This window comes from Bacillus sp. SA1-12, from assembly GCF_000981385.1.
GTDB lineage: Bacteria > Bacillota > Bacilli > Bacillales > Bacillaceae > Metabacillus.
Window position 1 is genome coordinate 1 of record NZ_LATZ01000005.1, and the last position, 115,343, is coordinate 115,343.

Annotated in this window: 102 protein-coding genes and 1 riboswitch (1 of these 103 running past the window's edge); of the genes, 33 read left to right on the forward strand and 69 right to left on the reverse strand. The window is 39.8% G+C overall.

The genetic code is table 11. The annotated features are described in order from the left end of the window. Nucleotides 1–283, forward strand: a 283-nt coding sequence (locus WQ54_RS32410) for a transposase (RefSeq protein WP_197089541.1), incomplete at its 5' end; no start/stop codon positions are given. Nucleotides 284–372: 89 nt separating this feature from the next. Here WQ54_RS32410 and WQ54_RS04590 read toward each other — a convergent pair. Together WQ54_RS04590 and WQ54_RS04595 are read right to left on the reverse strand one after the other, a co-directional pair. Then, on the reverse strand, nucleotides 373–1,050 hold the full coding sequence (locus WQ54_RS04590) for a reverse transcriptase domain-containing protein (RefSeq protein WP_046512795.1): 678 nt from the start codon (nucleotides 1,048–1,050) through the stop codon (nucleotides 373–375). 1,438 nt (nucleotides 1,051–2,488) lie between these two features. Further along, nucleotides 2,489–3,514 carry an aminoglycoside phosphotransferase family protein gene (locus WQ54_RS04595; RefSeq protein WP_046512798.1) on the reverse strand — a complete coding sequence of 342 codons (1,026 nt, stop codon included), beginning with the start codon at nucleotides 3,512–3,514 and terminating at the stop codon, nucleotides 2,489–2,491. 205 nt (nucleotides 3,515–3,719) lie between these two features. Between WQ54_RS04595 and WQ54_RS04600 the strand changes: the two genes are divergently transcribed. Continuing rightward, nucleotides 3,720–3,983 carry a hypothetical protein gene (locus WQ54_RS04600; RefSeq protein ID WP_046512801.1) on the forward strand — a complete coding sequence of 88 codons (264 nt, stop codon included), beginning with the start codon at nucleotides 3,720–3,722 and terminating at the stop codon, nucleotides 3,981–3,983. A gap of 480 nt (nucleotides 3,984–4,463) precedes the next feature. Here WQ54_RS04600 and WQ54_RS04605 read toward each other — a convergent pair whose 3' ends face one another. The 4 genes from WQ54_RS04605 to WQ54_RS04620 form a co-directional block, all read right to left on the reverse strand. Then, a complete protein-coding gene (locus WQ54_RS04605) occupies nucleotides 4,464–5,030 on the reverse strand; it encodes an MOSC domain-containing protein (RefSeq protein WP_046512803.1) in 567 nt (188 codons plus the stop codon). A gap of 645 nt (nucleotides 5,031–5,675) precedes the next feature. Continuing rightward, the gene (locus WQ54_RS04610) at nucleotides 5,676–6,308 is read right to left on the reverse strand and encodes an SdpI family protein (RefSeq protein WP_046512806.1); all 633 of its coding nucleotides are present in this window, start codon (nucleotides 6,306–6,308) and stop codon (nucleotides 5,676–5,678) included. Beyond that, complete coding sequence (locus tag WQ54_RS04615; protein ID WP_046512809.1) at nucleotides 6,308–6,580, reverse strand: autorepressor SdpR family transcription factor; 273 nt, start codon at nucleotides 6,578–6,580, stop codon at nucleotides 6,308–6,310. Before WQ54_RS04615 ends, WQ54_RS04610 begins: the two co-directional genes overlap by 1 nt. A 286-nt stretch (nucleotides 6,581–6,866) precedes the next feature. Continuing rightward, nucleotides 6,867–7,550 carry a TerC family protein gene (locus WQ54_RS04620; protein WP_084821825.1) on the reverse strand — a complete coding sequence of 228 codons (684 nt, stop codon included), beginning with the start codon at nucleotides 7,548–7,550 and terminating at the stop codon, nucleotides 6,867–6,869. Nucleotides 7,551–7,854: 304 nt separating this feature from the next. On the opposite strand from WQ54_RS04620, the gene WQ54_RS04625 reads away from it, so the two are divergent. Genes WQ54_RS04625 through WQ54_RS04635 form a run of 3 tightly spaced genes read left to right on the forward strand, consistent with a single transcriptional unit; the run spans nucleotide 7,855 to nucleotide 10,993 of the window. Continuing rightward, the gene (locus WQ54_RS04625) at nucleotides 7,855–9,135 is read left to right on the forward strand and encodes an extracellular solute-binding protein (protein WP_046512814.1); all 1,281 of its coding nucleotides are present in this window, start codon (nucleotides 7,855–7,857) and stop codon (nucleotides 9,133–9,135) included. A 47-nt stretch (nucleotides 9,136–9,182) separates the two neighbouring features. Beyond that, on the forward strand, nucleotides 9,183–10,136 hold the full coding sequence (locus WQ54_RS04630) for a carbohydrate ABC transporter permease (RefSeq protein ID WP_084821826.1): 954 nt from the start codon (nucleotides 9,183–9,185) through the stop codon (nucleotides 10,134–10,136). Nucleotides 10,137–10,150: 14 nt separating this feature from the next. Beyond that, the gene (locus WQ54_RS04635; protein WP_046512817.1) at nucleotides 10,151–10,993 is read left to right on the forward strand and encodes a carbohydrate ABC transporter permease; all 843 of its coding nucleotides are present in this window, start codon (nucleotides 10,151–10,153) and stop codon (nucleotides 10,991–10,993) included. A gap of 287 nt (nucleotides 10,994–11,280) precedes the next feature. Here the strand turns inward: WQ54_RS04635 and WQ54_RS32415 are convergent, their stop codons facing one another. The 5 genes from WQ54_RS32415 to WQ54_RS04655 all read right to left on the reverse strand — a co-directional run bounded on the left by WQ54_RS32415 (nucleotide 11,281) and on the right by WQ54_RS04655 (nucleotide 16,312). Next, a complete protein-coding gene (locus WQ54_RS32415) occupies nucleotides 11,281–12,219 on the reverse strand; it encodes a cell wall hydrolase (protein WP_046512820.1) in 939 nt (312 codons plus the stop codon). A gap of 566 nt (nucleotides 12,220–12,785) precedes the next feature. Further along, nucleotides 12,786–13,505: a nuclease-related domain-containing protein gene (locus WQ54_RS31760; RefSeq protein WP_084821827.1), complete on the reverse strand. Its 720-nt coding sequence runs from the start codon at nucleotides 13,503–13,505 to the stop codon at nucleotides 12,786–12,788. A 94-nt stretch (nucleotides 13,506–13,599) separates the two neighbouring features. Beyond that, a complete protein-coding gene (locus WQ54_RS31765; RefSeq protein ID WP_052737658.1) occupies nucleotides 13,600–13,929 on the reverse strand; it encodes a hypothetical protein in 330 nt (109 codons plus the stop codon). A gap of 3 nt (nucleotides 13,930–13,932) precedes the next feature. Continuing rightward, nucleotides 13,933–14,796: an ATP-grasp fold amidoligase family protein gene (locus WQ54_RS04650; protein WP_231597455.1), complete on the reverse strand. Its 864-nt coding sequence runs from the start codon at nucleotides 14,794–14,796 to the stop codon at nucleotides 13,933–13,935. Between the two features lie 184 nt (nucleotides 14,797–14,980). Continuing rightward, a complete protein-coding gene (locus WQ54_RS04655; RefSeq protein WP_046512823.1) occupies nucleotides 14,981–16,312 on the reverse strand; it encodes a 5'-deoxyadenosine deaminase in 1,332 nt (443 codons plus the stop codon). A gap of 249 nt (nucleotides 16,313–16,561) precedes the next feature. Beyond that, a riboswitch (purine riboswitch) is annotated at nucleotides 16,562–16,659 on the reverse strand. 177 nt (nucleotides 16,660–16,836) lie between these two features. Between WQ54_RS04655 and WQ54_RS33395 the strand changes: the two genes are divergently transcribed. Next, nucleotides 16,837–17,013, forward strand: a complete 177-nt coding sequence (locus WQ54_RS33395; protein WP_156177708.1) for a hypothetical protein — start codon at nucleotides 16,837–16,839, stop codon at nucleotides 17,011–17,013. Nucleotides 17,014–17,175: 162 nt separating this feature from the next. Here the strand turns inward: WQ54_RS33395 and WQ54_RS04660 are convergent, their stop codons facing one another. The 3 genes from WQ54_RS04660 to pbp4b form a co-directional block, all read right to left on the reverse strand. After that, nucleotides 17,176–18,414: an exo-beta-N-acetylmuramidase NamZ domain-containing protein gene (locus WQ54_RS04660; protein ID WP_046512826.1), complete on the reverse strand. Its 1,239-nt coding sequence runs from the start codon at nucleotides 18,412–18,414 to the stop codon at nucleotides 17,176–17,178. Nucleotides 18,415–18,428: 14 nt separating this feature from the next. Next, nucleotides 18,429–20,321: a glycoside hydrolase family 3 protein gene (locus WQ54_RS04665; protein ID WP_046513193.1), complete on the reverse strand. Its 1,893-nt coding sequence runs from the start codon at nucleotides 20,319–20,321 to the stop codon at nucleotides 18,429–18,431. 75 nt (nucleotides 20,322–20,396) lie between these two features. Further along, nucleotides 20,397–21,764 (reverse strand): penicillin binding protein PBP4B, encoded by a 1,368-nt coding sequence (pbp4b, locus tag WQ54_RS04670; RefSeq protein WP_046512829.1) that lies wholly within the window; start codon nucleotides 21,762–21,764, stop codon nucleotides 20,397–20,399. Nucleotides 21,765–22,104: 340 nt separating this feature from the next. On the opposite strand from pbp4b, the gene WQ54_RS04675 reads away from it, so the two are divergent. Beyond that, nucleotides 22,105–23,340, forward strand: a complete 1,236-nt coding sequence (locus WQ54_RS04675) for a cytochrome P450 (protein ID WP_046512831.1) — start codon at nucleotides 22,105–22,107, stop codon at nucleotides 23,338–23,340. Between the two features lie 520 nt (nucleotides 23,341–23,860). Here WQ54_RS04675 and WQ54_RS04680 read toward each other — a convergent pair. The 11 genes from WQ54_RS04680 to WQ54_RS04735 form a co-directional block, all read right to left on the reverse strand. Beyond that, nucleotides 23,861–24,781 carry an AraC family transcriptional regulator gene (locus tag WQ54_RS04680; RefSeq protein WP_052737661.1) on the reverse strand — a complete coding sequence of 307 codons (921 nt, stop codon included), beginning with the start codon at nucleotides 24,779–24,781 and terminating at the stop codon, nucleotides 23,861–23,863. 31 nt (nucleotides 24,782–24,812) lie between these two features. Further along, the gene (locus WQ54_RS04685) at nucleotides 24,813–25,649 is read right to left on the reverse strand and encodes a carbohydrate ABC transporter permease (RefSeq protein ID WP_046512837.1); all 837 of its coding nucleotides are present in this window, start codon (nucleotides 25,647–25,649) and stop codon (nucleotides 24,813–24,815) included. Nucleotides 25,650–25,651: 2 nt separating this feature from the next. Then, nucleotides 25,652–26,617 carry a carbohydrate ABC transporter permease gene (locus tag WQ54_RS04690; protein ID WP_231597449.1) on the reverse strand — a complete coding sequence of 322 codons (966 nt, stop codon included), beginning with the start codon at nucleotides 26,615–26,617 and terminating at the stop codon, nucleotides 25,652–25,654. A 31-nt stretch (nucleotides 26,618–26,648) separates the two neighbouring features. Next, nucleotides 26,649–27,962 carry an ABC transporter substrate-binding protein gene (locus WQ54_RS04695; RefSeq protein WP_052737662.1) on the reverse strand — a complete coding sequence of 438 codons (1,314 nt, stop codon included), beginning with the start codon at nucleotides 27,960–27,962 and terminating at the stop codon, nucleotides 26,649–26,651. A gap of 665 nt (nucleotides 27,963–28,627) precedes the next feature. After that, entirely contained in the window at nucleotides 28,628–29,452 is an 825-nt protein-coding gene (locus WQ54_RS04700; protein WP_046512839.1) for a carbohydrate ABC transporter permease, read from the reverse strand. A 12-nt stretch (nucleotides 29,453–29,464) separates the two neighbouring features. Beyond that, nucleotides 29,465–30,307 carry a carbohydrate ABC transporter permease gene (locus WQ54_RS04705; RefSeq protein WP_046513201.1) on the reverse strand — a complete coding sequence of 281 codons (843 nt, stop codon included), beginning with the start codon at nucleotides 30,305–30,307 and terminating at the stop codon, nucleotides 29,465–29,467. 146 nt (nucleotides 30,308–30,453) lie between these two features. Beyond that, on the reverse strand, nucleotides 30,454–31,692 hold the full coding sequence (locus WQ54_RS04710) for an ABC transporter substrate-binding protein (protein ID WP_046512843.1): 1,239 nt from the start codon (nucleotides 31,690–31,692) through the stop codon (nucleotides 30,454–30,456). A gap of 19 nt (nucleotides 31,693–31,711) precedes the next feature. After that, the gene (locus WQ54_RS04715; RefSeq protein WP_046512846.1) at nucleotides 31,712–33,808 is read right to left on the reverse strand and encodes an amylo-alpha-1,6-glucosidase; all 2,097 of its coding nucleotides are present in this window, start codon (nucleotides 33,806–33,808) and stop codon (nucleotides 31,712–31,714) included. A 114-nt stretch (nucleotides 33,809–33,922) separates the two neighbouring features. Further along, entirely contained in the window at nucleotides 33,923–34,939 is a 1,017-nt protein-coding gene (locus WQ54_RS04720; RefSeq protein WP_046512848.1) for a LacI family DNA-binding transcriptional regulator, read from the reverse strand. 421 nt (nucleotides 34,940–35,360) lie between these two features. After that, on the reverse strand, nucleotides 35,361–37,730 hold the full coding sequence (locus WQ54_RS04730) for an immune inhibitor A domain-containing protein (protein ID WP_046512854.1): 2,370 nt from the start codon (nucleotides 37,728–37,730) through the stop codon (nucleotides 35,361–35,363). 403 nt (nucleotides 37,731–38,133) lie between these two features. After that, entirely contained in the window at nucleotides 38,134–38,502 is a 369-nt protein-coding gene (locus WQ54_RS04735) for a GtrA family protein (protein WP_046512856.1), read from the reverse strand. A 273-nt stretch (nucleotides 38,503–38,775) separates the two neighbouring features. On the opposite strand from WQ54_RS04735, the gene WQ54_RS04740 reads away from it, so the two are divergent. Together WQ54_RS04740 and WQ54_RS04745 are read left to right on the forward strand one after the other, a co-directional pair. Continuing rightward, nucleotides 38,776–39,702 (forward strand): hypothetical protein, encoded by a 927-nt coding sequence (locus WQ54_RS04740; protein WP_046512859.1) that lies wholly within the window; start codon nucleotides 38,776–38,778, stop codon nucleotides 39,700–39,702. Nucleotides 39,703–39,707: 5 nt separating this feature from the next. Then, on the forward strand, nucleotides 39,708–40,481 hold the full coding sequence (locus tag WQ54_RS04745) for an SH3 domain-containing protein (protein WP_046512862.1): 774 nt from the start codon (nucleotides 39,708–39,710) through the stop codon (nucleotides 40,479–40,481). 839 nt (nucleotides 40,482–41,320) lie between these two features. Here WQ54_RS04745 and WQ54_RS04750 read toward each other — a convergent pair. Then, nucleotides 41,321–41,824 (reverse strand): ferritin, encoded by a 504-nt coding sequence (locus tag WQ54_RS04750; RefSeq protein WP_046512865.1) that lies wholly within the window; start codon nucleotides 41,822–41,824, stop codon nucleotides 41,321–41,323. A 233-nt stretch (nucleotides 41,825–42,057) separates the two neighbouring features. Between WQ54_RS04750 and WQ54_RS04755 the strand changes: the two genes are divergently transcribed. Then, nucleotides 42,058–42,732: a hypothetical protein gene (locus WQ54_RS04755; RefSeq protein WP_046512868.1), complete on the forward strand. Its 675-nt coding sequence runs from the start codon at nucleotides 42,058–42,060 to the stop codon at nucleotides 42,730–42,732. Then, the gene (locus WQ54_RS04760) at nucleotides 42,732–44,015 is read left to right on the forward strand and encodes a hypothetical protein (RefSeq protein WP_046512871.1); all 1,284 of its coding nucleotides are present in this window, start codon (nucleotides 42,732–42,734) and stop codon (nucleotides 44,013–44,015) included. Before WQ54_RS04755 ends, WQ54_RS04760 begins: the two co-directional genes overlap by 1 nt. Nucleotides 44,016–44,067: 52 nt before the next feature. Here WQ54_RS04760 and WQ54_RS35585 read toward each other — a convergent pair whose 3' ends face one another. Continuing rightward, entirely contained in the window at nucleotides 44,068–44,292 is a 225-nt protein-coding gene (locus WQ54_RS35585; RefSeq protein ID WP_084821830.1) for an aminoglycoside adenylyltransferase domain-containing protein, read from the reverse strand. A gap of 682 nt (nucleotides 44,293–44,974) precedes the next feature. Between WQ54_RS35585 and WQ54_RS04770 the strand changes: the two genes are divergently transcribed. Beyond that, nucleotides 44,975–45,532, forward strand: a complete 558-nt coding sequence (locus WQ54_RS04770) for a hypothetical protein (protein ID WP_052737664.1) — start codon at nucleotides 44,975–44,977, stop codon at nucleotides 45,530–45,532. Nucleotides 45,533–45,697: 165 nt separating this feature from the next. Here the strand turns inward: WQ54_RS04770 and WQ54_RS04775 are convergent, their stop codons facing one another. The 3 genes from WQ54_RS04775 to WQ54_RS34570 all read right to left on the reverse strand — a co-directional run bounded on the left by WQ54_RS04775 (nucleotide 45,698) and on the right by WQ54_RS34570 (nucleotide 47,964). After that, nucleotides 45,698–46,696, reverse strand: coding sequence for a hypothetical protein (locus WQ54_RS04775; protein WP_046512873.1), 999 nt, complete (start codon nucleotides 46,694–46,696; stop codon nucleotides 45,698–45,700). Then, nucleotides 46,683–47,030, reverse strand: coding sequence for a PadR family transcriptional regulator (locus tag WQ54_RS04780; RefSeq protein ID WP_046512874.1), 348 nt, complete (start codon nucleotides 47,028–47,030; stop codon nucleotides 46,683–46,685). The genes WQ54_RS04775 and WQ54_RS04780 overlap by 14 nt, the downstream gene beginning before the upstream one ends. Nucleotides 47,031–47,646: 616 nt before the next feature. After that, nucleotides 47,647–47,964 carry an RDD family protein gene (locus WQ54_RS34570; protein ID WP_231597450.1) on the reverse strand — a complete coding sequence of 106 codons (318 nt, stop codon included), beginning with the start codon at nucleotides 47,962–47,964 and terminating at the stop codon, nucleotides 47,647–47,649. Nucleotides 47,965–48,167: 203 nt separating this feature from the next. Here WQ54_RS34570 and WQ54_RS04790 point away from each other — a divergent pair, with 203 nt between their 5' ends. Both WQ54_RS04790 and WQ54_RS04795 read left to right on the forward strand, forming a co-directional pair. Beyond that, complete coding sequence (locus WQ54_RS04790; RefSeq protein WP_046512878.1) at nucleotides 48,168–48,371, forward strand: helix-turn-helix transcriptional regulator; 204 nt, start codon at nucleotides 48,168–48,170, stop codon at nucleotides 48,369–48,371. Beyond that, nucleotides 48,371–49,051 carry a DUF3169 family protein gene (locus tag WQ54_RS04795; RefSeq protein WP_046512880.1) on the forward strand — a complete coding sequence of 227 codons (681 nt, stop codon included), beginning with the start codon at nucleotides 48,371–48,373 and terminating at the stop codon, nucleotides 49,049–49,051. The genes WQ54_RS04790 and WQ54_RS04795 overlap by 1 nt, the downstream gene beginning before the upstream one ends. Before the next feature lie 46 nt (nucleotides 49,052–49,097). On the opposite strand, the gene WQ54_RS04800 is transcribed toward WQ54_RS04795, so the two are convergent. Continuing rightward, nucleotides 49,098–49,850 carry a MerR family transcriptional regulator gene (locus WQ54_RS04800; RefSeq protein WP_046512881.1) on the reverse strand — a complete coding sequence of 251 codons (753 nt, stop codon included), beginning with the start codon at nucleotides 49,848–49,850 and terminating at the stop codon, nucleotides 49,098–49,100. Between the two features lie 146 nt (nucleotides 49,851–49,996). Between WQ54_RS04800 and uvrA the strand changes: the two genes are divergently transcribed. Further along, a complete protein-coding gene (gene uvrA / locus WQ54_RS04805) occupies nucleotides 49,997–52,462 on the forward strand; it encodes an excinuclease ABC subunit UvrA (RefSeq protein ID WP_046512884.1) in 2,466 nt (821 codons plus the stop codon). A gap of 75 nt (nucleotides 52,463–52,537) precedes the next feature. Beyond that, the gene (locus WQ54_RS04810; RefSeq protein WP_046512886.1) at nucleotides 52,538–54,274 is read left to right on the forward strand and encodes an ABC transporter ATP-binding protein; all 1,737 of its coding nucleotides are present in this window, start codon (nucleotides 52,538–52,540) and stop codon (nucleotides 54,272–54,274) included. A 202-nt stretch (nucleotides 54,275–54,476) separates the two neighbouring features. Here the strand turns inward: WQ54_RS04810 and WQ54_RS04815 are convergent, their stop codons facing one another. The 4 genes from WQ54_RS04815 to WQ54_RS04830 form a co-directional block, all read right to left on the reverse strand. Further along, nucleotides 54,477–54,668: a hypothetical protein gene (locus WQ54_RS04815; RefSeq protein WP_156177714.1), complete on the reverse strand. Its 192-nt coding sequence runs from the start codon at nucleotides 54,666–54,668 to the stop codon at nucleotides 54,477–54,479. An 84-nt stretch (nucleotides 54,669–54,752) separates the two neighbouring features. After that, entirely contained in the window at nucleotides 54,753–55,253 is a 501-nt protein-coding gene (locus tag WQ54_RS04820) for a DinB family protein (RefSeq protein ID WP_046512891.1), read from the reverse strand. Between the two features lie 193 nt (nucleotides 55,254–55,446). Beyond that, nucleotides 55,447–56,343 (reverse strand): RCC1 repeat protein, encoded by an 897-nt coding sequence (locus tag WQ54_RS04825; protein ID WP_046512894.1) that lies wholly within the window; start codon nucleotides 56,341–56,343, stop codon nucleotides 55,447–55,449. A 152-nt stretch (nucleotides 56,344–56,495) separates the two neighbouring features. Further along, a complete protein-coding gene (locus tag WQ54_RS04830; RefSeq protein ID WP_231597451.1) occupies nucleotides 56,496–57,008 on the reverse strand; it encodes a CBO0543 family protein in 513 nt (170 codons plus the stop codon). 149 nt (nucleotides 57,009–57,157) lie between these two features. Here WQ54_RS04830 and WQ54_RS04835 point away from each other — a divergent pair, with 149 nt between their 5' ends. Both WQ54_RS04835 and WQ54_RS34215 read left to right on the forward strand, forming a co-directional pair. Next, a complete protein-coding gene (locus WQ54_RS04835; RefSeq protein ID WP_046512898.1) occupies nucleotides 57,158–57,781 on the forward strand; it encodes a cupin domain-containing protein in 624 nt (207 codons plus the stop codon). Between the two features lie 253 nt (nucleotides 57,782–58,034). Further along, nucleotides 58,035–58,181 carry a hypothetical protein gene (locus WQ54_RS34215; RefSeq protein WP_197089543.1) on the forward strand — a complete coding sequence of 49 codons (147 nt, stop codon included), beginning with the start codon at nucleotides 58,035–58,037 and terminating at the stop codon, nucleotides 58,179–58,181. Nucleotides 58,182–58,261: 80 nt separating this feature from the next. Here the strand turns inward: WQ54_RS34215 and WQ54_RS33400 are convergent, their stop codons facing one another. Next, nucleotides 58,262–58,405, reverse strand: a complete 144-nt coding sequence (locus WQ54_RS33400; RefSeq protein WP_156177716.1) for a hypothetical protein — start codon at nucleotides 58,403–58,405, stop codon at nucleotides 58,262–58,264. A 460-nt stretch (nucleotides 58,406–58,865) separates the two neighbouring features. Here WQ54_RS33400 and WQ54_RS04840 point away from each other — a divergent pair, with 460 nt between their 5' ends. Next, the gene (locus WQ54_RS04840; RefSeq protein WP_046512901.1) at nucleotides 58,866–59,081 is read left to right on the forward strand and encodes a hypothetical protein; all 216 of its coding nucleotides are present in this window, start codon (nucleotides 58,866–58,868) and stop codon (nucleotides 59,079–59,081) included. Nucleotides 59,082–59,194: 113 nt separating this feature from the next. Here WQ54_RS04840 and WQ54_RS04845 read toward each other — a convergent pair whose 3' ends face one another. From WQ54_RS04845 to nikA, 5 genes are read right to left on the reverse strand one after another with little or no spacing between them, the layout of a single operon-like run. Further along, nucleotides 59,195–59,956: an ABC transporter ATP-binding protein gene (locus WQ54_RS04845; RefSeq protein ID WP_046512903.1), complete on the reverse strand. Its 762-nt coding sequence runs from the start codon at nucleotides 59,954–59,956 to the stop codon at nucleotides 59,195–59,197. Then, nucleotides 59,953–60,753, reverse strand: coding sequence for an ABC transporter ATP-binding protein (locus WQ54_RS04850; protein WP_046512905.1), 801 nt, complete (start codon nucleotides 60,751–60,753; stop codon nucleotides 59,953–59,955). The genes WQ54_RS04845 and WQ54_RS04850 overlap by 4 nt, the downstream gene beginning before the upstream one ends. Then, the gene (gene nikC, locus WQ54_RS04855; protein WP_046512908.1) at nucleotides 60,750–61,598 is read right to left on the reverse strand and encodes a nickel transporter permease; all 849 of its coding nucleotides are present in this window, start codon (nucleotides 61,596–61,598) and stop codon (nucleotides 60,750–60,752) included. Before nikC ends, WQ54_RS04850 begins: the two co-directional genes overlap by 4 nt. Beyond that, complete coding sequence (gene nikB, locus WQ54_RS04860) at nucleotides 61,595–62,542, reverse strand: nickel ABC transporter permease (protein ID WP_046512910.1); 948 nt, start codon at nucleotides 62,540–62,542, stop codon at nucleotides 61,595–61,597. Before nikB ends, nikC begins: the two co-directional genes overlap by 4 nt. Next, nucleotides 62,543–64,090, reverse strand: a complete 1,548-nt coding sequence (gene nikA / locus WQ54_RS04865) for a nickel ABC transporter substrate-binding protein (protein WP_046513206.1) — start codon at nucleotides 64,088–64,090, stop codon at nucleotides 62,543–62,545. It abuts the gene before it with no gap. A 237-nt stretch (nucleotides 64,091–64,327) separates the two neighbouring features. Here nikA and WQ54_RS04870 point away from each other — a divergent pair, with 237 nt between their 5' ends. Beyond that, nucleotides 64,328–64,717, forward strand: coding sequence for a hypothetical protein (locus tag WQ54_RS04870; protein ID WP_046512913.1), 390 nt, complete (start codon nucleotides 64,328–64,330; stop codon nucleotides 64,715–64,717). Between the two features lie 85 nt (nucleotides 64,718–64,802). Here the strand turns inward: WQ54_RS04870 and tatC are convergent, their stop codons facing one another. The 4 genes from tatC to WQ54_RS04890 all read right to left on the reverse strand — a co-directional run bounded on the left by tatC (nucleotide 64,803) and on the right by WQ54_RS04890 (nucleotide 68,245). Then, nucleotides 64,803–65,546, reverse strand: coding sequence for a twin-arginine translocase subunit TatC (gene tatC / locus WQ54_RS04875; protein ID WP_046512916.1), 744 nt, complete (start codon nucleotides 65,544–65,546; stop codon nucleotides 64,803–64,805). A 227-nt stretch (nucleotides 65,547–65,773) separates the two neighbouring features. Next, nucleotides 65,774–66,007: a twin-arginine translocase TatA/TatE family subunit gene (locus WQ54_RS04880; RefSeq protein WP_046512919.1), complete on the reverse strand. Its 234-nt coding sequence runs from the start codon at nucleotides 66,005–66,007 to the stop codon at nucleotides 65,774–65,776. Between the two features lie 26 nt (nucleotides 66,008–66,033). After that, nucleotides 66,034–66,573 (reverse strand): RidA family protein, encoded by a 540-nt coding sequence (locus WQ54_RS04885; RefSeq protein WP_052737665.1) that lies wholly within the window; start codon nucleotides 66,571–66,573, stop codon nucleotides 66,034–66,036. Nucleotides 66,574–66,619: 46 nt separating this feature from the next. After that, a complete protein-coding gene (locus WQ54_RS04890; RefSeq protein WP_197089544.1) occupies nucleotides 66,620–68,245 on the reverse strand; it encodes a flavin monoamine oxidase family protein in 1,626 nt (541 codons plus the stop codon). A 626-nt stretch (nucleotides 68,246–68,871) separates the two neighbouring features. On the opposite strand from WQ54_RS04890, the gene WQ54_RS04895 reads away from it, so the two are divergent. The 5 genes from WQ54_RS04895 to WQ54_RS04915 all read left to right on the forward strand — a co-directional run bounded on the left by WQ54_RS04895 (nucleotide 68,872) and on the right by WQ54_RS04915 (nucleotide 72,876). Next, a complete protein-coding gene (locus WQ54_RS04895; RefSeq protein WP_046512921.1) occupies nucleotides 68,872–69,381 on the forward strand; it encodes a DUF4178 domain-containing protein in 510 nt (169 codons plus the stop codon). Nucleotides 69,382–69,392: 11 nt separating this feature from the next. Beyond that, complete coding sequence (locus WQ54_RS04900; RefSeq protein ID WP_046512923.1) at nucleotides 69,393–70,061, forward strand: PspA/IM30 family protein; 669 nt, start codon at nucleotides 69,393–69,395, stop codon at nucleotides 70,059–70,061. A gap of 221 nt (nucleotides 70,062–70,282) precedes the next feature. Then, on the forward strand, nucleotides 70,283–70,891 hold the full coding sequence (locus WQ54_RS04905) for a DUF4247 domain-containing protein (protein ID WP_046512926.1): 609 nt from the start codon (nucleotides 70,283–70,285) through the stop codon (nucleotides 70,889–70,891). A gap of 19 nt (nucleotides 70,892–70,910) precedes the next feature. Beyond that, nucleotides 70,911–71,306 carry a DUF350 domain-containing protein gene (locus WQ54_RS04910; protein ID WP_046512929.1) on the forward strand — a complete coding sequence of 132 codons (396 nt, stop codon included), beginning with the start codon at nucleotides 70,911–70,913 and terminating at the stop codon, nucleotides 71,304–71,306. Nucleotides 71,307–71,340: 34 nt separating this feature from the next. Continuing rightward, nucleotides 71,341–72,876: a polyamine aminopropyltransferase gene (locus tag WQ54_RS04915; protein WP_046513214.1), complete on the forward strand. Its 1,536-nt coding sequence runs from the start codon at nucleotides 71,341–71,343 to the stop codon at nucleotides 72,874–72,876. Nucleotides 72,877–73,618: 742 nt separating this feature from the next. On the opposite strand, the gene WQ54_RS04920 is transcribed toward WQ54_RS04915, so the two are convergent. From WQ54_RS04920 to WQ54_RS04935, 5 genes are all read right to left on the reverse strand, one after another. Next, nucleotides 73,619–74,203 carry a histidine phosphatase family protein gene (locus tag WQ54_RS04920; RefSeq protein ID WP_046512932.1) on the reverse strand — a complete coding sequence of 195 codons (585 nt, stop codon included), beginning with the start codon at nucleotides 74,201–74,203 and terminating at the stop codon, nucleotides 73,619–73,621. Nucleotides 74,204–74,267: 64 nt separating this feature from the next. Next, nucleotides 74,268–75,698 carry a PAS domain-containing sensor histidine kinase gene (locus WQ54_RS04925; RefSeq protein ID WP_046512934.1) on the reverse strand — a complete coding sequence of 477 codons (1,431 nt, stop codon included), beginning with the start codon at nucleotides 75,696–75,698 and terminating at the stop codon, nucleotides 74,268–74,270. 4 nt (nucleotides 75,699–75,702) lie between these two features. Next, on the reverse strand, nucleotides 75,703–76,911 hold the full coding sequence (locus tag WQ54_RS04930; RefSeq protein WP_046512937.1) for a beta-ketoacyl synthase N-terminal-like domain-containing protein: 1,209 nt from the start codon (nucleotides 76,909–76,911) through the stop codon (nucleotides 75,703–75,705). 134 nt (nucleotides 76,912–77,045) lie between these two features. Beyond that, nucleotides 77,046–77,216 (reverse strand): aspartyl-phosphate phosphatase Spo0E family protein, encoded by a 171-nt coding sequence (locus WQ54_RS32425; RefSeq protein ID WP_084821832.1) that lies wholly within the window; start codon nucleotides 77,214–77,216, stop codon nucleotides 77,046–77,048. Between the two features lie 170 nt (nucleotides 77,217–77,386). Further along, nucleotides 77,387–77,755: a CotD family spore coat protein gene (locus tag WQ54_RS04935; protein WP_052737666.1), complete on the reverse strand. Its 369-nt coding sequence runs from the start codon at nucleotides 77,753–77,755 to the stop codon at nucleotides 77,387–77,389. A gap of 236 nt (nucleotides 77,756–77,991) precedes the next feature. Here WQ54_RS04935 and WQ54_RS04940 point away from each other — a divergent pair, with 236 nt between their 5' ends. Next, nucleotides 77,992–78,792, forward strand: a complete 801-nt coding sequence (locus tag WQ54_RS04940) for a DUF2935 domain-containing protein (RefSeq protein ID WP_084821834.1) — start codon at nucleotides 77,992–77,994, stop codon at nucleotides 78,790–78,792. A gap of 65 nt (nucleotides 78,793–78,857) precedes the next feature. Here WQ54_RS04940 and WQ54_RS04945 read toward each other — a convergent pair whose 3' ends face one another. After that, a complete protein-coding gene (locus tag WQ54_RS04945; RefSeq protein WP_046512942.1) occupies nucleotides 78,858–79,730 on the reverse strand; it encodes an SDR family oxidoreductase in 873 nt (290 codons plus the stop codon). A gap of 196 nt (nucleotides 79,731–79,926) precedes the next feature. On the opposite strand from WQ54_RS04945, the gene WQ54_RS04950 reads away from it, so the two are divergent. After that, nucleotides 79,927–80,364: an Rrf2 family transcriptional regulator gene (locus tag WQ54_RS04950; protein ID WP_046512945.1), complete on the forward strand. Its 438-nt coding sequence runs from the start codon at nucleotides 79,927–79,929 to the stop codon at nucleotides 80,362–80,364. A 167-nt stretch (nucleotides 80,365–80,531) separates the two neighbouring features. Here the strand turns inward: WQ54_RS04950 and WQ54_RS04955 are convergent, their stop codons facing one another. After that, nucleotides 80,532–81,308 carry a TerC family protein gene (locus WQ54_RS04955; RefSeq protein WP_046512948.1) on the reverse strand — a complete coding sequence of 259 codons (777 nt, stop codon included), beginning with the start codon at nucleotides 81,306–81,308 and terminating at the stop codon, nucleotides 80,532–80,534. 603 nt (nucleotides 81,309–81,911) lie between these two features. Between WQ54_RS04955 and WQ54_RS04960 the strand changes: the two genes are divergently transcribed. Further along, entirely contained in the window at nucleotides 81,912–82,106 is a 195-nt protein-coding gene (locus WQ54_RS04960; RefSeq protein ID WP_046512950.1) for an IDEAL domain-containing protein, read from the forward strand. Nucleotides 82,107–82,447: 341 nt separating this feature from the next. On the opposite strand, the gene WQ54_RS04965 is transcribed toward WQ54_RS04960, so the two are convergent. The 9 genes from WQ54_RS04965 to WQ54_RS05010 form a co-directional block, all read right to left on the reverse strand. Next, on the reverse strand, nucleotides 82,448–85,450 hold the full coding sequence (locus WQ54_RS04965; protein WP_046512953.1) for a glycoside hydrolase family 2 TIM barrel-domain containing protein: 3,003 nt from the start codon (nucleotides 85,448–85,450) through the stop codon (nucleotides 82,448–82,450). A 110-nt stretch (nucleotides 85,451–85,560) separates the two neighbouring features. Next, entirely contained in the window at nucleotides 85,561–86,385 is an 825-nt protein-coding gene (locus WQ54_RS04970; RefSeq protein WP_046512956.1) for a carbohydrate ABC transporter permease, read from the reverse strand. Further along, complete coding sequence (locus WQ54_RS04975; protein WP_046512958.1) at nucleotides 86,378–87,253, reverse strand: carbohydrate ABC transporter permease; 876 nt, start codon at nucleotides 87,251–87,253, stop codon at nucleotides 86,378–86,380. Before WQ54_RS04975 ends, WQ54_RS04970 begins: the two co-directional genes overlap by 8 nt. 77 nt (nucleotides 87,254–87,330) lie before the next feature. Next, on the reverse strand, nucleotides 87,331–88,620 hold the full coding sequence (locus tag WQ54_RS04980; protein WP_046512961.1) for an ABC transporter substrate-binding protein: 1,290 nt from the start codon (nucleotides 88,618–88,620) through the stop codon (nucleotides 87,331–87,333). A gap of 147 nt (nucleotides 88,621–88,767) precedes the next feature. Beyond that, entirely contained in the window at nucleotides 88,768–90,552 is a 1,785-nt protein-coding gene (locus WQ54_RS04985; protein WP_046512964.1) for a sensor histidine kinase, read from the reverse strand. A gap of 14 nt (nucleotides 90,553–90,566) precedes the next feature. Further along, nucleotides 90,567–92,093 carry a response regulator transcription factor gene (locus WQ54_RS04990; RefSeq protein ID WP_046512968.1) on the reverse strand — a complete coding sequence of 509 codons (1,527 nt, stop codon included), beginning with the start codon at nucleotides 92,091–92,093 and terminating at the stop codon, nucleotides 90,567–90,569. Nucleotides 92,094–92,563: 470 nt separating this feature from the next. Then, a complete protein-coding gene (locus WQ54_RS04995) occupies nucleotides 92,564–92,956 on the reverse strand; it encodes a hypothetical protein (protein ID WP_046512969.1) in 393 nt (130 codons plus the stop codon). 113 nt (nucleotides 92,957–93,069) lie between these two features. After that, nucleotides 93,070–95,184 (reverse strand): rhamnogalacturonan lyase, encoded by a 2,115-nt coding sequence (locus WQ54_RS05000; protein WP_331435071.1) that lies wholly within the window; start codon nucleotides 95,182–95,184, stop codon nucleotides 93,070–93,072. A gap of 1,050 nt (nucleotides 95,185–96,234) precedes the next feature. Next, complete coding sequence (locus WQ54_RS05010) at nucleotides 96,235–96,690, reverse strand: helix-turn-helix domain-containing protein (protein WP_052737667.1); 456 nt, start codon at nucleotides 96,688–96,690, stop codon at nucleotides 96,235–96,237. A gap of 231 nt (nucleotides 96,691–96,921) precedes the next feature. On the opposite strand from WQ54_RS05010, the gene WQ54_RS05015 reads away from it, so the two are divergent. From WQ54_RS05015 to WQ54_RS05025, 3 genes are all read left to right on the forward strand, one after another. Continuing rightward, nucleotides 96,922–99,987, forward strand: a complete 3,066-nt coding sequence (locus WQ54_RS05015; protein ID WP_052737668.1) for a cell wall-binding repeat-containing protein — start codon at nucleotides 96,922–96,924, stop codon at nucleotides 99,985–99,987. 137 nt (nucleotides 99,988–100,124) lie between these two features. After that, the gene (locus WQ54_RS05020; protein ID WP_046512973.1) at nucleotides 100,125–100,343 is read left to right on the forward strand and encodes a DUF1659 domain-containing protein; all 219 of its coding nucleotides are present in this window, start codon (nucleotides 100,125–100,127) and stop codon (nucleotides 100,341–100,343) included. 37 nt (nucleotides 100,344–100,380) lie between these two features. Then, nucleotides 100,381–100,599 carry a DUF2922 domain-containing protein gene (locus WQ54_RS05025; protein WP_046512976.1) on the forward strand — a complete coding sequence of 73 codons (219 nt, stop codon included), beginning with the start codon at nucleotides 100,381–100,383 and terminating at the stop codon, nucleotides 100,597–100,599. Between the two features lie 142 nt (nucleotides 100,600–100,741). On the opposite strand, the gene WQ54_RS05030 is transcribed toward WQ54_RS05025, so the two are convergent. From WQ54_RS05030 to WQ54_RS05060, 7 genes are all read right to left on the reverse strand, one after another. Further along, a complete protein-coding gene (locus WQ54_RS05030) occupies nucleotides 100,742–101,272 on the reverse strand; it encodes an AAA family ATPase (RefSeq protein WP_231597452.1) in 531 nt (176 codons plus the stop codon). Nucleotides 101,273–101,405: 133 nt separating this feature from the next. Continuing rightward, entirely contained in the window at nucleotides 101,406–102,464 is a 1,059-nt protein-coding gene (locus WQ54_RS05035) for a glycoside hydrolase family 130 protein (protein WP_046512980.1), read from the reverse strand. Nucleotides 102,465–102,474: 10 nt separating this feature from the next. Then, complete coding sequence (locus WQ54_RS05040) at nucleotides 102,475–103,419, reverse strand: DUF1861 family protein (protein WP_046512983.1); 945 nt, start codon at nucleotides 103,417–103,419, stop codon at nucleotides 102,475–102,477. After that, complete coding sequence (locus WQ54_RS05045) at nucleotides 103,416–105,032, reverse strand: alpha-glucosidase (protein ID WP_052737669.1); 1,617 nt, start codon at nucleotides 105,030–105,032, stop codon at nucleotides 103,416–103,418. The genes WQ54_RS05040 and WQ54_RS05045 overlap by 4 nt, the downstream gene beginning before the upstream one ends. An 18-nt stretch (nucleotides 105,033–105,050) precedes the next feature. Further along, on the reverse strand, nucleotides 105,051–105,881 hold the full coding sequence (locus tag WQ54_RS05050; protein ID WP_046512985.1) for a carbohydrate ABC transporter permease: 831 nt from the start codon (nucleotides 105,879–105,881) through the stop codon (nucleotides 105,051–105,053). Further along, complete coding sequence (locus WQ54_RS05055) at nucleotides 105,868–106,749, reverse strand: carbohydrate ABC transporter permease (RefSeq protein ID WP_046512987.1); 882 nt, start codon at nucleotides 106,747–106,749, stop codon at nucleotides 105,868–105,870. The genes WQ54_RS05050 and WQ54_RS05055 overlap by 14 nt, the downstream gene beginning before the upstream one ends. After that, nucleotides 106,749–108,062: an ABC transporter substrate-binding protein gene (locus WQ54_RS05060; protein WP_046513231.1), complete on the reverse strand. Its 1,314-nt coding sequence runs from the start codon at nucleotides 108,060–108,062 to the stop codon at nucleotides 106,749–106,751. Before WQ54_RS05060 ends, WQ54_RS05055 begins: the two co-directional genes overlap by 1 nt. 403 nt (nucleotides 108,063–108,465) lie before the next feature. Here WQ54_RS05060 and WQ54_RS05065 point away from each other — a divergent pair, with 403 nt between their 5' ends. Together WQ54_RS05065 and WQ54_RS05070 are read left to right on the forward strand one after the other, a co-directional pair. Further along, the gene (locus WQ54_RS05065; RefSeq protein WP_046512989.1) at nucleotides 108,466–109,485 is read left to right on the forward strand and encodes a LacI family DNA-binding transcriptional regulator; all 1,020 of its coding nucleotides are present in this window, start codon (nucleotides 108,466–108,468) and stop codon (nucleotides 109,483–109,485) included. A 479-nt stretch (nucleotides 109,486–109,964) separates the two neighbouring features. After that, the gene (locus tag WQ54_RS05070; protein WP_046512992.1) at nucleotides 109,965–113,348 is read left to right on the forward strand and encodes a phosphodiester glycosidase family protein; all 3,384 of its coding nucleotides are present in this window, start codon (nucleotides 109,965–109,967) and stop codon (nucleotides 113,346–113,348) included. Nucleotides 113,349–113,651: 303 nt separating this feature from the next. On the opposite strand, the gene WQ54_RS05075 is transcribed toward WQ54_RS05070, so the two are convergent. Continuing rightward, nucleotides 113,652–115,343 carry the 3' end of a phosphodiester glycosidase family protein gene (locus WQ54_RS05075; RefSeq protein ID WP_052737670.1) on the reverse strand. 1,725 nt of this gene lie beyond the right edge of the window, so the window shows 1,692 of its 3,417 coding nt (coding positions 1,726–3,417); the start codon falls outside the window, past its right edge; it ends in the stop codon at nucleotides 113,652–113,654.

Here is a 115,343-nt window from a genome sequence, read left to right on the forward strand (position 1 = left end):
AAGACACGTGTATATTAGTAACTATTACTTTGATTTAGCACGAGGACGTGAGCACTATCAAACAAATGATTATAAAAAGGCGAGTAAAAATAGATGGTTAATTGAGCGTCGACATGCAGATAAAGTAAGAAATCATAGTTTACGTCGCAGCCGTTACAGAGGGTTAGAAAGAACATCCATTCACTCTCTTCTATCAACAATAGCTTGTAATGTAAAACGTATGAGTAAATTAATTACTCAAAAACGACAACGGGAGAAGTCTGCCCTTTTACAAGAATCATAGGAATAAAAAGGAGAAAACCCTCATTTATCTCTTGAATTTACCCCTTTTAACATAGAATATCCCTTATAAACACCCGGAAAATGTAAAAATCACCTAAAGAACACATTTAAACGTGCCTTTTTCGGAGGTCTCCCTTGCGGTGTGCCGTTGTCTGTTTTGTATTTCTTACCTTTCTCCATATATCCACCTTTAAGAAACCTACCAATTATTCTTAGTAGGTTAGGGTCAGAGATTCGTAGTTTTAAGAACTCCATCATCCATGTGTGGTCAACGTTGTCGAAGAATCCTTTGATATCTACATCTACTATATAATTTACTGACTTCTTTTCAATGTAATAATTCAGTATTTTCAAAGCATCGTGGCAATTACGATTTGGACGGAATCCAAAGGAGCAATCAAGAAAGTCATTTTCATAGATGGTATTTAGTATCTTTGTAATGCCTTTTTGAACAATTTTATCTTCATGTTCCGGTATCCCCAAAGGTCTTTTCTTGTTTGAATTGAGTTTTGGGATATACATTCTTCTTACTGGAACAGGTCGATAACTTTTGCTTTTAAGCCTACTTACTAAATCCTTTATGTTTTCTTCCATGTTTTCGCTGTATTGTTCTTTAGTCGTTCCATTAACACCAGTCGCCTTTTTATTAGGTAGTTCATGATGACACTGTGTTAGCGTTTGCTCATTTAATAAGTGTGCAAGTGATGTGAATTTCAATTTAGTATCAGATTTTGCTAATTCTGCTATCCTTAGTAGTTTTGTTTCCATTTATTATCCCTACCTCTGTGTGTAGTAAATGTGTCCCTAGTAAGGGTGATAACTGGTAGCTAGCCTTTCCTCCATCGGCATTACCCAACTTCATTGGTACTACGCTGCTATCCGACTCCCTACATCGGCATTTGGTTTCCTTGCTTATTATCGCTTGTAGACCATACTCTTCTATAAAGTAGAAAAGACCGGTAGGGTCTCCCGAGTTGCCGTATCATATCAATGTGTAACGTCCCAAGGTCTCTGACTCCAGAGAGGTTTCATCCTTCTAGCCTTTGACGAAGGATAAAATGTTGCTTTCTGCACGCAGGTAAGGCATCAGCCCTCTCGGTTTACTAACGTTTATGGAGCTCAATCCCTTCAGCCATTTGGCTTTCGGCCCGCCGTCGGGTAGAAAACAGGCGCGCGCATATGATAAAATCACGTTTCCTGTAGCCCCCCTACGATCCCGGACGGTCGGATTTCCCGAGTCCGGTTCTGACCTTGGTTAATCACCTACAGGTCTTCCCATACAACCGCAGGATTAAATGTCGGTACACATATTCCCCCATCATTTGTAAGTTTACTTGTAAGCTAGTTTAAACATACTTAATAGCTCAGAGTCTATTATGCTTAAACATTCCAAGTGCCCAGAGGTCCTTCGCTCCATCATAGGTGTTACCTTAATAGAAGTGTAATTTCCTTACACTTAAGAAGGCATTACCCTTCTCTCGTTGCTACTACGACCTCATGCGCCAGTCCTAAATCTTCCTACCAATTTCTATTAGCCTCTTATATGATAGGTCTTTATTGGTTTGTACCATTCAAATTTGAAGTAGGACCTTCCCGTCGTTATCTCTGAGAATCTTTCCCTAGATGCTAGAACCCGTGCCCCGGCTGCCCTTACGGTGCTTTTGACCGTTTCTTCCCGTAAGGAATCGGTCTTCCCCCGTTAGATAAAGGTCGACGCTAAGCAAATCATCCCTCGAAACAGTTTCTTGGAGGGGCGTAGATTTCGGGACTGCAGTATTCGTTAATTCCTTCTGGCCTCTAGGTTTGCTCGCCACACAGACTGTTCCGACCTTATTCTCTCAGTGTAGAATAGGCCGCCGTGACTTTTACTTCCAAGCAGAACGTAGTTTGTTACCTCCCCACGCATTGGATATGCTAGTCATCCGAATTCGGCCAATTGATGACAGGAGACTTTCACTCCATGAGATTCTCAGCCTTGACGGCTGCTCCACCTAACTGTCTACGCTTAAAGACTAGAGTTACCTATAGTCCTCCAAGACTCGCTACGAGCGAATGGCTAGTTCTTACTCGACGGGAATCCCACCCGCTATATGACACGACCTATGCTCGGCCGCACACCTGCAACGTTACTAAAATAAGAAAAAGCGATCCTTCCTTATTGAAGCATCGCACCTGTTAGTTGAACAAACATATCCTATCTTGCCTATTAATTAAAAACTTTTTGAATTTCCGACCGAAACTTCTCAGTTCTTGTACAGGCATCAAGGGTCAACTTTAGAAGCTCGAGTGTTACTTCTTCTGATTTTACAAGACCTTCAAAACGTAAGTCCTTAATCCACTCCCAGATATCTTCAAGTTTTCTCTTTAAGAAATAAAATTCAAAGGCATCAAAATCAGGAGTCTCATAATTCATAAATTTCCTATATTCATATAAGAATTGTCCGGCATATGGCTCTGTTATGATAAGGATTAGGTCTTGTTCTTGCGGAGCAAGTTTTACACATTCCCAATCAATAAGCATAAGGTTTTGCCCCTGCATAAGATTCCAATTATGAGCATCGGCGTGAGACAAAACAAACTGTTGAGATTTGCTTTTCAAAGTATTTGATAAATACCTCATCCTCTTAATCTTTTCTAATAAAGTGCCAGTATAAGGCTTTACAATGTCTAAAACGATATCGTTTGTTTTAGACAAATCGTTATGAATAAAAGAAGATAGGTATTCGCAGAAATCAATATCAAAACTTTCCTTTACTTGTTGCTTTTTTAATTCATTAGGGATATTTGAAGTGCTTTTATGAAGTATTCCCAGAATCTTAGCCAGTTCATTTACCTGATTTGAACTTAGCTGCTTCTCACCAATTGTAGTTCCTTCTAAATGCTCTGAAAGCAAATACACGTACTGTTCGTCTTCACATTTACTACTTTGTGAACTCGTATAGATTGTATTGACGAGATGCTTTTGTAAATCAGTATGGTTATGCAACCATTTTACTAAAGGGGTATATCTGTCGATTGCATTAATCCACGGAGAGATGGAAGGCTTTTTTTTGTTATACACTTTTAAAAAATACTTTCCCCTTATATCTTCTACGAAAAAAGCTAAAGCCGACCATCCCCCTGGACGCTGTTCTATTGAAGTTGCTTCAATTCCATAGTTATTTTTTAAAATAGCAGAAATACGATTATTCATCTCCATAAGATCTTCTTTCCTTATTAAATTTTTTATCATCAGGATGTATTCTCTTAATAATGTATAATTCCTTCTTTAACTAATCTTCTTCGTTCGTTCAATAATCCGCCCCAGTGAAGGTGTACCATTATGATTTGAATGATTAATAGTAGAATTTAGTTAATGTTGATAAGGATCAGTAAAAGAGGATAAATTCCCTACATTGTCGAATTAAGCATATGTAGATGAAAGCGGGGGGATTATTGTGGAAACAGTGAAACATGAATTAGCTACTAGTTGGACTCTTATTGCACATCCATCTTATAAGCTTTATTCAAATAAAAAGAGTTATGTAGTAGTTGACCCAGATAACTCGATCATTCTAAATTTTACTATCGATAACACTGAAGTGGATTTCAAACATGCGACTTGGGAAGCAGCCTTCAAAGTAAGAATTGATACAAGAACTATTACAATTACTTCTGAACCTGAGACATTTGACGATGATGAAGAAGAGGACGAAGATTAATTATTTTTTATGCACCCTTATTGGGTGCTTATTCTTATGGTTCAACAATAGGCAAAAATAAAGGTAAACCGAACCTGTTAGTCAAAATTAGTCAAACATAAAACTTACAAAACCTATACCCCCTCACCGCCATTGACATGACCGTATTTTTTCGAAGCACATAAAAAAAGAACCTTCTCATCAGGGGAATGATAAGAAGGTTCAGTAGAAAAATATAGAACATCAACCAAACATTTGTTCGCTTAATGTTATTTTAATTTATTTATTTCGATAAGTCAAGTATTCCTTACTGTACAAAATCATTTAAGCTTTCTTCTACTTTTCACTATCAAATCTTGCCTGTCTAGTCTAACTGTGATTATTCTCATAACTGTAATCCAAAAGTGATAACTCCTTTTTTTACAATCGCAAGTATAGTTTCAATATATTTTTTCACAAACAAGATTATTATAACTAAGGTACAAATATGCACAGGCTAGTTCAAACGCGTTCAAGCTTTTTAAATGGTTTGGGAGGCAATTCAACACGGATGGTATCACCTGGTTTCACTTCTCCACTCTGTAATATGACTCCCATTATTCCTGCTTTTCTTATTAGATTTCCGTCTGAATCCCTATCCAAAACGGCCTTTAATAGACCAGGTTTAAAATGATCAATTTGAGCACAAGGATTACGTAAGCCTGTTACCTTAATAATTGCAGACACACCTATACATAAGATCGTGTCAGTAGGTAATTCAAGAAGATTTATCCCGACAGTTGTAATATTTTCCCCCAATTGTCCAGGTTTAATGTTAAAACGGTCTGCTAACTCTTCGAATAACTCATTTTGAATTAAATGCACTTGCCTTAGGTTCGGTTGATTTGGATTTTGTGCCACTCTCGAGCGATGTTTAACCGTTGAACCAAAATGTGCATCACCTTCAACCCCTAAACCCTTCACTAACTTTATATTCTCTTGATTCTCTTTACTAAACGTATGCACCTGACTTAAACTAACCGCTATGACTGTACCTAAAATTGAACTTTCTTTTTTTTCATCAAACATTCAATCCTCACAGCCTTCCTTCTTTTAAACTCGATGTTTGTTCACATTCAATAAAGGTTTGATTATTCCTTTTTTCATTAACCTTGACCGTTCAATCAACAAGTACCCAAAAATTGAATGGATACTTTACAATATTCGTTTACATACTGCCAACTATCAAAAGTACACCAAAGAGCCAAACCCGGTAATACTAAGGGTTTGGCTTTTGTCCATTTCTTATCGTTGATTGATTGCGGTATTTCATCTTATTATGTTTTTTAGTAGACGCGTTCCTAAAGAAACGCGTCTTAAAGTTTAAGATGATTCTTGTTATTCTTTTTTCTAACAATAAGACCAGCAAATAAAAAACATCCTAATCCTATCATTTTCATTATGATATGTCCTATATTTCCCAAATCATCAATGGTTAAGGAAAATAAAAAAGCCCCAATTAAAATAAAGAGAATTGCAAAGAACCATCTCAAATGATTAGATCCTCCCTCTACATAGAAAGAATACAGGCTGTTTTAATAATCGAACATTGTTTCCTTGTTTAACATCTATTAGATAGTTTCGATTATTTGTATGCTCAATACTCCATTTAAAGGACACCTAAAAGGCGTCCTCATTCATACTTTTGTTCCTCAGTTCGGCAATATTTTCGGACTATTTATACCTATTGTAAAAAATATAAGATGAGATCGTTAAAATTAAGAGCGAAGTGACAAGTATAACCATTAAACTAATAAATTTATAAAGTCCGGGTAAAAATGAAATGAATATCATACATATTCCACCAAGGACAAACACCTTTCCACCTAATTGATGTGTTTTTGTCCATGTTTTTTCATTTGCCAATGTCCATGGTGTACGAATCCCTGCAAAATAATTATGTTTAATACGAGGCATGTAATTCCCCAGAATGATATAGAGAAACCCGATTGCTATGAGGATCGCGAATGAAATATCAATGGCCAAACCTAAGTTATAGCCTATCGTTACGAGATGAATGACAAAAAAGAATACGATGAACAAATTCACAAAAATATTGTAGGTACCTGAAAATTTTTTATAGTTCTCTTTTTTAGGATCAATCTTCGGCATTAAGGTAAGCAAAGCAAACAGAACAATCATTAAAAGCGGACCAAAGAAGACTGCGTATGATTTGTTCCAAAACTGATCGGCCTCCCCGTTAATATTCCAATGCATAGCCACTTGATCTGGCAAATAAGGGAGGGCAATTACACCTATTACAAAACTTACGGCAATAAGAAGAAAACTGAGTAAATACCTTTTCATTATTTCTCCTCCTTATCAATAAAATTGAAATACCAGCTCATTAATTCATGAAAAACCGTTGTATTTAATGAATAATAAATATGCTGTCCCCTTCTTTCATCCTCAATTAATGAAGCATGCTTTAATATTTTCAGATGATGGGAAACACTTGGCTTTTGCATACTAAAATGAGAGGCTATTTCTCCAGCGGTTAGTTCGTCTTCCTTCAACAATGTTAAGATTTGTCTTCGAGTTGGATCGGATAATGCTTTGAAAGCTTCATTAAGAGACATTTTGTCACCTCTAATCATGATTCTTATGTGAGGATTAAGTTAGATATTTAGATAAATGTCTAAATATCTAATTCCATTTTATGTAGATTTTTATAAAAAGTCAATGTTTTGCAGCGGAAATAGTAAGAAAAGTTCAGCAACAGAAATATTATGTTGATTATAGAGTGCTCATTATTAAAGTCAGTACAAAGAACCCAAAATGAAAAGTTAAAAAACAAAAAAAGGAGGCTAAGTAACCTTTTCGATTTCTCAGCCTCCAAAAATAGCTTTCATTTCATTTTGCATCTTATCGCGCGCCGACAGTCCCCTTGGCTTTTGCTAAATGTTCGCTAAATTTACCAATTAGAATAACTAAAATAGCTAGGATAATCGGGATCGCAAGGTGAAGGCTGTGATTGATTCCCTCCAGGACATGTCCGACAGCCTTATCTTTTAATATCATTTCACCAGCAGTATAACCTAATAATCCGGCTCCAATTATAATAATAATAGGGAATTTCTCCATAATTGCCATTAAGAGCTGGCTTCCCCAAATAATTAATGGAATGCTGATAACTAAACCAAGTATAATCAACAAAATGTTTCCGTTCGCTGCACCTGCTACAGCAACAACGTTATCCAAACTCATGACCAAATCCGCAATAATAATCGTTTTAATAGCTCCCATAAGATTTGAGTTCGCTGTTATGTCTCCCTCTTCTTCACCTTTTAATAGCTTTACTGCAATCCACAGCAGCAATAATCCGCCTATAAAATTTAAGTATGGAATCATCAATAAATAGACAGCCGCAAATGTTAAAACTACCCTTAACGCAATAGCTCCAAAAGTACCGAAAAACACTGCTTTCTTTTTATATTGTTCCGGTAAATTACGACAAGCTAACGCAATGACAACTGCGTTATCTCCACTTAAAACAATATTGATGAGAAGGATTTCTAAAAGATTAAGTATAAATGCACTGCCGTCCACTTGAAAACCACCTTTATTCTTTTCAATTTTCTCCATTTATCTACTTGCTATTTCTGATGTAGAAATGGAAGTATACTTTAATTGTATAATAATTCAGTAGGTTAATAAAGTATCTGAGAGTAATCGTATACGTGTCTTTTATATATGGTAGAATTCGCCCATCTGGATGCTGCTTACAATTTCCTATTTTTTGATAAACATCCATGAAAACCCTTACAAAACATTTGACAAACGCTTACATTCTGAATAGAATGAAAATTGACTTAGTTTGTTGAGTATACTTACTATCTAAGGGGGTAAATCAATGGGCAGAAAAGTGGTTTGGCCAAAGTTTTTCCTGGTCATCGTTTGTTTTACCGTAATAGTCTGGTCTTCTGGTTGTTCTCAAAGTTCGAGCGGGGAATCATCAGACAATAAACTGACTATTTGGTTATGGCCTGGAATGGGAATTGAAGATCAAATTCAGCAATATGCAAAAGAAAATGGGATTGAAATAGAGATTCAACTTGCTGAATTTAATGACGTGCACAATAATTTAACAACTGCATTGGCTGCAGGAAGCGGAGCACCGGATGTCGCGGCAATTGAAGTAAAAGGGATTGCGAAGTATTTGGATTATCCGGAACATTTTTATAACTTACTAGATTTTAAGGCCGATGAAGTAAGCGGCGATTATTTCGATTGGAAATGGAAGCAAGCAATGACGCCGGACGGTGAAGCAGTGATCGGCCTGCCGACAGACATTGGGCCGCAAGCGATGGCTTATCGAACGGATGTGTTTGAGGAAGCAGGATTGCCTACTGATAGAGAAGAGGTAGCGCAGCTGATTCAAACGTGGGATGACTACCTTGAGATAGGTGAACAAATTAAAGAAAAGACAGGCAAATCAATGATTGATAATGCAAGTGCGTTGTATTCTGTCATTGAAGGCCAGGGCAAAGAAAAGTATTACAATGAAAATGGACAAGTCATTGTCAGCAAAAATCCCCAACTTAAAAAAGCGTATGACTACACTATGCAACTCATTGAAAGGGATCTTTCAGCAAGTTTCGATGGCGGGTCTACGGAATGGGGCACAGGTTTGACGAACGGCGACTTTGCAACAGTCATGATGCCTGCATGGCAGATGGTGTCTGTGAAAGCAAATGCACCAGATGCTGAGGGGAAATGGGATCTAACCCAAATACCAGAAGGTTCAGGAAATCAAGGAGGATCATTTCTCACGATCCCCAAACAATCCGATAATCCTGAAGAAGCGTATAAGTTAATTAAGTGGTTGCTCTCACCGGAGCAGCAGCAGGTCACGTTTGAAGAAAAAGGAAACTTTCCTTCTACCCCTGAAACCTATGAATCTGAAGCTCTTCAAAATTTCACTGATGATTACTTTAACGGCGCTCCTGTAGGTAAAATCTATGCTGAAGCTGCCGAAAGAGTAAAACCGGTTATCGAGGGCAAAAATTCAATTAATATTGAGAAAATCATGACAGATGCCGTTGTAAGGGTTGAAGATGGGCTTCAGCATCCTGAAGAAAGCTGGGAACGAGCGATGGATAAGCTGAAGAGGTATGAAGAGCTCGACAATTAATTCTATTATTCACAGAATTTTTCATTGAAGAAAGGGTGGAGGATAGTATGAGTGTCAACATTGATTTGGACAAGAATCGAAAACAAATCGCTCACCAGAAAAAGAGCAGAGGGCAATTATCCCAGCGAACAAAGGATCATATATCCGGTTATCTTTATATTTCCCCGTTTTTTATTCTATTTGGAGTTTTTGGGGTTTTCCCTCTCATATATACTGCCTTTATTTCATTTCATGATTGGAATATCCTTGGCGGTAAAGAGTTTATCGGAATCGATAACTATGCTGTTTTATTTTCCGATCCGGTTTTTTGGATTTCCATTCGAAATACGTTTAGTATTTGGATCCTTTCGACATTGCCTCAATTATTTTTAGCGTTAGTGCTGGCGTTTATTTTAAACCAAGCATTTTTAAAAGGAAAAGAATTTTTCCGGCTTTCCATCTTTTTGCCTAACATTACTTCCATTGTTGCGGTAGCCATTATCTTTTCTTCGATTTTTGGTGAGCAATATGGCATTCTCAACTACTTGCTCTCCTTAATAGGAATAGAACCGATCAATTGGAAAGGATCAACACTTGCTACTCATCTTGCGATTGCTTCAATGGTAATGTGGAGATGGACAGGCTATAATGCCATCATCTATTTGGCGGCTCTGCAAAGTATCTCAAAGGATTTATATGAAGCAGCAACGATTGACGGAGCAAGCAAAACACAGCAATTCTTTCATATAACGATCCCAATGATCCGGCCAATGATCATCTTTACCGTTATCTTATCAACCATTGGCGGTTTGCAAATTTTTGCAGAACCACTAATGTTTTCTGGATTGGGCGGCGGTGCTATGGAGCAAGGGCTGACGATTACTCTTTACCTTTATGAAGAGGCCTTTGTCAGGGATTCATTTGGGTATGCATCATCGATCGCATGGGTGTTGTTCTTAATTATCGTCCTGTTCTCTTTATTTAATTTATTCTTAACAAACAGAATAAAATCTGCAGACTAGGAGGAAAAGAAGCTATGAAAGAGGTTGGTGTATCAAAATTTTCGATTGGCAGACAAATAACCTATGGTTTCTTAATCATCATTACCGCTTTATCTATATTTCCGTTTTATTGGATGTTTGTTATAGGCTCAAACCAAACTTCTGCAGTTAATAGCTTTCCGCCAAAGATGATCCCTGGTGCTGATTTTTTTGAAAATGCAGCAAAAGTCTTTAATAATATTGACTTCTTAGCTGCCATATTCAATTCAGTTATTACTTCAACTGCGATTACGGTTTCGGTGCTATTCTTTTGCTCGCTTGCAGGATTCGCTTTTGCGAAATTGCATTTTAAGGGTCGAAACTACCTGTTTATCTTTGTTATAGCGACAATGATGGTCCCTACTCAATTAGGGCTTATTCCATCCTATATGATTGTCAGTAAATTAGGCTGGATTAACTCCTTAAACGCCGTTATCGTTCCGGGGATGGTTAATGCATTCGGTGTTTTCTGGATGAGGCAATACATATCATCGACGATTCCTGATGAATTGCTTGATGCAGGAAGAATCGACGGATGCTCGAATTTCCGTTTATTCTGGAATATAACGGTTCCCGCTATACGCCCTGCAATTGCAACATTAGGGTTAATCACCTTTATGAATGTTTGGAATGACTTCCTGTGGCCATTGGTTGTATTAAAAGACCGGAGCGTTCATACGATCCAAATCGCGCTCAGAACACTGAACAGCGCTTACTTTCAAGATTTTTCGATGATCTTAGCCGGCACATTCATGGCCACGATCCCAATATTAATCGTATTTTTGCTTTTCAGTAAGCATTTTATAGCGGGTCTTACTGAAGGATCTGTGAAGCATTAGGGAGAAATTTATTGTGCATCCACCAAGTTGATAAAACCACGCTAAGATAACTTTTGAATGAGAAAAGCCGATTTTTCCTATGTTAAGGAATCATCGGCTTTTCTAATGTTGGGTACCTCAAAGATACGCTTAAATAGGACATAGGCTGGAATTTCTCAGACTGCATGATTTTAATTCGGGTAAATGATTATGGAAGATGAGTTATAATCTTTATTGGAGTTGCTCCAACAAAACGCGAATATAAATACAAAAACCCCACCAGTAAAGTTTCAACGGCTATTTATTCATTATTTTGCGAATACATGATGACCAATTGTCTTTACTATGTCACGAGTGCGAATCCAATTATCAGTTGCAATGTCTGGGTTATAAAAATAAATAGAATTATTTAAATGATCTTTGCTCGTTAGTGCATCATCTACTGCCCGTCTTGACTCAGCAGATGCTGGCTTACTAATCTCTCCATTCTGAACAGGAGAAAAGGCATAGGTACCCCCTACTACTTGATTAATAACTTCTGTAACTGTATTTGGGAAGTTAGGAGATTCAACTCGATTCAATACAACAATCGCAACTGCTACTTTCCCCTCATATGATTCACCTTTTGCTTCAGCTTCCACTAAGCGGGCAAATAAGTCTTTCTCTTCATTTGAAAGGGTAACTGCTGGTTGCTTTTGTTCTGGTTCTTTCTTTTCATTTTCAGATTTTGATGTTTGTTTTGCTATTACTTCTATTTTATCTTGCACTTCCATTACAGGGTTTGATGGTTGCGCTGTTAATACTTCCGTTTTATCTTGCACTTCCATTACAGGGTTTGATGGTTGCGCTGCTAATACTTCCGTTTCATCTTGCACTTCCATTACAGGGTTTGATGGTTGCGCTGCTAATACTTCCATTTTATCTGGCATTTTCACTCCAGTTTTTGATGATTGTGCTGTTAATACTTCCATTTCATCTGGCATTTCTATTACAGGGTTTGATGTTTGCGCTGCTAATACTTCCGTTTCATCTGGCATTTCCATCATTTTTTTTATATTAATCCAATAGTTATGAAGATTATTTACATGGTTTAAGTCATCAGTAGATAAACTATATTGTTGTTCAATTATCCAAGGACTATCTTCTCTGATTTGGTTAAAAGCCTCGGCCTTACTATCTTTTAAAACGATAAATAAAAATGTAACTACACAAACTACAACTAATGTTTTCATATATGTAATATTCATAGGTGTTACCTCCGTATGATATTACTCTAGCATAGGCAATGACTTGTTTTACCGAACGATTCAGTTACATTTCTATTAGTTTGATGAATAATATTACAGATTAGGTACAATTATGACATTATTCCTATTTCAATGACATTTTTAGCCCGATATTTATCCATAAGAGGTATATTTTAGCATGTCTCGAGATTCATTATTTTTTAATAATTTTAGTTGTTTTTGTTTACCTTTACCTTACATGTTGAGGAGTAAATCTAAAAAACAGATGTAAAAAAGGAACACCTTAACAAAAAGGTAGTTCCTTTAGCAATGTAACTATATTTGGTTTATTATCAGCACAACCAGTAGTTAATAACTTAATATTCAAGCTCTTCTTGAGAAAGAAGGCTCAAAAATTACACACTTAGTAAAAGTTTTTAATATCGATTCTTCTATTTATAAATTTTCTTTAATTATATGGCCCTTAGGATTAACACGAATAGAATTTTAAAGAAAATGAATACAGGATATTGATTAAACTTTTATAAATGATAGTTGTTTTAAATCTACATCATGCCCTTTCCTGGTTATTTCCATAGATTTTTCTCAAACGATAAATAATAGATTTTATCCTTAGTCACACCAATTGATTTCAAGTTCATGGAATGAAGCAATCTTGAAGCTAAATAAGGGGAAGAAATTTGTAAAAAATCTCTTGCCATTTTGTTCGTTATTTCAGAGCCGAAAAGATAATAGTAGTCTCTCAATGCATCAAGATGAAAATTCTTTCCTTGATGGCTGCAATGTTTACAATGCCATTTTCCGTATTCTCTCACCATTGGACAGTGTTCACAAGAAGGACAAAAGATCCCTTTCTGTAATTCATCATAGTGAATCTCATATTGCTCGAGAACTGGCTGATCAAGAGGAGTATCTTGATCTCTTATACATTTAATCATCATTTTAATGTCTTTTTTCGTTAAACGCTCTTCTGGATATTGTTTTTCAAATTGAAGGAATTTTGTCGGAAGTAAATGACGGTGGATGATTTTCTGACCTAGATCTTGGTCTTCAGGAGATGTGCGAAGAAGGGCCTTTGGATGGCTAAAAACGACGAGGGATAGAATTGGTACGTTCGGAAACCGATTATTTCTTAGCCATTTTTCAAGCTGCATCTCTTGGCGGCTAATCTGAATCATTGGATTTTCCAGAACGGTCTCATTTCCATCAAGTGTTCGAATGAGCTGATGAAAGACCTGATCAAAACATATCGCACCTGCGATATGTTTCACCTCTAATATGAGAATATATTTTTGATCAGTGAATCAAGCTGAAAATAATTTGCGGAATCCTTAAGACGAAGATCATGGAGAATGTACGTATCTTTTTCAGAAAGAAAGCTTAATGGATAGTCAAGATAAGTTTCTCCTTTATAGCCTGCGAGCCTTTTGATAGATTTTCTTTCATAATATGATATTTTGAATGATTTGGAGGTGTGCGGCGAAGCAATGCTTTCAATTTTTGGACCGAAAGAGGGATTTCGCGTTTCTTAATGATCATCTCATCCCTCCAATCTGGATTTCCTACCTTCATTCGTTGTTTTCTTCTTAAAATCCTGCATAGATTAAAAGAAAATATAGTCCCGCTCACTAGGTATTTTGCAACTTTGGAGCGGAATTTTGCAACTTCCATTACTAATTTTGCAACTTTTTCATTTTTTCTAGTATTCACCGATCAATACCTGGATAGATCCAATTGCCCTCCATAGTAAAAATCATATTCCTTTGGATCGTAAGCGATAAATCCGCTTCCTGGTGTAAAGGTCAGTTCTCCAAAGTAGATTCGGTTAGAGGTTTGGTATAAATCCACCCGTACTAGCGGAAAATCTTTTGAGAGCGTTTTAGCAATAGCCGTCATCTCATTTAGCAGCAAAGGCTTCTCAAGTGGTTCCTCTGATGGTGGATAGAGCATTTGAACGGCTAATGGTTCCCAATCGGTTGTAAACAGATCCCTTTTATGCCCTCCAAACCTCTCGCTATCCACCTGGATAAATAATGGCTCACCATGAAAGCAAAAAAACTTGTAATCTTTTAAGTCTCGGCCTTCTTCACCAATATAGGTTTCGATGATGATTCTCCCTTTAAGCGGACGATAATTCGGCTCACCGCTTACGTCGTAGAAATTTGTCGTAAGCCAATTGTCGCATTTTTGCTGCAATGCCGCTAAATCGAGCTCCCGTTTATTTAAAACAACCTCGTTCCACCCTGAACCATGTGTGGCCTTCAACACAAATTTCTCTGGCAGGCTGTCAAAGTTAATTCCCCCAAAGCCGGAATAAAGGCCCAAGAGAGGGATGACATGTTCGCTTCCAACTGAATGTTTGATGAATTCTCTTACCTCAAACTTGTCAACATAACGGGCAAATCGTTCTAACTTCCCATGAAGCTTCAGCCATTGAATTTTCTCTGATAATGTCTGAGGATTGTCAAAGGAACATGGATATCCATGATAGTGCTGAAAATAGAATTCAATAAATCGTGTCAAGCCATATTTTTTTAAATAGTCCTTTTTGGCGTCTAAGCTTCTAACATTGATCACTTTTTCCAAGACCCGCACCCCTTGGTTTATAAAATAAGGACACACATTCACTCGGCTGCCAAGCATAAGTCCAGGCAGCCAAAAGTTAGCATTGCTTTTTTCCTAGTTCGTTACTAGATATATACTCCCCTTATATGGGATATTCCTTTATGAAATATTCAACAAAATTTTTTCACTTGATCATCTATTTCAGTTTTGCTCTCTGTAACAATCTCTTGATACTATGATTTGCCTCATGTAACACCATTCTCTTATTAATCGTCTTTAAGTGACCGTTTTCCATCACAATTTCACCATTAATAATCGTTGTTTCCACATCGGCACGAGTTGCAGAGTAGACAATTCTTGAAATTGGATTTACGCCGTACGAGGGATATGTATGAAATTGATTCAAATTTAATATCGCTAAGTCAGCCTTTTTTCCAATCTCAATGCTGCCAATTTCCTTTTCCATGCCGACAGCTTTTGCCCCGCCGATCGTTGCCATTTTAAAAACTGTATGTGCATCCATTGCAGTCGGTCCGTGGACCGGTTTTTGTATAAGTGCTGCTAACCTCATTTCATTAAACATGTCTAGGTTGTTATTACATGGTGCTCCGTCAGCACCCAGGCTCAATGAAACTTGTTCCGTTAACATATATGGAGTTTCTGCTATACCAGATGCTAACTTCAAGTTGGAGCCGGGACAATGACTAACATGAACACCTCTTTCACGAATGATTTTCTTTTCTTCGTCATCTAACCATATACAATGAGCAAGAATAAGTTGGGGATTCGCCAGTCCTAAATGATCTAAATACACAATATTCCTCATTCCGGTTTCCTTTTGAACAATGTCAATCTCCCCAAGGTTTTCTGAAGCATGTGTATGAACCATTACATGATAATATTCTGATAGAGACCGGACTTCTTTAAGCAGCTTTTCCGTACAAGACACGACAAATCTAGGGGAAAACGCATATTTAATTCGGCCATTATCATAGTTGTGCCATTTTTCCAAGAGGTCGACACTTTCTTTAATAGAGATTTCCGTTTTTTCCTGTAATGGAAGAGGCACTTCATCACCCTTATCCATCATTACTTTCCCAGATAAGGCTCTAATTCCGCTTTCTGCAATTGCTTTAAAAGCATATTCCGTATGATGAACGGTCTCCATATCAACAATCGTTGTCGTTCCGCTTTGGATAAGCTCCCCAATCCCCAGCATAGCGGAATAATAGATCGACTCCTCATCATGTGCAGCCTCTAACGGCCAAATTCTCTTTTTTAGCCAGTCCATTAATTCCAGGTCATCACCTTGTCCGCGGAAGACCGTTTGGCATAGATGGATATGAGTTTGGACAAAGCCAGGGATAACTGTCTTTCCTTTTGCATCGATGATTTTATCTGGTTGCAGAACCTCTAGGTTAGGACCAATGTTCATAATGATATCGTCAACGATGTGAAGATCGCCTATCATGATTTCTTCATCTTTATTCATCGTCACAATTTCTGCATTTTTAATAAGTAGATTCATAACGTATCCCCCTATCACGCAATAACCTTGCCGCCAAAATAGACATGGGCATCTCCTTGCTCATTGAAAAATTGCGGAGATGAGATCGTAAATTCAATGGCCATGACAAATCAGGCAGTTGAACATTATATGATGTCTTTCTTTTCTAAATTCCTCTTAACTGATGCCAATTCCTCTTTCTGAGGGTCATCCCATTTCAATCACTTTCGTCAACTTTTATTGGATAAAAAAACCACGAAGAAAATACGCAAAAGAGCATATTTTCCTCGTAGCCAGAAATTTACGGTTTCTGTAGAGACCCTTAATCCGATTATTAAGGTTATACGAGAGGATGGAGAATAGTATTTACAATCCTAATCATAGTAGGCTTTAAAACTTGATACAACAACTTCGTTAGATTTTCTCCCTAATGATTTAACATAGCCATAAATAACATGTAAACAATACGAACAACCTAATGGATTACCTTGAAGACTTCTCTTAAAATCATTGGTATACCGAGTTCATAAAAGGGGTGTTTAGCTTTGAAACAATATGTATTCACATTGGAAACCAGTGATTGGCAACGTGATCTTATCTTCAATGCAAACGGAATTGTCGATGCTGTTAACCAGCTAAAGCTGATCATGGACGCGATTGGTAACGAAGGAGAGTTTCAGATGAAAAGTGTTTACTATAAAGGGATTATTTGGAATCATTAATCGGCAAGAAAGCAATCTTGGATGTTTGTAAACAGAAAAGGGCTGAATCAACATCGATTCAACCCTTTTTGTTTCTCACTATAATCTTCGAGAAGGCTGTTCATTTCCCGGAGATCTAGCTTTGTTTATGGCGTTTATCATTCTTAAAGCAATGGTCTGACCCTATTTATACAGTAAATACTGCTCCCGAATCTTTTTAAATCGCTTGAGGTCATCTTGGTAGTTCTTCACGATGTCTGAAACAGAGGCTCCTTCTTGAATCATCTTTCTTATCCAGTCATTCCCGATCAAACGGCTAAAGTTGTTTGCTGCAAGAAATTCAAAGTCATCAGGGTAAAGATCATGGATCGTTTTGATGATGTGCAAGCCAGTCGGCACAGCCTTAAATGTGTCACGGTTCGTTACATAGATTTCCACCCCATGACTAAGTTTGCCCGCATGCTTTGAAAAAGCAGGTGTAAAGGAGGCTGCTCGGAATGTGACGCCAGGCAAGCCTAATGAATTTAATGTTTCAGCAAGCTCTGTACTGTTAATATAAGGGGCGCCAATTAATTCAAATGGCTTTGTTGTTCCCCTTCCTTCTGAAACATTGGTTCCTTCAATTAAGCCTGTTGCCGGATAAACGAAGGTTGTTGCCACAGTGGGCATGTTTGGCGATGGCAAGACAAATGGCAGCCCAGTCTCATCATAATCCATTGAACGCTTCCAGCCCTTCATTTTTACAACCTTTAGATCGGCGCCAATGTCAAATTCTTTGTTGAACAGCATGGCCAGCTCGCCCACGGTCATCCCATGCATGAGCGGAATCGGGTACAAGCCCACAAATGAAGAGAATTCAGGCTCAAGTACAGGCCCATCCACCGTAAGCCCACCTTGAGGGTTTGGCCGGTCAAGGACGATAAACGGAATATCATTCTCCTTCGCTGCTTCCATCGCATAGGCCATTGTGTAAATATACGTATAATAACGTGTGCCCACGTCCTGAATATCAAAGACTAGAACATCAACGTTTTCGAGCATTTCAGGTGTCGGCTTTCTTGTTTGACCATACAGGCTGTAAACAGGCAGGCCCGTCTTTTCATCGACGTAAAAGTCAACATATTCCCCAGCCTGCGCACTCCCGCGCACCCCATGCTCAGGTCCGTAAAGAGCTGTTAATTCAATGTCCGGATCCTCATGCAGCAAATCGACAATGCTTGTTACCTGTGAATCAATTCCAGTAGGATTTGTAATCAAACCAACTTTTTTTCCTTTCAACAATTCCTTCTGATCCCCTAAGAGCACCTCAATACCAGGGGTGACCTTTTGTTTTTTCTTCTCCTTCAAAGCAGATACATTTGCAGAGGGGACCATGCTTACGACCAACACGCCAATCATCATCAATAAAAGCAGTTTTTTCATAGTGACACTCCCTCCTAGTTTAATTGTCTGCAAGAATTTAAATGTAAGCCATGCCCAAACTCATATAAAGTCTCAGACGGATTCTTAACAGAATGGATATCTACCGGTAATTTCCCCTTCGGTTTTGCTTCTCCAAAGATGACTTCGATGCCCGCAGGAATATTTGGTTGTCCGTAACGCCCATTTGAATAGCCTTTAAATCCGTAAACGGCAAGCACAGCCTTTGCTTCTTCAAAGTTCGCAACATCGTATGGATTTCTTAAGCTCATTAACACGAATTTTTTGTTCTTTTCCTGGGCATCCTTCATCACGGCTCTTGGAAAGGCAGTTGCCCATTTGCTTGAGTCCTGAACACTGTCATCAATCACACCGTCATTTACGGCAGGGTCGTTTTTCACGACATAGGATCCGGTAATCACATAGTCTGCTTCATCAATGAGAGAACGAACATCATCGTCAAACGTTTTCCCTGAAAAGCTCAAGCCTGTTATCTTGACATTCTTCCATTTCTTTTTACCAGCGATTTCGTTAATGCTTCTTGTCATGGCTTCAACCTGATCAGCAAATGGAGCAAGGACTAAGATGTTACTGTCCATTTTCGGTTTAAAAGGCAGTGTTTTCTCTTCATTTTTTATAAGCGTTACTGCATCTTCTGCTATTTTTTCTTCAAGCTTTAAATGTTGTTTATTTCCAATTACCTGAAGCGCGTTGTCAATCTTTTCATTAAGCGGCGCCTCTTCAGACTCTTGCCCAGGCTTATAAACCCCTCGTTTGATTTTCAGCTCAAGGATTCGCTCAACCGATTGATTAACTTGCTCAAGCGGGATTTCCCCTGTTTCAATCGCTTCCTTCACAGCTTCAAATACAGATGCTAAATTTTCTTCCATTTCCAGAGAGGTAACTTGGGCTGGCATCAGCGCAATATCCACACCTGATTTTAAGGCTAAGACCACCGCTTCCTCTTGACCAAAATGATCCGCAATGGCTTTCATATTTAACGCATCCGTTACGACGACGCCACCAAAGCCCATTTCTTCCCGCAATAGACCTGTGATAACCTTTTTAGACAAAGTAGCCGGGACCATAATTTCCTGGCCGTCTTTTTTGCTGATATACGTTGTGTCATCAAAAGCCGGGAATTGAACATGGGCTGTCATCATCATATCGACACCAGCATCGATCGCCTTTTGAAACGGAACAAGTTCAACTGAACGAAGTCTCTCCTTCTCATATGGAACAAGCGGAAGTCCATAATGACTATCTACCGCGGTATCGCCATGGCCAGGGAAATGCTTGGTTGTTGCCGCAATATTTTGGTTTTGCAATCCTTTTATCGTTTGAATTCCAAGCTTTGAAACAAGCTCCGGATTTGAGCTGAAGGAGCGGACACCAATGACTGGATTCTCTGAGTTATTGTTGACATCAACAACCGGTCCGAAATTAACATTTATGCCTAACGCTGCTAATTCCTTTCCGATAATGTTTCCGGTCTGGTAGGCGTATTTTTCATTTCGAGTTGCTCCTACAGCCATGTTTCCAGGAAGGTTTGTGCCTGATTGCAGACGGGTTACAATGCCGCCCTCCTGATCGATCGTGATAAATAATGGAATGTCCTTGCTTGCATTTTGCAGACCATCAACAAGTCTAACTGTTTGCTCGGTGTTTACCACGTTTTCGGCGAATAAAATCACTCCGCCTAAATGATATTTTTCAATGATGCTTCCGACTTCATCATTCATTTCTGTAAAACCGGTTGCCTTGGTTTCGCCAGCCTTTTGCCAATTGCGAAAATCCGGCATTAGCATTTGCCCAACCTTCTCCTCAATCGACATCTCCTCAACAATTGATTTCACATCAGTTGCAGCCGTTTCTTCCGCAGATGTTTTCGCAGATGTACACCCTGTTATAGCTGTTAATGCCAAAGCTGCAGCCAGCCCAACCGATAACCACTTCTTTTTATTCAATGACATCCACCTCTCACTTTACTTATTTTTCTCTAACGCTTCATAAATGGCCGTTACAACACTTCCATAACTTCCTGTTTGAAAAAGATCCCCGATAAACTGGTTTGGATTACTTTCAGGATTGACAAGCGGTGAATGCTTCTTATTTGTAAGCAGGACTATGCCTAAATTGAATTCAGGATCAATGATGGTCACCGTTCCTGTCCAGCCTGTATGTCCGTAAGCGCTGTCACTTGCATGCGGACCAAACATCCATTCCATGCTGTCATTACGGTTTAGTCTCCAGCCAAGACCATAAGTAGGGTTCACCTTAGATGGTTCAGTGAATGTTTCAACGATGTCCTGATCGAAAAATGCATGGTCACCATATCCTCCGCCATTTAGCATCACTTGCAAAAGAACGGCTGTATCACTTGTTGTAGAAAAAAGACCCGCGTGTCCAGATACACCTTCCATTGAGTAAAACGCCTTTTCATCATGGACTTCCCCTTGAAGTGTGTATGTCCGTATATTAGGAAAGTCAATCAAGCCGTCCCTTGTATTTCCAAGCAGCTCCGTTGCAGCAAAATCCTTAGATTTATACCCTTTTTGCAGAGGATTAAACATCGTACGCTTCAATTTAAGCGGCTTATAGATTTCCTTTTCAACATAAGCATCTAATTGCTGTCCTGTGATTTCTTCGATAATGGCACCTAACAGCATATAATCGACATCACTGTAAATATTCTTTGTGCCTGGTTCATAGGTAAGCGGAGTATCGGATAAAAACTCAATCGTCTTTTCCCGCTCCTGTGAATATAATTCTTTGGCAACCTTCGGATTATGATATTGCGGATCAGGGGTAAATCCTGCTGTATGATGAAGCACATCAATAATGCGAAGTGTATCCTTGCCTTTAATCACATCGGTTTCTTTGTCCTTAAACTCAGGAATATATTGCTGAACCGGTGCATAAAGATCAAGCTTCCCTTCAGCAACTAATTTCTGCAAGGCAAAATTTGTCGCGTACATTTTCGTGTTTGATGCCAGGTCAAACATCGTATCATCCTTCATTTTAAGCGGCTTTCTCAACGGTGTATGCCCATCAAATTTTTGTTTGTAGCCGTAGCTTTCCTTTTTAACAATTTTCCCATCCTTGATGACGATCAAGGCGGCACCGGGAAATCCTGCAGCCACTTCTTTTTCAATTAACTGATCCACTTTTTCAAGCTTTTCAGCGGAAAAACCAACTGCCTCCGGCTTTGCAGCCTTTTCTAGAACCTGATAGTTACCATTTGTATCATGACTCAGGGCTGCAGGCGGATTTGACTTGGCCAACGCAGCTGAAGGCACGATCAAAATGAACGCAACAGCTGAACGAAGGACCCAGCGTATCCATTTTTGCATTGTTTCTCCCTCCCCTTTTTATGTATCCATCTCCTCTTTTAAAATATAATTTTAATTAAAATTTATATTTATTAAAATTATATTTTATAACCTTGATACTAGCACCGCTAATTTGGAAAAACAAGGTACTTTTGTCACACTTACATTTTTCTAAAAGGACTGTTTTACATTTATATTTGTTGGTTTTCCTCATTTTTATAAGCCATAATAATTGAATTTTTGTTCAGCAAAGACATTCCGAACACCAAATGGTAAAATAAGGGGGTTGCTTTCGTTTCTTCCTTCTCCTCATTCTGTCCAAAACGAATTTTACAATATCATTCTGAAAGGATGAATGTATGTGTCGATTCGATTTACTGACTTCACCTTAAAACCAGAGGATTTCTACACTTCAGAATTTAAAGAAAAGGCCTATTCCATCTATAAACATTTACGAAAAGAGGATCCTGTCCATCGAATGGTTACTCCAGAAGGTCGAGCCATGTGGCTCATATCTGGTTATCAGGATGCACATGAAATATTAAAGGACAATCGATTTATAAAAGACTCCCGAAAGGTGTTCAGTGTCGGCAATGCAGAAACCATTCCTCCAGAGGTCAGAAAGTTAAACGCAATGGGCTATAATATGTTAACAGCTGACCCGCCTGACCATACGCGATTGCGGAGGCTTGTCCAGCAGGCGTTTACACCAAAAATGATCAGCCAGTTGCAAGGGCGTGTGCAGCAAATTGCAGATGAACTTTTGCATGAGGTTCAAGCGAATGGAGAAATGGACCTAATCGATGATTATGCCTTCCCCCTTCCCATTATCGTCATTTCAGAAATGCTCGGTGTACCACGAGAAGATCGCAACAAGTTTCGAAAATGGTCAGATGCCCTCATTAATGGATCGAATCAATTGGAGGATTACCAGGAGAGGGTACTTCCGGCCATGAAAGCCTTTATGCACTACTTACACCTTTTACTTGATGAACATAGAAAAACCCCTAAGGACGACCTGATCGGCGCTTTGCTTTTAGCAGAAGAGCAAGACGACAAGCTGTCAGCGGAAGAGTTGTTTGGGATGATCATTCTTTTAATTATTGCAGGCCATGAAACAACGGTGAATGTAATAGGAAATGGCGTCCTTGCTTTACTCGAAAACCCGGACGAATATGAAAAGCTAAAAGCGAATCCAACGCTCATTCACACCGCCGTTGAAGAAATGCTGCGTTATTACAGTCCTGTGGAGGTTACGACTGCAAGATGGGCTGGAGAGGATCTCGAGTGGAAAGGACGTGCTTTTGCAAAAGGTGATTGGGTTGTTGTTTCTCTTGCTTCAGCGAATCGTGATGAGAAACAATTTGCTGACCCTGACCAGTTCAATATTTCGCGTGAGAAAAATCGCCATCTTGCATTTGGAACAGGCATTCACCACTGTGTCGGCGCACCGCTTGCAAGGCTTGAAGGAGCAATTGCAATCAATACGCTGCTGCAAAAATTGCCTGATTTAACGTTAAAAGAGGATCCAGCGTCATTGGAGTGGCGGGCAGCCTTTCTTATGCGGGGATTAAAGAGATTGCCTGTAACCTTTTAGTTTCATATTTGGTCTATAGACTCAAACCTCTCTGGCAGACCAAGATTGCGGTGAAGCCTATGGTTGACCTGGGCTGTTAGAATTTCGAACCATTGGTCAGTTTAGTGCGGTTCAAACTCTTCCCTTCCCCCAGTCTTAGTTTGCATGGGCACGCGTTCAGGCATGCCAGCCTCGCGGAAATGACGAACGATCGTTTGCACAACTCTTTACGAGGGGCTGTCTCAAAGGTGCCCCTCCCCTGCCTCTGCCAGTTTAACTTAGCCTTATAGCTCGCTCACCGGGGCATAATGGCTGTTCTGGTTGCCCAGGCTTGTTATTGTACTAGAGTCAATCGTGAGGATCTTAAGCAGCATTGAGCGGAAAAATTTAAAGCAGCCCTTGGGCTGCTTTTTTGAGTTTCGTTTATTTGGACTCGTTTGGTACGGAAGCATTTCCAAAATAGAATAGGAATCTATGAGATGCAGGCGATAGCCCGGACATTTCGATAAAAGATAAAGCAAATGACTCGCTTCACCCTTTTCTATCGATTTACATATAACGCATTTTCCGCAGATGAAGAAAATGGTTGATTAGTGCAATATTTTATTCGATATTCAGATGGAGTCAATCCAGTTTTTTCTACAAATATTCTGCTAAAATGGGAAGTGTGTTTAAAACCAGCTTCTAAGCCGACTTCTGATACTGATTTTTTTGGTTCAGTTTGCAAGAGTCTTTTTGCTCGATTTATTCGACATCCCATAAGATACTTGGCGATGGTTCCGCCAGTCATTTCCTTGAATATATGGGACATGTAATACTTACTTATATTGAGACTTTTTGCAATACTGTCCAATGTCACATTTTCGTGATAATGCTGCTCAATCCAGACGATGATCCTTCTCACATGCTGTGCCTTTTCGGATTCAACTTGAATCAACTTATTTAAGTGAGTCTGACTTAGTTCGTAAATTTCAAATAGCAGCTGGATCACTAATGTTTGCATTTTCGCCTCATAAAAACGGCTGTTTACTGTCATGTCATTGATCATAGATGTTTTCTTACTTTCTTCATACAAACTTGCAATTTGTTCGATCAACCTCTCCATGCGTAACAGCAAATCACTTGGTACATCTCGAAATAAGCAATTGTTAAACGTATTAAAAGGACTTAACAATTCAGGAAAATCAAGAACCTCCAAGTCTGATTGAAGCATTTCAGAAGAAAAATGAATCACGCTGCGCTCATAAGGTTCAGGCGGCAACGGATTCGCCCGATGAAGTGTTAATCCATTCATCAAGATCATATCCCCTGGTTGCAAATAGTAAACAGTATTATTGATTAAATAGTTGCAATTCCCTTTATGAAACATGTAAATTTCAAATTCCGTATGAGAATGAAAATCAAAATTATCTGATTCAGGATTGCCCTTGTTTCGGTAGTAAGCGAGATTACATGTTTTCACTTTTAGCTCCTCCAACTTCACTTTAATACGCTTATTTCAGCCCGGTTGTCGAAATGCCCTCCACAAGGTACTTTTGGAAGAACAAAAAGATGATAAACACTGGCAGCAACGAAACAATTGACATTGCAAACAATGGTCCCCATTCCGTTACAGAAGAAGGATCGGAAAATAATCGTAAGCCTAGAGATACGGTAAATAAATTAGGATCGTTTAAATATATTAATGGCCCCATAAAATCGTCCCATGTCCAATAGAAGGAGAAAATAGCAACAGTTGCCAATGTCGGCTTCATCAATGGAAGGATAATCCGGTAAAAGATTCCGAACGTGCTGCATCCATCAATAACGGCCGCCTCGTCTAATTCCTTAGGAATTCCTTTAATAAACTGGATCATTAAAAAAATAAAAAACGCCGATCCGCCAAAGAAAGCGGGTAATGTTAATGGATTATACGTATTTACCCATCCAAGTTTGTGGAACAAAATATACTGTGGAATTAACGTCACTTGTGTAGGAAGCATGATCGTTCCTAACAAACAAATAAACAAAATTCGCTTAAACTTAAAATCCAAACGGGCAAAGCCAAAGGCTACTAAAGAAGAAGAAAAGATTGTGCCGATTACGACAAGTGATGTTACAAATGCTGAGTTGACAAAGAAGGAACCAAATGTAATATCTCCAAAACCTTCCCAGCCTTTAACGAAATTTTCCCATTTTAGAACAGAGGGAATCAATGACGCTGCATTTTTGAACACTTCTGATTCCGGTTTTAAAGAACTGGCCAATGTCCACAAGATTGGATAAAGCATGGCAAAACCGATGGCTATTGTGAAAAAGTGAAAGATAAAGCTTCCAGTCGATTTTTTCATTTTTACTTCCCGCCTTCCGACTCATAATAAACCCATGCAGATGATGACTTAAAGATCAATCCGGTAAAGATCGCTACAATGATTAACATAATCCACGCCATCGCAGATGCATATCCCATCTGAAACGTCGTAAATCCTTTCTCATACAAATACACCGCATAAAATAACGTTCGGTCTAAAGGGCCCCCTGCCGTAATTAGAAAGCTCTGTGTGAAGGTCATAAAACCACCAATAACCTGCATAACTAAGTTAAAAAAGATGACGGGAGTAAGCATTGGAATTGTTATTCTTATAAACTGACTAAATTTGTTTGCACCATCAACCGCAGCTGCCTCATATAGTTCAGCCGGAATTTGCTTAAGTCCAGCCAAAAAAATCAACATTGGAGAGCCAAACTGCCAAACAACAAGAAGAATTAATGTCCACAATGCAAAATTCGGATCTGAAACCCAGTTCGGACCTACCACTCCAAAATAACCAAGAATGCCATTAATAGCTCCTTCAAGACCGAACAGCTGCTTCCACATAACGGCGACAGCTACACTCCCGCCTACAATCGAAGGGACATAATAAACAGCTCGGTAAACACCGATCCCACGCCGAGGTTTTACAAATAACATCGCTACAAACAAAGCGAACGCAAGCTTTAATGGAACAGAGATAAACACAAACGTAAAAGTTACCTTAAGAGCTGTCCAAAACCTCGGATCTTGCGTAAACATAGTGATGTAATTCTCGATACCGATCCATTTTGGAGTTGTTAACATATCATAATCCGTAAAAGACAAATAGAGTGAAGCAATCATTGGTCCGATCGTAAAAATAAGAAATCCAAGTAACCAAGGTGAGATAAACGCAAGTGCTGTACATTCCTTTTTCAAGCTTTTCTTTAAATTAGCAATTTTTATACCTTGTTGAGTGACCAATTCTACATTAGGCATCTCTTTTGTGTTTGTATTCGCTTTCAATCTTCGCACCTCCAATGGTATGAATAATTGTTTATTTGTTACCTGCTAATATTTCTTCCGCTTCTTTTCGGAATTGAGTGGCAGCTTCTTCTACACTGATGTTTCCATAATTTAATTGCTCTATTATTCGATCAAACAGTGTGCCTACTTCACCTGATCTCGGTGGATCCGGAGGATAAATCGGGCTTGAATGGGTTTCAACACTTTCAACATAGTCGAACATCTCTTTCGCTGCATCATTCATTTTAGGCCTTAAATGCTCCCGAACTTTTTCTGAGATTGGGACTCCTCTTTCGGCAGCAAGTATTTCATTTGCTTCTATATCATTAGTAATAAAATCAATAAATTTTGCGGCAGCTTCCTGATGTTTTGATTCCTTTGAGACGGAGAAAAACTGAGATGGCTTTAAATAGAGCCCCTCTTTTCCATCTGGAGTGCTTGGAAAGACGGCTAATTTAATATCTTGTCCAGCTGATTGCTGTAAAGCAACAATTTGGTTGCTATGGAACCAAATAAAAGGCGACTTTTCGTGAACAATTAACTCATCTTCAAGACCTTGTATGGCTGTTGTTACCTTCGGCGGTGCTGCAACGCCTTCATTCATCAAATTTTCCCAATATTGCAGGAAATCGATTAGTAATTGGTCACCTTCATATCCGAGTCCCGTGCCTTCACTGTTATAAACTTCGAAACCATGCTGTCTTAAATAAATGTTAAACCATGGCAGAACATTGGCTACTCCCCCTGCCCCATACACTCCTTCTCCGAATTTTTCTTGAATCTGCTTGGAGAATTGAGCGTAATCCTCCCATGTATAACCTGGCTTAAGCTCCTCTATCCCCACTTTTTTGAGCATTTCAGGATTATACGCAACCGCCGGCGAATTCGTGCCTAAATTAACGGCGTAAAGCTTGCCATCAACATATCCGCCTTCAATATGCGCCTTTCCAACATCACTTAAATCTAATGCACCTGAATCAACATATGAATTCAGATCGACAATAAGATCACGATCAATGTATTCCATTAATTTCGCATAATCCATTTGAATAACATCCGGCAAGTTTTTACCCGCTGCTGCAGTCGCTAATTTTTGCCAATAGCCATCCCAGCCTGTAAATTCAGGAATAACGTGTATGTCCGGATTCTCTTTTTCAAATAATTGTATAGCCCTTAAGGTTTTATCATGGCGATCTTGAGATCCCCACCAGGCAACTCGAAGCTGAATTTTTCCGTCTTTTACCCCTGTATTCGCACCGTTTACTGTAAAACTGCAACCCGACATTAAACCTGCCAATAAAACGAAAATGACAACAATAGATACTTTTTTCACGTGGTAAGACACTTGCAACTCCTCCTTGGCGGTTATCTTTTACTATGATTTACATACTTTGTTTCAGCACTTTTTTGACAACGCTTTCATTTCCCTTTCTGCTCTATGAAAAGCATTAGAAGTGCTTCTACCTTCCGTCTGGGAAATGACCATGTACAATAGCCTCCTGATTTTTGAGTTATTTCAATTATAGTAAAAATCCGAAAACTGCGCTTGCTTCTCGTTGTGTTTTTTACTATGAAAATTTAACTCTCGTTGCTGTATAATTTTGAATCCCGCAAAAATAGAGGAAGAAATTAGTCTATTAATTAGGAGGCCTTGTAACGTAAAAGGATAAGGTGATGACAATAAACAACATGTTGGTGCAAGTTCTGGAAGTCATTGAACGAGTAATAACGCCGCGGGTGAAAGAAAGAAGGTTATTTGTTATGGATATTTTTAATCTTGCACGAAGAAGTTTAGATTTTTAATGAAAAATACTAATGTATAAATATATTCAAACCTCTTGTTGATTGCAGAGAAAATAATATGAGATTAACGAATAACAACTGGTCATACTCAACAGAAACACCCCTTATAGAGCTTATTATAAGGGGATGTTTTTTACCTAACAAGACAAACCGCCAATTTGACTGGAATCTTCCAACTTTTTCAAATCCAGTTAATACGTCTCAGTATTATTTATCTCCTGTAAACGTTATTCCTTTTACAAAATAACGATTAAAGAAAGAATATAGAATGAGAACTGGCATTGTAAAAACCATGGATGCTGCCATGATGTAATTCCAATAACTTATGAATTGCCCTTTAAACGTATTCAAGCCTAGAGGCAGTGTGAACATTTCTACATCTGACATGACAATAAGCGGTCTCATAAAGTCATTCCAAAATCCCATGAACACAAAGATGGTTTGTGCTGCTAATGCCGGCTTGGCTAATGGAAGGACGATCCGGAAGAATGTGCCTATTCTCGTTAAACCATCAATAGATGCGGCTTCTTCCAGCTCTTTTGGGAAATTAAGAAAGAATTGACGCATCATAAAGATGAAGGTGGCATTGATCATCGATGGAACGATCATTCCCTGATAGGTGTTCAACCAACCTAAATTTTTTAAAATCAGGAAGTTTGGGATCATCGTCACTTGGGATGGAATCATAAGTACTGCCAAAATGATGATAAATAATCCCTTTTTGCCAGGAAAACTTAATCTGGCCAATGCATACCCTGCCATTGAATTAAAAAGAAGATTGAGGATTGTTCCGACAACCGCGATAAAGATACTATTAAACAGCCATCTAGGAAAATATTCTTGTTGGATAAAGATTTGCTTATAATTATCAAGAGTAAATTCCTTCGGCCAGAAATTGATCGTTCCTTGTAAGATTTCTTCTAATGTCTTAAAAGAAGAAGAAACGGCCCATAAAAATGGAATAAGTGTGGCAATCGCATACGAAATAAGGATCGTATATAAAATAACTTTCCCAACTCCATTTTTTCTCATTTTGTTCCCCTCCTAATATAAGTTCTCTTCTTTTGAAAACTTTCGCTGCAGCAAAGTTGCCAAGAGAATGACTATTGCCAACGCTAAGGCCATAGCCGCTGCATATCCCATTGTTCCTAAATTTTTAAATGCATATTGATAAACAAGAAGAACAACAGTTAATGTGGAGTTGTTTGGACCACCTGAGCCTTTTGAGAAAATGTACGATTGATCAAATAATTGAAATGTTCCAATAAGCCCCATAATGATAACGAATGAGGTAACCGGCTTTAATTGTGGAACGGTTATATACCAAAATTTCTTCCAAACATTCACTCCATCAATTTTTGCCGCTTCATAAACAGAATCCGGAATATCTTGTAATGCTGCCAGGTAAATCGTCATAAAGAAAGGGGCAGTTGCCCAAATATTCATGATCATTATGGCGGGTAAGGCTACTTTAGGATCACCAAGCCAGTTATAACCGGATAAGCCAACTATGCCTAGCAGCTTATTTATAAGGCCATTTTGATTGTACATCCACATAAAAATTAGCGTTAAAACCGCAGAAGACGTTAATGTAGGCAAAAAATATATAATTCGGAACAACTTTTCTCCTTTTAACCCTGCATTTAGTGTTGTGGCTAATACTAGGGCCAAAAGAGTCTGTGTCGGTATGACAATGATGACATACTTAATCGTGTTCCAGAGGGCAATCTTCGCCCGGTCGTCATCCATCAACTTAACAAAGTTATCTAATCCCCTAAAATCATAGGATGAACCTCCTAATAGTTCTACCTTATGAAAAGATAAGAAAATCGCATAAAGAATAGGGGCTACAATAAAAACAGCTAATACAAAAATCGTTGGGAGCATAAAGGTGTAGCCTTGCCCAATCTCATAGAGGGTGTATTTCTTTTTTGCTCTTCTCACATTTATCAACTCCATTGTCCTATGTCTTCTGGATAACCGGAATAAGAGTCGAGCAAAGAGTACTATCTGTACTCTTTAGCTCTTTTATCTCATTCATTAATCGTGATTTCCTTATTGGCTTGTTTTTGAGCTTTCTCTAATGCCTTTTGTAATGGTTGTTCACCTAAATAGGCACTTAAAAATTGATTATTAAAGTTTGTCACAGCGATCGGTAAATATGGTCCATCCTGCCAAACTGTTGCATAAGAGGCTCCTTTTACTAATGAGCCACGTAATGGATCGCTTTCAAAACCTAATTCCTTAGCGACTGATTTTCGGGTTGGCAGGGCATATCCTTTGCTTGTCCACGTTTTCATACCTTCTTTACCTGTTAAATACTCAATTAACTTCCACGCAGCCTCTTTATGCTCTGAATCTTTATTCATGACATATGCGACAGTGAAAGCCATTGTCCGTTTCTTTCCTTCTACTATCGGTACTTCTGCTGTACCGTATGATACGTCCGGAAAGGTATCACGCAAATAAGGAATAGCCCAGTTCCCTTCAAAAACCATTGCTGCTTTTCCTTGTCCAAACATCTCAATTCCCGAGTCCGCTCCTACTTCATTCGGTTGACCTGCAGACTTTTCTTTCAAACGCATATCAAAAATTGATTGAAGGCCATCTGTTACTTCTTTACTGGCAAAACTTGCTTTGTTACCGGTCATCACCTGTCCGCCCCTTGACTCTGCCAAAAAGTACAACCTTGCTAATTCTGGGGTAACCCCAAAACCGTATACTCCGTCTTTTGTTAACTTTTTCGCTGCTTCCTGAAGCTCGTCCCATGTTTTAGGGACCTCAACACCTGCTTCTTTCAGCATTTTTTCATTGTAAAATAAAGAAAGAGTTGAGTAATCCTTAGGAAAGCCATATGTTTTTCCCTTTTGTTGAAAGGCCTGTAGCATTGGCTTTTCAAAATCAGCTACATCAAATTCGTCATTAACGTATTTATCCAATGGCTCTAATACCCCAGTTTCAATTAACGCTGGTGCTTCAAAGGCATCCAAATAAAAAACATCAGGGCCTGTTCCGCCGATTAAACGTGTTTTCAAAATATCCATATACTGATCTGCGATTACATCGTGCTTTACTTTAATATCAGGATGTATCTTTTCAAAGTCCTCAAGTGTTTGTGAAAGCAGTTTTGCCTCAGTTGGTGTTCCGCCCCAGCCGCTTAGCACAATCTCCGTTTTGCCATCTTCTTTAGCACGCTGGTCCGGTGAACAGCCAGCAAGTAAAAGACTGGAGATCAGAGTAATCAAAACCACCCATTTATATGACTTTTTCATCGAAATCCCCCAGTTGGCATTATGACATCACAATCTCATATTCAGTTGTATTTTCTAAAACTTCAATTATCGACTCATCATTCTCTCTTATTACTCTTAATGAAACTCTTCCGTTGCCTACGGCCATATCTTTAACAGTTAGCTCATTCATAGCAGGCAGCAATTGAGGATAAAGATGAATCTCCTTTTTCGCTGCGTCTGGAAAAATTCCTAAAATAGTTTGAACGAATAATAACGGTGTTCCGGCTGCCCAGGCTTGCGGAGAACAGGCAACTGGATATTTAACCGGTTTTCCCTGGCCCTTCGAATAACCGCAGAATAATTCTGGTAATCTGTCATATTCAAAATAAGAAGAAGCGTCTATCAATCCTTGAATCACCCTGTTCGCTTCAGCTTGTTTTCCTGCTTTGCTAAGTCCAAGAACAATTAAACTATTATCATGCGGCCAGATACTGCCATCATGGTAGCTCATCGGATTGTATCCTGCTTCCTCTTCGGCCATCGTCCGGATTCCGTAGCCTGAAAACATAGCAGGAGAAAGAAGCTCCTTTGCCACTGCCTCAACTCGTTCAGAAGATAAGATACCGGACATTAACAGGTGACCTGGATTGGATGTGATCGTTCCAACCTGCTGCTTATGTTCATCAAGTGCAATTGCATAGTAAGAAACATCTTCCATCCAAAACGCCGCTTCAAATTTCTCTTGTAGAGCCTTTGCTTGATCACGGAGAGTTTCCGCTTTTTCAATCTGGTCAACCGCCTCATATAGATCGGCTAAACCAGTTTTTGCTTGGTAAACATAACCTTGTACTTCTGAAAGTGCAATTGGTGTTTTCGCATATTCACCATTACGATGGACAACAGAATCCCCAGAATCCTTCCAGCCTTGATTTGCAATCCCTTTGCTTGACTCCTGATGATATTCAATAAACAAATCACCATCGCGATCTCCGTATTGATCAATCCAAGTTAAAGCCGCTTCAATGTTTTGTTCAAGATCTTTTACAAGTTCAAAATCACCTGTCCATTTTACATATTCCGTTAACAATATTAAAAATAATGGTGTGGCATCAATTGTTCCATAGTAAGGTGTAAACGGAATCTGATTCGTATTCGCCAACTCGCCAAAACGAATCTCATGCATGATTTTGCCGGGCTGTTCATCCCGCCAAGGATCCACACTTGTCCCTTGCTTACTTGCCATCGTTAAAAGAGTACCTTTGGCGATCTCCGGGTTAAATGCTATCATTTGAAGAGCAGCAATTAAACTATCACGACCAAACGGCACACCAAACCAAGGAAGGCCTGCTACTGGGAATTGCCCATAGCCAAGATCGGTTAACAATACGTTTAAATCAGCCATTCCCCTATCAATAAGTCGTTGTAACGGCTGGTAATCCGTAGTCACTTTTACTGTTTTTTCTTCCCACTGCTTATAGGATTGTTTTAACTTGTTTAATGCGTCTTCAACACTTAGGATCCTTTGTTTTTCTTCATTCCCGATTTGAGGCTGAATCATAAATGTGACTGTTTCTTCCTCACTATGAGCCAGTGTAAAGTTGAATTGGATGCTGCCATCTTCTCTTACCATTTGAGCCGGTCGGTCCCATTTGATTTTTGTGCCCCGATTAATATCATCTGCGCCTATGTAATGATAGGTTAGTGACTGATCATCAGCCGTCTGCCCTTGACGCTTGCCCACTATCCCTGTTTGAAATCCACGAACAATAAACATATCAGTAAAGTCAACATCCAAATGAATACTGACATCAAAGGTTACCGCTTTTGGAAAATAGTTTTTCACTTTGATTGTTTCATAGAAAACTCCATCATAAATAAAGCGCTCACGTTTGATTTCTACAGACTCCCTCCATAAAATCAACTCTCCATCCTTCTCCATATGAGGGTTTGTTAAAAGAATGGTTGCCATATAGTTTTCCGTAGCATCAGAGGAAAGTAAAATAGGCTCCTCCCCGTTGATTCGTAAATCTAATTTACTTAGAAATCTAGTGTCTTTCGTATAAAGCCCCAATCCGTACGGATGGTTTTCCGGAATATTCCCCTTTGTGTCTGTTAACAAAAATAAATCATTTTCTTTAATTACTCGATAATTCATTTAATTAGTCTCCTCTCATCATCCGAAACGTTTTGGTTTTGTTGAAAAGAAAGAAAGGAGTGCTTCTCCTTTTTATCCGAAACGTTTCGGTTTTTGGCTGAATAAAAACCACACTTAATTGTGGTTTTGTGCTGTCGTTTCACGGACGACCAAGTTTGTTTCTAGTATTTTTTTATGCGATATTGTTTTTTCTTCTAAAATCTCAATTAGCAACTTGCCGGCTTCATATCCCATCTCATAAATACTTTGGGCTATTGTTGTTAATGGAGGACTGATATAGGAAGACAGAAGGATATTATCATAGCCGACAATAGAAATTTGATCCGGTATGCTCAATCCCAATCGTTTAACCGCTCTTATCGCCCCAATCGCCATTAAATCACTCGCACAAAAAAGCGCTGTTATTTCAGGGTTTGTCTTTAATAATTGATAAACCTTTTCTTCAGCTATCTCCTCCTCGAAGGCACCATTAATGATCCATTCCTCTCTGAGTGGAACATTTGCTTCTTGAAGAGCCAGCTTAAACCCTTCCAGTCTTTTTTGACTTACAAATGCAAATTCATGCCCATTGACCATCGCGATTTGACGGTGACCAAGTTCCAATAAATGATTGACTGCTTTAGTTGCTCCCAGCACGTTATCTGTCGTCACATGCCCGACCGTTTCACTTTCAATCGGGATATCGATTAAGACACAAGGAATATCACTGTTAACAACCTCCTGTAAATAAGGATCATCTGTCTTTATCCCTTGGATAATCGCACCGTCAACCCTTCTTTCCCGGCATAACTGAGAATATGTTTTTTCACGTTGCCTTGTCGAGTCAGTACTAAATAACACTAGATCATAATCAGTTTCAGCAGAAAATTGATTCAGTCCGCGCAGCACTTCAAAAATAAGGTTATCCTTTCGGCTTTGCTTTGTCATATCTGAAACGAGTAAACCGATTGTTTTTGATTTATTCATTACTAGGCTTCTAGCAAGCGTATTTGGACTGTAATTCAGCTGCTTCGAAACAGCAATAATCTTTTCCCTTGTACTTTCACTCACATCTGAGTATCCGTTCAAGGCCCGCGAAACCGTTGTCACTGAAACGCCAGCAACTTTAGCAATATCTTTTATGGTTGTCATTCGCAACCCTCCAAAACGTTTCGGATAACTTTTTACATTCTAGCTCCTATCTAAATGATTGTCAATAGGAAAACGCATAATATAGGTTTAGTGACAGGGGAGTGGTCCTAGATTTAGGTATAAATTTAGCTGCACATACAAAATGGTCAATTCATAAAATATCGCATGATTATTTATTTAACCAAAATCATATGAGAAAAATAACTGTATATTTCCATTCCAATGCCTTTCTAATATCGTACAACCTTCATACCATGCAGCCCCTATAGAATATATTAAAAGTAATGAAGCAATACCAAGTTGAAAAATAATTTTATTGTTCGTTGTCATAAATATTTTTAATAGGATCGTTAACAATTTACAGACCTTCTACATAAGAAAAGGGATCGAACCCACGGCCCAATCCCCTTCATCATTTTCCTTATTTATAAATCAATACCTTACCAACTGTGCCATCCGTGCTCTCACCAACAACACGGAATTTCAAGCCCTCTTTTGGCAGAATACGCCCAGCATCAACAAGGCCTTTGTTGCTGTAATCTTTGCTATCATCAAATAATGGATATAACTTTGTATGGTTATCCTTCATTGTTAAACCGTTGATACTTGAATAATCCAAGAACATTTTGCTGGATTTTTGAAGACTAAATGCAGCATCATGCAATTGATAGCGCGCAGCACCAACACTTCCGTCGCTCCAGTAGTTTGCCTTCTGGTCTGCATCTACAACTCCCAGGAAGCCTTCTCCAGGGTGAACGCCTGTCCAGTTGTTATCAAAGGAATTGTCCACATACCAAACGACCAGGCCTTCGTCATATTTCATTACACTTTCGCCGCGGGTAATATGCGCCAAGCCTGCATCAACATCATGATGACTTCTCCATTCTAATAGGTAGTAGTTTTCAGAATAAAAATTCCCTTCATCCTTTTTAAAGCCATCTAATGAAAACGCGGATGCTCCCTCGGCATTATCTGAAACAAGTGTGTTGCCATCTGCGATAATGGCAATGTCATCTACATAGAAGCCTGGCATGGCCACGGCCACATCTGACCAATAATTAAATCTTACGTCTACTTTCTTGCCTGCATAGGCAGAAAGATCAAATGCTGCATCAACCCATCCATTTGAATTTCCCGTAATACCATGGCCAGGGTTTTGTTCATTCGGATCGGAATCAGTGGTAATATTTCCTTTTACTGTTGCCCACTCGCTTGCGCCCGCTTCTTTTACTTGCACAGACGCATAATCCCAATCTGTTTCAATATCATACCAAGCTTTAAAGGTAAGTTGGGCATTTGTTGCCTGGGTTAAATCAACAGTGGTTGTCATGGAATGATCAAGCTCATCGCCGCTGCCGCTGAAGTATTCATATTTTCCGCTTACCGGTGTGTTGACAACTGTCTTCTTATCAGGCAAATCGATTCTGACAGCATCATTATTTACACCTTTTGTAACGGCTTCATCTAATAAAAGCGTTGTTCCTTCTTTTGTAATATATTTTTCATCAATTGTTGTTCCGGATAACCAGTTACCGCCATGGGCAGCTTGTAAAAACTCTCTTGCATACGGGCTGAATCCAGTTGGCTCTGTACCAGGCAAGATCCCTGCCCAGCTGCCCGCTGACATAATCGACCAGTAGGCAACCGGCTCACCAGCACCGCTGTAGATTGTGTCATACTCATCTGGAAGCCCAAGGTCATGGCCATATTCATGGGCAAACACCCCTGCCGCGCCATCCTCTGGTTCAATTGTATAATCCCATGCACCTAATAGCCCGTTGAATCGATCACTATCAGATTTTGCACCTGGCACAGCCACTGGTCCAGTGCTAAGCTTTGAACGGTGTGACCAAATAGCATCACCTGCAAGCTTGCCGCCGCCAGCTTCCTCACCAACACCAGCATGAACGACCATTAAGTGGTCAATAATGCCGTCCGGCTCAGCATATACACCATCTTCGTCATAATCATCGCGATCCCATTGATCATATTCTGTTAGATTGATAGACGGGTCCTTTGCAGCTTTTGTCAATGCCTCGTAAACTAGTTCACGCGGGCGTGCATCATTGCCGTCAGGAGCAGGATCATTTTCCCCATAATACTTCGCAGGATGATCGGCAGTATACCAGCCGGCTACCTTCCCTTTAACCGAATAGCTGCCGCCTGATTGCTTCTCATAATATTGCTTCATCGAAACGAAGTCTTCTCCATTTGGCCCTTTATATCCAGTATCGCCAAAAATCATATCCTGGAAGTGGCTAAGCGGGTAATTCTCATAAAACATATCTGTTTCTTCTTCTGTAATTGAGCTATTTGGATAGTCAGGAAAATCAATCGCTAGTACTAAAACATTATCTTCCCGAACCTCACCTGAATAGTCCTCTTCCTCTACTGGTGCAACTGATTTTGCTTGTCCAAGCTTATTCCCTTTTCCATTTTTCAAGCCTTGCTTGACCACTTCTTTTGCTCCTTCAAGCTTTTTCATCGGCTTCGGAAGTTTGTCCTTAGTGGGAGCAGCCTTCTCTTTGGCTACTAGGTAGTCTTGTAATACCTTTTCCGCTTGTGCTGGTTTGGCATTTTTCGCAATCCTGCCCTGTTTTTTGAGCATTTCAATTAATCTTTCATCATTTGCAATGCCCAGATCCACTGTTGCTCCAAGAGATGGTGAGGTTGCTTCTTTCAGTGCTGTTTCAGCTGCTGCCTTTTGAACAGGTGTAAACGCACCAAAAGCAAACGTACTCACCCCTAGTGCCACCGCCATAGCAGTCTTAATCATCTTCCCCTTTTTCAACCAAATCTCCCCTTTATCCTTTAATCGAAATCCTAACAAAATGTATTTCGACTCTCGAAATAAGGAGTCCTTTTCAAAAGATAAAAATGAATTAATAGTCCTTAATCACTCCTTTAAGATAGTACTTTAGTTCAGGTGAATTGAGTCAGATTTTGTAAGATTAAAGGGAAATTATTATTTCAGACAATTTTACTAATTCGTTTACTATCGTTATATTAATGATTCCTTATCGCCAATGGTCTATTTTTCTCACGATCTATTATTATATTTCTAAATTTTATTCAATTTTCCCAAAAAATATAAACATCCTTCTCTATCTTGGAAAAGCCAAGCAATGATTTTTCCACAAAAGCTTTCACTTGTTCATCCGGGCGACGGCTGCGCACCGCCCGGGCAAAAGGTGTTATCCGCTAAATGTCCACCTTTGATTAAGAACATAATTAACCACCAGCCCACAGCCTGTCGCAAACACCTGGGCAAGCAGCGGCTGCACAGCTATATGATCTACAAGAAGATACAAAACAAACGTATTTAAGCAAAGTGTTATCAGATTGACAAGAACAAAGCGAAGGAAAAGATCGTTGTGCCTGCCTGCTCCTGCCTCAAACACCCAGTTTTTATTCCAATAATAGCTATTCATAACTCCCAAGCTATAGGCCAGGAGATTGGCAAAGATATAATCCATTCCCAGCATCACGAAAAGCGAATAGCTGCCAATGGTTATCAATGTATTAAAAATACCTACTGTCCCGAACTTTAGGAACCTTTTCATGGCATGATCCCCTACTAATGGATTATTTCTATTCATTTTGGGAAATAAATCCACTTTTTAATCAGTATCAGGGCTAATCTTTAAAACTTTCTTAAATTTTTACGACTTTTCTTTGAAATACACGCTTGACTGGTACAATAAAAGCGGGGGCTCTCAACCTTGCATAAGGAAATCATTCATGCATAGAATGAATAAGAGAATAGGAGAAAACAAGCTGCTAAACGAACAGCCTTTTTATAAGTGATAGAGAGAGATGAAAAAGGAGGATAACAGATGAATTTAATTGATGTACAACCTGTTAAATTTAGCTTTTTTGAAAAGCCGCCAGCTTCATCCATGACACAGGCGTTTGTCTACACAAATGCTGAAAATAATTATTTAGTTGTGAAAAACGGCGATCGTATTTCCCGCAGTGATCTGCGCGCAGGAAAATACAACAAAGTGTATATAGTCAACATGTCGACATTGAATTTTCATTATGAAAAAGAGGTTCCTTCACAAGATCGCGGACGCCAATTCCTTGTTGATCTATCAATTGATTACAAGGTTGTTGACCCCATCTCGCTGATTCAGCAGGATGCCGGGGAAATTGTCAGCTATATGAAAAAGAAACTGCCTTATTGGCTGGAGGAAATTACGGTTGATTATCCCATTACTGAATCAAAACGAGTAAAGCGGCATATCGAGGACCTGCATGAGCATTCCTCAATGGTATCCGGCTTAAAACAGGTCGGGGTTGCAATTAAGGATATCAACGTACTTGTCAAACAGAGCGAGGATGATCAAGCACATGATAAGAAATTCAGAGCCATTGATCAAGAAGATGAATTAGAGCTGTACCGCAGTGAGAAAAAACGAAATAAAGCCCGAGCTTTGGCAATAAGCATCCAAGAAGCGATTGAATCAGGTGATCTCCTCACAGCATTATTGATCGCTGAAGAAAACCAAGATGCCTTGGCCATTGTGAAGAACCGATTACAGCATGAGGAAGCATTCCGCCTTGAAGTGCAAGACCAGGTCAGAAAACTGTTGCTCGATCCAACAGTCAATGAAGTTGAGGTAAAACAGCAGCTTGCAAAAATCAAAGCCTATTTTCCACATGAACCATTCAGCGGAGACAAGCCCGCTTCATATGAACAAAGCGTGGTAGACCCATATGATGAAACAAGGAATATGTATCATACAACTAAAGGGGAGTAAGAGCTGTGGAAACCATTATCAATCAAGTATTTTGGCTTTGGGTCCCACTGTCATTCCTGCCGGTTTGGTTAAGGATTGCGATCGTCACCTATTTTGGGATGATCATCGCAAGGCCGCTTCTTGTCGGCCTCCTGCCAAAGCTGATCGGTTGGTTCAGCCTCCTTTCAAAAAAAGCGATTGAACTGCTGTCCTATCCGCTGATGGTATGGATTCATCGCCATTTGACAAATAGAAGACTCGCAGGCTGCCACGACATCCCGGCCTGGGTGGATTTTTTGGAAGATACATGTGCCATCCTTTTAAAAGGCTTTAGCAAAACCGAAGTCCTTGCAAGGAGAAAAACCCGGCACAAAGTCCGTTTGAAAAGGACATTTCGCATCGCTGCATTTGTTCTAGCCATTCTTTTGCCGCTTGCTATAATCAATAACCCAACCCAAGCCTATTCAAAAACATGGCATAAATTTGATGCATGGGTGATGAAAGAAAAGGTTCAGAAAACCCTTGGTTTTGAGATGCCTCAACTCCCAGGCAAGCTGCTGGAAACGGTGGAATCAATCAATCCGAAAGAGCTGCAGCTAAAGGAAGAATATAATGAAGGTGGAAACATCAGGGCCACCCCATCCCTGAACGGAAAAGTTGTTGCCGAAATAAACACAGGCGAAACCATCACCTACTTAGATGAAGAAGCAACAGATGACAAAGGCATTACCTGGCTAAAGGTCGAAACCGAATCCGGCACACAAGGCTGGATATCTGAGAGGATTGTAGAGAAAACGTAAAAAGACACTCTGATATCATTGGTTAGATCGCTGGGGCTTTGTGAAGTTTTCACTTCTTAAATCCCAGGACACATTTTCAAGAACTACAAGAGGCCAAAACTCCAGCATATCTGAGGAGTTTTGGCCTTTTGAGCTTTTATGTAGGACGTTTCTTTTGCTTTTTCATGCGGTCTTGACCTTTAGAGCCTTTATATGGGACACTTTGAACGCTTTTTCATAGAGTTTTGGCCCTCAGCCCCTTTATATTGGACATTTCGAAAGCTTTTCCACGGAGTTCTGGCCTTTAGAGCCTTTATATTGGACACTTCGAACGCTTTTCCATTGAGTTTTGGCCTTAGAGCCTTTATGTTGGACAGTTCGCGCGCTTTTCCATCGAATTTTGGACTTCAGACGCTTTATGAAGGACTTTTCTTCCGTTTCACCTCAGAGTTTTGGACTTCAGACACTTTATGAAAGACCTTTCTTCAGCTTCACCTCAGAGTTTTGGCCTTCAGTCCCTTTATGAAGGACTTTTCTTTCGCTTCTACTTAAAGTTTTGGACTTCAGACCCTTTATGAAGGACCTTTCTTTCGCTTCTACTTAAAGTTTTGGACTTCAGACACTTTATGAAGGACTTTTCTTCCGTTTCACCTCGGAGTTTTGGACTTCAGACGACTTATGAAGGACTTTTCTTTCGCTTCACCTCAGTGATTGGGCCTTCAGCTACAAATAGATTAGACACTTTGAGCGCTTTTCGACAACATTTGGTCCTTCAGCCGTTTCTATTGGACTTTACCCATAAAAAATAGATCGCGTTTGTTCCTTTTAACTGTGCTCTTCTTGTTCTCTCGTAAAAAACCTTATCCCTCTGGCACAAACGTCCGTTTCCCAAGTTCATTATCAAGCATGAAGAACGCATTGCTGTCAGATTCAATTCGTTTCAGCTTTTGAATGAGATTATCAAAGGTTGCTTCTTCTTCAACCTGTTCTTCAATAAACCATTTTAAAAAGGTCATTGTCGCATGTTCGCGTTCATCTAAGGCAATATCAGCAAGCTCATAGATGCGGCGGGTTACCTCTTTTTCATGCTGAAGTCCCTTTTCAAACACATCAAGAACTGAATGAAAATCGTTATTCGGACCTGGGAATCCTTCCACAATAGCACGCTCTCCCATATCATTGATAAAGTTATAAAATTTCATTGCATGATAACGTTCTTCTTCTGCTTGAACAAGAAAGAAGTTTGCAAATCCATCCAGGCTCTCCGCAGAGCAATAAGCCGCCATCCCTAAATAGGAATGTGCAGAATAAAACTCATAATTCATTTGTTTTACTAATCCTTTTACCAGCTTTTCACTAATCATAAAAGCATCCCTCCTATATAGACATTAGTTTATCACATTCGATTCTTTCTTATGAAAAATGACAGCTTGATTTATACAAAACAAAGAAAACTCATAACCTTTTACTCTACAACATTGCTTATTTTGTGACAATTGCCCGATTTTTCATAGAAAATGTCAAATTGTTACTCACTTTTCCTTCAACCTAAGATAAAATGGGGAGAGATGAATTATTATGAAAAAGGGGACCAAATATGTTATACCAGATGAAACTATTTAAAGGACTCTTTCAGCCCGGGACAAGCCTTTATCAACTACAAAAAGCTGAAGCTCTTTCAGGATTGGCCCCTAGACTGTTATCGGTATATCTGCTTAGTTTACTCTTCTTTGCCATCAGCACCTATTACGGAATTGGAACAGAGTCTTATTCTGGAGCCATTACAGACAGCACGATTGCCGAATATGAAGCCGGCAAACTGTTACTCCTTGGCGGAGAGCTTGCTTCAAGCCTTTTATATACAACACTCTTTATTTGGTTTATCGCTTTTATTTTCTGGCTGATGCTGGATATTTCATACATGAAGGCCGTGATTGTGCAAATGTTCGTGTTTGTGATTCATTTAGTCGGACAAGCGATCACAATCCCAGTTCTTGTTTTCTTTGACCTGAATCAGCTAAGCAATCCCCTCTCCTTCGGCGTGATCGGCCAATATATAATCGATCATGACTTTTGGCAGCATGTTTTTGGAGCAATAACGCTGTTTGACTTACTAGCAATCAGCTATCTCTATTATTATCTAAAAAATTTAACTGAAAAGAATAAATATGGAACACTTATCCTCATCGTGTTTGTGTATGTTTTTATTTGGATCATCACAGCATTCATGTCATTTCTTGAAATTCCAGTCCTAGTAAGGGGGTGGTTGTGATGAAAAAATGGAAGATCATCTCGCTGACAGCTGTGACAATCGTCTTCATTGGCTTAAATGTCTTTTTAATCGGAAAAGAAGACAGCAAGGTTCAGCGTACGGTTCATGTTGAAAAGTGGACTCACGTACAGAAAGATGATGTCGTTGAAACCTTTGATACCAAGGCCATTATGTTGCCTCAAGAAGAGGTGGGTGTTTATTTTCAAGGTGAAGACAAAGAATTTCAGCGCTTTCTCGTAAAAGAAGGTGATGAAGTAACAACAGGTACTCCATTGTTAGAATACACAACACCTGAACTGGATCAACTGCGCGAAACACTTGAGGCAGAAAAAGAGCAAACAGAGAGTGAAATCTTGGGAATCGACGACTATATCAGCTCATTAGAGGATTATCAAGCATCCATCCCCTCTTCCTCAACAGGTGTAGAAACAATGACCACCTTTGAGGAAGACCTGAACTTTGACGAAAATGAAAACTTAAATGAGGATCTAAACATTGATGAAAATACCTCCTCAGATATGATCATCAGTGTAATCCAGCAGGAGATTTACCGACAGGAGCTCGAAAAAAGCAAGCTTGAAGCAGTGGTAGAAAAATATGATAGCCAGCTAAGCCACCTTAACGAACAAAGTGAAACAGCCGTCCTTGTAAGTGAAATAGATGGGATTGTCAAAAAGGTAGATAACAAGCTGGAGAACCCAGTCGTCACCATCGCTTCACATGCTCTGACGGTTAAAGGTAATCTGACAGAAGCCCAGTTTAAAAAAGCCGAAACAGGCATGAAGTTTACCGCAAATGTTGCAGGCGAGAAAAAACCGCTCGAAGGAACGCTTGGACAAATTAGTCCATATCCGGCAAAAGAACCTGAGATCGGCCAAAAAAATCACTATCCTTTTGAAGGCCAATTAACCACACAATCTGAAACACTCGCAATCGGCTCACAAGCTGCTGTTTCTGTCGTGACAGCTGAAGCAATCGGGGTACCGACACTTTCCGATCAAGCACTTCATGGCAAGAAAAATAATGTTGGATATCGACTAAATGTAAATGGCAAAATCACTAAGCAAACCATGCAAACTGGCCTTGACTTCAACGGAATCCATGAAATAACGAAAGGCGCCAAAACTGGACAAGTGATGATGCTATCGCCGAACAGCGTACCGCAAAACAACGCCAGCTTTGTAACTGAAATGAAGCCTGGTGAGATTAAGAAATCGGCGTTCAAAGCCCTCTCGAAGCGTGAAAAATGGGAAGCATTTTTGATAGGCTTGATTGAAAAATAAAGTCAATTAGTATAGAACCACCATCTTTCCTATAAAGGTGTAGGATGGTGGTTCATCTTTGCAAACTGACACCTCTTTCAAACTTTACCATCCACTCGGCAAATTGAATGAAATCCGTATGACTCACATCTAAACCTTCGTTTCTTTTTTCCATATACCTATTTAGACAACACTCGACTACCATTTTACATTCCTTTGGAAGAAAACGTCTTGTCCATTCTCCTCCTTCTTTCTTAGATGCATTGGCCCCTTCTTGTAAATAATAAGGACTCGGCATAATTTAAAGGTATAGTATACAGGATTCTCTGTAATTTCTTCCCTCGCATGTTTTATGTCATGATAACCCCTTTTGATTGGCTTGAATACCTTTTTCAGATCTTCACCATATAATGTCTTTCCACGATAATAGGTAATCACAATATGTCCCGCTAAGTCAGGGTTATAAAAACCTTCCCCTCCACAAATATACTCCTTATCTAGTAGATAGTGGGGCTGAAAATAATACAATTCAAAATCCAGTAAATATCGTTCTAGCAAGATACTCATGTCTAATTGGTTGAGATGGTTAAATCGTTCATTTTCATCATTTTTTAATGATATTCCTTTTCGCTTCGTCCGAACGTTCTTGCTTCACGATCACCAATATATACACATCACTTTATTCGGGATTAAAACACCACATGGCAAGGGATCTATGCAAATATACACCAACTAAATGATCAGGTAATTATTCTACGAAACTCGAACAATTTGGTTTTAATAAGTAGTCATCTCCATTCTCCTTATGTATTTTATTTCCGCTATTCATTCTAGATTTATATGGAAATTGTCTTTATTAGAATGAGTACCCTTTGAGGAATGAATGGAATCTCTATAAGAAAACAGGTAATAGCCTTTAAACAAACTCTGCCTTTTTCACATAGCATATCTTAATAGAATAAAGGAGGGACAATGATGTTATGTCTCTATTTTACAATAATAAAATAGGCAGAGGGCATTCTAACGAAGCTAGTTCGTTTCAACAATCTTTTCTACTTGAAGATGAACGGCGATCCATCCGCTTATGGCTGGACGAAATGGATCATTACCGACACCAATCTACAGACATGATAGTGAGTAATGCAAAGAAAATACTAGGGCTGGAATATAAAGTAATAGGTTATGGGGTTTTTCGAGTCGTTTTTGATCTTAATAATGGGTATGTATTAAAAGTAGCCATCAGAAGACAGGGGCTTGATTGCAATGCAACGGAAGTTCATTTATACAGAAATTGTTCCCAAGATTTACGGAAACACTTATGTCCGGTGAAAGCATTTGGACATGGATGGATGATCATGGAAAAAATGTCGCAACAAGTACCCGATGACCTGGATCATCGGAAAAAGATTTCAGCATTAATTAAGGAATTTAGAGAAAACGGAATCAGACCCGGGGATTTAAATCCAGAGAATTTAGCATTATCCAATGATGGGGATATCATAATCATCGATTATGGGCATTTTAATCGAAACGTTTAAGAGATTTGTGATGGCAGAATATCAAAAAAGATAGGATATGTAATGTAGGGTATAGAAACTTTGTGCCTACAGACAAAGAAAAAGACTGCCAGTGTTTTCGGCAGCCTGAGATTTCAATCTTCAAACCTTTTTTACCCTATGCACACGTTATGTCACAAACAAGGATTAACGAATGCTTGCCTTGCGAAAGCCATCAAATACATTGATGACAGCTGAAATCATAAAGAGGAAAATGCCACCGCCGATGATCCATGCTTTTAATTCATTAGAGGTAATCGTAAATAAATCTGTCATATAGGTAATGAAATCATGACTCAGTATATTTGTATTTAGTAGGATGATGATAAAAACGACCGTTCCAAGTAGCTGAAGGACCGTATTGCTTATGGCCATTTTTCTCGTCCATTGTCCCTTTATCAATTTATAGATGGCTAATGCGATTTCCAAACCGATGACAATTACAACGATCGGCCAATATTGAAGAAGCACCTCTTGATTGAAAGCCGGAGCCACCAATTCAAGCCTATCTCCGCCACCTTCATAAATACCTACAAGATGATACGCATAAAAATAAAGCGTTGCCCAGATCGCCGTCCACATTAAACTCCCAAATACTTCGCATTTCGAAATAGCCTTTTTCTTAGGGATATAAGCAATATTTTTCAAATCATCAGGAGTCCATTTTTGAAGGCTTGCTGTTAATGGCTGCACATCTTTTCCTTTATCTGTCCTTTCGATCACAGCAAACACAAGCGTTAGCCAAAAGAAAGTTTGGATTCCTACTTCAATCATTCTCCATATGCCAAACCCTGTAATATCGAGAACCACATTAATTACTGCTTCCTGACCATTGTAACCGATAAAATATTCAGCAATAATTGAAATCAATGAAATCACCGCGGCAATCGGTAAAATCATTTTTAATAACGACATATATACATCAAAATAACGCGGACCAATAAGGTGCATTGGCTGATCACGATAACCGCTTGCCAATGTGACTGGACTTCCTAATTTTTCAAGAACCGCCTTTACATCCTCTTCACTGGAATCATCAGGCAGCATATCCTCTATGGTTGACCGTAACTCAAGTGCAATATCCTCTCGATTTTTTTCCGGCAGCCTTCTCGTTACTTCATGAATATAAACCTCAATTAAATTCATTACCTTCTTCCCCCTTTAATAAGCTATAAAGCTCTTGAGAATTCTTAAGCCATTCCTTTTTTAACTCCAAAAAGATCTCCACCCCATAATCACTCAAAACATAGTACTTACGTGGTCTGCTCTCAGATGTATCCCAGCTGCTCGATACCAATTCCTGTTTTTCTAAACGGCGCAGCAATGGATATAATGTACTCTGATCAATGGCAATACCTGATCCCTCCAATAACTGGACAAGTGAATATCCATATTGGGGGGTTTGCAATTGACTTAAAACCGCTAATGTCAACGTTCCTCTCCTAAGCTCTGTCGTTAATGAATTCAATAATTGACTCATTCACCCACCTCATTTTTATTACTATATGTCATACAGTATATGTTTTATACTATGTATCGTACACTATTGTTGTTACAAAATCAATTGAAATTAATTAATATTGGTTAAAAATTTCCAGTTGAGAAAAAATAAAATAAAAAGAAACCACAAATTAGATCTTACTAAAATGTGGTTTCTTTTTTGTTTCTGGTACGAAATGTCTTTGAGAGCCAGGATGAAGGACAAAACACTTGGTTCTTTTAACCAAAATGGCCTTGAGAACGGACCTATCGGACAAAACCACTGATTCTTTTAATCAAAATGGCCTTGAGAACCGCTCTGTTAGACAAAACCACTGGTTCTTTTAACCAAAAGGGCCTTGATAACCACTCTGTTAGACAAAACCACTGGTTCTTTTAACCAAAATAAGAAACTTCTATAACTCATATAACTACATTCGTCCCTGCTACAAAGTCATAAACATTTTTCTTTCGTTTAGTAGTGAGAGGAATTAGCATATATAGTAAGATTGCAAGATTAACAGTAGTTAGGATCACATAAACGGTTATCTCTGAAAATTCACTCGGAAGTATTAAGCGCCATATCCCAAAATGAGCAACCTCCCAAGGAAGAAACTTTATCGCTGTTCGACATGTCGAGCGCCCGATCCAATACGCTTCCCGTTAACATCGACAACACGGATACCCATTTTTTTCTTTCCTAGAGTTCCTTGCCATTTAGAGCTCTCTGACAGTATAAAATAAAGCGAAACAGGCAGCGTTATCATGAAAAAACCTGTTATTTGAGCGATTACTGGCGAGTTTGAAAATAAGGGATTGATATAAGATCGAAATAACAATGAAATGGAACCTACAACAAAAATACCGTATAGCACGATTACAAGATAATCTAATAAGAAAGCGTAAATGCGTAGTTTAAAGGATGCATAAGACATCGTGAACTACCCCTTTCTTCCTCAAAAGCCTCTTCCTTTCAACTATATTAAAATTAAAATCAATTTATTTCGTATTCACTCAGGACATCATGCTAATCCATCCTCAAAAATACCGAATAATGACTAGAATAGTATTCATTTTGACAAATACAGTTGTCAAAATGAATATTATCGCTTACAATGCAATTAAGAGGTGATTCCATTTGAAAAGTCGTCTAAAGGAGCTTCGGGCACGGGATGGATTAAATCAGACCCAGCTTGCGAAGCTTGCAAAAGTTTCAAGACAAACGATTAGTTTAATTGAACGCGAAGAATTCATTCCTTCACTTTTAATTGCCGTTCGGATTGCCCGTATTTTTAAGGAACCTGTGGAAAATGTATTTATGTTTGAGGAGGATGAAGTGTAATGAAAAAAGTTTGGATACAATTAGTAATAAGTGGTGCAGTTGGATTTATTGCGGCTATACTTTTGCTGAATTATTTTACATTTGACTTCTCAAACTATGCCGATACAATCGTCATAAGTATTCTTGTCATGATTTTCATCCTTTTGGGATTGAGTGTATTCCTTTATCGACAAATAAAGAAGCTGAATCATACCCAATTTACAGGGGATGAAGAAGATGAAGCAGATGTATTAATGTATAAGAAATTCATGGATTACTCATTTTTTGTTCAGATGAGTAATACACTTTCGGTTTTAGCTTTATGTATAACTGTTATTACTTCACAAAAATTAGTCTTCACCATTATTTCGGTTGTCACATTGATTCTTAGTTATATACTCGCTGCTTTAATTACAAGTTTAATGCAACTCGTATATCCTGAACGGAATCTTCCAAGCATTTCAGAACCGAATTATTCAGAAAAGCTCTTGGATATGTCAGATGAAGGTGAAAAACATGTCATGCTAATCGGACTTTACAAAGCTTATCAATTATTAAGTGTTGCGTTAATTTCCGGCATTGTCCTTTCAACACTCTATTCCCTTTCTACAGGCAACTCTCAGCTTTTCTCTATTATCATCATGAGTATAGTTTTATTGCTTGTGAATGGAAAGTATTGTTTTGCTGTTCGGAATAAGTAATGTAAATCGTTCTGTATTAAAATCTGCAAAAACTCCTGCTCTTTGATCAAAAAGGGGTATTTTTGCAGATTGAATTTTTTAAATAAGAATAATCGTTTTTTCCCTCTTCTACCATCGCGCATAACTGATATAAATAACTCAGCCCGCGCAATTGTACCTTCACTAAATAATCCAAGTACACGAGTGATTCTCTTGTTATTCTTATCGCTTCAGCTAGATTATGCTTATCCATTTCGGCCAGTACGTCCTTTACTACATCCAATGAGTAGACAGCGTTTTGAAGCGTGCGGATGACTAATAATTTTCTTACATCATTTCTCGTATATTTTCGATATCCGTTTTCGGGATCCCGCTCCGGCTCGATTAATCCTTCCTTTTCCCAGTGCCTTAAGGTGGAATTGGCTGCACCAATGGCTTCTGCTGCTTCTCTGATTGAATACCAATTCTTTTTCGGCATGGGCTTAACCACTTCATCGATCCGATCCTGCTCAAGTATTTTTAATGCTTGCTCAGCCTTCTTTTTATCCTCATATAACTCAGCCTGAACCTCACTTACCCGCCATAACGCATCGGTTATGTTCCTTTCTTGAATCAAGGGCATAATTTCCCGTACCAGCTTCATACCAAATCCTGCATTCATTGCACGTATACAATCAAAATAAGCTGCATGCTCCTCTGTATAGATTCGGTACCCATTTTCTTTCCGTTCAGCCTTTGGCACAATTCCCCAGGATTCATAATGGCGCAGAGCACTTGTACTTATGCCAAGCCTCTTGGCAATCTCAATTGGTTTATACATGTTATATCCCTCCAAACATTCCTGTAAAACCTTAAATAACCATGACGGCTTATTTCTTATTATATCAACATAAATTCCCTTTAACATTAGCATTTGCATGAATGTTGTAGAATGGATGTGTAAATAAAATTTTAGGAGGGAAATACTTGAATCAATTTATTAAAATTAATGGTGCGCGTGAGCACAATTTGAAGAACATTTCACTTCAAATCCCAAAAAATAAGCTCGTTTTACTAACAGGACCATCAGGTTCCGGAAAATCAACGTTAGCATTAGATACCCTTCAAAGAGAATGTCAGCGGCAATACATGGAATCAATGGGTATGACAACAGATGCTGTCAGTAAGCCCAAGGTAGATTCCATCATTGGATTGTCCCCTTCAATCAGTATAGGTCAGCACATCACGAACCGTAACCCTCGTTCAACAGTTGGTACCACGACAGATATGTACACCTACTTACGTGTGATTTATGAAAAGCTCGGAGAACGTCATTGTCCAAATTGCCATAACATGATTCCACCCCGATTTGATAAAGAAATGTATGAGGAGGATGCTGGTTTTAAACAATTTATTGATTGTCCTCATTGCAAACAACGGTTAGAAAAATTAACACGCAGCCATTTCTCCTTTAACAAACCAGATGGAGCCTGTCCTGCCTGTGATGGTCTAGGAAACGTTGCTGAGCTGGATTTCACATTTGTTTTTGATGAGGAAGCTAGTCTAAATAAAGACTGTGTCCGGATCTGGAAGGGCCAATTCCGTGAATATCAGTTGAGCATTTTAAAGGCAGCAGCTCATTATTACGGCATCCCCCTCGACCTTAACTTACCATTGAAGGAGTTTACTGACATACAAAAGGATCTTTTATATTATGGCGTGGAAAGTGAAGTGTTCACTGCCTATTTTCCAAATAAAAAGCTTCCAAAAACGGTTAGTCAGGGTAAATTTGAAGGAGTAGTGACAGGGATTTGGAGAAGATACCGGGAAAAAGGCGGTCAGTCTGGTGAAGCTCAATTATTTACCTCCAAAGTATGTCCAGATTGCTTGGGAGATCGGTTAAGAGATGAAAGTCGTCAAGTCGTCATAGCAGGAACCTCAATTACGACTCTGACAAAGTGGTCTCTCGAAGATATTCTCCTATGGATCCTTGAGCTTCAGCAAACGTTATCTTCTGATAGTATGCACATGGTTGAAGCCTTGCTGCACGAATTAAAAACAAAAGTAACCCGGATTATCCATGTTGGGTTAGGCTATCTCTCATTAGATCGCCAAACCATTACTCTTTCGGGCGGAGAAGCACAGCGATTAAGATTGGCAACGATTCTAGGGTCCGGCTTGACGGGTGTCCTTTATATTCTTGATGAACCAACAGCAGGGCTGCACCCTAAAGATACGCACGGGCTGTTGAACGTTATGAAAGAACTAAGGGATCTTGGAAATACGGTTTTAGTGATTGAACATGATGAAGAAATGATGCGAGGAGCAGATCATATCATTGACATCGGACCTGGCGCTGGGAAATACGGCGGAACAGTCGTTGGCGAAGGAACTGTCCAGCAGCTAATGAAACAGGATCAGTCGATTACAGGTGCATGCTTAAACAACCCACTGAGCTCCCATTTCAATCGGCGTACCGGTAATGGGCAATTTTTAACAATTCACAATGCAACGAAACATAATTTAAAAAATATGACTGTTTCCTTTCCGCTTGGCACCTTTATTTCTGTCACAGGTGTTTCTGGTTCTGGAAAATCGAGTTTAGTTTTTGATGTCCTTTCGTCTGGAAAAAATAGACCCGCTAATGGCTGTGATCGGATAACCGGTTTTGAATTTATTGAAAGCATGATTACGGTCGACCAATCACCGCTAACACGTATGCAGCGATCAAATGTCGCAACATATACAGATGCTTTCACATTCATCCGAAATCTTTTTTCTTCCCTGCCTGAAGCGAAGAAAAACAACTTAAAGCCAAAGGATTTTTCCTTTAACACCCCTGGAGGAAGATGTGAACATTGCCAAGGACTAGGGTTTGTGACAACAAACATGCATTTCCTGCCGGATCTAGAGGTAAAATGTCCGGTTTGTCATGGAAAACGATTCAAAGACTTCATTCTTGCCATTACTTATAAAGGGCAAAGCATTTCTTCGATACTTGATTTGACAATTGAAGAAAGTCGCATTCTGTTTAAGGATGTTAAAAAAATCGGACCGATTATTGAGGTCTTGTGTGAAGTAGGATTAGGCTACCTAAACTGGGGACAATCGGTGACAACTTTATCCGGCGGGGAAGGTCAGCGGCTGAAATTAGCAAAAGAATTATATAAACAAAATGCAAACCATACCCTTTATCTGCTCGATGAACCGACAACAGGACTTCATCCATCAGATGTAAACAAGCTGCTTCATCTCTTAAACAGATTGGTTGATGCCGGCAACACGGTTATTGTCGTAGAACATACATTGGAGATGATCCGGGCTTCAGATTGGGTAATTGACATTGGGCCAGAAGGCGGAGCAGCTGGCGGACAAGTTGTTGCCGAAGGGACTCCTGAGCAAATTGCTCTTGCTAAAGAATCACATACTGGAAAATTTTTAACCTTTACCTAACAAATTGAAACTTAACAGCTTCTGGTTCGTATAGTGGGCCAGGAGCATTTTGATCGCTTAAAAGGAGCTGAATTCATGGAAATTGAACAAAAAAAGGCACGAAATCCATTTATCAACCTTATTCTATCCACCAACATTCCTAAGCTTGCCTTAGTCATTGGGCTCATCGGAAGTTTGCTGACCACACTCTCAGGACTTGCTATCCCGCTATTAACGCGAGAAATGGTAGACGGTTTTTCAACAGAAGCACTTAATACATTTCTCATCACCGTGATCATTGTTGTGTTTATTTTACAAGCCGTGATCGACGCGGTTTCCATGTATGCCCTTGCCTACGTTGGACAAAAAATCGTTGCCCGGCTCCGTGAAATAATGTGGTTTAAGCTTTTGCGCCTCCCTGTTCGATATTTTGACGAACATACAAGCGGGGAAACGGTCAGCAGGGTTGTCAATGATACTGGGATCGTAAAAGACTTAATCTCACAGCATTTCCCGCAATTTATCGGCGGAATTATCACGATCATTGGTTCTGTCATCATTTTGTTTATTATGGACTGGAAAATGACGCTCCTTATGTTTATTGCTGTTCCTCTTTCCGTCCTCTTTATGGTGCCGCTTGGAAGCAGCATGTCAAAAATCTCCCGCAACCTGCAGGATGAGACGGCAAGCTTTACAGGAAACGTACAGCAAACCCTTAGTGAAATCCGCTTAATGAAGGCATCCAACGCAGAAAAAACAGAAGAAAAAAAAGGATCAGCTGGCATTCAAAAGCTTTTTCTTTACGGTTTAAAGGAAGGACGGATTTTCGCCCTCATTGCTCCTCTCATGTATCTTGTCGTTATGGTCGTGATTGTGATCATTATTGGCTACGGAGGAATTCGGGTCGCTGAAGGCACAATGACCACAGGCTCTCTCGTTGCCTTCCTGCTTTATCTGTTTCAAATCATTTATCCCATTACGTCATTCACCATGTTTTTTACTCAGCTGCAAAAGGCAAAGGGAGCAACAGAGCGGATTATTGACATTTTAGAGGTAGATGAGGAAGCCGGACAGGAAGGAAAGGATATCGATATATCCAATCAAGCCATTCATGTTGCTGATGTCTCTTTTTCCTACAGTAAAGATGAGCAGGTATTAAAAGACATTTCCTTTAACGTACAGCCTGGAACGATGGTTGCTTTTGCCGGTCCAAGCGGCGGAGGGAAAACAACGATGTTTGGCTTGCTCGAACGCTTTTACGAACCAACCTCTGGAGAAATTCTTATTGGGAGCACCCCGATCAGTAAACTATCCATGTATTCTTGGAGAAACCAAATTGGCTATGTCTCACAAGATAGCCCATTGATGGTCGGAACCATACGTGAAAATTTGTGCTATGGATTAGAGGATCGCGCCGATATCGATGATGACCGTTTATGGGAAGTAGCAAAAATGGCCTACACCGATCAATTTATTAAAGAGTTTCCAAAGGGTCTTGATACAGAGGTAGGGGAACGCGGAGTTAAGCTGTCCGGCGGTCAAAGACAGCGAATTGCCATTGCCCGGGCATTTTTAAGAGATCCAAAAATATTGATGATGGATGAAGCAACAGCTAGCTTGGATAGTCAATCAGAAGGAATCGTCCAGCAGGCCTTAACACGATTAATGGAAGGGCGGACCACCTTCATCATCGCCCACAGGCTATCAACCATCGTTCATGCTGACAACATTATCTTTATCGAAAAAGGAAGAGTTACCGGCTCTGGTACCCACCATGATCTCGTAAAGTCTCACGAGCTTTATAGGGAGTTTGCCGAACAGCAACTAACTTAACCTTCTTATACTGAAAAAAAGAAGCCCACTACAATGTTTAAAGGGTTCCTTTTTGAGATGCTTTTCTAAAAAATTGTACTGAATTGACAGTCGTTTTGGCATTAAATGAGCATATAAAAAACAAAACTCGCCATAGGATTGGCGGGTTTTCTTTGTTTTTTAATTCGGAACAACTTAAGCTACCTGTTACTTGAATAAGAAATTACTTCTGGTTAGCAATCGCTAACGTTACCATTCGAAAAACGAAGTAAGAAAAGCCACTTAAACCTACGATTCCTAATAAAGTTAAAAAAGGTACTTGTTCAGCATACAGCATACCTATACTAAACATAATAAAACAGAATATTGAACCTACAATATTTAGTAAGATTTCCTTTTTAATTATTGTTTGCACCCTCCCTATCCAACTTTTGCAACCCGTTATTTGAATAAGAAAACAGGCTCGCCAAAACCATCCTATCCTCAACTTACACACCCGTCACTTAACAAGCATTTGTTCTAACTCATCTTTTTGGCGCAAATGATGACGAAAATGCATACCAACCAAATCATACCATTCCCTTGCATTCAGCCATCCGAACCCTCCATGCTCGACTTTATAATTTGGGTTTATATTATCCACTTTCGATTCCCATTGGCTCAACCTTAGAATTATTTGATCCATTCTGTTGATAAGATCGCCATTGCTATCTGAATTATTAGGTGGAGTATTTAGTACATCAGGTAATTTAATTTTAATTGGCGGAAACCCTCCGATCTTATATAAATGCTCACCAAACTCCGTTTTCCCAAGAGGTTGTTCATCATTTAAGGTGGCACATGTTTCCATATTATCAAGATACTCATGGGCAACAAGGATTAAATGGTCATACATTTGCCCAATAGACCAAACCCCATCTTCAGATTTATACCTTAGCTGTTCCAAAGAGTAATTTTGAAGCTCGTTTTTGTAAGTATTAATCAGTTTAAGTTCGCTCAATTTAATTCCTCCTTTGTATTAATTAACTTAATCCACCACGTACAATACCGTTGTCATCCTTAATGAATAAACCAATATCTTCGTATCTACTTCCAAGATCTTCTGGAAAGCTGAAGAAGGAATTTTTATCTTTAATGTTTAATTTTTTTTTTGATTTATAAGTTACAGGAACTGCATCCTCTATACTCGAAAACTAATTGTTGGGCAATTGGATGCCACGCCAGCCGCTTACATCGCATTGGCCATGTTCATTATCACCCACTGCAACCACCGTGCCATCCGATTTAAGACCGACGGTATGGGCACAACCCGCCGCTATCGCCACAATATCGCGCCAATCACTTACATTACATTGGCCATACTCATTCCAACCCACAGCGGCCACAGTACCGTCCGATTTAAGGCCGATGGTATGTTTACTACCCGCCGCTATCGCCACAATACCGCTCCAGCCGCTTACATCGCATTGGTCATGTTTATTTAAACCCACTGCCGTCACCGTTCCGTCCGATTTAAGACCGATGGTATGAAGATAACCCGCAGCGACCTCCACTAAGTCGCGCCAGCCGCTTACATTGCATTGGTGATACCGATTATTACCCACTGCCGTCACCGTTCCGTCCAATTTAAGACCAATGGTATGCCAGTCACCCGCAGCGACCGCCACAATACCATCCCAGCCGCTTACCTTGCATTGTCCTTCATTATTTCGACCCACAGCCACCACCGTGCCATCCGATTTAAGCCCAATGGTACGACGCCAACCCGCCGCAACCGCTACAATATCGCGCCACTCGATTACATTGCATTGGTCATGCTTATTCCAACCCACTGCCGCCACAGTACTGTCGGATTTAAGTCCGATTGTATGGGCATTGCCCGTGTTCGTCGCCATATGAACATTACCAGCCGCGACCGCCACAATATCGTGCCAGCCGCTTACATCACATTGGCCAAATTTATTATTACCCACAGCCGTCACCGTTCCGTCAGAATGAAGCCCAACGGTATGACAACGACCCGCCGCTATGGTATCTTTAGGCCACCGTTTCACCTTTAACGCCGCTTCTTTCGGTGAAATGTAATCCATGTTTTACCTCCTTGAAAACGAGTCCTATTTTTATTGTATCACTTTTGCTTGTTATTCTAACCACTTGAAGAAGGATACGGGCAATAAAAAAACCCCATCCTAGAAGGACAGGTTGCTCACAGTTATGTAACCATTTCATTATGATAAAAGATTTATTTAAAAACCCCAAAAGGGACATGGAAATAGGAAATCAGAAACGAAATAATAAAAATCGAAACAATATAAGCACGTACTGGATAAAATTGATGGAAGGCGATTACTGAGAACATCACGATATCAAATAAAAACGAATACCCGATTCCCCACCCATGATCATATGTTATTCTGCCGGATTGATCTAAAACAAACTCAACAGCTATGTAAATGAAGGACCAAATGATAATATAAACGATTCGCTGAAACCATTTCGAAGGAAAATGGGACAAAAAAAGAAAAACACTTACCGGCATGGTAATAACTGCGTAAATTATGACGATCATTTTCACGCTAAACAACCAATCAGCATGAAATTCCCATAGGTTATATTCTTGCACGATATATTCATATAGCAAACCACAAGTAGCGATAAAAAACATACTTGAATGGTATTCTTTCCAATCTTTCCAATTTCCCCACCTTAAAGAAGCCAAAATCGTTAAAAACGTGATTGCAAGATGCATACTCATTATCCCTTCATTAGGCTTTTAAAATAGTTTCTCCCAATCATCATATTTTTATTGTTAATAATGTTGATTTATTGGCAGGCTGCACAAAACAATTCCACTTGCATACCATATGCCTATACAATCTGACTTAAAGTGGGTGCAAAAAAATTATGGTTTCCTATATGGATTACACATCTCCCTCAACACAATATACGTTTGACATCAATAAAAGTCCCTTGTTCAGAAAAGATCCTAGAAACTATATTAATGTACTAGGAGTAAAGCAGCTAAATACATTAGAAAATGTATCTCTGCTTGATATTTTTCTTAGCACCAGCAACATCGTTGAGCCTCATTACCACCAAAACGCAGCCGAACTCGTCTATTGTATTTCCGGTGCAGCTACGGTATCGATGCTAAACCCATTCACAAAACAAATTCTCAACTTTAACATAACCCCAGGACAAGTGGCAAACATCCCACAAGGATGGTGGCATTATGAAATAGCGACTGTTGATAACACTCATCTCTTAGCCATTTTCAATGCACCAACACCGGAGGTCATTTTAGGATCAGATATTTTAAAATTCACCCCGGCAGCTATTATGTCACATACTTATTCCATGGATGAAGACCAATGGAAAGAAACGGCAGCACCTGTCACTCCTTCAACCTATATCGGTCCAGCCAAGGATTATCATAAAGGAAAGAAAAGTTCGTCTTATCAACAGTCGACTCCATATTCGTATTATATTCAGCAGTATCAGCAATCGCCTTATTTTCAGAAATATTGAAATTACAAGTAAACTCTTGTGTAAATAAAAAGCCGTACCGTTTTCCCCCTTTGGATTTGGATTTTTAAAGGGGTGTTTTTATTGTGCTAAGGAAAAAGGAAAAGCACAACTTAGTTGGGGGATTTTTCCAAGTTGAGTGACAATAAAGTTGTTACACCGAAGGCCATTTAATCTAAATAACTGGATATATATGTTAAAATAGAGAAAAAGATATCCTGACTTAAGTAAAGGGCAGGTAATGGAGGGGATAGTAATGGCTAGGTTTATTGATGATTTAGCTGGGGCAATCTATGATTTCTTTAAGTCTATTTTCACTAGTATATGTTATCTTTTTGCAGGGATGTTAATTGTTGGGGTTCCGCTTTGTCTAATTGCTTTCGTATTTAAAATGTTTAATTAAATGGTGAACTTCTTTAAAACAAAGATACGAAATACATACTTGACATAAAAGCGACATTTAGAAAAAGTCAGGTGCAACACCTAGCATTTAGAAAGTTGGTTTACTTTTCGATTGGTTTTTATAGCTATAGATATAAGAATGGCACTAAAAATACTTGATAGTAAAGCTGAGCCAATTCCCATCCAAATAATTGTCAGAAGTTTTCCTTTATAATTTGCGAACATATGCGATCTCCTTTTATTTATGTTTTATGTATAAGTGCTCGTAGTGTATTTTTCTTTATACGCCATATTAAGTATTCGATCTGTTCCTAAGACCATAAAAAGCCTCCAATCATTAAGGCTATATACAATTTAGTGTCTTGTTGTGTTCTAACTTCTCATGTAAAAATGCCGCAAATAATTGCAGTTAAGACGTGAACTAATGGAATAAACTTAACAATAGGTCACACCAACTTCCAATTATATTTATTTCTAGTATTGATTAAGATTATTTAATTATACAGAAATCACAAAGAGAAAATGATCAATGTTGTACCTCGTTCATAAAACTTGTGAGTAAATATAACACCTGGATCGATGCCATGCTCGAAAGCGCATCATTCGACACATGCCGTACCTGTTCCTAATGACCTAAGTTTGATGGTATTCTGTATAATCTAACTGGAAAGGAAGAGAATGCTTAATGAATATTACTCCACAAGAAGAATCCCTGATTAAAGCTTTCCGTGAGACTGACTTCCCTCCTTTATTTGTGCTCATACGAGTCAGAAATGATATTGCAAACGATATTGGAAATATTGAAGAGAGCCAAAGAGATGTTATTGTTAAAACATTAGAAAAATACATCGGCCCACTATGGGAAGACTATCATGATGGGAAATCACGAAAAAGGCTTTAAATATCGTAAAATTCAAGTTTGTGAGGCGTTTTTGATCAAATTTTATTTCAAAGCAACACCTTGGTCTCTCCCAGAAGCGGACCAAGGCTTTTCATTTTTATAAGAGGTTCTATCTAAAAAATGGAGATCAGCTCTTTTGTATAAGGATGTCGTTTAACTTCAAATAATTGATCATGATGGAATTGGTCAACAAGCCTTCCATATTTCATGACCATGATTCGTTGACTCATTTCGCTGACAGCAGCAAGATCATGAGAAATAAACAAATAGGAAAGGTTTAAGATGATGCGAAGCTCTGTCAATAATGAAAGCACCTCCCCTTGGGAAATCACGTCAAGGCTTGCTGTCGGCTCGTCCAGAACGATGAGTTCAGGTTCAATGCTAATTGCACGAGCGATCGTTACACGTTGCCTCTGCCCGCCGCTTAATTCATGAGGATATCGATTGGCCAAGCTAGAAGGCAGCCGGACAGCTTCAAGCAGCTGCTTAACAAAGGCATCCTTGGAGGTATAGGAAAAGTAGCCAAGGTCCAGTTCTTTCCTAAACTGGCCGTAAGGATCAATGAGTGAATCCTTTATTTTGAGCTTTGGGTTTAAAGCAGCCGAAGGATTTTGAAAGACCATTTGGATCTTTTTTCGATAAGGATGCAGCTGGCGCTCATTTAGGTTCTCAATTTTCTGATCCTTAAAGGAGATCGTGCCGCTGTCAATTGGTTCAATCCGCAGCAAGCAACGGGCTAATGTGCTTTTACCACAGCCGCTTTCACCTACAAGGCCAAGACATTCGCCTTTTTTTATGTGGAAAGAAACGTGATCCACGGCCGTTTTTTCAGCTTGATATGATTTTGTCAGTTTATCAACAGTAAGCAGGTTCATCTTGTTTCGACCTCCTGTAAACTTGGTGGAAGTCGATGACAAAGCGTAGGCGCAGCTTTTATCATCTGCTTTGTATATTCATGCACTGGATGTTCAAGGATACGGTGTTTCTCGCCTGATTCAACAATTTTCCCTTCCTTCATCACCGCTAAACGAGTGGCATAACGCCTGACATGGCGCCAATCATGGGTAATGAAAAGAATCGTACAGCCTGTTTCTTTTTGCCGCTTCGTGAGTAAATCTAAAATCCTGTGCCCGGAAACACTGTCAAGGGCTGTGGTGATTTCATCGGCAATTAATAAATCCGGCGAAAGCAAAAGAGCCATTGCAATCGAAACTCGTTGAAGCTGTCCGCCACTTAATTGAAACGGATAACGGTTGTATACCGTTTCGTCCAGCCCAACTAATTCAAGCTCTTCCTTCGCCTTTAGCCTTCGCGTTTTACGATCAAAAATCCCGTGGGCTTTCTGGTATTCATCAAAATGCTGGCCAATGGTTCGAAACGGTGTAAAAGAGCCATGGTAATCCTGAAAAATATAGGTCAATTGTTGACCGCGGATTGAGCGCATCTGTTTCCGCGAAAATGTGACTAAATCCTGCCCGTTAAAAAGAATGTTTCCCTCTATTTCCAAATTAGGAGGAAGCATTTGTCCAATTGCCTGTGACAGCAGGCTTTTTCCGCTTCCGCTTTGCCCGACAAGTGCATACCACTCTCCTTTATGAATCGAAAGGGACACATTATCAACTATTTTCTTTTCTCTGCTGCTAATGGATACTTGCTCAATGGATAACATCATTTCTGTATCTCCTTCTTCACATCAAAATGATCACGTAAATAATCTCCAAGCATATTAGTTAGAAGGACAATAATGACAATCGCTAAACCAGGAAAAATCATTAATTCAGGTTTTGACTGAAAATACGGACGTGAGTCATTTAGCATGGCTCCCCATTCAGGGGTTGGGGGCTGTGCTCCAAGTCCAATGTATGATAAGGAAGAAATGAGCAAAATAATTTTCCCAAGATCAAGACTTGCCAGAACAAGAACATGCCCGATTATATGCGGAAATAAATGCTTACACATGATTTTACTTGATGATAATCCGTTAATCTTTGCAATCAGCACATACTCTTTTTGCGATTCTGATAAAACCGTACTGCGAACAAGTCGGGCATAACTTACCCATTTGACCAGCACAATCGCAAGTACAAGATTGCCGATACCTGGCCCAAGCAGACCACTTAACACAATAGCAACTATCGTATCCGGGAAAGCTAAAAATCCATCAGCAATCCGCATAAAGATTCGATCAGTTGCCCCCCGTTTATATCCTGAAATCAGACCAAAGGGGATTCCAATGATGAGAGCAACGAGCAGCGCCAGCAAGCTATAACCAACTGTCTGCTGACCTCCTAATAGGAGCCTGGTCAGGACGTCCCGGCCAAGATGATCTGTTCCAAGCGGATGTTGAAGGCTAATTCCCTGAAAACGTTCACCAAGATTGGTCACCATTGGGTCATATCGCAAATAAAAAAAAGCATAAAATGAAACTGCCAAAACAAAAAGGATCAGTATCAACGCAAGTGTCCCTTGCCAAATCTGCTTTTTTTCCTTAGGTAATTGCATAGAAAGATCTTTCATTGATTGCTCCCCCTTTCTTTTAATTTCATTTCTGGATTTAGATATCGATAAGATAAATCAACACATGTATTCACAATAAAAACAACGATAGCCATAATGAAAATATAGCCCTGTATGAGCGGATAATCCCGTTGACGAATCGCATCAACGACCAGTTTTCCAATGCCTGGATAGGCAAATAAAACTTCGATCACGACAACTCCGCCAATTAAGCTTCCTAAGCTTACGCCAAATACCGTAATTACAGGAGGAAGGCTGTGCCGAAATGCATGAACGAAAAAGATTCGCATTTCTGACAATCCACGGGCTCTCCCCGCCCGGATAAATTCCTGGCTAAGTGAATCAAGCAAGCTGGAGCGTAGCAACCGGACATAAACACTCGAAATCGCTAAGCCAAGAGTGAGCGATGGTAAAACTAATGAGACAAATCCATCTCTCCCCATGGTTGGAAACCAGTTGAAACGCACACCAAATAAATCGATCAAAATAAGACCAAGCCAAAAGCTGGGGATCGCCGCCCCAATAATGGACAGAATTCTGCTCATCTGGTCAATCCAGCTATTCCGGTAAAGGGCCGATAAGGAGCCTAATGGAATGGAAACTGCCAGCATCACGATCAATGAACCGATCGCCAGTTCAACTGTAGCAGGAAGCCCGGTAAGGATCATCTCCATCACAGGCTGGCCCGTAACATACGATTGACCGAAATCAAGCTGAAAAAATGCAAGAAGCCAATGCCCGTATTGAACGAGCAGCGGCTTATTAAACCCCATCTCTTCTCTTAGTGCTTCCACCTGCTCCTGACTGACAGACAGTTCATCAACGTTCAGAATCGTCAAAACAGGATCTCCAGGCGCGAGCCGGATGAACAAAAAGCTTACAAAGGTAAGAAACACCATAAAAAAGAAAACCTCAAGAAACTTCCGGACAAGAATTTGAACCATTTACTTCACATCCAGTTGATTTGTTATCATGTAATATTCACTTCGCGTCGTCACCCAGTTCTTCACTTTTCCCTCGTTATAAGCAACGATTGTCGACGGATGTAGGATAAATGAATTGATGACATGGTCATTTACATAATCAGCTGCCTGCTCCGCAAGTACAGCTCGATCTTCTTGGTTGACTGTTTGATTAAGCTTGTCAATAATCGCAGTTAATTCCGGGTTGCTTGCTCCGCTAAAGTTGAGAGCTCCAGTTGGATGGTAGGTTGCATTTAAATAATATCCCGCATCTCCGCGCGGCGCTGTCAGATTACTATAAGTAGCCAGATCCCAATCGCGGTTTGATGCCATATATTCCTCAGGAATGTCGATTTGTCGGATCTCAACATCAATTCCAATTTTTTTAGCATCTGATTGAAAAATTTGAGCAATTAACGGCAAGTCTGCACGTGCTGAATAGGTTAGCAACGTAAACGTAAGCGGCTCTCCATCTTTTTGCATCTTCCCGTCTTTGAGCACATAACCCGCCTTCTTTAAATACTCAATCGCGATATCTTCACCCGATGGACGTTCTTTATAAGTTGGTGCAAATGGAAGTGAAGGCAGAAATGGACCTTGTGCAGCTTCAGCATGCCCAAGCAAAATTGTACCGACAATTTCCCCGCGGTTAATCAACGCATCTACTGCCCGACGCACATTGACATCCTGCAAACTTTTGCGCTCCATATTCATGGTCATTTGATGGACACGGAAAGTCGCTGTGGACTCAACTTTGATGCCGTCCATTGCTTCTAATGATTCAAGGCTTTCGACCTCTGGACGATAAACAATATCCACCTGTCCAGACTTTAAGGCAAGCGACCGGGCATTAGCATCCTCATTAAATGAGAAGGTGACAGAATCAAGCTTTGAGGCCCCGTCCCAATAATCATCATACCGTTCGAGTTCAAGCTTGCTTCCAGGTGTAAATGCCTTCAGCACAAAAGGTCCTGTACCGACTGGTTTATTAACAAAATCCCCTTCTGTGACATCAATAATTGACACATTTGGGTTCACAAGCTCTGATACAAACTCTGGAAACGGTTCAGTTAATGAAATATGAAGCAAATAACCCTCTGCGTCAATTTCATCGATTTTCAATACATGCTTGATCGCAACACTTTCCTTAAGTGCCCGTTCAAGAGAGGCTTTTACTGCTTCAGCATCCATTTGCTTCCCATTATGAAAGGTCACATCTTCACGGAGTTTAATCGTCCAATGCTGCCCATCCTCACCTTCCCAGCTTTCCGCCAGCCAAGGTTCAATCGTTAAATTTTCTTCATCAAGCCGGACCAGCGTTTCCGTTATTCCCGCCCGTAATGGAACATAGCTTGAATCAACATGGGGATCGAGAGAATTCGTAGAGAAATTATACAGAAAATGAATATGCTTACCTTCTCTCTTCTCTTCAGTACTTATCGATGTATTCGCACATCCGCTTATTAAACCGGCTATGATTGATAAGATCCCCAGTTTTATTATGTATGTATAAAAACGGTTAAAACTCATGTTTCGATTCTGATAATGAGCTGCTTTCAAAATGACTCCCCCTTTAATACGAAATTATTACGATTTACATTTTATCGTAATCATTCCTATTTGGCAAGATTAATAATTTTATAGATTCATTCTTTAAATGAAAAGGCTTTTGACTCTGTCGGCGGATTCTGAAATATATCGGCGGGTTTCTGACCTTCTGTATTAAATTAATTTAAAATGAAATAGACTATATTGGGGGTATGCAAATTGACTAAAATTCTTATGCAAATAAGCAAATTATTTTTAGGAATCGTTTTTTTAGTTGCAGGGATAAACGGATATTTTGTCATCTTTGGTCTTGAACCGTTTATAGCAACAAGTCCTGAAGCAATGGCATTATTTGAATTGAAATACCTGTTAGTTGCAGAGAAATCGTTAGAAGTTATTTGCGGAATTTTACTTATCATAAATCAATTTATTCCACTAGCCGTAGCAATATTATCGCCAATTACAGCCAATATTTTCTTGCTTCATTTGTTCCTCGACCATTCCTTTCTTCCTTTGGCGTTCATGCTTGTCATCACTCTCGGTTATTTGCTGTTCTATTATAGAAAAAACTTTAAGAGTCTATTAGAGAGAAAACCTGGTCCTTCGTAATGACTCGCCTAACTCCTTCCCATTCAACTTATCTTGTAGAAAATCATAAAAAAACTCACCGATACTGCGGTGAGTTTTCCTTATGTCATAATGGAACCCTTTCCTTATCATTTAATAGCTGCCATTCTGTCCTTTTCCTAAATACCAGTTTCGAAAGAGTAATACTAAATTCATATAACAGGAGCAAAGGAACAGTGACTAGAACATCGGAAACGAAATCAGGAGGAGAAATGATTACGGAAATAATGATTAAAACAAAATAAGCTCCTTTTCTTCCTTTTACTAGCAAATGAGGATTGATGATGCCCAACTTGGTTAAAAACAGAATAACAGCAGGCATTTCAAATAAAAAGCCAAATGGCAGAGTTAAATTGATCATGAAGCTAAAATACTTATCGACTGTAAAGAATGCTTCAAATTGATCGCCTGCAAGATTCTCTAAAAAAGAAAGCACAATGGGAAAGAGAATAAAATAGCCGAAGGAAATCCCTAGCAAAAACAATAAGAAGATACCTGGTATAAAGGCTAAGGTCGCTTTTTGTTCTTCTTTTTTAAGAGCAGGTTTAACAAAATGCCAAACTTGGAAAGCAGCGATAGGAATGGTCGTCGCAATTGCAACAACCCCAGCGATCATCATATAGATCCATAAAATGTCCCCAGGACCTAGCAAGGCTAATTTGTCATCTAAATCTCTCACTAAAAACTGGTGAATCTCTTTCACAAAAATAAATGAAGCACAAAGGAAGAAGATAAAAGCAATTAAAATAATGATGATTCGTTTCCGCAATTCGCCTAAATGTTCGACTAGATTCATTCTTGTTTCATCCATATGTATTCCCCCTTTATAAGAAAAGCGCAAGCGCCTTGATCAGCCTCGGGCAAATAAGACGCTCATGAATAGAAGGCGTTCTTTGCCTTCAATTCATGAGTGGCTGGACCCTAGAGGGGCTAGGCGCTGGAGCTAGACACAAAAACGATGAAAAACTTTTATACTTTCTTACCTTTTTAAAAAAAGAAAGATGCAAGCAACATCACCTGCCTGCACCTTTCTTCAACCTAACTCCCTGTATTGCTTTGTTTAGTCGTTTCGACAGCTAAAAGTTTTGTTGTTTCTTCTTGAGGCTTGGTTGAATCATTGTCACCATTCACCAGATCATTTGTTGCTTTCTTAAATTCCTTTAGTGTGTTGCCGAATGCACGTCCAATCTCAGGCAGTTTAGATGGCCCAAAAATGACAAGTGCAATGATAAGGATCAAAATCAAGCCTGGAACACCGATATTCTGTAACATTATGCTTTCTCCCCTTTAGTTAATCTTTATTTTTTAGGTTTGTAGGCTACCTCCGCTTCAATCTCGATTAACCAATCTGAATTAACTAAACTATCAACACCTACAGTCGAACGGGCTGTTTTTACCGGATTTTCTTCTGTATTAAAAAACTTGGCGTAGGCGTTAAACCAGCCTTGGTAATCCTGCTTATTCCCTTTATTAGGATCTGGTGTAAGATACACTCTTAGATATGTAATATCCGACATAGAAAGTCCCTTTGTCTTTAGGTCGGCTTTAAAAGTGTTCAAAATACCGATCGCTTGAGTTTCTGTATCACCATATCTCTCATAAACCGTTTTTCCGTCCTTATTTAATAATGGCGGCACTGTCCCGCTATAGGAGATTCGATTAAAATTATGCGGCACAGCAACCGAGCTGGAAATGGAGGATGTTGGTGTTCCGAAAAAGGTCACCTTATTTGCCTTCAATGCCGCACTTTCACTTCCTGCAGAAGCGAGCGTGAATCCCGCAAGCAGGGCAGTCCCTAACGCAGTCGTCATAACCATTGATTTCACCGTTTTTTTCATCACTTGATCCCCTTTTAGACTTTCTATTTTGTCGTTAAAACCCTGCTTATCCTGCTTTAGTGGTTACCTTGCTTTCTTTTAATACGTCCTCATGAATTCTCGTGACGGCAATTCTAGCTGATTCAAACGCACCTGCCATCCATCCTGTTAAATAACTGAGATGTTCACCTGCAAGATGAATTCGCCCTTGTGGTTCATTTAAAATCGGATAATACGCTTTTCGATCAGATGCGGAGTACTCAGCCCAGCCTCCTTCGTTGTATTTTATTTTATGCCAGGCAACAGAGAAGGACGTTTCAAATTCCTTCGCATATTCCGGATGGATCTTACCGCCTTGGGATAAAGCCCGGGCTTGTCTTTGCGAAAGTGATAGATTTCCATAATCTACGGCATTTTGACCAAAGTTATAATAGCCAACCAACACTCCTTTTCGTGACAAAAAGTCATTGGATGGATACCAAATTTGTGAAATATCCATATTCGTTGTCGTAATCCCGCCAAGAATGCGATCCTCTTTCTCCCAGAATCTGCTCTTAAACTGAAGACCGATTTTTCCAGTCGTTGCATAATTGACGCTTTTAATCGCATGCTTCATTTCCGCTGTAAAATCAGCCGGGATATTTTTTAATACAGGCAGCGGGATTGTACAAATACAATAGTCCCCTTTCAGTTCAGTTATTTTGCCATTTTTTGTTTTGTAAACAATCCGAACACCCTCAGCTGTTTGTCTGATCTCTTGCACTTCGGCACCAAAGGTTATGACACCAGGAAGCTTGCTTTCAAGTGCTTTTGGAATTTGATCCATCCCTCCTACCGGCTGAAACATCATCGGCTGCTGCTGAAAACTGTAATCACCGCTAATGCTGTTCATCATCCCTGATTTAAGAAGGTCTGCGAATAAAAATGGCGTCTCTAAGATACCAGGCTTATCTCCTCCGCCAGGCAATTCCTTATAGCCGCGGCGGCTTGTCCCTTTATATGTAAGATCTGTCGTTAAATCCCCTTCCGCTTTAAGATAGGATGTTAATCTGCCAAGATCATCCTTTGAAAGCTGATGATCCAAAGCTGATTGGTCAACTGCCTTTGCTAATAGTTCGGATACATAACCTCGAGTATCGGCTTTTACAATGCCCTTTCTTACTTTCTGATTAGATAAAGGACCGGCATTTTCTTGATAATAATAGGAGAAATCATTTGTATTACAGAAAACTTCAAGCTCAACACCGAGTTCCTGGCAATAATCAAGGGTTACATGATGCTGAGGAATACGGGCAGGCCCCGCATTCATGTACTGGCCTTTGTCAAAATTGGAAACTTGCTTTGCCCCATTTATTTCGGTTTCTGCTGTCCCCCTTCTCACGGTCCAATTTCGGCCGCCGCTGCGATCCCTTGCCTCAAGGATTTTGCAATCATACCCCGCCTTTCGTAATTCATAAGCGGCCGCCATACCGGCAATGCCCGCTCCCAAGATGATGATTTTTTTGCCATTCTTCTTCGCCATGGCTAAATCACTTTGTTTAGGACTTTGAAACTCCTTCGCACTCGCCATTAGCGGCTTCCCTAACAATCCGAGCGACTCCATCGCTCCCCAAACAGCAACTGCTCCTCCAACTTTCCCAACCTGATCTAAAAAATCCCTTCTCGTCATCCCTTGTCCCTGACTCTTTGTCATCTATTAACACCCCCTGTTAATACCATTAATTTAATAGATTATTTGGTAGAGTTGTATAAATTTGTAAGATAAAGTTACACAGTTTTTTCAGAAGATATTTTTAAGTGTTAGAAATAGGGGTTTTTTTAGAGGCGATTTGTATCTTTTTTATTTGAATAGAGAGAATTGAGATTAGTTTGTTAAGAAATGTGACATATATTGAGCATTTGTTATTTTACAGTGTAGTTCTTTACCTGGTTTGGATGTTCAATTGGGGGCTTCTTTGTTCATTTTCTGCCGTTTTTCTATTGGGTGTTCAATTATTTCGCTGCGTAATTCATTTATCCCGATAAGAGATTCAATTATTTTTTCGTGGTTTAATGATTCAGGAATGATCTTTGTTTTGTCCCCATCATTTTAATTCTTTTTCCAATTTCGGGGTCCATATTTTACCCATTTACAAAAAAACACCCAAGTAAATTAGAAAATGGGAAGGCTATATGTGTAACTTCAATAAAAAAGGAATGCAACCTGTTCATTCGGGTATAAACTACAAAGACTATTAAAAAAACTTTCTGAAACTTCTCCTTAGCTGAACCGTATATTTACTAGAACCTGGAAAAGATCAAGAGAGGTGAAAAATGATCATGAGCTTTCTAAAGCGACTATTTGGACAAAAAAACGACATGGCCAAACCTGTGGAAGAACGCAATATGTTTAACCTGCAGCTAGATGATATTATTACATATGATTTGGAGGACTATAAGCTTGTTGGGAAAATCAGCTATGATGACCACGGCTTCAAATGGCATGCCTATCAGCTTGAGAGTGTGTCGAAAACAATCTGGCTGAGTGTTGAAATGGATGATGAGCTATATCTTGGTGTATATGAAAAAACAAAAATGAAGCTGCAGGAGCCGATTCCGAAAAAGCTTGAACACGAAGGGATCACGTATTTCCTTGATGAATCGGGTTCTGCCCGTGTCACAGGAATCGGAAGAAACCAGAACATTGACGGTCTGATTTGCAAGTACTATGACTTTTGTGATGAGGCGGAAGAGCATTTTCTCTCAGTTGAAAAATGGGGCAGCGAAATTGAGGTCAGTGCCGGCTATGAGATTGAGGAATATGAACTGAAAATTATTGCAAGTAAATAGGAGGAAAGAAAATGTTTCGATTATTTAAACGAGTAAAAACAGTTGTAGATTCTGAATTAAATGCTTTGTTGGATAAAGCGGAAGATCCGGTAAAAATGCTTGAGCAATACTTAAGGGATATGGAAACAGATATTCGCGAGGCTGAGTCAGCAGTAGCCAAGCAAATTGCTAATGAAAAAATGCTGCAAAAGAAATATGAAGATGCCCAGAAAATGGTCGATAAACGTGAGGAACAAGCAATTAAGGCGGTTGAAGCAGGAAACGATGATCTTGCTAAACGCGCATTGGAAGACAAAAAGATGCATAAACAAACTGCAGATACCTTAAAGGAGTCCTACGAACGGGCGAAGCTTGACTCAGAATCCTTACGCAAGAAATTGGATGAAATGAAAGCGGAATATTATCAAATGAAATTGAAAAAGGATTCCTTAACAGCTCGTGCACAAACAGCGAAAACAAAAACAAAGATCAACCGAACGCTTTCAGGCATCGGCAGTGATGAATCAAAACGCGGCTTCGAACGCATGGAGGAAAAAGTTCTTCAATATGAAGCTGAGGCTGAAACAAGTGAAGACATGCGTTCAGCAAACAGAAGCTTAGATGATGAATTTGCCGCATTGGAGAAAAATGATGTGGATGATGAGCTCGCTGCATTAAAACGCAAGCTAGGAAAGGAATAGGAAAACATTGGAGTGACTAGAAGCCAAAGAATCACCCTTATAATATGAGACGTATCACGCTTATACCGCCACGTCCTGTGGCTTTTACCCGGCGCGGGCAACAATCCTTCGTCGGACTTTACGGGCAGTCATTCCCCACATAACTTCTTACTTGTTAGAAGTGGGGTTTACTGCCCGTTAAGATTGGGATCAATGGATTGTAAGAGAAAGAAGGTGAGTACATGAAAAAGTCGCTTCTTTTAGTTATGCTTTGTTTTGTTCTCTTGCTCTCAGCATGTGCAGTCGGACCTCAAGGGCCGACCGGCGGATCACTTTTTAAAGATGGCATTGCGGAATTTATTGAAACAAATTATGTCCTTCAAGATGTGGTATCAAGCCAGCAAGGGTCTAATGAAATTTCTGAGATTTACCTGGCAGAAAACAAGTCGATCGATAAGGTTGCCGCTGACTTGCAAGCATATGAGAAGCCTCGCGAGGTCAGCGAAAAAAAGGATGATAAGCAGGTCCTCATCTATCAGGATTCATTTGTTATTTTAACGAAGAACCAGGATAACCCTGAGCATACATTAGTTGAAATTTCTACATACAACTTTGTTCGTAACAATTACAACCCTAGTTTTTTTAATGGTCTCTTTGCTTTTTGGCTATTAGATAGTGTGCTGGACGTTGACGATTGGAGAAAAAGACAGCAATCCAAATGCTACAAAAATAATGACGATTGTTATAGGGGCTATCAATCGTCTGGCGGCTGGTATAAATCTGGCGGGAATTCAACAGTCAGAGGCGGAACCTCCTCTGTTCGCGGCGGCGGACCAGGAACCGGAAAATAAGAAGAAGGGATGAAATGAGATGGAGCCATTTATTTTAACGGCAATTTATTTTATTATCGCGATTGCGATCGTAATCGTTGGATTGGTCATTTTTGAAATGTTAACAAGGAAGTATAAAGACTGGGATGAAGTGTTAAACGGAAATCATGCAGTTTCTCTTTCAATCGGAGGTAAAATCGTTGGGATATGCATCATTCTCGCATTCTCCATCTACCATAGTGCCAGTGTAATGGACACGATTATTTGGGGGGCTTTCGGTATCCTTCTGCAAATGGTTGCTTATTTGTTATTTGAGCTTTTTACAAGAAAATTCTCAGTTGAGGACCAGTTAAAAAAGGGAAATATTTCTGTCGGAATTATCAGCATATGTGTATCGATCGGCCTGGCGTTCGTGATCGGTGCATCCATTACATAAGAATGGAGTCGACCATTTCGTGATCGAAGATTCTATGAAAAAAAGCAAAGCGATTTACTGGGCATCAGGGATCGTATCTGTATGCGGCATTATCTTTGAGGTATTATTCGGGGCTGCGGGATCCTATCTGCTTGGTGACGGGGTCAAACAATATACTCTCACTATCTCTCTTTTCCTTACCGGAATGGGCATCGGCGCATCAATCAGTGAAAAAGTGACAAAGAAATTGATTCTTTCATTTGTTTGGATTGAATATTTAATCGGCATCATTGCCGGCTTCTCGACCTTTTTGCTCTTTGGTGTTTCAGCTTTTTTAAGTTCTGGTATGGATGCCTTCTTTCTATACGCAATTACGTTAATTGTCGGGGCGTTAACAGGAGTGGAGCTGCCCATTTTAATCAGAAAAGCAAATGAAATTGGCGTTACGGTGAAAAAAAGCACGGCGAAAGTACTGTTTTCAGATTATGCCGGGGGCTTAATTGGCGGTCTGCTGTTCGTCTACCTGCTCAGACCAGAATTCGGTCTTGTGAAAACAGCATTTTTAGTGGCAATGATCAATGTTGGCATAGCGATTTGGGTTCTGTTTTATTTTAAAAACGAAATCAAAGGATTCAAACGCCATTTTTCTGCCGGGATGGCAATTTTCATCTTGCTGACAGCTGGCGTGCTGTTTGGAGAGGAAACTGCGTTTTCCTTTGAACAAAAACTATACCGGGATCCCATTATTTATACCGAACGCAGCGAGTACCAGCAAATTATTCTAACCAAGGAGCAAGGCGATTTGCGTTTATTTCTTGATGGCCAGCTGCAGTTTAGTTCAAGTGATGAATATCGCTACCATGAAACACTGGTCCACCCTGCAATGACAACTGCAGAATCAAAGAAAAACATCCTCATTCTCGGTGGGGGCGACGGATTGGCTCTTAGGGAATTGCAAAAATATGAGGAAGTCGAATCCATGACACTCGTTGACCTTGATCCAAAGGTTGTGGAACTCGGAAAAAACAACCGGGACATTGCATCCCTCAATGAACATGCCTTTGAGGACAAGCGGGTACACGTCAAAAATGAGGATGCCTTTCAATTTCTTAAAAATAATCCGGGCTTTTATGATGTGTTACTCGTCGATCTGCCTGACCCAAATAATGAATCGCTTAGTAAGCTGTATACCCTTGAATTTTATCAGCTGCTAAGGAATCATTTAACACCAGGCGGCTCAATCATGATCCAAGCAACAAGCCCGACCTTTGCAACTGAGGTATACTGGTCAATTAACCAAACCGTCCAAGCAGCCAACCTGAAAACCGCCAACCTGCACGTCGATGTTCCAAGCTTCGGCGACTGGGGCTTTATTTTAGCAAAAAGAGAAGCAGTCAACCTAGACGAAGCAGTCATTGGCGTCGAAACCAAATTCCTTACGACAGAAGGACTCAAGGGACTGACCACATTCGGCAAGGATATTGACCAAGAAATCACAGACGAAAAAGGCAACACCGTTCCTATCGAAACAAATACACTAACCCGCCCGACAATTATTGAGAAATATGAGAAGGCGTGGAGGAATTATTAGCGAATGGATTTTAGAAAGCCATACACATGCAATGATAGGTACTGTTTTATAGTTCATATCAATAAATTGACATTAGAAAATGACGTGTGGACTATCACACGTCATTTTCTAATGTTATTAAATTTAAGCTTTGAACTGCCATTAAGTTACGTCTATGACGATGGACAGATATTTTTAATTTATTGAGTGTTTTTGACTTGAGAGCCTGATCACGGACACTTTTCTTCAATTTATTGTGTGTTTTGGCCTTGAGGAGCCTCATCAGGGACTCTTTTCACCAATTCATTGAGTGTTTTAGCCTTGAGAAGCCTGATCACGGACACTTTCTTTCATTTCATCGAGTGTTTTGGCCTTGAGGAGCCTCATCAGGGACACTTTCTTTCCATTCACTACGTCTTTTGTCCTTGAGGAGCCTCATCAGGGACACTTTCTTTCCATTCACTACGTCTTTTGTCCTTGAGGAGCCTGATCACGGACACTTTCTTTCATTTCAGGAGTGTTTTGGACTTGAGGAGCCCGATCAAAGACACTTTCCTTCCATTCACTACGTCTTTTGTCCTTGAGAAGCCCGATCAGAGACACTTTTCTTCATTTCACCGGGTGTTTTAGCTTAGAGCAGCACTAATCAAGGACCCACTCCCCACAGCCAATAAACGCATCATGCTATTATTTTAGAACTCGTGGATCAACTGAACTGATTGCTAGACTTAAAAGGATTTTCACATCAGGATTGGCTCTTCAATTATACTTCAAGATATTTTGATAGATGAGTAACTTGGTTGTAATCTTTGATCTTCCACTTTTCCTCCTGGAAAGAAATATTACTAATACATGCATTGATAAGTCTTGTTTTCGCCGAACTTATTTCTCCATTTGATAGAGAATCTAGAATCATATTGATCACGACTCCGTGGGCTACTAATAGGACTTTTTTATCCTTGTATGCTTCATTTATTTTCTGGATCCCTGCCATTACGCGTGCCGTTATGGACAAATCACTTTCTTCATCTGGATAATTTCCATCTGGGTATGCCGCTACCCTTTCCTGTAACGTCAATCCTTCCACTTTTCCAAAGCCCTTTTCAACAAACTCTTCCATTTCTATTAAGGGAATATCGATTTTTCTTTGAATGATCTCAGCTGTTTGCTTTGCTCGCTTCAGCGGGCTTGTGACAATCACATCCCACTGAAAATCCTTTACAAACTCAGCACATTCCTCAGCCTGAAAAATACCTGTCTCATTTAAAGGAATATCTGTCCTGCCTTGCAGCTTTCCGATCGCATTCCAATCTGTTTCTCCATGTCTGATAATACATATTGAAGTCAATTTTCCTCCCCCTCTCTAATGATTTGCGGATATTTCTTAGCCGGGGATGGTCCCCTTTTTTGCATTAAAAATCACTAAAGACAAACTGCGGCAAGGTTATTTGAAAATGTGTTCCTTCAGGACAACTTTCAACAACCTTTATTTCTCCGCGATGTTCAAAAATAATTTTTTTTACATATGGAAGTCCTAAGCCCACTCCTCCATCTTTGTAGGAGGTGAAAGGGTCAAAGATGGTATCCAGGTTTTCGAATGGGATTCCTTGACCAGTATCTAAAACATCGATAACGATTTTATCAGCTTCGATGTTCGTTCTGATCGTTATCTTTCGGTTTGTTCGTTCAGCCGGAATAGCTTCTGTGCTATTTTTAATGAGGTTTACAAATACTTGTTTCATATTGGTTTCATTTAAATAGGCCTTTATGGTTTTATATTTCCTTTCGAAAAGGACATTCACTGAGTGATCTGTTGTCAGTTCAGCGGTTAATTTGATCGCTTGATCAATCGTCTCATTCAGGTCGGCAAATTTGTATTCAATCGATTTATGCTCAATATATTTCGTGTAATTAACCGTTAAATCATCTATTTGTTTTGCTGCGGTTTGAATCATTTCATTCATTTTTTTCCCTTGTGAGGGCAAGGATGTTAGTTCACTCAACAGCTTTGAATATCCTTTAATAATCACTAGTGAATTCTTTACCTCATGAACTAAACTGCCGGTCAAATTTCCTGTATAGTCTAATTTTTTTTGCCGTTCAAGTAAGCGATTATAGTTGACGGTCATCACCGTATTCATTTTAACAAATGAAAAAATAATAATGACAGAGAAAATAATGATGCCCAAACTACTAAATAACGCGCCACTGACGGGAATAAAGTTTAATAACCCTGTTGCAAATAAGAAAAAAGAACAAAAGAAAAAGGTAGCAATAAACTCTCTAAAAAATTTATTCTGAAAACTTTTCGAAATGAAAAATGAAACAACGAAAAAAAGAATAAAGCTGACAATATGGATAATATACAAAAATTGCAGCGGCCCGTATTCCGGGAAATATAAATAAGTATTCGAGTTTACGACCTTTATGACTTGCAAACCGCTGATGCCAAGCTTCGTCATATTGATGCCATAGACCACCGCACTCCAAACTAATAAACAAATTAATACATACCTATTATAGATCCAGTAAAGCAAACGATTGACTACCTTACTCTTAGGATAGGTGGAATGCTTTTTTACAATAATATAGGATACATAGTAAACTAAAGGCACCAAAAAGGTCGGTCCCGCTCTAAACACTCTAAATAACCATAAAATCAATTCCTCAGAAAAGGTATCCTGTAAATAGAGAACCGCAATATCTAATTGCCAAAAACTAACGGAAACCATATAAAGCAGTAAAGGAACGGCCAATTCAGAGCCTCTATATAGCTTTAAAACAGAAATCGCTAAAACGATCGGAATAATCCCGATAATAGCGATTAAAAATGCAATGATCACTCTATCACCCACTGTAGTTATATCTTTTTACATACGCACAAGCATTATTGCCTCCATGACCATGATTGGTAATGGCTACCTCGTTAACCTCCTGATACAGCGGTTCGGTGACAATATTCATTGCTTCAAAGCCATCTTTTTGGGTACGAATCGTTGGAGGGATAAATCCTTGAGTTATACTTATGAAGGAGGAAATAACCTGCAACACACCAGTAGCACCATAAGGATTTCCAATCATACTTTTTATCGATGAATACGGGACACAATGATCAAATAATTCTTTCGAAGCCAATTCCTCGATCCGATCATTTACCTTCCAGCCTAATGCCTGGCTATTGACGTAATCCGGCTTTCTCCCATTTGTTACTTCCTTTAATGCATGTATCATTTGAGTTCCTGTTTTATCAATGGAATAAAGAAAAACACCATCATTATTTGAAACAACCTGTTCGATCTCGCCTATGATTTTCACATTTCGTTTTAATGCGTCCGCTTCTCTTTCCAGTATTAAAAATCCTGCCCCTTCGGAGATCGCAAAGCCCTTGCTCTTTTCGCTAAATGGGACAGCTCCATCATCTAATCCTTGATTAATCGTGATCGATTTTGTTTTAGCAAATCCGTATGCAGCTATTTCATTTAGCACACTATCAGAACCACCAACTACCGCTGCATCGATCATCCCGCTCTTTAAATAAACAATCGCATCCTGTATTGCTTCCAAGCTGGACGTACAACCAGTGGTGATCGTTTTCGTGATTCCTTTTATCCCTAAATAGTGACCAATCGCGGAGGTAATGCTGTGATAATTAGCAAAATGAGAAAACGTAACAGGTACATTTCGTAGATTTCCATTGTTTATTTCGATAATGGACCCACCAAATATATTATCACCAATTGCCCCTACTGAAACTCCTACAAAAAGTCCAACTTTTAGATCGGATAGATGGGACAGCTTTGCATGCTTTACTGCTTCCATTCCCGCAGCCATTCCCAAAAGAGTCACTCTTGGAAACCGTTTAAAACGGGTATCTGACTCATATTCTTCTAAACCCTCTTCAATACGGCCAATAATCATTGCGTCCCCATTAGGCAAGAGGTTTGTAACAACGTCTAAACAGCATGTCCCCTTTTTCAAATGATGAGTAAACTGTACAATATTCGCTGATTTCGGCGCTTTAACCCCATAACCAGTGACAACTATTTTATCTTTCAAGCCGACCACCCTTTTACCCGCAATACCACTAGAATTTGTATAAGCTATTGAAGATAAATCTTCGGAATAAGAATTCATCTATGAAATCATAGGATATTTTCGAAAACGCTCTATTAGAAAAGAATCTATTCATCTTACTTATTCGCTAGTCTTCGCATCTGTTTTTGATAGATTAAAATTTTTTGGTCCAGCTGCTGGCTAACCTTTAACACTTCACCCTCAGAATAGCTATCTCTATCTTTTCCGATTCGATATAGATGCTCCTGTAAACATCGAATTTCCTTTTGCAACTGAAAAAGGTTCATGACACACCCCATTATAGCAAGTAATTATTAAATTATACCATCAACCGGCCGGTATTTTACTATTTTTTACATTTTATATGTACCTAATATAAAACAGTAACACTAGTGCTAGTTCATTCCATAAAAAAAGCATCCGTAAAGGATGCTCAAGCGTAAGGCATTATAGTAGTTTAGTAATATTTTTTCTTCTTTTTATTTTTATTTAAAGGTTTGCATTGTGGATATTCCATATCATCTCCACAATTTAATTCCTCAACTACTCTTTCATTTAAAAACTCTTCATTTACTGGGAAGAAGTGTTCGATTCTAATCGCTTCTCTATCAATATTTAAAATATTTGTTGGGTGAATATGTCTTACTACTTGCGGGCGAATAATCGTCTTAACGATATTTTGAACTGGATCAACGATTTCTTTAACCTGTGCAGGTCGAACTACAATTTTATTAACGGCGTCATTAGCTTGTGCAGGTCGCATTCCAATTTTATTACATGCATCATTAAAGACTTTCTTTTTCTTTTTTCTAAATGAACGTCCCATGAAATTGTCCCCTTTCATATGCCTTACACTATAAGTTATGTAAAAATTGATAGATTGTTTTAGTTTAAAAAACTAAAATAGCAAAAATATACTATTTGATTAATAGAATATGGAATGAATTCATCAGTTCTCTCAAACAGTCACTCTCTAAATTTCATTTTTAAGTAGACACATATTTAATCATTTAATGGAATAACATGACAATGATATCAATAACTAACCACAGGGGTGGGAGGATGACAAATCTATTTGTAAGCAGGTCCTTAGATGAAATTCGTTTCTGGTCAAGGATTATGAAGGAGCATGCTTTATTTTTAAGCTTAGGATTTGACCATGACGATGACAGGATGCTGGTGGAGGAAGCGAAACAATTTATTGCTTTATTTGAAAGGATTGAACAGCAGCTTAGCGGGTTTTCAGCAGATTCGGACCCTGATCAAATCCGACAGTTTAATAATCGGGTTTATCAGGCAGTTGTTGCCATTTGGGCTTATAAACGAAAGGTACTTGGCCTCATTTTACGTTGTGAAATCAGATCAAATAACTTTGCCTTATTAGTTGATCATGTTAGTCGGGAAGCAGCTTATTTTGCAAATCGTTTAAAGGAATTAAATGAGGGCAAGCTGAAGCCTTTGCCTGAAGCCATCATTAAAGAAAATGTCTTCTTTCTTAAAATTATGGCTGACCATGCCAAGTTTATTGGCCATCTTCTTGATCCTTCTGAAAGAAAATTAGTTGAGCAAGCCCGTGAGTTTAGCCATGATTTTGACCAGCTATTATATCAAGCAATTGATTTAGACTCCATGCGCCCACAATCGGAAACAGCTCCACTCTTAGATCAATTCCTGGATCAAAACCGGGTTTCGGTCGTTTCTTTACGTGATTTTAAAAAGACAGCAAGAGACTTAATTGAGGCATGCAGGATTAAAAGCAATATACATCCTCTGCTTGCTGACCATACATTCCGTGAAGCTTCGAGATTTCTTGAAATCATTGATATGTTTGAAGCACATCTTACACAACAGCAGGGTCAATAGAATAGAATCATAGGTAAAAACCGGCCTCTCCGCTTTTAGAAAGGCCGGTTTTAGGTTGTGTACCATTATTTTATTTGTGAGATTTCCTTTACAATTAGCGGCAGGGCTTTGCTGATTGGCGTAGCTGGACGTCCGATAAGCTTTTCGAAATCATGGCTTTCAATTTCCAAGGCACCAGCCCGAATCCCTTTTTGGATGTCTACAAGAAACGGAAGAAGGAATTCAGGTACTCCTGCACCTTTCATGATGTCTGCATAAACAGCATCATCAACCTGCTGTACAGGGACTTCCTTACCCAATACTTTGCCGAGAGCAGATGCAAATTCTTCTTGTGTCATTGGCTTGCCAGATAGTTCGTAGATGGTATTTTCATGTCCCGTTCCGGATAATACGGCTGCCGCAGCCTCTGCATAATCTTGCTGCAGTGCCCAGCCTACCTTGCCGCTCCCCGCAGATGTCACCCAAGGGGCTCCCTCAAGGACACCTTGAATGCTTGAGATTTCATTTTCCAAGTACCAGTTATTACGCAAGAAGGAATAAGGAATGCCTGTTTTCAAAATGGCCTCCTCGGCCGCAATGTGCGGCGGGGCAAGGAACATCGTGCTTTCACTTGCATTCCCGATACTTGTATAAGCTATGAATTTTACCCCGGCACGCTCTGCAGCTGCTACTGCATCCGTATGCTGTCTGATTCTTGTTTCATTGTCCCCATCAGCAGATATAATGAGCAAGCGGTCAATACCAGCAAAGGCTGAATCCAGTGTATCAGGACGGTCAAAATCTCCTTGGCGAACTTCTACACCTTGAACGCGAAATCCTTCTGCCTTCTCTGGATTGCGCACACTGACAGCAAGTTGATTCGCTGGTACTGTTTTTAACAGCGTCTCTACTATTTTCGTTCCCAATTTTCCTGTTGCACCTGTTACAAGCATTTTCATTATCCATTCCTCCAATATCTTTTTTATGATTATCCTTTGAATCGGTTGTAACTTTTTCGATTACCTGTAACCATAATAGTTACATTTAACGTTTTTGTCAACACTTCTGTTAATTTTGAGCTTCACTTTAAGGTATAATACATTTGCAATAGAATGAAATACATGATAAAACGTTTAGCATAGGTAGGTGATTGGCATGTCGATAAGCAGCAGATTTTCTGTTGGAATTCACATCCTTGCTCTTTTGGAGATAAATAAAGAAGGAATAAACTCATCCGACTATTTAGCTGGAAGTGTAAACACAAATCCAGCTGTCATTAGAAAAATTATGGGGATGCTAAAAAAAGAAGGGTTAGTTGAAGTACATCCTGGTATTGCCGGAGCTAAACTAGCCAGAGACTTGTCTCATATTACATTGCTAGACGTGTATAAAGCCGTTAATGTTGTAAAAGAAAAGGAATTGTTTAGTGTACATGAGGAACCAAATCCCGCTTGCCCTGTTGGAAGAAACATCCAAGATACAATAGAGCCCCTATTGACAACCGCTCAATTGGCATTAGAGAAATCATTGAAAAGTGTTACCCTTGAAGAAGTGGTAAAGGATCTTGTTGAAAAGGAAAAAGCTGATCAATAAAAAATCTTCGTTTTCTACTCCTTAAAAGAAAGTACCATCTCAAACCTTGGTTTGAAATGGTACCTGATTTGGACTAGATTCACTTTATCTTCTATTCTAGTAAAAATGGCAGTATGACCTAGATGTTAGGTTTTAAATCGATTCAATACTCTCTTTATGAAAGAGGTTTACTCAGCATGTATTTTTTGCTTTTCACTCTTTTCTTTATTCAAGAACCAGCCTGCTGCTGCAATTCCAATTAAGACAGTGTAGAAGATAAGCTTCCACTCTTTTGAATGGGCAAATTCATATGAAATAACTCCGACATCTGGATGTCCTAAGGTTAAGACTGCAAGCTTTACACCAACCCAGCCGACAATCGCAAATGCAGCAATTTCAAGACCTGGTCTCTCATTGAGCAGCTTTACAAAGAAGTTAGCAGCAAAACGCATGATGATCAAGCCAATGATTCCTCCTGCAAAAATGACGAGGAACTTTCCGCCATCCATTCCGCCAATCTGCGGAAGATTTGTGTTCGGCAATGTCACCGCGAGGGCTACAGCAGCTAAGATCGAGTCAATCGCAAACGCAATGTCTGCCAATTCTACTTTGATAACCGTTCCCCAAAAGCCCGCCTTCTTTTTTTCTTTTTCTGCGTGGTTTTCATCCTTCTTTTTAAGGAGAGTTTTCCTCAAAATATGATTGATAGCGATAAATAACAAATATAACGCACCTATTGCTTGAACTTGCCACACGCCGACAAGAAATGAAATGATAAATAATGAAGCAAATCGGAAGACAAAGGCACCTGCAAGTCCGTAAAAGAGTGCTCGTTTTCTTTCCTTTTCAGGAAGATGCTTCACCATAATGGCTAATACTAATGCATTATCCGCAGCCAGCAATCCTTCGAGGGCCACCAATAGTAACAATACCCATCCATATTCAAATAACATAGAAAGTTCCAATAAATAATCCTCCTTTAATTTCAATAGTAATGTTTCCTGGTTAACCAATAATGACTGTCTTGAAAGCCGAAAAAAATCCTTTGAGTTTGAGTTAGTCCCACTGAGCCCTAATTTGACACCAGCCTAAGTTAAACCATTTACTATGAATCAACACATACTCTTTTCATTTGTCTTCTCTCCTTCATTTAAGTCCTCCATCAGAGCATAAAAAAACCTTTGCCAAATATGGCAAAGGTTTTTAAGACAATAAAAGACCTTTACCAATGGCAAAGGTCTTGCTAACAACAAATTCGTTGCCAACAAAGCCGAGAGATTTGAAACCTCTGAAATGACGACTTTGCTGTAAAAGCTACTCCCCTTTAGGAGAACGATATAAATTTATATTTTTAATATAATGAACAAACCGTAATGTTGTCAATTACTTTTTTAAAGGCTTTCCTGCAGCTGGAACATCTCCTTAACCACGAAAAATCCACCTTGAGACATTTCATTTTTACTGTAGCAGCAGCAAAAGAAGGATTTGTATGAAATTTCCAATACAAATGTTTTGAAAAGTCCGAAAATGGATAGTATAATAGAAAAAAGGTCTAGGAGTTGATTTTTATGGAAAAGAATTTGCTTCATTCACCAAACACTGAAGGTAACGTGACGGATGCCCTATTAGCTGAAATGGTGTTAGACAAAGCTCTGCTTGATTTCCGAAAAGAAACGATCCAAAAGAAAATCGACGAATCCTTGCGAGACAAAAACAAACATGAATTTTTACGATTAACAGAGGAATTAAAGAGTATATCTTAAATCATCATAACATATAGGAGCCCTTATCTAACTTGATTTTAGATAGGGGCTTTTTGTTTGGTTATTATCGGTTAGACATGATTAGGGAACTAAGCGGCTCCATTATTGTGGTGATTCGATTATTGTGATTTGTGATTCAATCTTTCCATTCGTGGTTCAATCACTGCCTTTTTTCTGCTCATCTCGCGGCAAGTGATTCAATTATCGGCGTGTCATGCAATTTCCTCTGCGTTATTCGCATATCCCCGTTCAAGATTCACTCCCTTGATCCAATCCCCTAATCCCATCAATCCAATTAAAAAAACCCCTTCCAATCAAGGAAGAGGTCAATTTCATATCACTTACAAAGGCTGAATCACAAATTCAAATTGAAAATTCTGATCCGCTTTGATGTGGTATTCTTCGTGTACTGGGGCGCCCCAGCTGTCGTCGCCGCCTACGCCCATGTGGCGGCCTGCAATTGTTACCACTGTGTAGTGGACGTTTGGCAGCTCATAATGGTGAGCGGCGTTTTCGAGTTCAAATGCAGTGTAAGGAGAGACGTTACACTGGAATGGTTTTTCTTTATAGGCTATTTTGATGCCTTTTTCAATTCCATCGGCAATTTTCACATAACGGACGCCTGTGCGGCTGCCTGATTCCTGCGGAACCAGGTACGCAGAGACATTATCCTCTGCTTTGTTTTTAAAGATGCCAAGTCTTGCTCCATTTGCGCGGTCCTCATAGTTCTCTTCCGGTCCTTGTGCATACCATGTTAACTGATTGTAATCAGCTGATAGTTTAAATGACAATGCATGGATTGGTAAATCAGGCAACTTGCTTGCGCCAGCATACGAATAGTACACATGAATATGACCATTTGGATAAACCGTGTAAGCTGTGACGACTTGAACGTCTTTGCTGATTGGAAGTTCGTATTTAAAGGAAACAGTGACTTTTTCCGTTTGTTCATCAATATCAATCGCTGTGCATTTTCTGAATAAGCTTGAAGTGTACCAGCCATGTGAATCAAATGCGAAATGATTCCCTTTGTCATTATCGGTCATTGCCCGCCAGAACAGTGGGTAAGGCGGCGCGGCAATCATTTCGTTTCCATCATAGTTTAACGATACAAGTGTTCCTTGAGCCCTTGAAAATAACACACTAAAATCTCTGCCATGAACGCCAATATTGACATCGCCATGAACAACATGGAACGCTGAATCCTTCACTGCAGGCAGTGCTTCCACTTTTTCCGCTTCATAAATAAATTGTCCAAATGCAACCTCATGGCCTTGGTCTGCCCAGATTGTTTTTTCTTTTAAATGAAGCGAGGTATGGATCGCATATTCTCCAGCCTCTTCAAACTTAGGCAAATCAAGGGCTATATATGTTTCTTCTTGCGCAGCAACATCAAGCTCAAACGTTTTCTTAAACACTTCTTTTCCTTCATGATAAACCTTGCATTTTAGCGTATAAGCTCCCGTACCCTCGAAAAGCTGTTCATTTTTTACAAGAACGCCCTTCTGGTCAGGGATTAGCTTGATGTTTTGATATAAAAACTTAACTTCCTGCATTTTTGGCGACAGTCTGCGGTCTGCATAAACAATTCCATTCCCGCAGAAGTTATAATCTGTCGGACGGTCTCCAAAATCTCCGCCATATGCTTGATATTCATTGCCATAACGATCCTTTTTGATCAGCGACTGGTCAATGAAGTCCCAAATGAACCCGCCTTGATACATCGGGTATTTTGCTTCAAGGTCTGTGTACTTGTGCATACCGCCAAGTGAATTGCCCATTGCATGGATATATTCACAGCTGATATACGGCTTATCCGGATTATCCTCTAAATATTCGATAATATCAGCAGGCTTTGCGTACATACGGCTTTCCATATCACTTGTTTCATTGTAATCACGATCATAGAAAACCCCTTCATAGTGAACGAGACGACCTGGATCTACTGATTTGAAGTATTTGGAGACATTTAAAATCACTTCGCCGGCATAGGATTCATTTCCGCAAGACCAAATCAGAATTGAAGGATGATTTTTATCCCGCTCAACCATAGAGATTGCACGGTCCATTACAATTGCTTCCCATTCAGGTTTGTTTCCTGGAACATTCCATGACGGCTCAACGGCACCCAACTTTTGCCATGATCCATGTGTTTCTAAATTCATCTCATCGATGACATAGAGTCCATATTCATCACAAAGCTCATACCACTCGGTTTGATTTGGATAATGTGAAGTCCGTACGGCATTGATGTTATTTTGCTTCATAGTTTTAATATCCCATAGCATATCCTCTTTTGTGACAGCACGGCCGCGTCGGCAGTTGAATTCATGTCGGTTAACGCCCTTGAAGACAATTCGTTTGCCATTCAAATGCATGACCTTATTTTTCATTTCAAATCTTCTGAAGCCAACCCTTTGCGGAATGACTTCCACCAGCTTACCGGAAGCGTCGAAAACGGAAATAAACAACTTGTATAAATAAGGTGATTCAGCACTCCAAAGATGCGGGTGATCAAGTGATAGCTGACATGCGCCAGCCGGATCAGCTACTCCTTCGGCTACTGTTTTTCCCTCTGCATCTTCCAGTTTCAAGATGATATCGGCAGATAGTTTTGTATCAACAAATAAAACGGCTCTTTCAAACGAATCATCCAGCTCTGTGCGAATGTGAAGATTCTGCACATGAATCTCAGGCACTGTATATAAATACACGTCACGGAATATTCCGGAAAAGCGCCAGAAATCCTGATCCTCAAGCCAGCTTCCCGTACTTCGTTGATACACCTCAACCGCCAGCTTATTTTCCCCATCCTTAACATATGATGATAAATCAAATTCCGCAGGGGTAAAGCTGTCTTCACTATATCCGACAAATTGGCCGTTCAGCCAGACATAAAACGCAGATTCAACACCTTGGAAAGAAATAAATAATGGTTTATTCACCATGTTAGTTGGCACCGTAAATGTTTTCACATAGCTGCCAACTGGATTAAAACTCTCTGGAATTTCCGGCGGCCGCACATGTGTAACCCCATCCCATGGGTACATAGTGTTTACATATTGCGGATTTCCGAAACCTTGCAGTTGAATGTGCCCCGGCACTTGAATCGTATTCCAGCCGCTGCAGTCAAAATCTGCTTGATAAAACGATTTTGCCCTCGTCTCCGGATTCACCGCATATGAAAATTTCCAGCTGCCATTCAGACTATGTCTCCATTTCATTGGAAGGCGCTCTCTCGCCTCTTGAACTGTCTCATAGTATAAGTGATCGGAATGGGCTGGAATTCGATTGACCGCAAACACATTTAAATCTGTCAGCCATTTTTCAGTAGGTGTCGTCATATCAGTTTCACTTCTCTTTCTTTATTGAATTGGCTTCATGTTATTTTTGTCACAAAGAAGGAGGTGACGAAAAATAATCAGTCCCCTCACTTCTTTGTCCTTATGTTAAATTACTTCACAGATCCCATCATTCCTGCTACAAAGTGCTTTTGCATTAAGAAGAAGATCAGTGCGGTTGGGAGTGTTGCAATAACAAGTGCCATCATAATGATTCCGTAATCTGGTGAATAGCTTGAGCCCAGATTCGAAATCAGCAATGGAATGGTCATTTTATCTGGTGATTGAAGCACTACCAACGGCCATAAATAGTTATTCCAGCTCGCCATAAAGGTAATGATCGCTGCGGCTGCATATGTTGTTTTCATCGTCGGCACATAAATGCGGAAGAAAACACCAAGCTCGCTTAATCCGTCAATTCGCCCTGCTTCTACAAGCTCTTTCGGGAACATCTTCGTGTTTTGCCGGAAGAAAAAGATTAAAAATGCGGTTGTCATTGTTGGTAAAACAACAGCTGACAACGTATTGATCCCAATCGCCGGCATGGTTTGAGAAATCGAACCAAACATGCGGTATAACGGTACCATCAATGATGCAAATGGAATCATCATGGACAGCAATAAGATCGTAAACACAACATCCTTTGCTTTGCTTTTATAGATTTCAAATCCGTATCCCGCTAATGATGCAATCAGCATAGATAAGATCGTTGTTGTAATGGAAATTTTAGCCGAATTTGCAAGAGCTGTCATAAGATCAACACTATTTAATAGCGCAGTTAAGTTCTCAATTGTGTGTGCTCCGGGAAGCAGTCTGCCTCTAGTTACATCAACAGATTGATTCGTTGCGCTGATGACCATCCAAAAGAGCGGAAACACTGAGATGATGGCTGCAATGGTTAAAAAAACATACATAAAGATTCGTTTCAATTTAATCATTTCGATCACCTGCCACTTTAAATTGAATAATAGAGAGAAGGACGATCATAATTACAATAAAGTAAGAAACGGTCGCGGCATATCCAAAGTCTGGCGTATATTTAAACGACAGATTGTAAATGTATTGCGAAATCGTTGTCGTCGCATCACCAGGTCCGCCTTTTGTAATATTCATTACTTCATCAAACAATTGCAGCGTTCCGATCGTTGATGTGATCGATGTGAACAAGATAATTGGCTTTAACATCGGGATTGTAATCTTGAAAAATTGATGCCAAGCGGAAGCGCCATCAATTTTTGCTGCTTCATAAATCGATTGATCGACGTTTTGAAGAGCCGATAAATAAAAGATCATATTATACCCAGTCCAGCGCCATGTAATCGCCAGAATAATCGTGACCTTCGCCCAGAACGGATCACCCAGCCAGTTTATCGCCTCTGGAATAAAGCCAACTTTTAGCAGTAACGTATTCACTAATCCTTCAGGTGCAAATAAATATTTAAAAATAACGGAATAACCGACAAGCGATGTCACAGCAGGCAAGAAGATTGCCGTTCTGTAAATCCCCTTCCATTTTAACGTGCGGTCATTTAATAGTACGGATAAAAACAACGCCAAAACAATCATAATTGGCACTTGAATAATGAGATAAATAAAGGTGTTTTTTACAGCGGTAATAAAAGTAGAATCAGTCAAAAGACGTTGATAATTTTGAATGCCAACAAACTGTAAATTCGTTCCCGCCCCAGATTGGAACGATAAAATAAGGGCCTGTATCATTGGATAAAAGTAAAATGCACAAATCATGATGACTGAAATTCCAATGAATGACCAACCAATGACTGTATGTTTCAGTTTACTGCTCATCTATTTCACTCCCTGTTAAGAAATGAACATCCCCGTTCTTAAGCTTGTTTTACCAGAACGGGGATGTATTTAATTCCTTATTTAAGCTGTGCTTCTGCTTGTGCTTGAGCATCCTTCAGCACATCATCAATGTCTTTCCCATTTAGGTAGTTTTGCATCTCAACTTTTAAAATATCTTCAACAGCATACGTGTGCATACCGTAATTCAATCCCTTGATTTCTTCTGTCCATTTTGCAAAATCTGACACAATCTTTTGACCGCCGAAGAACTCATCTGCTGCTTTGTATTCCTCAGTTTCTGCAGCCGGCTTGTACGTTCCGATTGCACCAATTTCAGTCACAAGTCGTTTGTAAAGCTCTTCATTGGAACCAAATGTTTTTCCTAAGAAATCAGCTGCTTTCTCAGCATTTGGGCCATTTAAAACGTACCATGAGCTTCCGCCAAGATTTGAAGCGTTTACAGCACCTTCTGCTGATAATTTAGGAATTGGAACAACAGCCCATTTACCTGATTGAGATGCTTCTGCTTTTACAGAAGGTGTAATCCAGTTTCCTGTTGGAATCGATGCCACATCTCCGTTGTTAAAGCTTGCAACAAACTGACTCCAGTCAGAGTTTGGTTTCACAATATCTGCATCGACCATTTCTTTGTAGATGCCAAATGCTTCTTTAATATCTTCGTTGCCAGCAAGAGTCGGTGTTACACCATCTTCTCCTAAGTACCAAGAACCTGCTGTTTGAATCATGACACGGATAAAGCCAAGATCGTTCGGGTCAATTGTAAGCATATGCTTTCCAGTTGCTTCTTTTACTTTTTTACCGATTTCAATATATTCCTTCCAAGTAATACCCTGAAGGTCTTCAACTGTATATCCTGCCTCTTGAAGATAATCTGTACGTACATAAAGACCTGTTACACCAGTATCAAATGGTAAGCCGTATTGTTTTCCGTCTATACTTGTTGCCGTTACTTTATACTCAGCAAAATCATCTTTATTGAAAACATCTGTTAATTCATAAAACGAATCTGGGTACGCTTTCAAAAAGCTTTGTGCGCGATAATCTTCAATTAAAACAATCGAAGGAAGTCCATTTGTTGTTCCAGAGCTTAAGCCTGTATTTAATTTTTGGACAATATCCTGTTGCGCATTTTCCACAATATTAATTTTGACATCTGGATTTTCTTTCTCATAAATTTCTTTTGCAACCTCTAATGCCGCAATATTAAATTTTGGGTCCCATGCCCAAATTGTCACTTCATTGCTTTCTGCTCCTCCCTTGTCACCTGTTGTATCAGACTCATTTGGTGATGTACAAGCAGATAAAAAGAAAATAGCTGCTACCAATAGTAGTAATACCTTTTTCATTTGTGTTTCCCCCTTATTTGTAAGCGTTTCATTTCTTAAATTAATCATAGCACTCAAGAAAAAAAGACCGTTAGAACGATCTTTATATAGTTTTATCAATTTATTTGGTTTTTACTATAATCTTCGCCATTATCATTGGTATTATTTTTAGATTTTAGGATTATCTTTAGATTCTTGGACAGGAAGGGTAATTTTTATATGGGTTCCAACTCCGATTTCACTTGAAATGTAAACACCATAGGTTTCTCCATAAAGCAGCTTGATCCTATCGTTTACATTGCGAACGCCAATTCCGCTGAAGAGTTTCTTTTTCCTTGATGCTGGCAGCAGGTTATGTTCATCGATCTCCATCCCATCGCCATTATCGACAACTTCACACACCAGCTTTTCGCCTTCTCTTTGAATCGCAATATGAATTGTTCCTTCCTGTTTTTTCGTAAAGCCATGGAAAAAAGCATTTTCAATAAACGGCTGAATAACAAGCTTAGGCAAATGCAGATCCAAACAGTCTGGTGCGATGAAGTAATTAACATTTATCCGATTCCCATAGCGCACCTGGTTAATAAACACATAGCTTTTTAAATTATCGATTTCTTCTTTAACCGTGATTGTTTCATTAACATTCCCCACAGCATGCTGCAATAGCGAAATTAATGCATTGATGGTTTCTGCCGCCTTTTCTTTATTTCCTTGCTGGACCATGATTTTAACAGATGCCAGGGTATTATACAGAAAATGCGGATTAATTTGCCGCTGCAATGCTGCCAATTCAGCATTGCGCTGCTTCTTTTGAGATTCCATCAGCTCTTCTATATAGTCATGAAGCTCATCAAGCATGTAATTAAACGCAAGAGCAAGCTCTTTTGTCTCAGAGCTTCCAGATACGGTGACATAGCCGTCGAATTGATTTTTCGAAATCATCGAAATTTGCTTGACAAGCAGCGTTAAAGATTTTGTCAGTCTTCTCGAAATTAAGAAGAAAGCCAATAAGGAAATAAGCACAATGGACGCACTGATCAGCAAGATTGTTTTTGTATTGATAAGGTTATCCATTACTAATTCCTTGTCAATCAAATTCACAACATACATATCAATTCTAGGGAGATACGTTGCCAAAATGAGTTGATCTTTACCTAAAAAATCAATATTTTTATACTCAACCCCATCTTGTGTGATCTCCTTTGCATACTGCAAAAGCTCATCAGAAGTTTTACCAACCATGTTTGACTGATTGCTGGAAAAAATTTGTCCCGCTGAATTAAGCACGATCATGTCATTGCCTTCACTCGTAAAAGGGATATAAAACTGCTTAAAGTCGGATTCCTGGATTGCGATATAGACCGCACCATAAATACTCGCAGCGGTCCGCTCCATCAGCGCTTTTGTGATAACAATCATCGGCTCTGAATTGTTCATTACACCTTTATCAATAAACTGATACAATAACTGTTTTGGCTTTTTGTACGTATTCTCTGTAATCTCAGCTCTTTCCAGTTCATTGACAGTTGCCGGCCAATACGCACTATTGGTTGAAAAGAGACGCCCATTTTCACCCGTAATGGTCAGGCTTAATTTATAATCATCAATATTTGCATAATAAATCTGTTCCATTTGCAGATCAGTATTATAATACAGCTTCGTCGTCGATAATGAATTGGCATTGTCTTGGGTTAAATAACTTTTAATAATGCCATTTTCCTGAACCCTGCTGGCAGCTGCTGCAACTGAATAGCTAAACTCATCCATACTGCGATGAAGCTGATTGATAATTTTCGAATTCGTAATGCTAAAGGTGTTCATAAACAGCTGCTCGGACATACGGATGGTACTATACGTAATTGTAATCGATACCACAACAATGCTAACAAACATGACGAAAAACATTTTGATAAATAAACCATGGACATTAAATTGTTCTAAAAGGCGCTTCATATTCCCTCTCTTTTCTACTTAACAAATTGTTTCCTGTAACTGCTCGGTGACATACCCTTTAGCTTTTTAAAAACCTTGCAAAAATAACTGTGATCAGAATATCCTACTTTGCCGCTGATGTCTGAGATCGAAATGTTGCGATTATGCAGAAGATCAACTGATTTTTCAATCCGTACCTTAGTTACGTACTCAGTGAACCCTTCATGAATATGTGTACTGAAGTAAGTAGATAGGTACGTAGGATTAAAATGAAATTGCTTCGCCAATTCTGTTAATGTGAGCGGTTCTTCATAATGCTCTTCAATATAGTCCAGAATTCGTTTTACGTTTGGATCAATTTCAGATGTTTGTCCTACTATTGCTGTGACCTCTGTTAAAAATTGCTGTAATTGATCCACCGCCTCGCCTACATGTTCGGCTCCCTCAATGGCCGAAAAATAAGTAAATTTCTTTTGGTTCACGGACGAAGAATCGAATCCCATATTGTTTAAAAGCATGGTGATATTAAAAATGACATTGCTTAAAAACCGTTTAAATTCAGCGACATTCATCGAATGCGTTGTCGTTATGTCGGTTACATGTGACTGCAAATAATCAATCGCCTTTTCAAACTGCTCTCTCTTAAACATTTCCGTAAAAGCCGTTAAGTTAAACGGCTCACTGGCCGAAGGCTGCTGCTTTATCGCTTCATGCCTGAAGAAATTTTTCTCCGGAAAATAAAAAGCAAGGTTTAACAGTCTGACAAAGCTATTGTCATACATCTGCTTCACTTCCTGTACGGCTTGGAATCGGTCACTCACCGCCCATATAAAATGAGTATAAGAAGCAGCAAGCCTCTCCATACACGCAATAACAGCTGGAATGTTTCCTTCATTCATATTTACGAGTAATGACTTGCAGCCATCCTGCGTAGGTAACAGATAACTGACAGACTGCGGCACATGCTTTTCCAGCTCATCCCTGATCGTTTTTTCTAATGATGGCCAGGAATTTTCCCGCTTTTTCACATCTACCCCTATTATGAGGTAATGGGAGTAAGGAAATGCTTCATTGACAACAGACTCCTCAACATACCCTTCAAACCCTGACATCCATTTATCCAACATCGCTTTGATCGAAATCCCGCCATCATTTTCCTTTTTCTTGATCGTGAGAGATGGAATCTTCTCCACTGCTTTATTAAGCGTTTTCAAGAGAATATCCCCATCTAATTTTGGCTTTAAAATATAATCTGTTACACCATGTTGAAAGGTGGAACGCACATAATCAAATTCTCCGAAACTGCTTAGCACAATAACCTCAATATCCGGATACTGGTTTCTTATCACCTTTGTAAGCTCTTCCCCATCCATCACCGGCATCACAATATCTGTGATCACAATATGAGGCCTCACCGAATCAATCACCTGCAGCGCCTCCTGCCCATTCGATGCCTCTCCGACAATTTGAAAACCTTCCTGCTCCCACTGAATATAGTGTTTAATCCCTTGTCTGATCAAAAGTTCATCATCGACAATGACCACCTTACATAAATCACTCACACGCCTAGCACCCCTTTTTTATCTACTGAAAACGTGGCAATACACCTGATTGATATAGTATCTGCAAATAATAGGAAAGCCTTTACAATGGAAAACTTTGTCGAAAAACGGTGTCTAAATATTCATATTATAACAGATTTTTTGTTAAGAAGAGTGGACTAGTACATATTATCGAGTGGTTTTGGCGGGGATGGGCTGGTTGGGACTGGGATGGGCAGACCCGGGCAATCTTATCAGAAGCTGGCTAACTTATTAGCGGATAGGGGCTTTTTTCAGCGACTTTGATTGCTTTTCAGCTGATCTGCCCTTCTTTTCAGCGCCTTCGGACAATTATTCAGCGACTCGATCACCTTATCGGAGCTTGTCTAAAAATAAAAGAGAACAGCACGTTCAATGTTAAATTTAGGTAAAAATGTAGAAATTTTATATTAAAAATCTGTTTTTTGTCGAAAAAATTTGGGCAAATAATATTATTTCTCCTTGTTGACGAAATAGCCCAACACCATATAAACTACGCCTATAAATAAAAGAAAAAGCTCACTCATTACTCCTAACGCACCAAAAGAAATAAAAAAAGATGCTACAAAGCCAACCCCAAGAATAAGGCAGAATCCAGTGTAAACCACTTTCCAAGCTTTCCTTTTAAGCAAGAAGGAGCCGGCCGCAGTGAGGATACCTAGTAAAAGCATAATGAGAAAAAACACGAACAGCCAGTTGTTAGTCGAAGAGCTGCTGCCTTCTGTATTCCACGCGTTCGATAAACCTATCGCAATTAACGCCAGGAGACCATATCCGATCGCGCCAAGGATGATTAACGAACCAGCAATGACCGCCAAACGTTTCGTGTATGCAAATTTCTTCATATCATCAACCTTTCTAAATTCCAATTATCGATTTACTGCTAGTATACCTTTCTTAAAGTCTGCAAAAAAACTGCCACATCTCTTATTTCAAGAATATGTGGCAGTCATCTAGGTTATTGCATAACGTTTACAGTTCCATTTCCAATAAAGTGGTGGCCATTTGTTAATTGACCGGTAATTGTGATCCCCGCTTCTTTCTGCTCCTCACCAAGTACATTCTTTAGTGAGGCTGCAGTTGTTTTAAAGGTAAAATGTTTTGAACCGATTGAGAGAATCTTCACGTCGATCTCCTGTTGATTCAAGGACACTTTTACTGTTTCTTGATCTATTGAAGAAACAATCGCTGTTGGTGGATAATCCAGCTTCGCTGTCAGTGTGACCGTTATTTTGTTTTCTTTAAGGTTAATCACTTCAGGGTTAACATCGACATCAGCGGGCACAGTTGTATAAATATTGGGCTGTGGCGGTGTTTCCATTCCTGCTCCTAAATAAAAGCTTGTATGCGGCGGTTGATTATATGCAACGTTTTGCCAAGCAATGCCTAAGCGATAAACTGGATCATGCATTAAGGTGTAGATGCGGTGTTCGGTTACATTTGTTGTTGTATACATTCTTAATGCTTGGCTGTCCTCTGTGCGCCAAATGACTTCCTCACGCCAGTCACCGATTAAGTCTGCTTGTAAGCTGGGATTTCCCTTTGTATAGTTGTTTGAATACGTTCCTTCAGCAGTTAAGAGATTAATCGTTTTATTATTTTCATAATCCCATTTATCGATCGTTCCAACACCGACTGGCTCCGTCCATTTATGATCCAGCAGCTCACGAAGAAGATCGCCATCCCACCAGATACCTGCATTTGGATATAAAGGAACAGTATCACTTATTTTTTCCCCTTTACTTGAGTAGAGGCCATAAACATTGCCGCGATTGCCAGGCGGATCTGCTGCCCATGCCTCAGCACCCTCATAGCGTGGGTCAATATCAGCAGCCACGCCTCTTCCAACATCAATGCCTTCAAATACTCCCCAAAGCGTTTCACCGGAATCGGCATCACGGAATTCGAGATGATATTTTACGCTTTTGCTTTCATGTACCTGGAACACTTCCATGCCCGGGCGGCCCGGATCCAAGTCGCCTAGGTGCATGGCATCCCCATGGCCCAGCACTGTTGTGTAAATTCCAGTTCCATCATCATCAACAGCCATTGCTCCATAAATAATTTCGTCCTTTCCGTCTCCATCCACATCGGCAATGCTCAAGTTATGATTCCCCTGCCCAGAGTATGCCTCATTCCCAGGTTCATTACTATCAAATGTCCATTGCTTTGTTAATTGACCATCGCGGAAGTTATAAGCAACAAGCACTGATCTTGTGTAATACCCGCGCGCCATAATAAGGCTCGGCTGTTTTCCATCTAGGTAGGCAATCCCAGCTAGGAAGCGATCGCCGCGGTTGCCATAATTATCGCCCCAATCGGCACTGTCCCTTGTTGGCTCATAGTTCGTTGTGACAAGCTCTTTTCCTGTATTACCATCAAAAATGGTTAAAAACTCAGGTCCTTCAAGAATGCGCCCTTGGCTATTCCGGTAATCTGCCGAAGCATCACCGATGACTTTTCCAGCGGCGTCTTTTGTGCCATCGGCTGTTTTCATGGCAACCTCTGCTTTTCCATCACCATCAAGGTCATATACCATAAATTGCGTATAGTGCGCACCTGCGCGGATGTTTTTGCCCAGTCCGATTCGCCACTTAAACGTTCCATCCATCTCATAGGCATCAACAAACACTTCACCTGTATAACCGTTATGTGAGTTATCCTTTGAATTAGATGGGTCCCATTTCAGTACAATCTCATAGTCGCCATCTCCATCAAGGTCGCCAACACTCGCATCATTGGCACTATATGTATAAGCATCTCCTGCCGGTGTCACACCGTCTTCAGGCTTTTTCAGCGGAATGTCCTTGTATTGATTTGCCCACACCTTTGCCTTCTCAGACTTCCCTTGTTCTTTTCCATTGATCACAGCTTTTACTACATACGTTGAATCAGTGGTACCTTTGACGTCTAGAAAATTCGTGCTGGATTCGATTGGATCTTTGTTTATCTTTTTCCCATCTCGATATAGATTAAAGGAAACCTTTGCAGGCTCCGTCCCTAAAAGTCGCCAGCTGACAAATACCCCTTCCTCAGTCTTTACTGCAACAAGCCCGCGATTCAAATGCTCCATCTGACGCATTTCCACCGGTTCACTCGCTGGTGCGGCTGCAGTTGCCGCTTGCTGTGATTGCGGCAAGCACACACTTGCAAGCATGGCAGCCATTAAGCAATGTTTAAACTTTATTTTCCTTTTCACCTCTTACCCCTCCCAAATGTTTTGTCGTTATTCCACATCAAAGTGAAATACTATGTTTATCGTAAAAACCTTTTCATTTGCCCACAATGATACTTTTTTGAATTCCCATGTATTAACGTTTGCCCATTTTTGCAGGATCTGCACTTTATTGACAAAAGCAAAACTTTCTTCCTGTCTATAGAAAGTTAATAGGTTTATTATCCTAACGAAGTCTATATATTTTGCCTTATTTCAGCTGTGATTCTTAAGACAAGGGCTTTTTCATAAACATTGGAAATGTCTGATAGAAAGGTTCTCAAAGACAAAACTCTCTTTATTCATCATGGAAATGTCCAATAGAAAGGCTCTAATAGACAAATATTTCTTCGGAAATCATGAGAATGTCTGATTGAAAGACTCTAATAGACTAAACACTCTTCTTAGATCGTGTAATTGTCCGATAGATTCGCTCTAATAGACAAAACTCTCTTAGGATAAAATGTGAATGTTTAATAGAGAGGCTCTAACAGACAAAGCTCTCTTCGGAAATCGTGTGAATGTCCGATAGAAACACTCTTACGGACAATGGTCTACTCTTTCCTCAATCTCCAATAAAATCGTAAAGCAAATGCCTATTTTCTCGCCGTTTCTCCACTAGTAAATTTGCATAAACAACCGTGTAAAAATAGCCTTCAAAGGTTGAATGGATCTTACCAAGTTTCTTAGTAAACACCGTTTGTTTAAAGGAATCGATGATACAATGGGTGACCTCATCTATGTATCTTTCTAAGTTGAGCTTGTTATAAGCGATCAATACTCATTTCCATAGGCCATAAATATCGATGGCATTGAAAAAAGGTTTGGCTGTGTCGATAAATCGTTGATGAATAGAGTCTGGAAGATAGCTGGCATCCAGTTGCTCTAGGGTCGGCTCTGGCGGTTTTCTTACGTCATTGGGTTCTCTTTTCTTCTCACAGAGTGAGCCTTGCTTGTTCTCTGTTTTATTAGAGTGTCAGGCAGGGTGACATCTTGGGGTGACTTGTTATGTTTCATCTCCTCTACCGATGCAAACGACTGAATGACTAAAAGGTTGACTCCCTGCTTGCCATTCATCCTGGCAGTGGGAATTTTTTTAATGATCCCCTTTTCTTCCAGAGTATTTACTGCACGAAATACCGTCCTCCGGCTCATCTTAACCTGCTCTGCGATGTAGTCATATTTTGCATAAGACACCCCGATCACCTTTACCGAATGCTTCCATATCACGTGAAGAACAGAAAGCATCCCTTCTGATAACTCTGCCTTATGCTTGTACAAAAACCCTCGGACAGCTTGGTCCATTTCCTCGATTGTTTTAAATGATTGGTGCTTTTGTATGGTTTCATAGTTTAGCTTTTCCATTTTGGTTAGCTCCTTTTATGCAGGTAGATCAGCATTTTATCGTGCTGTCATCTTACATATATAAGTGAAGGGGCTGTAGAGTAGCGTTAGATTAAATTTTTTTCTGGGAAATCATTCCTTTTTTCTTCCAGAAAAATTAGCAAGATAATAGAAATAATTCCCAATTTAATAGAAATATGTTTTAATAGAGAAGGTTAGAAGATTTACTACACTATATTTTGGAGGTTCTACATGAGAAAACACTCAATTCGTTCTAAGGTTATTTTCGCCGTTTTGTTTGCTTTGTTTGTTGGACTGCTGACTCCTTTCCAAACAAATGCTCAAACAGTGAATATACCAGAAGCAGAAACATTACTTACCATTACTGAACCGATTGAAGCTCAGTTTGAAGACAATGAACAAGAACACTGGTATAAAATTGAACTGAAAGATAACGAAATTAAGGATTTTACACATTACCGCATTCAACTGCAATCTGAACTGGAAATGAATATCACTGTGTATTCAAGTTTAGAAAACGCAGCAAATAATGTGGCAATTGAACGTTATATGGGATATTCCTTTCAAGACCAGCCAGCTGTAATTGATTTTCCAATCGGCTGGGAAGGCCCATATTATGTGAAAGTTGAGTATTATGGTGGAGAAGTTCCTGTAGAAGAAGGAATGGAAGAGATTGAAATGCCTGCTCCTGTTTATACAATTGGCTATGAAGGAGTAAAACTTCCGCCTACAGATAGCTCAGCTGCTGCAGCGGAATGCCCTGTTGAGTTGAGTACAAAGCAAAGAGAATATGAAAAAACCATGTTACAAAATTTAAGAACGATTCGAGAGGATGTACTTGCAAATACGGAAAAAGGGAAGGAATTAACTGCCCTTTACTATAAAGTTGCTCCATTCCTTAGTGCAGAATTGCTTCTCAATAAATCACTTCGAGACAAGGTTTATCAGGATCTTGTGCAACTGAAGGCAGTATTTGCTGATGTAGCGAAAAACGGAAGCAGCAGCACCTATAAAATGACAGCGAAAGATCAGGAAGCGATCAACCGCTTATATTCGACTGCTCTTGATTCTGTTCCTGCCTCTCTCAAGGAACAAATTGAGCAGACAGGAAAGCAAGTCGGCATATCAAATGTAACGAACTACACCGTCAAAGCGATTCTGGAAAAAGCAGGACTTGCTCTGCCTAAAGCAAGTGACAGCGGTCAATTGATTGTAAAACTTAAGGAAGGCAAAAAATTGAGTGCTGTCCAATCAAAAATGCAATCTTACGGAATTAAGTCCGTAGGTAAGCTTAATGTGAAGCAATCCGCGATCCCGAATACGTTTGTACTTGAGACTAGCGGCAACGATTCTGACGTTAAGGCATCTGTGTCAAAGATCTCTAAATTACCTGAGGTTGAGTTTGTTGAGCAGAGCAATGAGTATCGTTCATTAACAGCGGATACTCAATATCCTTATCAGTGGTCCCTTAAAAATGCCGGCAATAACGGCGGCAAAGAAGGAGCCGACATTCAATATGAACAGCTCCAAGACCTATTAAAGGATAAACAGCTTGATGATACTGTAATTGCTGTAGTCGATACTGGGGTAGACCATACTCTTGCTGATTTAAATGGAGTTGTCCTTGAAGATCAGGGCTACAACTATGTAGCGGATAACAACAACGCAATGGATGACAATGGACACGGCACACATGTGTCAGGAATTATTGCAGCGAAAGCTGACAATCAATACTCTATGGCGGGAATAAACAGCCATGCAAAAATTCTTCCGGTTAAGGTGCTCGATGCTAGCGGAATGGGTGATACCGAGTCAATTGCTTACGGTATTATTTACGCAGTAGATCAAGGAGCACAAGTGATTAACCTTAGCCTTGGCGGTTCTTACAGCCGTATGTTGGAATATGCATTGAAATATGCATATGATCATGGCGTAACAGTCGTAGCAGCAACAGGTAATGATGGAATGGAGGAACTTTCCTATCCTGCCTCTTCGAAATATGTGACGGCTGTAGGGGCTACGAACAAAATGGATATCGTCTCAGATTATTCAAACTATGGCACAGGTATTGACCTTGTTGCTCCTGGAACAGACATTCCAAGCTTAATGCCTGACGGAAATGTCACGTATGCGACAGGAACATCGATGGCAGCACCGCATGTCGCTGCAGTAGCAGGGTTGGTTCTTTCTTATAATCCTGATTTAACACCTAAGGAAGTAGAAAAAATCCTGACATTATCTGCTGAGAATGTTAAATTCGAGGAACATGATAATCCAATGAATGGATACTACTCTGAAGAAGATTCAGACATTCCGGCAGAAGCAATGTCTACAGAGTTTGACAATGTATCAGGCTGGGGAAGATTAAATGCCCCTGAAGCCATTTTAGCAATTGATCGGGCAAATGAGATCATTAAGGAGCGTATTTCAGGCGCATCCCGTTATGAAACAGCTGTAGAGCTTTCTAAAAATGGCTGGGAAGAATCAGAGGTTACCGTTCTTGCAACAGGCAATAATTACCCGGATGCATTAAGTGCTACACCTCTTGCCTACCGTTACAATGCACCATTGCTGCTGACAAATACAAATGGGATTCCTGCAAAAGTACAAGAAGAACTTGAGCGTTTAAATGTATCTGAAGTCATTATCATTGGCGGAGAATCTGTTATCACACCTAATGTTGAAGAAGAGCTTGAGAATCTGGGAGTTGAAACCATCACAAGAATCAGCGGAAAAGACCGCTATGAAACTTCTGTGAAAATTGCAGAAGAAATGGGAGAAGTATATGGAGCAGTAGTTGCTAACGGCCAAGGATACGCTGATGCACTTTCGATCGCACCTATCGCCGCTTCTCTTGACTTTCCGATTCTATTAACGAAGAAAGATGGTGTCCCAAATTCTGTCCTGGAGTTTGTTGAATCAAGTACGATTGAATTTTCGTATGTCATTGGCGGAACACAAGCCATATCGAATAGTACAGCTAAAGTTTTCCCTGAATATGAACGTCTAAGTGGTGAAACTCGTTATGAAACAAATAGCGTGATTATCGACAACTTCTCGGATCTTCTTGACATGTCAACACCATTCATTGCAACAGGCAATAATTACCCAGATGCCCTAGCAGGCTCTGCGTTAGCTGCAATGCATGGAAGCCCGATAATCTTAACAGATCCGGCTAAAGCAAAACAAACAACAATTGATACTATTTCTGCATACGCAGACTATGCTTCGGTGTATTACATCATTGGAGGCGAAAAAGCCCTACCGAACGAAGCAGTTGACGCCTTATTTCAATAAGACTTACTATCAAGCAGCGAAAGGAAAACATCCCGTTTTTCTTCCGCTGCTTTTTTATTTTCTCAAAAACTTTTAACCTACACGCTACTTTACATCCCCCTTCCCTATATATAAAGGGTGAAAGGAGGTGATACAGCATGGCGGTTGCAGCATTACTGGATTCCCAACTAAGCCTTGTGTTCGACATGGGCTTGGACGAAAACGGAAAGGCAATAACGAAACGCAAAAACTACAACAATGTCAAAACATCAGCAACACCTGACCAATTGCTTCAAGAAGCACAAGCAATTGTAAGCTTGCAAACTGAAACTCTATTATATGTTGAGCGTAATGACACGAATCAAATCACTGAGTAAGATTTTAAACAGAAAACGATAGAAAGGAGGAAAAAACATGGCGAAAACACTTGAACTTCAATTTTTAAATACAGCTGAAAAAACAGTGAAGATCAGCGTTGATTCACCGGTTGAGCCCGTTGATCAAACTGCGCTAAATGCAGCGATGGATCAAATTTTGGCAGCTAATATTTTCATCTCAACAGATGGGGAGTTTGTTGCTAAAAAGGGCGCTAGGATGATTGATCGCAATGTAACGGAAATTACGCTTGCTTAAGCGGAGTTGGGGCTGACAGGTTGGTTGTTGTCAGCCCTGCTATGTTTATTATTAGGAGTAAATGATGTTTTATCGGCAGAGTTCATTTACTCGAGTTTGTCCTGTTGATAACATCTATCCGTTTATAATAAGGGCATGTTAACTAATCATTGAATGTTCTTGTTTTTTTAAATGTAGACACATTACTTAAAATATCTCGAGCCACTTCTAATGGTTCTTTGCCAGTAGTATCTAGTCGATATAACCGATGCAAACCAGATGTTTCAAATTCATTCAGTAAAAATAAAGACCGTTCAATTAAATGTGAGTCTCCTCTTTTGTTAAGACGCTCAATTAATTGGGTCTCATTAGCCGTTAATACGACATATTTGATCTGTACATTCAAGTCTGAAACCTGCTGACAAAACCATTCTAATTCGGTTTCAACTACATAATCAATGACCACATTGTAATGATGCAAAATGACATTCCTCGTCAAGGAAAGAATGTTGTTCCAATTGATTTCCAAGCGCTCTTCCCAAGCTAGCTCCGAATCACCGACAATCATTGAATTGAGCAAATCGCCCTCTATTAATACACCCCTATTAATCATACGGGCAACTTCCTTTGAAACAGTCGATTTGCCAACTCCGCAAGGACCTGAAATGATATAGATGGCAGTCGGATTACTCAATTTTTTCAGCTCCTCTCTATTTAAAAATTTATATATGAAACTTTCTAACTCTCAAACTACACCGTTAATCGTCTGGAATTATACGAGTCTCAAAAAAGCCAAAACCGATCTTCCTCTGTTTTGGCCAACTTACTTATAAATAGGTTAATGAATCAAGGATTTCCTGAACACTTAACTCTGCACATGCCATTGATGTATCTGCCACTCCGTAATACATCTTAACAACATCGCCTTCTACAAGGACGCCACAGGAAAAGACAACACCGCCAAAGAATCCCTCTTGCTCATATGGAGCATCTGGTTCAACTAAAGGTTTTTCAGAACGGGCAATAACTTTTGCAGGATCGTTTAGATCTAATAATACGGCTCCCATACAGTAACGATGATCCTGGCTTGCACCATGATAAAGCTCTAACCAGCCTTTATCTGTTTTAAATGGCACAGCTCCTCCGCCGATTCGGCCATCATCCCATTTGCCAGGTCTAAGCCCGATTAGGTGTTTATGATTTCCCCAATATAAGAGATTGTTAGATTCAGCTATCCAAATTTCTGGTGACCCATTGCTGTTTGGCACTGGTCTGTGAAGAGCATAATACTTCCCATTTATTTTTTCAGGGAAAATTAAGACATCCTTATTTTCTGGCGCAAAAATCATACCATGTTGCTGAACCGTCTTAAAATCCTTCGTCGAAACCATCGATTCACCTACACCCATCGGTGATACTGCACTAAAATAAATGTAGTACGTATCATCGATTTGGGTAATGCGAGGGTCTTCAATTCCAAACGATTCGAGCTCGTTTGATGGGTAAACAAACGGTTTTTCATCCACTGTAAAGTGACGTCCATCTTTGCTGCGCGCAATTCTCAGATAGGAAAGGGAGGTTAAATACGACCATTTCGGCTTAGTTGTTTCCCTAATGACACGCGGATCGGATAGATCAAAATTTGGATCATCCTGACGAAATTCATAAATGTCCAACTGATTTGTTGATGGATTAAAAACAGGTGCTTTTATCACATTTGGATCTGAACTGATCGGTCTTTCAGCTACACGAAGCAGCATAATGACTTCGTCCTGAAATTTGGCAATTCCAGCATTGAAGGCACCTATCACTTCAAAGCCTTCGTGAAATGGCGGTACATCGTTTGGTGTAAGTAATGGGTTTTGTTCATAACGATAGATATTCATGATTAACTCCTTAGTTTTCGTATTGTAAAAATGGGTCTGCAATGGTAATTTTTTGTGCATCTGCATCACTAATTCCAGCATATAAATCAGCTGTTCCATCTGACTTACGGACCAAGCCGCCACTAAATACGACATCTATTAAATCCGGACGCTTTGATGGACCTTCAAGAAAATTGGAACGTACAGCAATTAACTCTATGTCTGAATAGTCACCAGTTTCAGGGTCAATTGCAAACGACATTGGGTAATAATGGCGATTTCCCTCTTCATCAAAATTCGCAATATGACCTAGTACCCCAATCCTTCCATTTGCTAACAGGTGTGCTTCATTCGCTCCGCCCCATTCTTCCTCAACAAATTGGTTTTCCAATAACGGCGTGTTCTCAATTTCTTCGATTGTTACGTGTTTTAAAGAAGGCAGTCGTCTAAAACCGATCTTCCCCCTTCCGCCTTTATCTCCCTGCGGTCTGGTAAGCATGCCAATCGAGCCATCGTTTAGTTCAATTAATCGCAAATCCTTCATTCCATCAGGACCCTTTGCAAATTCTGTTAAGTTAGCGATCTTATCGCCCTTCAGAAAAACCGTACGCCAGCCTAATGCATTTTCAAGCGTTGGATGAGGGAAGATTTCCACTCCCCCCAACACAAGCTCTCCTGCTATTTTTGTAAAAAAGGGATCTTGCAGCTTAAATACTGGTGCACCCTCTCTAGGTACCCATTCCCCATTTTTCTCAACAAAGAAATAGACCTCAGAATGCTCACTGTCGCGTGATTCTACTCTCCCTGCAATGACACGTTCTCCTTCATCTTCAAATGGAGCTGTTATATTGTAGACGTCTCTTTCTCCAACCCCTTTAAAAGTGAGCTTTTCAGCATGACTCGGCTGATTCTTCTGTTGAAATTCCCGTAATAAGTTCTCACATGTTTTCACATCTGTTTTGATCAGTTTATTCATGGTTTATCCCCCTTTAGGCATAAAATGAACGCGGCACCCGGCTTAATTGCCGCATCCAAATCTTCCTGTTTATACGATAGTAAAATTTCCGCTCCCACATGTGCTTCTGGCGGTAATGCAGCTTCTTTTCTGCCAAAATTAATAAGGACCATCACTCTTTCGTCTTCAGCAGCTTTTATGAAATAGATCAGGTCACCGTTCATTTCAAGCAGCTGATATTCTCCATGTTGTAAAGCTGGATGGTTTCTTCTTAATTCCAAGAGCTTTTTATAATAAGAAAGAATTGAGTCACTTTGGCTAAGCTGTTGCCTTACATTCATTCCTTCACTCGTTATTGGGAAGGAAAGCCATGGTTTCTTTGTTGAAAACCCGCAGTTTTCCGACTCATCCCATTGCATGGGCGATCTCGATTTATCCCGGCTTTTTTCATTGGCAATTATCAACGCTTCTTCCTTGGTTTTGCCTTCTTGAATCGCAAGCTCATATGCCGTAAATCCTTGAATGTCCTTCATGAAGGTGATATCCTCATGAACTAAATCACGCATGCCAATTTCCTCGCCATAATAAAGAAATGGTACCCCTTTTGCCGTTAGCATAAGTGTCGCAAGCAGCTTCGCGCGTTCCTCTTCCAACCCTTCTTCAGCAAAACGGGAAATATGCCGCGGCATATCATGACTGCTGAAAAAGAGAGTTGGAAGTTGATCTTTATGATGTACTTCTTCCATTTTCTTTAGCTGTTCAAAGATTGTTTCCACTTGAAAATCAGGGATACTTCCGAGATTAAAATTAAACACAACATCTAATTTGTTTTTCCCGCTATAGGTTGCTAGTAAGTCGATGTCCTCTGACCCCACTTCTCCCACTAAGACCTTGTCTGGAAACTGATGGACAAAGGCGGATATCTCTTTCATTACCTCATATATTCCTGCTTGATCCTTATCATATTGATGGATTTGCTGGTTGTTTTCATCTATAGGATTATTTTCAAACGTGTTTTTCACTTTCAGAAAATTAATCACATCTAAACGGAACCCATCGATTCCTTTGTTCAGCCAAAAAGCCATCATCTCAAACATGGCATCTTTCACTTCAGGATTTGTCCAGTTAAGATCCACTTGTTCTTTTGCAAACGCATGATAGTAATATTGACCCGACTTTTCATCAAACTCCCATGCTGAGCCTCCAAAAAAGGATTCCCAGTTATTCGGCGGCTTACCATCGATTGGATCCTTCCAAATATACCAATCTCTTTTCGGATGATTTCGATCAGAAATTGATTCTTTAAACCACACATGCTCCGATGATGTGTGATTTAACACAAGGTCTGCAATAACCTTGATGTTTCGTTTATGCGCTTCATCAATAAAGTGGTCAAAGTCAGCCATTGTTCCGTAATCCTGATCAATCTGATAATAATCAGAGATGTCATAGCCATTATCGACTTTGGGAGACGAATAAAAGGGAGTCAGCCACAAACAATCAATCCCTAAATTCGTAAAATAATCGAGCTTTTTCGTTAGCCCTTTAAAATCTCCAATGCCATCCTCATTTCCATCAGCGAAGCTTGGCATATACACTTCATAGAAAACCGCTTTTTTCCACCAATGCTCCATAAATTCCTCCACAAAAGCTTATTTAAGGGTAAACTGCATTCCTTCTTGGAATTTCTTCGCAAAGAATAGAAACAGAATAATAATTGGCAATGTTAACAACACGGATGCTGCATACAATGGGCCAGGATAGCCGCCATACGGACCAAACATTTGCGATAAAAGCACGTTCAATGTCAGCATGTTGTCACTTCGAACTACGAGCATATCCCATAATAATTCTGTCCATCTTTCCATGAACAAGAATAAGAAAATGACTGCCGTAATTGATTTTGACATTGGCAGAACGACCTTAAACATAATTTGCAGATTGGAAGCCCCGTCTAATTTTGCTGCTTCGATAAAGGTATCCGGGATCGCTCTAAAGAAGTTTGTGTACATAAAGACAGCCCATAGACTCATGGCTTTCGGAATAATCATCGCCCAGAACGTATCATAGAGACCTACATTTTGAATAATTAAGAAAGTAGGCACCAATAAAATGATGGCTGGGAAAAACATTTGAAATAAAATAAGATTATTAACCGTTTCTCTGCCCTTAAAGTTCATTTTGGCTAAGGCATAGGCAACCATAACGCCAGTAATCATCATAAGCAAGGTAGAACCTGCCGACACAATCACACTGTTGAAAAAGGCTTGAATCCATGGCCTTGGAATAGCGACATCACCGCCGCCAAATAACCATGCATAGGAACGGAAAGTAAATTCAGTCGGAATCAGCTTTTTATCAACTTGATCCCACGCTGCAAAAGAATTCAAGACCATATAGAGATACGGAAACACCATTATGATCAATAAGATAATCGCAACGATATAACGAAGGAGTAATCCTCTTTTATTAGACCCAACCATTGCGTTTCCCCCACAATTCTAGTAGTTTTCTGATAACAAAAATGGAAACAAACGTAACAACCGATGCAATAATCGCAACTGCTGATGCATATCCAGCCTGAAGATTCTTAAAGGCCTGGTTGAAAATTTCAATTTGCCATGTAGTGGTTGCAAAATTTGGCCCACCGCCTGTTAATTGATAGACCTCCGTAAAAATCCCAAATGTCACACCGATCGATAAGATTAAAACTGTATAAATCGCTGGATATAATAAAGGAAGTGTAATTTTCCAGAAACGCTGCCAAGGTGAAACACCATCAATTGCAGCTGCTTCGTAAATTTCCGTATTAATGCTTTCAAAGCCAGATGTTAAAATCAATGCGTAATAGCCAGTGAATTTCCAAGCAATAATCACCGCCACCACACATAAAGCCGAAAACGGGGACCCCAACCAATCGATATCCAGTCCGAAATTCGCTCGCAAGAATTTATTAAGTGGACTATTGTAGGAAAGGAGACCTTTGACGATTAAAGAAGAAACAACTCCAGAAGCTAAATACGGCAGGAAAAATCCGATTAAAAAAATACCTTTAAATTTAGGCAGTCCATGAATGATTGCCGCAACTATCATTGAAGAAACAATAACCAGCGGTACAAATACGGCCATAAATTTAAAGGTGACAAAGAATGCAGCTTGAACTCCCGGTGACTTAATGGCATCAATATAGTTAGCGATGCCTTCAAAGTTAAATTCAGGTGATATTAAATTCCAATCTGTTGCTGATAAATATAATGACCACACAAGTGGGATCGCAAAGAAAATAATTGAATAGATAAGGTAAGGACTGGCAAATAGCCAGCCCAATCCATTACTCTTGTTCGTTCTCATTACTTGAGATCCCCCTCAATTGCCTTTTTCATCTCATTCCAGCCTTTTTCAGGGTCTACTTCCCCTTTCACTACAGGGTTTACAGCATATTGCCCAATATAAGTTTGAAGCTCGTTGTATTTTGCATTATCAATCGATGGTATAGCATTTGGCACAGCATTTGCATATGGCTGTAATGCTGGATTTTTTTCAAAGAACGCAGTAAATGTTTCATTTGTTCCTAAGTCATCACGTGCAGGCGGCAAGCTTGTTTTTTCCAGCCACTTTAAATCATTCTCCGGATTCGAATAAACCCACTTCATAAATTCCATAGCGGCTTTCTTTTCTTCATCTGTAGCAGATGCATAAATAACTATTCCTTTTGTATCAGCAAATGTTTTGACATTTTCAGTCGAAACGCCATCCGGAACTGGAGGCGGTGCTAGCGTAAAGGTTTCGCCATATTTCATTTCAGGGAATTTTTCAGCCCAGTAGCTGAATGTCCACGGTCCAATATCAGTGAAAATCCCCAGGCCGGTTTCAAATGGATCTGTTACTTGTTTTGCTAACAATGCATCCTCTTTTCGTAATTGATCTAATAAAGAAAGAACTTTAATTCCAGCTTCATCATCAGCCACAAATTTATTTCCTTCAATGAAATTATTTCCTTCTGTTGCCGCATCATAAAGCATAAAGAAATCAAACCATCTCTTCCATGCAGTAGGATCAGCTAAATCCGCTTTTGCCCACACATATTTATCCGGATATTTTTCTTTTAGCTTTTTCGCCACTTCCAGCATCTCACTATATGTTTTAGGTGGTTCATTCACACCTAACTCTTTTAAAATATCAAGTCTCCATCCAAACAACATTGGATTTGAGTAAATAGGAAGAACATATTGGTTGCCATCAGCAAACTGCCAGCCTTTAACACTTTCTGTCATTTGACGGGCAGAAACAATCTCATCCCATCCCTCTAGTTCATTAAGCGGAACCAGTGCCTTACTGTCTGCTAGCTGAGCAGCAAACCCGCGATTAATATTTTCTGACATCGTCGGTGCGCTTTTACCTGCAATCGCAGATTGAATACTTGCTTCCGATGACGGGCTCTCTTTTATCGCACTTACATTGACTTTGATATCAGGATTTTCCTTCTCAAATTCCTTTGCAACCTCTTCCCAATATACTTGCTGAGCTGGGTTTGGCGCTGCCCAGAATTCAATTGTCGTTACTCCCTCTTTTCCTGCTCCCTGTTCTGTGTCTTTATTTGCACAGCCTGATAGAGCGGATGCCGCTACTGTTGCGGCAAATAATAATGATATGCCTTTTTTCATTGTACCCTTCATCTTAATTCCCCCATTTCTTTTATTAAGGCAGAAAAACGTAAAAGTTTTGCACAAAAGATGACAGCGTTATCAAACCTTCTTTAAAAAATAGTATAATTAAATCATCCGTACAAAACTCAATTTCAAGTTACAAAATAAATTACAAACAATTACAAAATGTTAAAAGTCCATTTTGTAACCTTACAAATAACATTATTGCACCGCTTTCATTATTAGTCAACTATTTTATTTAACTAGATTAAATCCCTGGAAAGGATTGCAAATCACCTAATCATGTATTATATTATTTTGTAACGTTACAACGTTTATTGTAATGTCCGATTATATGATAAGTATAAAATTCCCTAAAATAGATGCTCTTATTACATTCATTGAAAGGTTGTTCGTTCCTATGGCAAAAAAGATTACGATGCAGGATATCGCAGATCGATTACAAATATCAAAAAATTCCGTGTCACAGGCTTTATCCGGAAAACCTGGGGTAAGCGAAGAAACAAGGAGAATGGTGGAAGCTGCGGCAGAAGAACTGGGTTATGAATATTCCTCTGTGCGAAAACAAGCAAAACAAAGCGATGAGAAGAAAACAATCGCACTCATTGCTTCCGAATTTGCCTTTTCACTTAAAAACTTTTTTGGTGAAATTTATCTAAGTGTTGAGAAGGAACTTTCAAAGCGGGGCTTTACCTTACAAATTCAGCCTATTAGCCAGCATGCCATAAACAACTTTCATTTACCGGTTTTTATTCAAAATCATTCGGTTGATGGCATCCTAATTTTATCCCACTTAAGTACAGACTATATAAATGAAATCATCTCAACAGGCATCCCTACAGTCTTAATTGACCATCATCATCCACATATTCAAGCAGATGCCATCCTGACAAATAATCGTTTTGGTGCTTATACAGCGGTTGAACACCTTATTCAGTTAGGCCATAAAGAAATTGGATATGTGGGAAATGCTTCCTTTTCACCGAGCTATTATGAGAGATTAGAAGGCTATCTTTTAGCCCTTCATCAATTTGGAATAGAGGTCAATCCAAGTTATATTCTTTCAAATGTCAAAGAAGAAGAGGACGAGATCTTCAGGTCTATCGATCGTTTACCCAAAAAGCCCACTGCCTGGTTTTGTGTAAATGATGGATTTGGCTTCCTTGTCAGCTCCTACCTGCAGCAGTCAGGTATCAAAATTCCTGAGCAAGTCTCTGTTTGCAATTTTGACAACGGACAACTTTCACAGCTCTCTGCTCCGAAAATCACAACAATGGATATTGATCTCAAGCTCTATGGAAAAAAAGCAGTTGACCGGCTAATTTGGCGAATTAGCAACAAAGAAGAAGTCTGTCAGGAAATTCTGTTGCCTACTACTTTAATTAAACGAGCATCAACTGGTCCCGCTCCTGCGAATTGACATCCATAAAAAAAGAGAAGTGCTGCGAACACTCCAGCCTCTACCGTCAGGGTAGGGGTTGTCAAAGTTAATTTTTTTGAGAACCACCCTTTTGCTTGCGACGGCGCGGGGTGGTTTTCTCGTTTTCTTATACGTTTTTCCGAAAAAGTTTCACGTACAGCTCCCTTCAGAACTTCTCGTAGAAATTCAAGAAATGTATCCATTATTATTACCTCCTTTCCTTAGAAAAGAATGAAAAATAACAACCAACCACTACAAAATATTCAGCTAATTCTATTAACCTAACAGCCTTCGACAAATTTCGGTGCTCCCCCCAAAATTATGTAAACATTTATCCTCCTTTCTTCCTATACAAAATTACCTTTCCTTAAAAGTGAATTAATATTCATTTGCTATTGTTAAAATTGGAGCTTCCTAGTCTAGTAACTGAGATTCTATTTATCTTTTACTTATTTAACAGGAGAGGAGAAAGAGAAAAAATGAGAAAGTGGTTAGTTGGTTTACTTGCCTTTATGCTAGCGGTTCCATTGAGCGTACAGGCTGAGGATGAGGCATCCTCTGTTGCACAGGCACGGTCAACATCATCAGACAAAACAGAACCGGTCACCTTTGTTGGACCGGCGGGAAAAACGATTGTTTCGAATGAAACAACGACACCGGTTGGCCCGGGGATTGAGCTTTCAAGTTTTGAGCGGTTTGATGCGCGCGGCTGGTTAAATGGGGAAATGATGACAATTGAATTGCAAAATGAAAACGTTTCGTTGGATTTGCTCCATCCTGGCTCGATCGCGTCAGCAGTGCCGCTGTCTGAGATGGCCAAGGATGCAGGCGCAATTGCCGGGGTGAATGGTGACTTTTTTGATATTAACAACACAAAGGCACCGCTTGGCGGAGCGATTCAAAAAGGACAACTGCTAAAAGGTCCAGAGGTATCACATACGTTAACCGCTGGAGTTGACAAAAGTGGAATTGGCCGGATTGCCAGTCTCCTCCTGGAAGGCACGGTTACTCTTCCAAATGGAAACCAAGCACTTGCAGCTTTAAATCAGTATGGTCTCCCTAAGGATGGGATTGGTTTATACACATCGGTATGGGGAACGAAACAAAGAACCGCAAGCGCAACATATGAAGTCGTGGTTCAAGATGGAAAGGTGCTTTCTGTATCGAATCAGCCTGGCAGCGGGACGATTTCGGAAAATAGCTTTGTATTAGTCGGCAGAGAAAAAGGTGCTGAGGCGTTAAAGGGCTTATCAGTTGGTGACAGCGTAAGTGTAGACTATGCCCCTAAGATGGATGGCAACAGCATTTTGAACTTTGCAGTCGGCGGGAATATCAAACTGATGGAAAATGGCGAGATTCCAGCAAACTTAGATGATACGACAGCTGCCCCTCGAACAGCGGTTGGCTTTTCTGAGGACGGTAAGAAGATGTTATTAGTCGTTGTGGATGGACGGCAAATTAATAGCCGCGGAATGACCTATAAAGAGCTGGCAGAGCTGATGAAGGAATACGGCGCCTATAATGTGCTGAATTTAGATGGCGGAGGCTCTACAACCATGGTGGCTCGTCAGCTGGGTTCTAAAATGGCGGAGGTTGTCAATCAACCATCTGACGGTTCTGAGCGTTCAGTGCCAAATGGAATTGGCATTTTTGCGAAACGAGGCAGCAGTAATCTGAAGGGCTTTAAGGTAGAAGCAGCTTCTAATTTAGAAAACAGTGCCCGCGTCTTTCCAGGGTTATCAAGGACCTTCAATGGTGCTGGGTATAATGAAAATTACGCACTGGTTGCAACCGGCAACATCACTTGGCAGGCTTTGCCGGCTGATGTAGGTTCCTTTAAAACTAACAACATCTTTGTGGCAAAAAAATCAGGTTCTGCAGTCGTAGAAGCTCAAACAAAATCGATGAAAGGAACAATGGACATTACTGTCCTAGGCGAGTTAGCCAAAATTAAGACAGATCCTGCCCGTCTAAGCTTAGAAATGGGGCAAAAACAGAACTTCTCCATTATCGGCTATGACAAAGACGGCTATACAGCACCGATTGAACCACGTGATGTTCAGCTTGACTATGATGAAACGGTGGTAGATATTACCGAAAACAATTATGGCAGCTTTACCGCTAATCCAAAGGCAGAAGGCGAATCAGCGCTAATTACTGTGACGGTTCAAGGGCATAAAACCTATCTTCCTATTACAATAGGCCTTTCTACAAAGCTGGCTGACGACTTTGATGATCCAGATGATTGGTCGTATACCACCTATCCTTCTCCTGTAAAAGCTTCATTGGAATCTGTTGCCGGCAGAACTGGACAAGGCCTGCAGCTGACATATGATTTCTCGACAACAACAGCAACGCGGGCTGCGTATATCCAAGCAGATCCAATGCTTGAGCTGTCTGGCGATGTGCAAAAAATCGGTTTATGGGTATATGGCGATGGAAAAGGAGCATGGCTGCACGCTGTGATCCGAGATGCGGCTAACACAAGCTATACGTTATCATTGGCAAGCCAGATCAACTGGACAGGATGGAAATACGTGGAGGCCTCTGTTCCAGCGGGAATACGCTATCCAGCTAAGCTGTGGCGGATTTATCCGGTTGAAACGGACAGAAATAAGCAATATACAGGAAAAATCATTATTGATGATTTAACGGTAAAAGTACCACCAACTCTTGAGGTACCCGAAAAATCAGAATCTCCAGATCCATTGATCATTCAAAACGGAGAAATAAATAAAAATCATTGGACATTTGCTGTATTAGCAGACAGCCAGTTTGCAGCAGCATCGCCGAATAGCCAACAGGTACAAATGGCACGCGAATCGCTTAGCCAAATTGTCAAAGCAAATCCTGACTTCCTCGTGATCAATGGAGACCTCGTTGACACAGCTTGGAAGGAAGATTTTGAGCTAGCTAAAAAGATTTTAGCGGAAGAGGTTGGCGACAAGCTGCCAATCTATTATATTCCGGGCAACCATGAGATCATGGGCTCAGGCTCGCTGGACAATTTCATCAATGTGTTTGAAGAAAATCGCTTTACTTTTGACCATAAAGGAACACGATTTATTATGCTCGACACATCGACAGGAAGCTTGCGCACAAGTGATTTTGATCAATTAATCGAGTTAAAAAAATCTCTTGATGAAGCAGCTAAAGACCCAAATATCAATAATGTCGTCGTGGTCGGCCACCATCCGACACGTGACCCGCTTCCAACGAAAAACAGCCAGCTCAGTGACCAAAAAGAGGCAGATTTACTTGAACAATGGCTCACGGCCTTCCGTAAAACATCGGATGGAAAAGGTGCTGTTTATCTTAGCGGACACGCCCACACTGTCAACGTTGAACGCGTCGAAGGTGTACCATATATGGTCGTCGGGCCTGCAGGAAAAACGCCATACGGCCCTGCTGATGATGGCGGCTTTTACTCCTGGACCATGTTTGGGGTAGACCCTACAGCTGGAAAAGAAACATCCTTTGGTCCTGAAAATGCCACAGCCCGTAGCGCAGCAGCTAACCACAGCTGGATTGAGGCTGAGGTGAGACCGTTGCTGGAGGATATTACGATAGAAGCGCCAGAAACCGTAAATACAGGAGAAACAGTATACATCACGTCCTCTGGGCATCAGGCTGGAAACCTGACCATTCCGCTACGTTATCCTGCGACAGTAAAGTGGAGCGGCAATGAGAATGTGTTTGTTGGTTCTGATCAAAAGCAGCTCGAACAGGCGGAGGCTTCTGGGAAGTTTGTTGCTCTGTTTGATCCAATTACAGGAGAGCTGAAAGCGATTGGTCAGGGGAGTATTACGTTGAAGGTTGAAGCTAATGGGACTGCGGCTGAGAAAACCATCACAATCCAATAAAGGAAAAGAACACGCTTGGAAAACCAGGCGTGTTCTTTATTTTCTTAGGAGGATTTTTACCCTCTCTGCTTTCTTTTATTAGATTGCTTTGAGTGCCTTTCAATCATAGGCACCTGCTAATAGATAAGATAAAATCCACTTTAGATAGTGTGTGCCAAGAGATCCTTAAATGCGAACAGCAACTGGCTTTCCATTCTCAACTAAAAACGATGCAGGAATTGTGTTGCCCACTTCCGTCACTCCCAGTTCTCGTATGGTTATAGAAACATATCAATCAATGAAGATCTCATCAAAAGTCGTACATTATGAAATCGTAATGGTTTTCTCCGCTTTCACACCATTTGACTCCACAACTAAAGTAATTTCTCCCTTTTGAATTCCAGTAAGTGTTCCTGTTGCCAAATCAAATACAGCATGATACTTGTTCGATTCTTTCGCTTTTGCTAACGCCTCTCCTGTTCCGATAAAGACATGTTCACTTCCGCTCCAATTGACGCTTGCAGGATATTGCAGCGGGAAGTTTAAGTTTCCTGCTTGGTGCCCTATTCCTTTTACTTCAATGGTTTGACCGATTGAAACGGATGACTGCGCATCAATCGTCACGCCTTCAAGAAGAGGATTGACTTTTGCCCGTATCCATTCGGTATCATGAATTGGACTCTGTTCACTCGATTTTTCCGGGCCATTTGCTTTTGACGGAATTGCTGTTGGATCGATGCCGAACATTGTCCAAGCGTAGAAGCCGCCATCATCAGCAGATCCATATGGCGCCTTTCCAGCAGGACCAACAACCATGTAAGGAACACCATCTACTCGATCAACATTGACAGTATGGGCATGTCCAGATAGATAAATGACGCCTTTTCCGCCAGATTCTTCGCGGAATTCTGTCAACCATGTTTCGATTAATTCTGCTTCTTTGCGATCACTTAACTGACTGTTTTGTATTGATAGCGGATCTCTTGTTGGATGGTGACCGAAGATAACGACATTTTTGATTGCAGGATCATTGGCTGCTTTTTCTAATGTTTTTTTCAATTCGACTAATTGATCAAAATCTGAGGTACGAAAGCTTCCTGTTGAAGAATCGAGAAGTGCAAATTGCGTCCCTTTATGGGTAAAGAAGTACTTGTTTTCCTTAAAGGTATTCATAAAATTGTCTAAGTTTCCTGTGCCCATGATTTCATGGTTGCCAGGTACATAATAGATTGGGAACTTGCCGCCAACTTCCTCTTCCAGTATTTGTTTTGCCAGTTCAAAATCGGCTGGGTAGGCTGTATCAACTAAATCGCCGCCAACAAGTAAAAATTCAGGATCATTTTTGACGATCTCCCTTAAGCTTTCTCGTGCAAGCTTCACTTGCTGGCTGTTTGGTGAGCTTGCGACAAACTGGCTGTCAGACATGACGGCAAACTTCCAGCGATCGCTTCCGATGTCCTCATTTTGCATGACAAGCGGATCTGCTTTTTCAGGTACAACAGGAACTTCAACGGTTGGGCTGACTTTTACAGTCAAATCATCGTAAACGAGTTCATCTGTGTACTGCTTTGCTTTATTTGTCTCAATGGCACCAATCGTTCGTAATTCAAGAGGATATGTAACACCTTGTGGTACAGGGATCTCAACCTTTTTCCATCCCATCCAGGTTACATAAGGACCATATAAGTAATGAGTGCTTCCATCTGCACCACGTACGGTAAATGACATCCATTCCCCTTTGCCATTTCCCTTAACCCATACACCGATTGATTGCGGCTGTCCCGGCAGGATGATCGGTTGAACAGGATGGATATTGGCCGTTCGGGTTCCTGTTGACTGCGTAAAGTCAAATGTTACTTTGATTCCGTTGTTTGTTCTTCCAGCTGCCGTCTCAATCGTTCCAGAACCGCGAGCAGAGGAAAAACGCCATTCAGACAAGGCTTCCATTTCAGAAACCGTCTCTGTTTTTAATCCAACTGTGACAGGAAGATAGGCTTTTTTATCGTTAACGGTTAC

Coding starts and splice junctions, on each gene's coding strand:
- WQ54_RS04590 (WP_046512795.1), bottom strand. CDS start 1,050: ATGGAAACAAAACTACTAAGGATAGCAGAATTAGCAAAATCTGATACT.
- WQ54_RS04595 (WP_046512798.1), bottom strand. CDS start 3,514: ATGATAAAAAATTTAATAAGGAAAGAAGATCTTATGGAGATGAATAAT.
- WQ54_RS04605 (WP_046512803.1), bottom strand. CDS start 5,030: ATGTTTGATGAAAAAAAAGAAAGTTCAATTTTAGGTACAGTCATAGCG.
- WQ54_RS04610 (WP_046512806.1), bottom strand. CDS start 6,308: ATGAAAAGGTATTTACTCAGTTTTCTTCTTATTGCCGTAAGTTTTGTA.
- WQ54_RS04615 (WP_046512809.1), bottom strand. CDS start 6,580: ATGTCTCTTAATGAAGCTTTCAAAGCATTATCCGATCCAACTCGAAGA.
- WQ54_RS04625 (WP_046512814.1), top strand. CDS start 7,855: ATGGGCAGAAAAGTGGTTTGGCCAAAGTTTTTCCTGGTCATCGTTTGT.
- WQ54_RS04630 (WP_084821826.1), top strand. CDS start 9,183: ATGAGTGTCAACATTGATTTGGACAAGAATCGAAAACAAATCGCTCAC.
- WQ54_RS04635 (WP_046512817.1), top strand. CDS start 10,151: ATGAAAGAGGTTGGTGTATCAAAATTTTCGATTGGCAGACAAATAACC.
- WQ54_RS32415 (WP_046512820.1), bottom strand. CDS start 12,219: ATGAATATTACATATATGAAAACATTAGTTGTAGTTTGTGTAGTTACA.
- WQ54_RS04655 (WP_046512823.1), bottom strand. CDS start 16,312: ATGAATCTACTTATTAAAAATGCAGAAATTGTGACGATGAATAAAGAT.
- WQ54_RS04660 (WP_046512826.1), bottom strand. CDS start 18,414: ATGAAAAAACTGCTTTTATTGATGATGATTGGCGTGTTGGTCGTAAGC.
- pbp4b (WP_046512829.1), bottom strand. CDS start 21,764: ATGCAAAAATGGATACGCTGGGTCCTTCGTTCAGCTGTTGCGTTCATT.
- WQ54_RS04685 (WP_046512837.1), bottom strand. CDS start 25,649: ATGAAAAAATCGACTGGAAGCTTTATCTTTCACTTTTTCACAATAGCC.
- WQ54_RS04700 (WP_046512839.1), bottom strand. CDS start 29,452: ATGAGAAAAAATGGAGTTGGGAAAGTTATTTTATATACGATCCTTATT.
- WQ54_RS04705 (WP_046513201.1), bottom strand. CDS start 30,307: ATGCTCCCAACGATTTTTGTATTAGCTGTTTTTATTGTAGCCCCTATT.
- WQ54_RS04710 (WP_046512843.1), bottom strand. CDS start 31,692: ATGAAAAAGTCATATAAATGGGTGGTTTTGATTACTCTGATCTCCAGT.
- WQ54_RS04715 (WP_046512846.1), bottom strand. CDS start 33,808: ATGAATTATCGAGTAATTAAAGAAAATGATTTATTTTTGTTAACAGAC.
- WQ54_RS04720 (WP_046512848.1), bottom strand. CDS start 34,939: ATGACAACCATAAAAGATATTGCTAAAGTTGCTGGCGTTTCAGTGACA.
- WQ54_RS04735 (WP_046512856.1), bottom strand. CDS start 38,502: ATGAAAAGGTTCCTAAAGTTCGGGACAGTAGGTATTTTTAATACATTG.
- WQ54_RS04740 (WP_046512859.1), top strand. CDS start 38,776: ATGAATTTAATTGATGTACAACCTGTTAAATTTAGCTTTTTTGAAAAG.
- WQ54_RS04750 (WP_046512865.1), bottom strand. CDS start 41,824: ATGATTAGTGAAAAGCTGGTAAAAGGATTAGTAAAACAAATGAATTAT.
- WQ54_RS04755 (WP_046512868.1), top strand. CDS start 42,058: ATGTTATACCAGATGAAACTATTTAAAGGACTCTTTCAGCCCGGGACA.
- WQ54_RS04760 (WP_046512871.1), top strand. CDS start 42,732: ATGAAAAAATGGAAGATCATCTCGCTGACAGCTGTGACAATCGTCTTC.
- WQ54_RS35585 (WP_084821830.1), bottom strand. CDS start 44,292: ATGCCGAGTCCTTATTATTTACAAGAAGGGGCCAATGCATCTAAGAAA.
- WQ54_RS04770 (WP_052737664.1), top strand. CDS start 44,975: ATGTCTCTATTTTACAATAATAAAATAGGCAGAGGGCATTCTAACGAA.
- WQ54_RS04775 (WP_046512873.1), bottom strand. CDS start 46,696: ATGAATTTAATTGAGGTTTATATTCATGAAGTAACGAGAAGGCTGCCG.
- WQ54_RS04780 (WP_046512874.1), bottom strand. CDS start 47,030: ATGAGTCAATTATTGAATTCATTAACGACAGAGCTTAGGAGAGGAACG.
- WQ54_RS34570 (WP_231597450.1), bottom strand. CDS start 47,964: ATGTCTTATGCATCCTTTAAACTACGCATTTACGCTTTCTTATTAGAT.
- WQ54_RS04795 (WP_046512880.1), top strand. CDS start 48,371: ATGAAAAAAGTTTGGATACAATTAGTAATAAGTGGTGCAGTTGGATTT.
- WQ54_RS04800 (WP_046512881.1), bottom strand. CDS start 49,850: ATGTATAAACCAATTGAGATTGCCAAGAGGCTTGGCATAAGTACAAGT.
- WQ54_RS04810 (WP_046512886.1), top strand. CDS start 52,538: ATGGAAATTGAACAAAAAAAGGCACGAAATCCATTTATCAACCTTATT.
- WQ54_RS04825 (WP_046512894.1), bottom strand. CDS start 56,343: ATGGATTACATTTCACCGAAAGAAGCGGCGTTAAAGGTGAAACGGTGG.
- WQ54_RS04830 (WP_231597451.1), bottom strand. CDS start 57,008: ATGAGTATGCATCTTGCAATCACGTTTTTAACGATTTTGGCTTCTTTA.
- WQ54_RS04835 (WP_046512898.1), top strand. CDS start 57,158: ATGGTTTCCTATATGGATTACACATCTCCCTCAACACAATATACGTTT.
- WQ54_RS34215 (WP_197089543.1), top strand. CDS start 58,035: ATGGCTAGGTTTATTGATGATTTAGCTGGGGCAATCTATGATTTCTTT.
- WQ54_RS33400 (WP_156177716.1), bottom strand. CDS start 58,405: ATGTTCGCAAATTATAAAGGAAAACTTCTGACAATTATTTGGATGGGA.
- WQ54_RS04840 (WP_046512901.1), top strand. CDS start 58,866: ATGAATATTACTCCACAAGAAGAATCCCTGATTAAAGCTTTCCGTGAG.
- WQ54_RS04845 (WP_046512903.1), bottom strand. CDS start 59,956: ATGAACCTGCTTACTGTTGATAAACTGACAAAATCATATCAAGCTGAA.
- WQ54_RS04850 (WP_046512905.1), bottom strand. CDS start 60,753: ATGATGTTATCCATTGAGCAAGTATCCATTAGCAGCAGAGAAAAGAAA.
- nikC (WP_046512908.1), bottom strand. CDS start 61,598: ATGAAAGATCTTTCTATGCAATTACCTAAGGAAAAAAAGCAGATTTGG.
- nikB (WP_046512910.1), bottom strand. CDS start 62,542: ATGGTTCAAATTCTTGTCCGGAAGTTTCTTGAGGTTTTCTTTTTTATG.
- nikA (WP_046513206.1), bottom strand. CDS start 64,090: ATGAGTTTTAACCGTTTTTATACATACATAATAAAACTGGGGATCTTA.
- tatC (WP_046512916.1), bottom strand. CDS start 65,546: ATGGATGAAACAAGAATGAATCTAGTCGAACATTTAGGCGAATTGCGG.
- WQ54_RS04880 (WP_046512919.1), bottom strand. CDS start 66,007: ATGTTACAGAATATCGGTGTTCCAGGCTTGATTTTGATCCTTATCATT.
- WQ54_RS04885 (WP_052737665.1), bottom strand. CDS start 66,573: ATGAAAAAAACGGTGAAATCAATGGTTATGACGACTGCGTTAGGGACT.
- WQ54_RS04890 (WP_197089544.1), bottom strand. CDS start 68,245: ATGACAAAGAGTCAGGGACAAGGGATGACGAGAAGGGATTTTTTAGAT.
- WQ54_RS04895 (WP_046512921.1), top strand. CDS start 68,872: ATGAGCTTTCTAAAGCGACTATTTGGACAAAAAAACGACATGGCCAAA.
- WQ54_RS04900 (WP_046512923.1), top strand. CDS start 69,393: ATGTTTCGATTATTTAAACGAGTAAAAACAGTTGTAGATTCTGAATTA.
- WQ54_RS04905 (WP_046512926.1), top strand. CDS start 70,283: ATGAAAAAGTCGCTTCTTTTAGTTATGCTTTGTTTTGTTCTCTTGCTC.
- WQ54_RS04910 (WP_046512929.1), top strand. CDS start 70,911: ATGGAGCCATTTATTTTAACGGCAATTTATTTTATTATCGCGATTGCG.
- WQ54_RS04915 (WP_046513214.1), top strand. CDS start 71,341: ATGAAAAAAAGCAAAGCGATTTACTGGGCATCAGGGATCGTATCTGTA.
- WQ54_RS32425 (WP_084821832.1), bottom strand. CDS start 77,216: ATGAACCTTTTTCAGTTGCAAAAGGAAATTCGATGTTTACAGGAGCAT.
- WQ54_RS04935 (WP_052737666.1), bottom strand. CDS start 77,755: ATGGGACGTTCATTTAGAAAAAAGAAAAAGAAAGTCTTTAATGATGCA.
- WQ54_RS04940 (WP_084821834.1), top strand. CDS start 77,992: ATGACAAATCTATTTGTAAGCAGGTCCTTAGATGAAATTCGTTTCTGG.
- WQ54_RS04945 (WP_046512942.1), bottom strand. CDS start 79,730: ATGAAAATGCTTGTAACAGGTGCAACAGGAAAATTGGGAACGAAAATA.
- WQ54_RS04950 (WP_046512945.1), top strand. CDS start 79,927: ATGTCGATAAGCAGCAGATTTTCTGTTGGAATTCACATCCTTGCTCTT.
- WQ54_RS04960 (WP_046512950.1), top strand. CDS start 81,912: ATGGAAAAGAATTTGCTTCATTCACCAAACACTGAAGGTAACGTGACG.
- WQ54_RS04965 (WP_046512953.1), bottom strand. CDS start 85,450: ATGACGACACCTACTGAAAAATGGCTGACAGATTTAAATGTGTTTGCG.
- WQ54_RS04970 (WP_046512956.1), bottom strand. CDS start 86,385: ATGATTAAATTGAAACGAATCTTTATGTATGTTTTTTTAACCATTGCA.
- WQ54_RS04975 (WP_046512958.1), bottom strand. CDS start 87,253: ATGAGCAGTAAACTGAAACATACAGTCATTGGTTGGTCATTCATTGGA.
- WQ54_RS04980 (WP_046512961.1), bottom strand. CDS start 88,620: ATGAAAAAGGTATTACTACTATTGGTAGCAGCTATTTTCTTTTTATCT.
- WQ54_RS04985 (WP_046512964.1), bottom strand. CDS start 90,552: ATGAAGCGCCTTTTAGAACAATTTAATGTCCATGGTTTATTTATCAAA.
- WQ54_RS04995 (WP_046512969.1), bottom strand. CDS start 92,956: ATGAAGAAATTTGCATACACGAAACGTTTGGCGGTCATTGCTGGTTCG.
- WQ54_RS05000 (WP_331435071.1), bottom strand. CDS start 95,184: ATGGAGCATTTGAATCGCGGGCTTGTTGCAGTAAAGACTGAGGAAGGG.
- WQ54_RS05010 (WP_052737667.1), bottom strand. CDS start 96,690: ATGGAAAAGCTAAACTATGAAACCATACAAAAGCACCAATCATTTAAA.
- WQ54_RS05015 (WP_052737668.1), top strand. CDS start 96,922: ATGAGAAAACACTCAATTCGTTCTAAGGTTATTTTCGCCGTTTTGTTT.
- WQ54_RS05020 (WP_046512973.1), top strand. CDS start 100,125: ATGGCGGTTGCAGCATTACTGGATTCCCAACTAAGCCTTGTGTTCGAC.
- WQ54_RS05025 (WP_046512976.1), top strand. CDS start 100,381: ATGGCGAAAACACTTGAACTTCAATTTTTAAATACAGCTGAAAAAACA.
- WQ54_RS05035 (WP_046512980.1), bottom strand. CDS start 102,464: ATGAATATCTATCGTTATGAACAAAACCCATTACTTACACCAAACGAT.
- WQ54_RS05040 (WP_046512983.1), bottom strand. CDS start 103,419: ATGAATAAACTGATCAAAACAGATGTGAAAACATGTGAGAACTTATTA.
- WQ54_RS05045 (WP_052737669.1), bottom strand. CDS start 105,032: ATGGAGCATTGGTGGAAAAAAGCGGTTTTCTATGAAGTGTATATGCCA.
- WQ54_RS05050 (WP_046512985.1), bottom strand. CDS start 105,881: ATGGTTGGGTCTAATAAAAGAGGATTACTCCTTCGTTATATCGTTGCG.
- WQ54_RS05055 (WP_046512987.1), bottom strand. CDS start 106,749: ATGAGAACGAACAAGAGTAATGGATTGGGCTGGCTATTTGCCAGTCCT.
- WQ54_RS05060 (WP_046513231.1), bottom strand. CDS start 108,062: ATGAAAAAAGGCATATCATTATTATTTGCCGCAACAGTAGCGGCATCC.
- WQ54_RS05065 (WP_046512989.1), top strand. CDS start 108,466: ATGGCAAAAAAGATTACGATGCAGGATATCGCAGATCGATTACAAATA.
- WQ54_RS05070 (WP_046512992.1), top strand. CDS start 109,965: ATGAGAAAGTGGTTAGTTGGTTTACTTGCCTTTATGCTAGCGGTTCCA.